Below are 115343 nucleotides of genomic sequence, written 5' to 3'. Positions count from 1 at the left end.
TTTTAAAGATAAATTTGATAAACGAAAAACTCATCTCGATCCATTTTCAACTGATACCAAATGCTGTATTCAAATGGCAGTTGATAGCAATAATAATATTTTTGTTCAATCCACCAATACCAAAAGATTACAAAAACAATGGATTATTGAAAATATGAATAAGCAACTAATTAAAGAAAAATCAATAATTATTTCTGATATGCAACCACTATATTTATTAGTAGCAAAACAAACAAATTCTACTCTATATTCCACCAAAACTAGTACAAACCCTGATACTAGTTATCAAAAGTTAAATAAGATTAGTAAATTACAATCCAGTCTTAAAGAAGCCTTAATTCATTATCATGGTTTGGGTTTCACTAATATTCAAAATTATTTAAAGCTCTGAAAATGAAAATACCAACACAAAGGTTTAACACCAAACCAACAATCAACGGTATTATATTTTAACGTTTAAAAAATTTAAAGCAAAATCATAATCTTACACAAAATTAGTTTTCAAATTGTCATATTGATGATTTTTTTTATTTCATCAAGAGTTTTCGACAAAATTAAAGGTTAAAAAGAGCACTTTACCACCACAAGTATGATAAAATAATACAAGCAAAATAAATTAACGACCTAAAATATATAACAAAATAATTTTTTCAAATATAACCTTTCAAATATAAATAATGTATAAGAAGTCTAGATTTAACCCTTATCTAGACTTTTTTTATTAATAATAAAAAAATATAAAAACAAGGAATGATTCCTTGTTTTTATATTTTTTAAAATCAGGGGTCAAACGGAACATCAAGACCAAATCAACCATTAATTAAATCATGAACTGCTTGTAAGTTAAAGTACAACATAACAATCGCTACTACTGCAACAATTAAGACCGCCAAGACAACAATTAATACGATTGCTCATATTGGTAATCTTCGTTTTTCTGAATCTTCGGCATAGCCCCAAAGGTTTGCATTATTCATTCTTTGATTAAGATTATTACCTTGTGCAAATGGCATTTTAACTGGTTCCATTTGTCCCAAGCCTGCACCATTTGGATTAAATTCTGAAGTTGAATTAAAATCACTTGGAGTGTTAAAACTAGGGGCAGCATTAAAGTCTGGTGTTGGTCCAAAACTTGGCCCTTGATCATTAAAGTTATTTGCTGGACCAAAATTTGGATTTAGTTGTCCAAAATTACTTCCCGTATTAAAATCTGAACCAAAATCATTACCACCTGAATTAGGATTTGAAAATGGAGCAATATCATCATCAAAATCATCATTAAAGCCACCAAAATAACCATCATCTTTATGTTGATGTTTCATTAAATCTGGATTCATAATTGCAAAATGACTACCATCATCATGTGCTTGTTTTTCTTGTCCTGAATGGTTAGCTTCTTGAGGTGTTTGTTGTGGCATCGGTTGATATTGTTGTGTTAAATCTGGTCCCGCCAACGGCGGATATCCCATCATCATTCCTGGAAATTGTGGATATCCCATCATCATTCCTGGAAATTGTGGATATCCCATCATCATTCCTGGAAATTGTGGCATCATCCCATACTGATTCATTCCCATATTAGGCGCGTTATTTACAACTGGTATTAGATATGGTTGATATATAATTGGTTGATAAATTGGTTTGTTGTATTGTGCTTGTAATGTTGTTCCATTAATTCCTAATGCTTGTGAAATATATGATGGATTAAAAGCCGGATTGGGTCCTGCTTTAAAACCATCATTGTCTAACGGAACCTTAATTGGCTTTGACAATGGTGTTAACGGAGGATTTTGATTAAATAAACTACCACTACCTGTAGTATTGTTAGTATTAAAAGAAATCGAACTATTGTCTATTCCTTCGGTAGTTTTTACTCCACTATTATTCATGTGATACCCCCCACTTTAATATGCCATTTTGTTTGATAAGTATATTATACTATAAAATTGCAAAAAAATAAATAAAATTATTGTCAAAAATAAAAGAAAAGTATATAATTGTTGTATTTTATTTTTATTATGGCTGGTTTTAATACGTAAATACTCTTGATCCATTTTACTTACTTCATTAAAAATACTATGACGGTGTTTATATCAGAATGAATATAGAATAATACCCACAATAATTCCCGAAATTAAGTCATTAAAACCTATCATAATGAAATAATAAATGTTATTTTTTGGTGTTCCATCTGATAAACCACGAACAATAAAGGCTCCCGCTAACATCAAGACTGGTAATACAATAAGTGTTCGAAATGAAGAACACAACGCTGCCTTTCGGGCATTATTCATCCCCTGAAATAGTGTAACACCCATAAAAGAAATCGCCGCACACGGGTAACTCATTAGCATTAAGACTGGTGTTCACCGATATTGATCAACTAATGATGATGGAAAAGCAAAAGTCATTAATAATTGTGGACCAAGACCAATAAATAATAAGAGGACAAAAAATAATCAACTTCCAATAATAATTAAGCCATATCAGCAAGTTTGATACATCCGTAAATATTTTTTTGCCCCATAATTATATCCAATAATCGATTTAATTCCTTGTGCAAACCCTAACGCAATTGCGGTAAAAAAGGCAACTCAAGGTGTCATTGCACTATTAAATAATTGAAACGCTGATAAACCACTTCTTTGTTTTTCATCAAATTGACCTGGCAAATATGACATAATTGTTGATGATAAAATGGAAACTAAAACAATTCCTAAATTATTAAGAAATGATGAAAATCCTAATCGAAAAAATTCTTTTACAGTTGATTTACGAAAATAAAATAAATCTTTTCAATGAAATCGTAAGTATGAATCTTTGTTACGATAAATGCAAATTAATGAAACAACAATAATAAAAACTCATGAGATAATAGTACCAAACATTGTTCCTTCTAATAACAAATTAGCATACTTAACTAATATGATTGAAAAACAAACATTAACTAAAATTGATCCAACCGTAATATAAACTACAATCCGCCCTTTTCCATCAGTACGTAATAACGTTAATAATAAGTAACTAACAAACATTAACGGACTCGCCAACAACATTGGAAAAACATAACGCCAAGTTAAATCTTGTGTAATTCATGACCCTTTTTTACTTAACTGAATAAAAATCATAATATTATCTCATTTAGGAAAAACTAAACAAAAAACAAAAAAAGCCGCAACAATTGAAAATAAAATTGTAATTGTTAGGGCATTCCCAGCTAAGGATTGTGTTTGTTGTTTATTATTTTGTCCATATTTAATCGCAAAAGTAATTGAAGTCCCAATTGCAATTAAAACAGCAAATGCTAAAAGAAGGTTGTAAATTTGACCTGAAAAATGAGTTGCTAAATTAACAAAGATTTTTGCTCCTTGATAACTTAAAACACCATTATTGTTATTAATATTTTCTCGATATCAATCTAAGTATGGTTGATAATGATAAACATTGGGAGTTACAAATGTTAAAGCAATTAGTTTGTCCAAAATCGGATAGGAAGCTGAAATTGCCATCACAAAAACAGTTGGTAATGAAAAAACAAAAATTATTTTTCATAAATTATCATAACGCAACTTAATCTCAGTTTTTGAAAAAACACTTTTGTGCACTAACAGTCCGTCCCTTCTGTAAATCCCTTTCTTATTAATTTTATCGTATTTTCAAAAACATTACTAGAATAAAAAGTAATATTGCATTATTTTTTATTTAATATCACTTTCCAATGAAATTGCATCAACAACATTAGCTTGTAAATTATTACGGTTTTGTTGCTCAAAATCATCTGGATGGTCAATTAATTTCGCTTTATTTTTTCGTCAAGTTGAAATTAACATTGGACCAATAATGAAGGCACAAATTAAATCATTTAAGCCAATCAAAATAAAGTAATCAATATTATTGCCAGTTAACAAACTAACTCCATAACCAATGAATGATAATGGGACCATTACAATTAAAGAACGAAGCATTGAACATATTAGCGTTTGGGTTGATTTTCCAATTGCTGAATATAGCGCCATTGAAGTATAAGTTACTGGTGCAAAAATATAAGTTGAAAATGCTAAAACAGTGTATCAACGATAGTGACCAACGAGTTCTTGCGGAAAGTTATAAATTAACATCATCTTATCCGCAAATGCTAAAATTAGCAGAAAAACAAATGTAAATCATGCTACCTCTAAAATTGCAACTCGGAAAATAATTCGTTCAATTCGTTTATATTTTTTCGCTCCAAAAGCATAAGCACAAATCGCAGTTGCTCCTTGTGCTAAACCTACACCAGCAGAAGTAAAAATGACAATAAACGGGGAAACGGTAGAATAAACTAACTGACAAATATAAATTCCAACCGAAGTTGCTAATACTTTTTGACCATTAACAGTAATTAAGACATCATCTTGACCTGGCAAATGGACAACTAAAATTGTTGAAATTAAAACTTGAATTGCCATTGCAAAATTAAGAAAAAAGGCTCCAATTCCAATTGGAAATGATCGTTTGATAATTTATCGTGATCATATCATTTCCCTTCAATTAAATTTACAATATGAATTTTTTGAAAAAATAATAACACAAGCAGAAAACACAATGTTAAAAATTCAAGCCATCATACTTCCCATAATTACTCCCGACATTTGCAAATGTGCTAATTTTGAAAAAATAAACGAAAATAAAACATTAACTGGGATTGAAATAATTTGCATTATTAAAACAATAAATACTTTCCCTTCTGTTCGTAGAAAAGTTGGTAACGCAAACGATAAAAACAATAGTTGTGAACAAAAAATAAACACGCGGGAATATTCTCACGATAAAGTAATATAACGACTTTGCGCCAGTCCTGACATTCCACCATTCATTTGAGCTTTGACCAATAATGCTCCAAAATGTTCATTCATTAAAAAGAATAAGACTATGGCAACCAGAATTGATAAAACAATTTGTAAGCCAACCATGTTCCCAACAATTCGTCGCATTTGTGCAATATTACGCCGTCCATATTCCATTGAAAAAACAATTGATGCTCCAACACCAAATAATGATGCAAAGGCAAATAACGTATAAAATGCCGTCATTGTATAACCGGTTGTAATATTTACTAAATTATTTGCGGTATTTTCATCAATATTAAATCGTTTCATAATATCTACACTTGTAAAACTCTGGGCCATATTTTTATCAATAATATTATATAACCATTGAATAACCATGATTAACACCATTGGACCACAAAAATACCAAATTGCAGATCACTGTTTAGCATAACGCAACTTATGTTCGCGTTTTGTCATTATTAATTTTTCTTCCATTATGTTTCCTCATTATTCTTTCTATGTTTATAAACAAAATCTAATTTAATTAGCAATAATAAATTAGATTCTAGTAAGCGGACCATTCATTTGTTGTTAAAACTATTATTTATTATACTTGTTAATTATAATAACTAATTAGTTACAATACGGCTGATAAAACAGTTTTAATGTGTTCAACTGGGGCTACTTTTCGTCATACTTCAATAATTTCAAAATCATTATTTAATAAAAAAGTACTGCGTTCAATTCCCATATAAACATTATTAAACATTTTCTTTTGTTTTAACACATCAAACATTTTACATAATCTTTCATCAACATCACAAAGCATTGGAAATTCAACAGCATGATCTTGTTGAAATTTAGTTTGTTTTTTTAAATTATCTCTACTAATACCAATAACATTATAACCTGCCGTTAAAAATTTTTGATAATAACGATTATAAGCAACCGTTTCTAGCGTGCAACCTGCTGTTGCTGCCTTTGGAAAAAAATAAAAAATATAACCCTTTTCTTTTTGAAAATCAGAAATTAGATGTTCTTCTCCATCAGTAAATAAAAATTTTTCTTGCTTTAAATTCATCTGAAATGTCCTCCCCCGCTATTGCAATAATAGAAAAGACAATAATAATTGATTACTGTCTTTTAAAAAGTTTTATTAAATACTTTGTTACTTCTAATTTATTTTTTAAAATGTTAAATGATAGTTTTAAATCTAAAAATATTAAATATAATGAAATTTCAGTAATATCAAACTTATATTCTAATTCACAGATCTCTTTTTCAATATTTTTTATTTGGCCGGTAATATTTTCATAATCATCAACAACGGTGCTATTATTTAAACTTGCTCGTTCTTGCAATTCACTAAGATCTAAATTGACATCCTGAACTGTTAACATTAGTTCATTTAACGATTGTTCAATTTTTCTTCGCGTAAGGACATTTGTTCCTCTTTTTGTTCCATATTATTTTCCCCCTACTTTACAAATATAATATATCATAAAATAAGAATAAAATGAAAAAAGGTTCTTTAAAATTACTTTAGTAATTAATTACTAAACCTTTAAAACGAGTAACTGAATTAATGGTTTCACAAATTCCTTGCACTCCTTGCCCTGAATCATGAATTCCTAAAAATGGAAATGAATCAGGACCACGTTGCGTACGACCATTAATATTAACAGTTCCTGTTTCTAATTCACCAGCAATTTTGAAAGCAGCATTAATATCATTAGTAAAAATACATGCTTGTAACTTAAAATTCGATTTATTTGCTAACATAATCATTTCTTCAACATTTTTACAACGAATAATTGGTAAAACAGGTCCAAATGGTTCTTCTCAGGCTAATCGCATATCTGCTGTAACATGGTCAATTAAAGTTGCACTAAGTAAATTATCTTTCCGTTGATTTCCAATAACTAAAGTTGCTTTTTTTGCCAAAGCATCATCAATTAATTCTTGGACAAATTCAGCAGCCTTAATATCAATTACTGGAATAATTGCTTTGTTTTCTAACGGTGAACCCATCTCTAACTTGCTAACTTCTGTTTTTAATCGTGCAACTAATTCATCAGCAATTGTTTCATCAACTAAAACACGTTTAATTGCTGTACAACGTTGTCCTGAATAAGAATAAGCTCCACCAATAATTTCTTTCACAGCTTTTGCTAAATCAGCATTTTTTAACACTAATGCTGGATCTTTTCCACCTAATTCTAAAACTAAATCTTTGCCATGGCCTAATTTACGAATGTGATTTCCAACGGCAACAGAACCAGTAAAAGAGATTACATCAATTTCTGGATTTAAAACTAGTAAATCACCAATATCGCGACCACGACCTGTTACAACATTAAAGACACCTTTCGGAAAACCAACTTCATGCGCTAATTTTGCCATATATAATCCCGTTAAACTCCCATTTGTTGCTGGTTTAAAAACAACACTATTTCCAACAACTAAACTTGGAACAATTTTAGCAATACTTAGGTTAACCGGATAATTAAATGGTGAAATTGCTAATACAACGCCTTTCGGAACACGGGAAAAAATACCAAGTTTATTTTGAACATTTCAACCATCGCCTGTTAAAGTTTCTGGAAAAACTCGTTTTGCTTCTTCAATTGTGTAATCAATATATTCAATGCTTCGTTCAACTTCAACTTGGCCATCTTTTAAACTTTTGCCAACTTCATAAGCCATAGTTTTTGCCAACCCCGTTTTATGAACTAACAATAAATCTGCTCATTTTCGTAAATAACTAATCCGTTCAAACACGGTTAATTTTGCTCAAGGTTTTTGGGCTTGGCGTGCTGTTTGAAAAGCTTGCTTAATTTCTTTTTCTTTTAAAGCTGGAACACGTCCATAAGGTTTATTATCAATTGGTGATATAATTTCTAATCAATCGCCATTATTCATTAATTTGCCATTAATTAATGCGTTTAATTCTAAGCTCATTTTTCACTGCCTCTTTTCTCTTCATATTCATTCTACTTCTATTCTATGCTTTTTTAAAATTATTAAAAGTTAATTTCATCATTTAACTTATTGTTTTTAATAAAATTGGTTAATTTTGTTAAGGCACGGTCACTATATGCTAAGTATTTGTCGACTTTTGCTTTAAAATGTTGATCAAGATTAGGGACAATCCCAAAGTTAGCCTTCATTGGTTGAAAATTAGTTGATGAAGCATTAATAATATAGTTAATTAATGCTCCCATCATTGTTTCAGGAGGAAAAATTAACATTGCCTTGTTATTTAAAAAGTTTGCAATATTAAGCGCACTAATAATCCCGGTTGCTGCTGATTCAACATAACCTTCAACACCTGTAATTTGACCAGCAAAGAAAACATTTTGTTGTGATTTTAATTGTAAAAATTGATTTAACAACACTGGTGAATTAATAAAATTATTTTTATGAATAACACCATAACGAACAATATTAGCATTTTCTAACCCCGGTATCATTGTCAGAAGACGTTTTTGCTCTGGGAATTTTAAATTAGTTTGAAATCCTACAACATTATACAACGTGTCAATCGCATCATCTTGGCGTAATTGAATAACAGCATATGGTCGTTCACCATTTGGTTTTTCTAACCCAACTGGTTTTAATGGTCCAAATAATAATGATTTAACTCCACGCTTGGCCATTACTTCGATTGGCATACATCCTTCAAAATAAATTTCTTTTTCAAATTCACGTAAAGCAACTGTTTCAGCTGTAATCAATTCTTGTACTCATCTTTCAAACTCTGCTCTTGTCATTGGACAATTAATATAATCTTTACTTTCACCTTTATCATAGCGTGACTTATAATAAACCTTTTGAAAATCAATACTTTCCTTTGTAATAATTGGTGCTGCTGCATCATAAAAATAAAAGTATTCTTTTCCTAATAACTGTTGAATCTCTTTTTGTAAACTTGGTGTTGTTAATGGTCCTGATGCAATTAGAGTAATTGCTGTTAAATCAATTGTTGCAACTTCTTGATCAATTAAAGTTACATTAGGATGTTTTGTTAACCAAGTTGTAACATAATTTGAAAACTGTTGGCGATCAACCGCTAAAGCACCACCAGCCGGGACACGACTAGCATAAGCAGCTTTAATAATCAATGAATCAAAAGCTAGCATTTCTTGTTTTAAGAGCCCAACACCATTTGTTAAACTATCATTTCGTAATGAATTTGAACAAACTAATTCCGCAAAACTATCTTGCTTTTGCACTGGGTTTTTATTAATTCGTTTACTTTCATATAAATTAATTTGAAACCCTCTTCTTGCCAACTGATAGGCTGCTTCAGTTCCAGCTAAACCAGCACCAATAATATTAATTTTTAGTTTTGCCATAGTTTACCTTTTCTTTTAATTGGTCATATTGTTCCAAATATTTCGCATATTTCTCTTGTTCAACTTTAATTTTCTCTGGGGTTGCCTTTGCCAAAAAGTTTTGATTATCTAAAATATTCTTACTACGGATAAGCTCTTGTTCTAAGCGTTTTAATTCAGCGGCTACTTTCCTTTGTTCTGCTGCTAAATCAATAATATCATTAGCAACCACTTCTAAAATCACATCTGTTAATGGAACTGTGATATATGTTTGTTTCAGATCTTTTTCTTTTAAAATACCTTTAATTTCACTATTTACCATTTTAAAAATGAAATCATTAATTAATGGAATTATTTCCCCATTAATTTTTATTTTATTATTTGTCGCATCTAATCAAATTTCAATTACTTGTTGTTTTTTAATTTGATAATTACTACGTAATTCCCGCATTGCAGCAATAATTTCAGTTACTAAATTTAAATATTCTACATCATAATTAAAATTAGTTGTTGGATATGTTTCTAACATAATTGATGCTTTTAAATTTAATTTTTGATAAATTTCTTCTGTTACAAATGGAATAAAGGGATGTAACATCACTAAAATTTGTGTTAAAACATAAAATAATGTTTGTGTTGTTACAGCTTTGATTGTTTGATTATCACTTTGTAAATTAACTTTTGTTAATTCAATATATCATGAACAAAACTTATTTCATACAAAATCATATAAATCCTTACCAACTAAAACAAACTCGTATCTTTCCATATTAACCTTAACTTTATTAATTGTTTTTGTTAACTCTGTTAAAATTCATTGGTCAATCGCATTTTCTTGATGTTTAGTTAATAGTGCTACAATTTCTTGGTCAAACTTTAGCAATGGTTTAAAATCACTTGCTAAATTCATTTCAACATAACGTGCCGCATTCCATAACTTGTTAATAAAATTTCAAGCCCCATTAATTTTTTCTTGCGAATATCGTAAATCTTGGCCTGGCGCACTATTTGTTACTAAAAAATAACGTAATGTATCAGTTCCATAATCATTAATAACATCCATTGGATTAATCCCATTTCCTAATGATTTACTCATTTTGCGACCTTCTTCATCACGAATTAAACCATGGATTAAAACATCATTAAATGGTTTTTCATTAGTAAATTCTAATGAATCAAACATCATTCTTGAAACTCAAAAGAAAATAATATCATAACCAGTTACCAAAACATTAGTTGGAAAATAACGTTGAAATAATGTTTCATTTCAAGTTCACCCTAATGTTGTCATTGGTCACAATGCTGATGAAAATCATGTATCTAAAACATCTTCATCTTGTAATCAATTATTTGTATCATCTGGTGGTGTTAATCCAACATAGATTTTAGTCGGGTCGTCTTTCACATATCACGTTGGAATTTGATGTCCTCATCATAGTTGACGGGAAATACATCAATCTTGAATTTTTTCCATTCAATTAATTAATGTTGTGTTAAACCGTGATGGATAAAATTTAATTTGATCTTTTGTTTCTTGAAATTTAATAATTTTTTCCGCAAAAGAATCCATTTTAACAAATCATTGGTCAGATAAATATGGTTCAACAATTGCTCCACTTCGTTCAGAAAAACCAACTTGATGAAAATGGTCTTTGATTTCAACAACTAAATTTTGTTTTGTTAAAGCAGTAACTAAATTTTGTCGGGCAATAAATCGATCTTGATTAAAATATTCCCCCGCCATTTCATTCATTGTTCCATCAGTATTCATACAAATCGGCATTGCTAAATTATGACGCAACGCAATTTCAAAGTCATTAGCATCATGGGCTGGTGTACATTTCATTGCTCCCGTACCAAATTCTTGGTCAACATAGTCATCACAAAGAACAGGAATTAACTCACCATTTGCTGGATTAATAACCTTTTTATTTCAATATTGCCGATAACGTTCATCATTTGGATTAACAACCACGCATTGATCAGCAAACATTGTTTCTGGGCGGGTTGTGGCAATAGTTAGATATTCACTAGTACTATTTTCTAGAAAATATTTAAAATAATACATTTTACCTTTTTGTTCTTGATATAAAACTTCAATATTTGATAAGGCTGTTTTTTGCACTGGATCTCATAAAATAATTCGTTTTCCACGATAAATTAATCCTTTTTGATATAAATCAATAAAAACTTTTTGAACCGCTGCTGACAAATTATCATTTAGAGTAAATTGTTCACGCGAATAATCTAACGCTAACCCCAACTTGGCTCATTGCTCACGGATTACCTCCGCATACTCTTCTTTTCATGCTCAAACTTGTTCAACAAATTTTTTACGGCCTAAATCATGCCGTAAAACATTTTTTGTTATTCGTAACCGTTCTTCAACTTTTGCTTGCGTCGCAATCCCGGCATGATCCATTCCTGGTAAATATAACGTATCAAACCCCATTAACTTTTTATAACGAATAATTAAATCTTGTAAAGTTGTATCTCATGCATGCCCTAAATGTAGCTTTCCAGTGACATTTGGCGGAGGAATCACAATACTAAAACTTGGTTTATTGCTCTTTAAATCAGCGGTAAAATACCCAGCATCTTTTCAAAATTGATACTTTCCTTCTTCAACAAGATTATGATTATACTTTTTACTTAATTCCTTTGCCATTAAATCTCCTATCTAAATAAAAACTCCTATTATTTTAACAAAATAATAGGGGCAATTATTATTTAATAATTACGGTACCATCCTTTTTTAATAAGTACAAACTTATTATCTTAATTAAAATATCAAGTTGAAATATTAGTAACCTTCATTAAACAAATAGATTAATTTCACACCACCAATTAACTCTCTGAACTATTTTGTTTAATTACTCCTCTAATATTTATGGTTTTATTATAATTCTTTTTTGATTAATTGCAACAATTTTACCAGTTTTATCTTTATTCTTAATTGTTTAACTAAGTAAATAAACTAGTTGATCCAATGGCTGTTGTAACAATAATTCAAAATGGCAAAATAATAATTGACATTAAAGTTGATAATAATGTTACATTACTTGTTAACAAGGTTTCTTTCTTGAAGTTAATTGAATATGCAACAATTACCGAAGCTGGTGGAGCTGCTAACATAATTATAATAATTGTTAAGCCCATACTACTCATTGTTCAAGCCCCAGTTTCTTTTCCAATTGCTGTTACAATCAAGGTTATTACTAAGCCAATAACTGGCGCTACTAAAACCTTCATAATTGTCCCATATCATATTTTAAAACTTTTTAAACTATCTTTTAACGTCCCTTTTGTTAAATTAATTCCAATTGCTAATCATGCTAACGGCGTGCAAATTGCTTGTAATGTTACTAAAATTTTTTTAATTGGAGGAAAAGTATTATCTAATCGTAATGGTGAAAATTATTTGCCACTACCAAGCACATTTTGATCAGGAACAACAGCAATTCCCGGAATCAACTGTGTTACTCAAAAGGTAAATCCAATAATTGTCGCTAATAAAATTGGATTTAATAAAATCTTCTTAGAATTAGTTTTAAACATTTTTCGGCCATAAGCATATCGATTCTTAAAACTATTTCTAATAACAACCTTATCTTGTAAATAACCCTTATTATCTTTGCCCATAATAATAAATCCTAATGAATATAAAAAGACATGGTACGGAACATTAAAAATATTTGAAGCAATTTTTGCATCAGGTCCCGGAAACAACGCCGTTACAATTGGAATACCAAAAAAAGAAGTTGCTGCAAAAGTCATACTCATTGATAACGCATCTTGGACATCACGATCATATTTAATATAAAAGTATTTTGCAATAATCCCTAAAATAATATAAAATAAAAAACCGCTTAATAAAACAGCCGCTTCTTGTTTAACATTTTCAACAGTAGCATCAGAAATAAATCCTTCAAAAACTAAAGCTGGTAAACCAATTACAACTAATATTTTAATAAAAACAACATCTCATTCTTGTTTTAATGTTCCTTTTTTTGTTAAAAGTCATCCTAAAAATATCACAAAAATTGTAGCAATAATGGCACTTCAAAACCCTCATACTGTTAATGTGTCAATAATTGCCTTGCTAACTTTATTTTCAACCAATAATAACTGCATTATGTCCTCCATTTAGCATTCTTTTTAATTTTACCGCTTAAAAATAAAAATAAAAGTTATTTCTAACTTTTATTTGTTTCATTTTCTGCGTTTACTTCTTCTGCCCCTTTTAAATTATTGTTTCAATCTTTATAAATAAAAAAGATAAATCCACCAAATAAAATAATGAATAAAACAATAATAATTACTAAAGTAATAATTAATCAACTAGCCATTTGTTATTTTTCTCCTTTATGCCCATAATTTGGGATTACTTTTGTTTGATATTTTCGCAAAACGGTAACTGATAATAGACTAACTAACAGTGGAATTATAATTCCAAGTAAAACTGCTAAAACCGATAATCATCATGGTTTTGATAAACCAGAACTAATAAAGGCATAAAACATAAAGATAATATTAACCGCTAATAAGAAAGCGGTAACATATGAAATAGTAAATCAATATGTTTTCCCAAGTTTAATTCATGAATGTTCATTGTTGTAAGCAAGCACAAGTTTTAATTTTTTATAAATATGAATAAATAAAATTATTTCTGTTAAAGCCATTAACAACATATTAACACTCCCCGCTAAAGCTTGGAATGAATAAATCCACTGATTAGTATCTTTGAACATTATAACTAACCCAATTGTTGCCATTAATAATATTAAAATAAAGATAACTTTCTTTTCATTAACTTTATAATTTGAAAAAATACCATTAACAACAACTTCCAGCATTGCAATAATACTACTTAACCCAGCAAATAATAAGGCCGTAAAGAATAAAATTCCTAAGAAGTTCCCAAAACCAACGATTGTGTGATGATTAATAACACTAACGGTTTGTGGAAAAACATTAAAGATAAAACTAGCACCATCATTATTCGGAAACACGCGGTCAATTGCTTTGGCATAATCATCAATTGATGTTAAACCAGGATTTGTTTCATGAACTAATACCCCCCCCCGATGACCCAAACACTAATATTAATGTTAATAACGAAATTGCCAACACTCCAAATGATAAAATATATGCTTTATTAGCGTTATCTTGTCGTTTTGAAGCAGCACCAGCAAATAATAACATAAACCCTGATCCAACACAAACGGTAAATACTCCCAATCCAAAAGCATCACTTCAAACTTGGACATTACCAAATGACGCCAAGGTTTTTTCTGTTGGCATTAGAACTGTCCTTAGTCCTGCTAAAGCACCAGGAATTGTTAAAACATAAATTGCCAACACTAATAAAATAACAAATAAGACCGGAATAAAAATAACATTTGCTTTTGCAATCCCTTTTGCCCGAAACATTATAATAGTACCAGCCATAATCACAATTGCAATAAACGCTAAGTATGCTATTCATTGAAAATTAGCAGTCCCCGTTACTCCAACACCACCAGCATTTAAAATATTATTGTTAAATCATAACGGTGTATTAATTAAATTTGTAAAATTTAATAACAACAAAATTAAAACATAGTCAATTAAAACCGTATAATAATTAGCAACAACAAACATAAATGCTGATTGAAATAAACCAATAAAACGACTTGCTGTTGGATTTTCTTCTTCAAAAATATTAATTAACGACTTTCGGCGCATATTCCCAATATTAAACTCTAAAATCAATAACGGAATAGCACAAGTCACAATTGCTAAAATATATAAGACAAAAAAAGCTAAACCCCAATTTGCTTTCGATAAGGTGGGGAACCCTCAAACATTACCAAGTCCAATTGCTGCACCTAATGTGGAAACAATAAAACCAAACTTACTAACATGCCTCTTCTTTTTCATAATTTTTTCCTTTCTTTTCAAGATAATAATTAATATAATAAAAAACAATTATTAATAAAATTAACAATCGTTCTTTTTGGTGTTTCTTTTTTAATTAATAAAAAATCACATAAAATTATTTCACAATTTTTTTCTTATTAACAAACTTATATGAACAAAAATTATACAGGGTTCCTAGCCAAAAAACTAACCCTGCAATAGCAATCACAGCGATGATAAACCATACCACCCCAGGAATTCCAGCTAATGATTTATGAACATTTAAGAAAAAATATTGATAGGGAAATGCTTTCCGCGCTTGTCAACGAAATTCACCACGAATCATATTCACAATTGTTCATACAATTGGATAAAAATAAAATTTTCAAAGATCTTGTCTTCAATAAACTTTTGTTGTTTTAATATTATTTTCTCGTTCCATAAAGAATAAAAAATAAACAATCATGACTATTGGACAAATAACGTGTTGAATTGTTGAATACAACCAAGCTCTTCAAGTTTGTGGTTGTTCAACTGGTAATAACATTAAATTAAAAATTAAAAAAGTAATACTAATATAAATTGTAATTGCTAAAGTCATATTGTAACCTAATCACTTGTTTTTTCCTTCATATTTAGGAAATAACCCTGCTCCAAGTAATAAGGCAAATACTAACAGATTTGTTTGAATTGTAAAATAATTAAAATAATTAAAAGTATAATCACCTTTATCATTGATAAAGTTTTTTGTTGCTTCCTCTGATCATGTCGGATTTTTCACAGTAATAGGAATTCCATGAACATAACTTTCAATCAATGCCGCAAAAATACCGTACCCAATTAAAACTGCAAAGAGTAATTTGTAGTAAACTCGTCAGTCTCTTCATATCTCCTTCTTGTAAAACATTTTAATCTTCCTTTTAAATATTTCAATTATTATATACGTATTATGTAAATCTAAGCTCCAAATTTACTTTAATTTTGTCGAAAACTCTTGATGAAATAAAAAAAATCATCAATATGACAATTTGAAAACTAATTTTGTGTAAGATTATGATTTTGCTTTAAATTTTTTAAACGTTAAAATATAATACCGTTGATTGTTGGTTTGGTGTTAAACCTTTGTGTTGGTATTTTCATTTTCAGAGCTTTAAATAATTTTGAATATTAGTGAAACCCAAACCATGATAATGAATTAAGGCTTCTTTAAGACTGGATTGTAATTTACTAATCTTATTTAACTTTTGATAACTAGTATCAGGGTTTGTACTAGTTTTGGTGGAATATAGAGTAGAATTTGTTTGTTTTGCTACTAATAAATATAGTGGTTGCATATCAGAAATAATTATTGATTTTTCTTTAATTAGTTGCTTATTCATATTTTCAATAATCCATTGTTTTTGTAATCTTTTGGTATTGGTGGATTGAACAAAAATATTATTATTGCTATCAACTGCCATTTGAATACAGCATTTGGTATCAGTTGAAAATGGATCGAGATGAGTTTTTCGTTTATCAAATTTATCTTTAAAATTGCCTTTATGAATTTCTTTAATAAATGTTTCATCCATTTGGATTTGACCATTTAATTTTTTAAATTTTAACTGTGTATTTTCTAATTGTTTTGATTGCATTAATTTTTGTCGATTATATCAAGCGGTTTTTGGGGTTGTTTTAATAAAACGAGAAATTATTTTACTAGATTGTCCTAACAATGAAATTTGAATTAATAAATTTCACTGTTCATAATTTAAATGACTTCAATAAGTAAAATGATGACGAAATGCATCAAAACTAGCACGACATTTTTTACATAAATATTTTTGTTTTCCTTCGGAATTATGACCATTTTTAACACAATGAAAAGATTTGCAATTAGGACATATAATGCCTTTATCTCTAAATTTTTGATCAATTTCATTTAAACGTTTTTGTTTTTTAATTAAGTCTGCTTGTTGTTTTATTTTTTCATAAAATTCTAAAAATTGATCATCTGTTAAGCTATTTATTAATTCTGTAATTATTTTTTTCATCATTTATTTACCTCCATATATTAAAAATATACCTAATTTTAGGTATATTTTATAAATATCAAGAGTTTTCGACAAAATTAAAGCAAATTTATCTCTTGTTATTTTAATAACAACACTTTTTAAAAGAAGTGCAACTATTTTTTTAAAAAAATAAATTATTTTTAAATTTACCCTATTTTTGGCATATTTAAACACACTGAAAAATAATTTATTAAATTACTTCAAATAAACTTATCTAAAATTCTCTAAAAATACTTCTTTTGAAGTTCTTCAATTAAGAGCGGGCCTTAATTTTTCATTTATAATATCAACTACTAAATCTATTTCTTGTTGCGTAACAAGATTAAAATCTGTCCCCCTACCATATCGTTTTCTAAATTCACGGTTTAGTCTTTCAATTAATGGTTTTTGATTAGGCGAAGCATGGTCACAAAAATAAACATTAGAACCAGTAATCTTTTCCATTTCTTCAAACTTACTAAATTCTTTTCCTCTATCGGTTATTATTCCTTTAATTTTTCCAACTAAACCATTAATTCTAACTATATGTTTAAGTTTTTCTAAAACTTCATTAGCAGTATGTTCTTCTAATTTCATAGCAAAGTATTTTTTACTTGATTTCTCTGTCAAAACTAAACAACTAGATTGATGTTCTTTTCCAACTACGGTATCCATTTCAAATCAACCAACATCTGTTTCTTTATTTTCAATATCTCATATTGATTTAAATCTTTCATCTAATTTCCCACGATTATCAGGTCTTTTCTTTGTTCTATTTCTTCTACCACCATTTAATAAATTTTTCTTTAACAAACCCAAAAGACCTAAAAAAATTCATTTATAAAATGTTTTAAGACAGGCAGGAAATTTGATACCAAATTTTATTAAAAATCGCTGAATAATTTCTGCTGGTGAATCACCCAAAATATTAAATCGTAAATTTAAAAATTCTTGTTGTTCTTCTGTAAATGTAGGTATTTTTTTAATACACTTTTGTCGTTTTTTATAATAATCATCATGTGCCTCACGGGCATTATAATCTTCTATATTTGTAAATCTATTAATTTCTCTTTTAACAGTATTAATATCTCTTCCTGTTTGTCTTGATATTTCAGATAAATTAAGTGTGCCATTTTTCTTTTTGCAACTATCAGATAAAAATAAATCCTTAAAAAATCTTCGTTCATCATATTTTACATGTGTATAATCTTTCATTACTCTATATTTCCTCCAATTCTTTTATAAAAATAGTTATACATTAAATTTATAAAAAAGATAAATTTTCACATTTTTTTAAATTAAAATTATTGACAAATATATTATTAATTATATAATTATATTGTAACAAGCTCCAATTTATCTCTATATGCTTGTATACTAAAATAAAAAGTAAAGTAATTTACTTTTTTTTATTTTGATGTAAAATATAAATAATAAAAAGAACCGCGATGGTTCTTTCATAGTTTTTATTTACTCTTTTATTTAATCATATTCATTAAATAATAGCAATTTTAATATGCAAAAAGGAGTAAAAAATGAAAGAATTTAATCCAAATAAAGCAAGTTTGGCAACTTTTTATCGTAAAATAGAGCAATTTTGAGAAAATAAATCACCCAATAAACCATATACTTTGAATGATTTAACCAATGAATTCAATCTTTCTAACAGATGAAAGCACGAAACTTACAAGAGCGAAAAGATAGTTCCTTTACTTGAAAAACAAGTTGATAGAATTGAAAGTGAAATAATTAACTTTATGATGAAATCACATGATGGTGCTAAATTATATTGACAACGAGCATTTAATTATAAATATTCACTGCAAGAAAAACAGTTAGAACAAGAATTAAACTTAAATAATCAACAACCAATAATTGTTAATTTACAAACGGATATTAGAGATATTAAAAAAGAAAGTGATAATAATGCTTAATCATTTTACTTATTTGTTAGAAACTCCTTATTGATTATTACAAAATAGTAGTATTGGTAATAAATATCCCTTTGCTAAAAAATATGAGTTAGTTAATGAAATTAATCAAATTGGAACACGATATAGTGGTAAGACTATTTCAAATATTAAAATGTTTGGTGAATTATTAAAAATTAGTTTATTAATTAAAGAACCAATTTGTATCATTGCTAGTATGTATTGAAGTAAGGATTTAAAAGATAGTGTATTTCAAAATATATGAAATATGTTAGATGAAAATCATATTCCTTATACTATTAACTTATCAAATTTTACTTTTACTTTATCAAATGGTAGCAAAATATATTGTAAAGGTTTACATTCACCAAGCCGGAAAGAAAAATTAAAAGCTTTTGCTGATTTGAATAAATATAAATTAGTAATTGATTGAAGAGAAGAATGTGACCAATTTCAACAAAAAGATTTAAGTGATTTAGAATTTGCTATTCGTGGTTATCAAAATAAAATAACAATTAATATATGTAACCCCGAAAGCTTAAAAAGATATATTGTTGGTTATTGTAATGAATTAATGCCTTTTAATGAAGAAATAATGCGTAGTAAATATGAACAAATTAATTATATCGAAAAATGAAATATGAAAATTATTATTCATTATTCTAGTTGAAGACTTAATTATGAATTAACACAAAATAAAGTTAATGAACAATTAAGATTAGAACAATTAGATATTGAAAGAGCAAGAGTATGGAGTTGAGGATTGCCTGGTAATACTAGTGGTTCAATTTTTGCAAGATATATTGATATTATGCAAGCAACAGATATTATTCAACCAACTAAATTATTAGGTGGTGTTGACTTAGCAAACTCTACTAGCCCCAAAGGGCATACAACAGCAGCGAGTTTTTGAATATATAATTCATTTGATAAAAAAGCCTATAAAGTAGCAGAATATGCACACTCAAATGCTACGCAACAATTTAAAGGACCATTAGAACAAGTTAAAGATATTTTAGAGTTTTACAACAATCAATTAAATCAATATTTTAATTTAATTCAGCAAGGTATATCAATTAATGTTGATGATAGTGCTTATGCAACATTAGAAAGTTTAAACCGAGAGAAATATAATTATACTTTTGGTCAATACATGAATTTTAAACCAGCACAAAAGCAGAAGTTTAAAATAAAACATCGTGTAGAAGCATTTACAATGTTAATAAATACTAATCAATTAAAATGATTATGAGAAAAATGTCCTGTAAGTAAAACCCAATATGAATTAATTCAATGAGAAGATAAGCCCGATGCAAGAGAAGAACGAATGTTAGATTTATATGATGACACATTTGATAGTGATTTTTATGCTTTACACTTTGAATTAGTACCGATGGTTAAACATAATAGTTCAGCAGATTATAAATTATGACAACAAAGGAAGTGAATAACTTAATAAAAAAAGATATTTATGTAATACATGATGAACGTGTAATAAATGCAAAAAGACCATATATGTCTGTTTGTGGACAAGTTAAAAAAAGACTTTGTCAAGAATTAAATAAAGATAATATCGCAATATGTAATTTAAATTTATATAACGAATATATTAATAAATATCAAAAAGTTAAAGTATGTGTACAAGTTTTAGCAAATGAACCAAATTTATTAACAGTAAATATTATTAATTATGCACTTATTTTAAAATTAAAGGAGCAAAATAACAATGAATAATACTTTCCATAGTTTACCAAACTTAAATGATATTAATAGTGTTTTAAAATTTTATAATTATGATTGAACTATTAATTTAGCCAATATTATTGCTCGTCATCAAATGCGATTAGTAAATGGTAAAGATATTTTATTTAAGTCTCATCGTAAAGACATTTTAGAAAAATTAAATTGATGATATGAAACTTATAAAATAAAAGAAAAATTAGATAAAAATGAATTAACAGCAAGTTTAATGGGCAAAACTATTTTTGGTTTATTAGAAACTAGTGATGGAAATATTTATTTATGAATTAATCCTTTTAACTTTACATCTCGTGTAAGTAAAATAAACGAAATTGAACAAGGTGCTGATATTTGATTAAATTATCATCAATCAGATAGTGGTTTTATTTTAAATTTAATTTGTACCAAAGATAAAATAGGTATAAAAGGTTGACCTAAAAATAATGAAGTAGTTGTTGGACAAAGTAAAACACAAATTAAAGATGATGTTAAACCTGTTTTAGTACAAGAATTTAAAAATAAATTAGGCATAGTTCCTTTTTGAGAAATGATTAATGAACCTAACCCCTTATTTTTATCTACATCAACTACATTAAACCTATGACCTACAATGGCAAATTGTTATAAATTACAATTTGATTTAGAAGATAGTTTTAATATTAAATCAAAAGAAAGATGAGCAAATCGTACTCATTGATATGGAATATTAGATGATGATTTAATGACTGCTTATAACAAAGGTAATAAAAAAGTATTACAAGATGCTTTTGATGATATTTTTATTCAATCAGGTCAATCAGCAGTAGATGGTCAATTATCCCAATCTTTACAAGTAGTACAAGGTACACCAACATTAGAAACATATACTGAAGACCAAAAAGCAATTATTGAACAAGTATACTTAGTATGTCATTTTTATAGTCCTTTTGGTGATAAATCAGATAATGACCAAAATAAAACACAGTCATTATTAACTAAAACAAAAGACTTAGAAAAACAAGCATATTTACAAGCATATCGTAAGCAATACTATACTAAAATGTTTGATACTGTTTTAAAATATTATGGTTTATGAGATGGTGTTGGTGAACGAGAATATGGTTTTGATTTTGTTAGTGCTAGTTTAGTTGACCAAATGCGACAAAATGAACTAATTACTGCTAGATTAGATAATGGCACAATGGAACCAATAAGAGCAATTACTGAATATGATAATATTGATGAATTAGAAGCAACCAAATATTTTGAAAAAGTAGAAGCATGACAAGACAAAATGCAAGCCAAAGAAATAAAACATAATAATAAATTACTAGAATATGATGAAACTGGTAATAATCAAAATGCCTTACAAGGTAGAACAGAAATTAAGGAGAATTAAAAAATGAGTAGAATTAACCCAGCAGTTATCGAAGAATTAAGAAGACAATCCCATGATACTTTAATAGATATCAGAGAAAACATAAAAGACAATCGTCATTGAATGGTCTTTCCTTTTAATGTTTATAGTTCATATATCCCTGATACTGAAACAGGATGAAAACCTAATAATGCCAAACCCAGTGATTATGGTAGTTATTCAAGAATATTTGATAATATGGAAAGTACTATAGCTCAATGACAAGATAGTTTAAAAATAGTCCAAAAATATAAAGGTGAAGAAATTAATATTTTAACGATTGATGATTTTAATAAACAACCAATTAACTCAACTATATGAGTAAATAATGAAACACCTTTTGCTATAAAATTAAAAGATGAAAATAATAATATTTATTGAAAATTAATTGATGGTGAAAATATTTATGATATTAATAGAATGTTAGAATACTCAAATCAATATAAATTAAGTTATTTTATTAATAATGATAATAAAGCCGATAATTTTTATACAAAAGAAGTTAAAGTTGGTAAATATTGAGATGCTTATATGATTGATGATAGAAGTTCAATTCAATTTGGTGAAGCAAAATTTGAAAAAGTATTTACTCAACAATCAACTGAAAGACAATATACTTTATTAATTTTAGATGAAGATGTAAATAAATTAAATATTAATGATTATTATAATTTTTATACTGTATTTAATGATCGTGGTTTAAATATTGGTGGTGGTGATATTAATTCTGCACCACAAGATAGACAATGATTATATCCATCAAATGTTATTAATTATTATTCACCTTATGATGGTAGTTTTTTATGACAAGAAATTACCTTTTCAAGTATTAATGACAAAATTAGTAATAGTGGTTTATCAGTGCGACAATTTATTCAAACATCAGCACCCGGTGAAGGTTATTGTTTTCCTAAAATAACTTATGATGGAAAATTAAATAAAGGAATTATTGAATTAGATGATATTTTATTAAAAGACCCAGGTGTTAGAGCAATGGCAGTTAAATTTTATGGTAATCCTATCTTTTTTGATATGCCAGTTATTGGTCGGAAAATTATTAAAGGTCAATTTAATCAAAAAGTTATGAATTCCCGTGATTTATTAATGTATAACATATATCCTTGCCCACCTGACAAAGTAAATACTTATGCTGCTCCAGAAGTAAGTTGATATAACTTTCAAGGTATTCAACCAACAATGATAACTGGTTTTAAAGATTGAAAGCAAGATATGGAAAGTAGATACGACTTTTGAAATCAAAAAAATAGTGAGGGAATTGTAATAACCGATAAAGCGAGTTCAACAGCAACTAATCCTAAGGTTGGCACAACTATTCATAAAGAAGATAATAACTCTAAATTTTATTGGTCTAAAAATTGAATGATTACTCCACCTGATAAAGTAAAAGTAAATAATTAAGATGTTAATAATATTATTAGTACCCAAGCATCATCATATTTTAGAAGAAAAGATGAATTTGGTAATACTGTCGGACAAGTTCAAATTGAATATAATAAAATGGGTGTTTGTAATGTTTGAGATATTTTAAATATGAATAATTTTATTAATCGCCAAATTACAGTATTACCTTTAAACTATACGCAAAAATTAGTTTTTAACCCTTTTACGATACCAGGTGGAGTTGGTAAGTTCTTAAACTTTATTTCATTTGGTATTCCCTGAGGATGAGTAATTAACCAAGATGAAAAAACTTGACCTAATTTTCAATGACTTAATGGCTTTATGAGTGCAAATATTTATAGTTTCTATAATGATGCTTTTTGGTCTGAAAAATCAAAAGGTAAAGGTTATTTACCATTTGAAATATTTAGAGAACAAGGAAATGATAAAGTTGGTGCTATTTTTGGAGCAAATGCTACTAGCTTAGGTTTTACAACTTTATTAACAGATAAAATACAAGGTACTATTTTAACTAAGGATGGTAAACCAACAGAAGAATTAGTTTATTCAACATATAATTTAAAACAATTAAATGAAAAAACAAATAGAGTTTATTTAATTAATGAACAAACCAAAGCAATTGATGCTCAAACACCAGTTAGTGATAGTGAAAAAGATAATAATTGCGAATTCTTACAAACACCCGATGGAACAAATTGTAGTTATATTATTGATATGTTTTCAATTCAAGCATTATATAAAGGTAATTTTGAAATTATCTTTTATGCTGACAACCCATATACAAATAATGAAGAAGATTATTTACGCTTATCAGTATGAAGTTTTAGAGGTAAAACAAAAAGTACATTAAATAATTATTTACGCGATATGACAACTAATTATAAAACTAGCTTCTTACTCCCACACGATTATGAAATACCAACATTTAATTATCCAGAATATGTTCTTCCACCAGTACCATATAACTATAAACCTTATACAAAAGATATTATGCCTTCTGATGCAGTACTACCATTAAAAACCAAAATTACAGCACCAGTACAATGTAAGAAAGCACAAAATTATGGAATTCCTGTTAATTTATTTTCTGATGAATTTAATGAGGGTTATTATGAAACTGAAATTGATTTAAAACAAATTGACCCAACAATTCAAAGTATAGATAAATTTATTAGTGTTTATAAAACTATTGAAATAAGTAATCTAAGTAATTTACAAGTTGAATGTTCTCCACCAAATATAGAAAATTTTATTCCTAATAGAGATATTAATCTATTGGGTGGTCGTTATGGTTGCGATTTTAATAGTGGTTTATTGTCTAATATAACTTTAAAAAGAGAAGGATTATCACAAACTGATAATATTAATTTTGATAATACAATAACTTTATATACTGATAATATAAAAGCAAATGTTATTCAAAAATTCGCTACTGCCTATACTAATGGTTTATCTAGTGGAAATTATAAAAGCATTTATTATACAGAAAAAAGTGGAGCAATTAATTTTTTACTTCAAACAACAAAATTATCTAATAATGATAATGATAAAATTAAAGAAACATATTTACAAGCATATTATACTAATGATGTTAAATTAAAAATTAGATTTTCAAAAGTATTATTTGCTCAGTTATGATTGTTGGCTCAAATTAATTTAAGTTATGCAGGTAATAATAAAAATATTACAATAAATATTAATAATCAAAATGTTTTAGATATTAGAAATGATAGTAATAGTCCTGTTAAAATTACAATAAATCCAAGATAAATAGAAAAAGTGCTCAATGCACTTTGTTTTTTTATTCTCCATTAATTTTTACATTACCGTTATTACCGGCAATTAAGTTGGGTAAATTTTGTTCTTCACCATTTCAACGATAAACTGATTTAATATAATTATTTTTACTACCTCAGGGAATTTTTATATCTTTTGAAGAAATACATGTTGTTAAAACTGGAAAACTAGCACCAATATAAAAATATAAAGATAAGAAAAAATTATTTAATTTATCAATATTTTTTTCTTTTCCACCCTCTAATTTTGTATTATTATTAAATTTACTTACATATCATTTTTCATTTTTATCAACACGCCATACTACATAATATCATTTATTATCAACCTCATTAAATGGTTTTTCTTGTGGTGCTATTCATTCTAAATTGTTTCTTATTTCTTGGTTAGTAGTATTTATTTTATGTTTTTCTTTTTGTTCTTTTAATTCATCCTCGCTATATTGTTTATTACAAGCAACTAAACTGGTTGTACTTGTTCCAATTAAGGTTATTGTTGATAAAAGACTTAATATTTTTTTCATTTATTTTAAATCTTAACTATTTTTCAATATCTAAAAAACAGTTGCTTCACCAGTATAAATTGTTGAGTCACTTGAAAATACTGTAATCCTTTTTTTATTATTATTGTATAAATCATCAATAATATTTTTAATTCCTATCTTAGTTATATCTAATTGAGGATTTTTATCTTTTAAAAAATCTTTAATTTGTTGTTCGGTTAGTAATCCTTTTTCATTATTAATTTTAACTGTTCCTAAAATAGGATTTGAAATAATTTTAGATAATTCATTTATTTTATTTAAATTGTTATTTTCTAAATCTATAATTTTTATTCTATAAACATGAATAGTGTTATTTAAATCTTTTCAATTAAACCTAACAAAATTATCAGTACTACTAAAATCAATAACTGATGCTGGTTTAAAGCTTAGTAATTTAATCGATATAGCATTATTATTATTATTTTTATTATTTACAAAGTAAATATTTTTATCATTTATATAATATTTATTATTTCTATTATCAAAACCTAAAAATCTAATATAACTTTCATTTTCATTAACTCCATATATTTTTTCAATAATTGATTTACGTTTACCATTTTCTATAATTTGATAGAAAACACTAACACCACTATCAGTTTCTGTATTATGTTCTTCTTTTTGATAAGGACTAGCGGCAATTGTTGTTGGTACAGCAGTTCCACTAATAGTTAATACACTTAATAAACTTAAAAGTTTTTTCATTTTGTATAATTTCCTTTCTTTAATCTTGAAACTTTTTATCAAGATATAATTGCATTATATATATATATATATATATAAGCAAGCAAAATATTATGAATTATTTTAAAAATTTATCTTGAAAAATAGCTCTTATGACGCGTTTTAAGGGATAAATTAGCAATGAAATATATTAAGTTTAGTTATATATAATATATAAAAAGTATCTTTAATTTTGTCGAAAACTCTTGATATTTATAAAATATACCTAAAATTAGGTATATTTTTAATATATAGAGGTAAATAAATGATGAAAAAAATAATTACAGAATTAATAAATAGCTTAACAGATGATCAATTTTTAGAATTTTATGAAAAAATAAAACAACAAGCAGACTTAATTAAAAAACAAAAACGTTTAAATGAAATTGATCAAAAATTTAGAGATAAAGGCATTATATGTCCTAATTGCAAATCTTTTCATTGTGTTAAAAATGGTCATAATTCCGAAGGAAAACAAAAATATTTATGTAAAAAATGTCGTGCTAGTTTTGATGCATTTCGTCATCATTTTACTTATTGAAGTCATTTAAATTATGAACAGTGAAATTTATTAATTCAAATTTCATTGTTAGGACAATCTAGTAAAATAATTTCTCGTTTTATTAAAACAACCCCAAAAACCGCTTGATATAATCGACAAAAATTAATGCAATCAAAACAATTAGAAAATACACAGTTAAAATTTAAAAAATTAAATGGTCAAATCCAAATGGATGAAACATTTATTAAAGAAATTCATAAAGGCAATTTTAAAGATAAATTTGATAAACGAAAAACTCATCTCGATCCATTTTCAACTGATACCAAATGCTGTATTCAAATGGCGGTTGATAGCAATAATAATATTTTTGTTCAATCCACCAATACCAAAAGATTACAAAAACAATGGATTATTGAAAATATGAATAAGCAACTAATTAAAGAAAAATCAATAATTATTTCTGATATGCAACCACTATATTTATTAGTAGCAAAACAAACAAATTCTACTCTATATTCCACCAAAACTAGTACAAACCCTGATACTAGTTATCAAAAGTTAAATAAGATTAGTAAATTACAATCCAGTCTTAAAGAAGCCTTAATTCATTATCATGGTTTGGGTTTCACTAATATTCAAAATTATTTAAAGCTCTGAAAATGAAAATACCAACACAAAGGTTTAACACCAAACCAACAATCAACGGTATTATATTTTAACGTTTAAAAAATTTAAAGCAAAATCATAATCTTACACAAAATTAGTTTTCAAATTGTCATATTGATGATTTTTTTTATTTCATCAAGAGTTTTCGACAAAATTAAAGAAGATTTTGATATTGGTTGTGGAATTGTTGTATCATCTAGTAAAGGTGTTTCAGGTTGGTATATTGACACAAATGGTCTTATTAGTTCTTTTGAAAATATAAAAATAGGTAATTTAAAAATTAAAAGAAAATTGGTGAGTTAATAATGAAACAAGATAAAACAACTTGATTAAAGGGTGCCTTACCTTGAAATTGATTTAAAAAAGACCTTATTCCGACTTATAATTGAACTCATAAAGATATTAGATAATTAGAAAGAAAATATAAAATTCGTAGTTGAGTAGTTAGTTTTTATACATTGATATTTTTAGCATTAAATTGTTGATTAGAATATGGCATGATCAATGCAATAAAAGATAATATTAATTGATATAATTATGGTCAATATTGAGGTAATGTAATTGCTATTTTATTAACACCTTTATTTACACACGGAATTCAGGGTATATTTGTTGCTAGTAGTAAACCCAAAGTAGATATGAAAATTGATATTCCACGATTAAAAATATCTAAAATGGGATTAGTATTTACAATTTTACCTTTAATTACTTTAATAATTTCTTTAATTATTATTTGAATTGATAAATCAAAATGAAAAAAAGACCATTTAAGACATTGCTTAGATTGTCGAATTAATTCTCGTGTTATTCAACCAAGAATAGCAAAACAATGAAATAATTTGGATGGTATAACAGAAGAAATATTTAAAAATATGCAAGATGAATATACTAAAAAACAAGAAGAAAATAACAAAGAATTAAATTTAAAATAAACTATATATAGGGGCGGTTGATATTTTTGGGTGGTTATATAGTTTAATTTATAAATTATTTTGTTCTGAAAGAATGGATGGCCACTGTTTGAGTAAGGATAAGAAAGGAAATAAAGAAATGGAAATTAGTAATGAAATAGTAATTGCTTTACTTGTGTTAGCGGGTGCTGGTGGAATGGGTAGTCTTGGTATTCTTGGATTATCTGCTAAAAAAATTAAAAAATATAAAGCAGAAATTAGAGAATTAAGAACTGCTGTTATTGCTCACGAAAAACATTTACGAGGACCTGATTATGCAACAGAATTAGCATTAAAAACAGGTCAAATTAAAAATGTTAAAAAACAAGTTAAAGTAAATGACAAAAAACAAGCACAAAAAGATGCTATTAAAAAACTAACAAATAGTATTTAAAAAAAATAACCTTAATTGGTTATTTTTTATTTTCTAATATTAAGTCTAAATTTTTAACTTTACAAATAACTAAATTATTTTTTCCATAATTATTTTTATAATATTCTCAGTATTCAGTTGAATTAATATCTACATCTTGTTTATCAATCCCAATTATATATTCACCACGAGGGTTTTTACAAGGGCGATTACCTTGTTCAGATCGATAACATAAAATATAATTATTCATATTCTTTATTTCCTTTATAATGTGTTATATAAAAGTTAATAAGATATTCTATTTTTTGATAATAAGTATTAAAATTTAATTCATTTCAAACTTTTTCTTCGTTTTTATTTAAGTAAATATTAACATTCCTAATTTTGCAAGAATAATATTTTCCAGTTTTTTGATTATATGAATGTTTCATAATATTAACTTTCATAATTAGCAATAATAATTGCATCTCGTAAATGATTACTTATTTTATCATTATTATATTTTCAACCTTTACCATATTGATAAGTTAAATTAGTATCTTTATCAAATTTTCATATACAACTATCATTATATTTACTTAAATTTTCCATATTTTTAACAACTGATTTAGTATGTTTAGGTGATACCCAATTATAACTAACTCAAGTATTTTCAATCGCACCCAGTAATCTTAATAAATCATCTCTATCTTTACTAGCATTAGCAGATGTATATAAACAATCTTCAATATTTAATCCTTTTGGAAAAAGTTCACCTTTATTTTTTACATAATAATCTGAATATAAATATTCATCTATAAATTCATCAATAAATTTATAATGTTCTTTTCAATATTTACTAGTAAATTCATTTTGTTTAATTAATTTATTATTTTCATATATAACAATAGCAGTAGTACCAGTTCCTGATGGGTCAATACCTATTTTTATCAAGTGGCTCATTCCTCATCGTTATTATTATTAACTGCTTTTACTAAATTTGAAATATCTTCTTCTTTAACTACATTATCGTTTATTTCCACTATTTCATCATTAGGTGGGGTATTATAATTTATATTATTTGATAAAGTTTCATCGTTAATATGCCTCTTATTTTGGGTGAAAGTAGCATCATTATCAATATAAATCTTTTCATCATTAGTTGTAATAACTGCTTGATCTGATTTATATGCTTGTTGTAATTCAACTGACATAATACCTCATTTTCTTAATAATGATGTTAATACGGTTTTAAGGGCCATTTCATCAAAACTAGCAATATAAAATGATTTATTTTTAGCATAAGTTTTAGAATATTTCATAAAATGATTTTCCATTTGTTCTTTGGTCATATATAAAGTTTTTCCAAAACCATTAACCATTTTAAAGTATGCTACATAACCAATAATTGGTAATTTTTCTCTTTCATCTTCATTTTGAATTCAATTAAAACTAGTTCCTTTTAAACGATCATAATTTACTAATTCATTTTCTCTAACATCTGATACTGACATATCTAAATATTGACCACTTCTTTGTGCTAATTGAATATAACCTTTATAACCCATTTGAAATTGAGCTTGATTAATTCATTCTTGGATTTCGCGACCGTTAATAATTCTTGTTATTTTTGTGTTATATGGCACTACATAAGCATAACCAAATTGTTTTTCCATTGGTAAATTTAATAAAACTCCTTGATAACAAGCAGTCATAATTGTTTTTGGATCTGCTTTTTGTAATAATTCATTACTATTTGATATTGCAACTATATTACTTTTAAATCTTGCAATTTCATTTTCATTAGAAAATTTACTTTTTATTCATTCTGTTGCTTTATCTGTTCTTAAAAATTCAACAATATTTGCCATATTATTTTTCTCCTTTATTTATTTTAAAATTAATACCTTTAACCTCAATTAAATTAATATCTTTATTACTATCTCACTGATCTTTAATTTCATTTTTAACAATTTGTTCATCAACAACTAAATAATTTTTAATAAGATTAATAAGTTCTAATTTATCAGCATTTTGTAAAAAATCATCATTAATACCAATAACCTCAATATCTTTAATTAATAATTTTTCTTTCCGAAAATTACTAGTAATAATTTTTAATTCTTGCTCTTGTTTTGCTACACTTTTAATTTCTAAAAATTGTTCTTTTTTATGAGTTTCAATAATTTCATTTTGTTTTTGAAATTGAATATTAATAACATTATTTTTTAAAGAATCATGATTATTCTTAATATTATTTTCTAAATTCAAAATATCTTTTCTAATAAAATTTAATTCATCTTTAAAAGATTTTATTAATTCTAATGGTTCTCTAAAAATATAATCAATTTTTGAAACTACTAATTTTAAATCTTTTAGTGATTGTGATTTATATTCTCCATTTATTAATCAAGCTTGTTGTCGATATATAAATTCTGCTAATTCTTGTCCATTTTCATCAATTCATTTTTTAATTGTTAATGCTTTTAAACTTAATTCTTTAAAATTATTTCCTTTTAAATAAAATGGATACGTAATATTTTTAACTTCATTATTTAATTTTAAATCTGCCATAATTAAATTTCCTCTAATTCCATTTCATTAATTAAATTATCAATATATTCATAAGCACTTTCTTCTGAATGACATTCTTCTAATGCCATATTAAATAAATCTTCTTCAGTATAAACATAACCATTTTCATCTTTTCACATACTAATTTACCTCGTTCTTTGCTATTAATATTTCTATTAATTTTCTTCCTTTTTGTTATTTAATATCAAAATAAGTTATTTCTTGATTTAATAAATGTGCTTCTTCATTTTTAATTAAATTAATATCATCATTAATATTTTCTTTTTGCCCTGTTTTATTATCAAATATATTAATACAAAAATCATTGTACATATATATTGATATTAGATTTTTGATTGTCATATTTACCTCCTATTTTTAACTCGCTGGCACTCACTCCCAAGTGAAAGTGCCAAAGCGAGAGTTAGTTATATAATTAAGTATTTATCTATTTATTTACTACGCCATCCGCTTCACTGCGGGTGAGCGGTGGCGGTATGTTTTATTGTTTAATGTTTAATAATCGACAGTTGTTTTTATAAGATAATGCCAGAGAATTCTCTCTCTTCATCCGCACCATTTCAGGTCAAAGCGTTCAGTTTTTAAAATAAATTCACTTGCACCTTGAAGAGCCTAATGCTGGCTTTGTGGTTTTTAAAACCTCTGTCATCCTCTAATGGGATAATATCTATCGCAAATTTATTTATAAAGTGGCCATCTCAATATTTATTGTCGTTTGATGTTGACCTCGCACTTATCACGACTATCGCTTGTTAAAGCGTCTATTATTTACGGACTGATTACCGCTGGGCTAGACCGCCTCATGTGGAATAAAAACACTTAGTTATTTAAAATAACCGTCCCACACTGCATTAAGTTGTTTTATAAAATCAAAGTTTAAAAGAACCAGTTTCATAATCAAAGATAATTTTTGAATTTTCTAGTTTTTGATAAAACTGTTTTTGTGTTTTATCTTTTATTTTATTTAATAAATATTTATGTTTTTCACAAGTTCATAAAACTTTATTTGATAAAAATTCTTCGGTAATGAATGATACTGCTTTATAGCAATCATTAACATCACATATTTTTTGTTGTTTAATTATCATTACCTCCTTTTAGGGATTTTTTATTTCAAATAAAAAAACAACCCTAACAAGAGTTGTTTTTTGGAGCTTCATCGTACATTATACGATAATTAAAAAAATACTAATGCTACCTTTTGGGGTAAATTAGTATTTTTATTTTTGTTTATTTTGCTGGTTTTTGATAAACTGATGCTTTTGTTTTGTTTCGTCCAAATTTTTCAAACTTAACAATCCCATCGATTAAAGCAAATAAGGTATCATCCCCACCACGCCCAACATTTACTCCTGGGTGAACTTTTGTTCCGCGTTGACGATAAATTATTGATCCAGCTCGAATTCCTTGGCCATCAGCTCTTTTTGCGCCTAAACGTTTTGAATGTGAATCACGACCATTTTTAGTCGACCCTACTCCTTTTTTTGAAGCAAATAACTGTAAGCCTAATAAGAACTTCATCATTATTCTTCAACCTCCTTTACACTAATAAATTCTTGGTATTGCTGATAAATTGTTAAAAATTGATAATACATCGTTTGTAAAATAACTTGTAAATCAGAACTATTTTCTTTTACGATGATAGTAATTAATCCTTCATTAATAACAAATTCACAACTATTTGGTTTAATTTGATCAATTGCATTTAAACCACCTGTTGCAATTCCTGTTATTGCTGCACAAACAAGGTCTTTACCATATTCACCTGCCTGTGTATGACCAGTAATTTCAATTTTTGTAAATTTTTGTTCAGTTTTATTAATTATAATTTTAATCATAATTATTTATCATTTTTTTCTGTTTTTGTTACTGGTTTTTTTGGTGATGTTGTTGTTGAAGTTTTTGCAGCAGGTTTCGCCGCAGTTGTTGATTTTACTGTTGCTGGTTTTGCTGCTGGTGCTGGTTTACTTACCACAGGTTTCACAACCGGTTTTGGTTCAGCACTCGTTGCAGGTTTTGCTAATGCTGCTGGTTTAAATGCTGGTTTAACTGCTGCTGGTTTAGTTTCTGCTGCTACAGCTGGTTTTGCTGTCCCTGACAATAAAATTTGGTCAATTTTAATTTTTGTGTATGGCTGACGATGACCATACTTCTTATGTTGTGTTTTCTTTGGTTTATAATGAAACACAACAATTTTCTTTTGTTTTCCTTGTTTTAAAATTGTCCCGGTTACTGATGCCCCTTTTAAAAAGGGAGTTCCCACTTTTCCATCAACCATTAAAACTTCGGTAAAATTAACTTTTTCACCTTCGTTACCGTTTAACATTTCAACAAATATTTCATCACCTTGAGAAACACGTAATTGTTTCCCCCCAGTTTTAATTATTGCAAACATTTTTACACCTCCAGTTTATACTCGCCTTGTAAGTAGATAAGTATTACATATCCTTTAGGTACTTAAAAGTCAAAGAGCGGTTGAAACTGAAACAACCATAATTAATTATATCGTTATCTTGAAAAAATTCAATAAATATTTTATTTTTTAATTGTGAAAACCACAGACATTTAAGAATTTAGTTCATACCGTTAATAAAATTATAACATTAAAATAAAAAACTGCCATTAATTTTTGGCAGTTATAAATTAAATTAGAATGATAATACCATATTTGGGCCAGCAATAGTACAATGGCCACTTTCAAGTACATCCAGTCCAATTATTGCGTCAAATCCTTGGCTGGAAATATGTTCATTTCCGTGAACCATTGTAATCTTAGTTACAAATGAACTTGGGAATACTCGAGATTTTAATCCCTCAGGTGTTGATACTATTCCTTGTTGAAGGTCAGTTGGTAAATGTAAAGCAACCATATATGTATAAAATTCATCTTCTGAATTAGAACCAGTAGAAACTTTCATTTTTCCTCTTGACTCAAGTTTTAATTTTTCAACAATTTTAGTTGATATAACAGAATTTGTTGCACCAGGTATCTATTAAAGCTTTACAAAAAAAACCATCCTTTAAATTAATTTCTTTGTTGGAAATGGAAGTAACGACTAAATCAACTTCGAATCTTCTATTTTTAAGTGACGTTCAAATTTTAGGCATAAAAACTTAATCCCACATATCCAAAATTATTCATTTTTGGATCTAAATCACTAATTTTTTGAACGATGAATTTTTTATCACTTAAATTTTCTAATGAATAAATATTAGCTTCATCATAATTAGAAAATTTTGCTACAAATTTTTTATCCGAAATTATAACAATATCCTCATTTTTTAAATTATATTTTTTAATTAATTCATTTTTATTATCATTAAATCATTTAAAATTTTCGTCAATATAATTCTTATTTTCACTTTTACTCATTTCACATCAACTCCTATTACATATTAATTATAACTTATTTTTTTAATTTTTAAATAATTTAAACCTTTAATTTTGTCGAAAACTCTTGATATTTATAAAATATACCTAAAATTAGGTATATTTTTAATATATAGAGGTAAATAAATGATGAAAAAAATAATTACAGAATTAATAAATAGCTTAACAGATGATCAATTTTTAGAATTTTATGAAAAAATAAAACAACAAGCAGACTTAATTAAAAAACAAAAACGTTTAAATGAAATTGATCAAAAATTTAGAGATAAAGGCATTATATGTCCTAATTGCAAATCTTTTCATTGTGTTAAAAATGGTCATAATTCCGAAGGAAAACAAAAATATTTATGTAAAAAATGTCGTGCTAGTTTTGATGCATTTCGTCATCATTTTACTTATTGAAGTCATTTAAATTATGAACAGTGAAATTTATTAATTCAAATTTCATTGTTAGGACAATCTAGTAAAATAATTTCTCGTTTTATTAAAACAACCCCAAAAACCGCTTGATATAATCGACAAAAATTAATGCAATCAAAACAATTAGAAAATACACAGTTAAAATTTAAAAAATTAAATGGTCAAATCCAAATGGATGAAACATTTATTAAAGAAATTCATAAAGGCAATTTTAAAGATAAATTTGATAAACGAAAAACTCATCTCGATCCATTTTCAACTGATACCAAATGCTGTATTCAAATGGCAGTTGATAGCAATAATAATATTTTTGTTCAATCCACCAATACCAAAAGATTACAAAAACAATGGATTATTGAAAATATGAATAAGCAACTAATTAAAGAAAAATCAATAATTATTTCTGATATGCAACCACTATATTTATTAGTAGCAAAACAAACAAATTCTACTCTATATTCCACCAAAACTAGTACAAACCCTGATACTAGTTATCAAAAGTTAAATAAGATTAGTAAATTACAATCCAGTCTTAAAGAAGCCTTAATTCATTATCATGGTTTGGGTTTCACTAATATTCAAAATTATTTAAAGCTCTGAAAATGAAAATACCAACACAAAGGTTTAACACCAAACCAACAATCAACGGTATTATATTTTAACGTTTAAAAAATTTAAAGCAAAATCATAATCTTACACAAAATTAGTTTTCAAATTGTCATATTGATGATTTTTTTTATTTCATCAAGAGTTTTCGACAAAATTAAAGATTTAAACCTAAAATAGCTAAAACAACATTCAGCTGCATTTATCATATCCAATTTATTTACACCAGGTTTTTCATCGCGAATATTAGTTTTCTCATTATTAATACAGTTAAATAATTCTTGATATAAATAACCATTCTTTTTTACTAATATTTCTTTGTCATTAAATGTTTTAAAAACATCTAAATTCTCACTAAAATAAATTTTTCCTTCGGCTAATAATCTTTTTCATTTATAATGTCGGTCTTGTACACTTCATCCTTTTGTTCCAGTAACTAAAATAGTAGAAAATCTTGTAATATCTAAATCCATATTTTTTCAATCATTATTTTCAAGTAGTGTTTTTCTAACAAAATGGCCAACTGTACGAGCATCATGTCCAATCCGATAGTTAAATTATTCTTTTAAATTATGATAAATTTGTGATCAACTATTAATTTTATTAACCATACTATCAACTTTTTCAGTCATATCCTTAAATTCTGTACTTGATATTGATTGTTCTTCAAGAATATAAATTCCTTCAATAAATTCTTCCTTATCAAATTCAAATCCTATTAAAATTTGAGTGGCATCATCTTGCCCTTTTATACTATCAGCATAATCTGCACCAATTTTAATTTTAGTAAATCAATATTTGTTCATATCTTTTCAATAAAATTCTTTTGGATTAAAAAATTTGGCACCAGTAATTAAGTCTTTTTTGTAACTATAACGTTCAGGATTAAATTGACGCTCTCCCCCACGAAATAGTGAATCATATACTTCTGGTTTATTTTCATTTAATCAATTTCCTAAATCAAATACTCTTTGATTAAGATTTTTGTTATTTACTTTTGTAGTACCTCTGACAACTGTCACACCAATATCATTCATAAAAGTTTGATCATTAAAATATGATATATCATTATCATCTAGTTATTTTTGGACTTCCTCTGTTAATGGAAAAATAGATTGGACGAATGTTTCATAAATAATATGATCAGCATTATGATTGTTAAAGCCAAAAATAATAATCTGTTCTTTTCGTAATTCCATTGTTACATCATCATCTGAATAACATAATTGTGGAACTACTTCTCTTGTAGTTGCAATATTTTTCCCACGTGAAATTTGAATTATCATATTGAATAATCGATACATGTATTCGTTTTCATCTAAAATTGTTGCATCTAGCGGAATTACCTCTTCTAAACCAAAAAAGGCATATTCCCCTACTGATGCATCTTGTCCTTCTCAAGTACTTCCGTTGTCAAAACCAACAACTTTAATTATTCTGCCATTCGGTCAAATATATTCAAATCTAGTGTCACTAACTTTTTTCTTTATTATTTTTTCTGAAATAGCTTCTTTGATTGTGACTCCATATTCTTCTAAATCATTAATAACTCTTGTCATTTTCTTATCGTAGTTATCTTTGGCTGATATGTAAGTATATCTTGCCAGTAGACAATTTCAATCTAAAAAATTGCATGTATAAAATAACGCTAATAAACAAATAAGATAAGATTTTCCAAACCCTTTTGCCCCAGTTAAAATTTTAAATATTGCTGATTTCGATATTGGCTCACAAAATTTAGCAATAAAAATTTTAGCTAATGCGTCAATGTTAAAATTACAGTTTTGTTCATCTCAATTTAAGTTAATTATTTCTTTTGTTTCCATGCCAATATAGATGCACTATTTTTCTTAAAAAGTCAATAAAATTACGCGCGAGCGCACTATGTTTTCAAAAAAAATTTTTCTTGCGGCGAATTCTAAAAGTATGGAGTACTCTACAATTATTCAAATCTTTAAATCTTCATTCCATTCTGATTTACAGATATACATAATTCTCCACTATTTTTAAATTGGAGTCAAGGAAAATCTTTTTTTAGAAAACATGTGCGCGAGCGCTCGTGGATTTTGGCAAATAAAAACCCTTATAATATAAGGGATATTAATGATCTAGATTGATCAGTGCTATCAAATAAACCAATTGCAAATTTAACTGTCTCATTATATTCATCAGTTAATTTAAACTCTCATAATCCATAACCCGAGATTGAACTAACTAATAATTCAGTGATATAAGATGGAGATTGTAACTTGAATTCGCCTTTGTTAGTAAGACTATCATTGTAATAATCAAATTCAATTTTGCCACTACCATAGCTAGAGTATAATTGTTTGACTTCTTCATCTAAATTAGTAATTCGATGAGCTAAGTATTTTGAATAGCTACCATTAGCTAACTGTTGATCTAAAGGCATTGTGGAAGGAATCGAACTAGTTTCTAACGAATTATTAATTTCCGGAAATGAAAAGTTATTATAGTCTAATTGATAAATATAGTTTTTTGAAATTATATATTGGTTAAATTCAAAGCTATTTTCAGTAAAAATACCATAATTTGATTTTAATTTAACAACTATATCTTTATATTCATAATAGTCAGTTGCATCTGGACTTTCTAATGGATTAGTAACCTCAAAATAATATGGTAATAAAATTTTGTAATCGTCATTATCTCCTTTATTAATACAATAATTTGATTTTAAATTACTTGATAACATAGCTAATGCATTTTCAATTCGATTAACCATACTTTTATTTTCTAAAACTACTGTAGGATTTCTTTTTTTTCATGCTATTCATAAATTTGTTACTACTGCATATCTATCTTGACCTTCAAATAAAGTTCTAATTTTATAAATTTTTTCATTATCTATTACTTCTACTCATTGATTATCATTTTTTATAAGTTTAACTGCGTGTTCAAATTCTCTATCTTTTCAGTAACTGTATGTTAACATTGTTTTAAGTAACTCAAAAGCATCTGAAGAAGGAGTTGCACCATCGGGAATAATTTCAAGATTAATAATTGAATTCAATTTTGTTGTTTCTTGATATGGTACTAATCCATATGATGCAATTGATTGATATAAACTTTTAGCAGTACTATCAGAATTTGAAAAATCTGAATTAGGAAAAATTGTAACTTGATCTAAGTTTAATTCAAAAACTTTATTTCGACTAGTAAAAGGATTTTTTTGATAATAAGCTGTTCCAGTTCCACTATCAAAAGCCGGAACTTGATCATTTCCATCATAAACGGCATTAAATTTAATTCTTTTTGCTTTAGCAATTTGAATTGACGAGGGTGGTTGTGAACCACCAAGTTGTAAAAAATCTTGTAATGAAAACTCTTGATTGTATTTAATACCTTTTGAATCCAAAAAAGTGAAAATATCTTTTAAAGGGATAATTTGATTACCATTTCAAAAATCTGTCATCGAAATATTTGGTTCCAATTGCCATGGAAAAACTAATTTCGGAAAAAGGACTGTTCCATCTTTTGCAATCAAATTAGGAACTTTCCCCTGTTTATTTTTTAATTTTAAATTACCAACATAACAACCATTGGGAGACGTAAAACTTAATTCAGTAATTTTATTAGTAAATGGCTTTGATAAAATTATTTTAATTGGCGATATTTTATAAGAACTCGTTAAATCCTTAATTTCACGAAAAATAAATGATGTTGAATCATTATTATTTTCAATATTAGGAATTTCCATTTCTTGATTTACAAATTTTTCAATGTTTTCAAAATTTTCAGTTGTAATCACTTCTTTTGTCAATAAATATAAGTAATACGTATCAAATTGTTGTTCATCATTTTGAGTGGAAAAAACTAAACTAACTGTATTTTTTAAAATTGACTCAGAAGGATTAGTTGGATCTGCCAATTCATTTAAACTAAAGACATTATTTTGGGTTAAATATCCACGAATTTTTTGACCAAGTTCAATTTGTGTTGCACATATGGTTATTTTATTTGTTGAAGCTTTAATTCCATTTTTAATATTATTACCTGTTAATGAATAAAGCGGATAAATTCAATAATCTTTGACTTCATCTTCTGTATAAAATTGCGAATTATCTGCTTTTTCACGACGATTTAATTTTGCTTTAATACTTTCGACAAAATCATCGTTTAAATCATCAAATTGTTTATTTTCCATTATTAGTATCCTCCTGATTATTATTAATTGTTGGGGTATTTGTGATCATATTCATTGTTTGTAAAATATTTTTTTGGGTTGTTAAATCAATGTCTAAATCAACTGTTCCATCGCTAAAATCATAACCTTGTAATAAACTCCCTTCTTTTAAATTACATTCCTTTAGCATCATCAAAAATTTTTTTCCAAAATTTTGTAAAAAATTAACATATAACATTTTTTCGCGTTCAATAGCTGGCGATACTAAAAATTGATTGGCTTGAATTTCAGCAGTTGTTTGTTGCGCAGACTTAATTTCATCAATATTTGGTATTCCTAAATCTGTTTTAATTTCATTTCAAATATCATTCCGTGTGTTACGCATTGTTTGAATTAAAGAGTTTGGTTGCCATGTAACAACTTATTGGTTAAAAGGTAAAAAAACTTGGCCATCACCAACAATCGGTTTCATTCGAACCATTCCTTTTAATAACAAATAATTAATAAAATCATTATTATTTTTTTCTTCATTAGGATTATCTACTTGATCACTAGTAGTCATAATCCCCCCCTTTTCTCAATGAGGTAAAATAGCACTAATCTCTTCGTATTTTTCCATCATTTCTAACTTTGACTTAATTTTATGACAACGTGGTTTTTCATGTAAATCAACTGGCATTATTGCAACGGGCAAAAAACTTTGTGATAATGATTCAATTCGATCAAAACGATAATTTGCATAAGTTGCTGGCGATAATTCTTTTTTTGGTTTTTTAATTTCGCGGGTCTTTTGAATGTCCCAGACACTAAGTGTAACACTAACTTTATTATTATTAACTGAATAAACTTCAGTTAAAGTATATAATGATAAACCATGAATAATATTATCTTGATAATTAACTGAAACCTCAAATATTTCACCATTTCGAGTATTTTTATAATTAACAAAGGCTGGTAAAATAATTGGTTCAGTAATAGCAATACCATTTTTATCAACACTTTCAGTTTGCACTTTATTAATAACTAAAGGAATTATGTAAAATGAAGTGCAACAAATCTTATTAGTCAAATAATACAATAAAAATCATAAAAAATCAATTATAAATTTTTAAAAATCAAAATATTTATAGTTTTTATTTTATTTTAAGGAAAATTAAGCACACTAAAAAATAATTTATTAAATTACTTCAAATAAACCTATTTAAAATTATCTGAAAATACCTCTTTTGCTGTTTTTCAATTAAGAACAGGCCTTAATTTATCATTTATAACATTAACTACTCAATTTATTTTTTGTTGACTAACATTATTAAAATCAGTTCCCTTAGGAAATCATTGTCTAAGTTCAGAATTCATATATTGGCATCGTGTACGATGAAGCGGCAAAAAACAACTCTTGTTAGGGTTGTTTTTTTATTTGAAATAAAACAATCTTCCAAAGGAGGTAATAATAATTAAACAACAAAAAATATGTGATGTTAATGATTGCTATAAAGCAGTATCATTCATTACCGAAGAATTTTTATCAAATAAAGTTTTATGAACTTGTGAAAAACATAAATATTTATTGAATAAAGTAAAAGATAAAAAACAAAAACAGTTTTATCAAAAACTAGAAAATTCAAAAATTATTTTTGATGATAAAACTGGTTCTTTTAAACTTTGATTTTATAAAACAACTTAATGCAGGGTGGAACAGTTATTTTAAATAACTAAGTGTTTTTTTCCACATAGGCGGTCTAGCCCAGCGGTAATCAGTCCGTAAATAATAGACGCTTTAACAAGCGATAGTCGTGATAAGTGCGAGGTCAACATCAAACGACAATAAATATTGAGATGGCCACTTTATAAATAAATTTGCGATAGATATTACTTCTTAGAAGTGACGGCGGTTTAAAAACCACAAAGTCAGCATTGGGCTCTTCAAGGTGCAAGTGAATTTATTTTAAAAACTGAACGTTTTGACCTGAAATGGTGCGGATGAAGAGAGAGAATTCTCTGGCACTAACTTATAAAAACAACTGTCTATTATTAAACATTAAACAATAAAACATACCGCCACCGCTCACCCGCAGTGAAGCGGATGGTGTAGTAAATAAATACTTAATTATATAACTAACTCTCGCTTTGACACTTTCACTTGGGAGTGAGTGCCAGCGAGTTAAAAATAGGAGGAATTAAATTATGAATAAAAAATATTTATTAGTAATAAAAAGTAAATATGGTGATTTAAAAACAGAATTCTTTTATACATTAAAAGAAGCAAAAATTACCGCTAATGTTGAAAATCAACAAGAATGATTAACAACTATTATTGATTTAGAAGATAACGGTATTACATAACAAGGAGATAAATAATATGCTTTAATTTTGTCGAAAACTCTTGATATTTATAAAATATACCTAAAATTAGGTATATTTTTAATATATAGAGGTAAATAAATGATGAAAAAAATAATTACAGAATTAATAAATAGCTTAACAGATGATCAATTTTTAGAATTTTATGAAAAAATAAAACAACAAGCAGACTTAATTAAAAAACAAAAACGTTTAAATGAAATTGATCAAAAATTTAGAGATAAAGGCATTATATGTCCTAATTGCAAATCTTTTCATTGTGTTAAAAATGGTCATAATTCCGAAGGAAAACAAAAATATTTATGTAAAAAATGTCGTGCTAGTTTTGATGCATTTCGTCATCATTTTACTTATTGAAGTCATTTAAATTATGAACAGTGAAATTTATTAATTCAAATTTCATTGTTAGGACAATCTAGTAAAATAATTTCTCGTTTTATTAAAACAACCCCAAAAACCGCTTGATATAATCGACAAAAATTAATGCAATCAAAACAATTAGAAAATACACAGTTAAAATTTAAAAAATTAAATGGTCAAATCCAAATGGATGAAACATTTATTAAAGAAATTCATAAAGGCAATTTTAAAGATAAATTTGATAAACGAAAAACTCATCTCGATCCATTTTCAACTGATACCAAATGCTGTATTCAAATGGCAGTTGATAGCAATAATAATATTTTTGTTCAATCCACCAATACCAAAAGATTACAAAAACAATGGATTATTGAAAATATGAATAAGCAACTAATTAAAGAAAAATCAATAATTATTTCTGATATGCAACCACTATATTTATTAGTAGCAAAACAAACAAATTCTACTCTATATTCCACCAAAACTAGTACAAACCCTGATACTAGTTATCAAAAGTTAAATAAGATTAGTAAATTACAATCCAGTCTTAAAGAAGCCTTAATTCATTATCATGGTTTGGGTTTCACTAATATTCAAAATTATTTAAAGCTCTGAAAATGAAAATACCAACACAAAGGTTTAACACCAAACCAACAATCAACGGTATTATATTTTAACGTTTAAAAAATTTAAAGCAAAATCATAATCTTACACAAAATTAGTTTTCAAATTGTCATATTGATGATTTTTTTTATTTCATCAAGAGTTTTCGACAAAATTAAAGATAATATGTGAAAAGATGAATATGGTAAAGTTTATACTGAAGAAGATTTATTTAATTTAGCACTAGAAGAATGTCATTCAGAAGAAAGTGCTTATGAATATATTGATAATTTAATTAATGAAATGGAATTAGAGGAAATTTAAGTAATGGCAGATTTAATTAAAAATATTACTTATCCGTTTTATTTAAAAGGAAATGATTTTAAAGAATTAAGTTTAAAAGCATTACCAATTAAAAAATTAATTGATGAAAATGGACAAGAATTAGCAGAATTTATATATCGACAACAAGCTTGATTAATAAATGGAGGATATAAATCACAATCACTAAAAGATTTAAAATTATTAGTTTCAAAAATTGATTATATTTTTAGAGAACCATTAGAATTAATAAAATCTTTTAAAGATGAATTAAATTTTATTAGAAAAGATATTTTGAATTTAGAAAATAATATTAAGAATAATCATGATTCTTTAAAAAATAATGTTATTAATATTCAATTTCAAAAACAAAATGAAATTATTGAAACTCATAAAAAAGAACAATTTTTAGAAATTAAAAGTGTAGCAAAACAAGAGCAAGAATTAAAAATTATTACTAGTAATTTTCGGAAAGAAAAATTATTAATTAAAGATATTGAGGTTATTGGTATTAATGATTATTTTTTACAAAATGCTGATAAATTAGAACTTATTAATCTTATTAAAAATTATTTAGTTGTTGATGAACAAATTGTTAAAAATGAAATTAAAGATCGGTGAGATAGTAATAAAGATATTAATTTAATTGGGTTTAAAGGTATTAATTTTAAAATAAATAAAGGAGAAAAATAATATGGCAAATATTGTTGAATTTTTAAGAACAGATAAAGCAACAGAATGAATAAAAAGTAATTTTTCAGATGAAAATGAAATTAGAAGATTTAAAAGTAATATAGTTGCAATATCAAATAGTAATGAATTATTACAAAAAGCAGATCCAAAAACAATTATGACTGCTTGTTATCAAGGTGTTTTATTAAATTTACCAATGGAAAAACAATTCGGGTATGCTTATGTAGTGCCATATAACACAAAAATAACAAGAATTATTAATGGTCGTGAAGTGCAAGAGTGAATTAATCAAGCACAATTTCAAATGGGTTATAAAGGTTATATACAATTAGCACAGCGTAGTGGTCAATATTTAGATATGTCAGTATCAGATGTTAGAGAAAATGAATTAGTAAATTATGATCGTTTAAAAGGTACTACTTTTAATTGAATTCAAAATGAAGATGAAAGAGAAAAATTACCAATTATAGGTTATGTATCATATTTTAAAATGGTTAATGGTTTTGAAAAAACTTTATATATGAAAAAAGAACAAATGGAAAATCATTTTATGAAATATTCTAAAACTTATGCTAAAAATAAATCATTTTATATTGCTACTTTTGATGAAATGGCATTAAAAACAGTATTAACATCTTTATTAAAAAAATGAGGTATTATGTCTGTTGAATTACAACAAGCTTATAAATCAGATCAGGCAGTTATTACAACTAATGATGAAAAGATTTATATTGATAATGATAGCAATATAAGCATAAATAAGGGTCAAATTAGTAATGAAAATATATCAAGTGAAGAAGTGACAGATAATAATTTAGTTAAAGAAGAAGATATATCAAATGTAGTGCCAACAATTAATAATAACAACGATGAGGAATGAGCCACTTGATAAAAATAGGTATTGACCCATCAGGAACAGGTACTACTGCTATTGTTATTTATGAAGATAATAAATTAATTGAAAAATTAGAATTTACAAATAAAAATTGAAAAGAACAATATGAATTTATTAATGATAAATTGTTTGATTATGAAGAAAAAATTAATATTGAAGATTGTTTATATACATCTGCTAATGCAAGTAAAGATAGAGATGATTTATTAAGATTATTAGGAGCATTATCTGTTTATAAATATTTTATTAATTGAGTATCACCAAAAAATACTAAATCAGTTGTTAAAAATATGGAAAATTTAAGTAAATATAATGATAGTTGTATATGAAAATTTGATAAAGATACTAATTTAACTTATCAATATGGTAAAGGTTGATTTTATAATAATGAAAAAATAAGTAATCATTTACGAGATGCAATTATTATTGCTAATTATGAAAGTTAATATTATGAAACATTCATATAATCAAAAAACAGGAAAGTATTATTCTTGTCAAATTCGTAATGTTAATATTTACTTAAATAAAAATGAAGAAAAAGTTTGAAATGAATTTAATAACTTTACTTATTCGCAACGAATTGAATATCTTATTAACTTTTATATAACACATTATAAAGGAAATAAAGAATATGAATAATTATATTTTATGTTATCGATCTGAACAAGGTAATCGCCCTTGTAAAAACCCTCGTGGTGAATATATAATTGGGATTGATAAACAAGATGTAGATATTAATTCAACTGAATACTGAGAATATTATAAAAATAATTATGGAAAAAATAATTTAGTTATTTGTAAAGTTAAAAATTTAGACTTAATATTAGAAAATAAAAAATAACCAATTAAGGTTATTTTTTTTAAATACTATTTGTTAGTTTTTTAATAGCATCTTTTTGTGCTTGTTTTTTGTCATTTACTTTAACTTGTTTTTTAACATTTTTAATTTGACCTGTTTTTAATGCTAATTCTGTTGCATAATCAGGTCCTCGTAAATGTTTTTCGTGAGCAATAACAGCAGTTCTTAATTCTCTAATTTCTGCTTTATATTTTTTAATTTTTTTAGCACATAATCCAAGAATACCAAGACTACCCATTCCACCAGCACCCGCTAACACAAGTAAAGCAATTACTATTTCATTACTAATTTCCATTTCTTTATTTCCTTTCTTATCCTTACTCAAACAGTGGCCATCCATTCTTTCAGAACAAAATAATTTATAAATTAAACTATATAACCACCCAAAAATATCAACCGCCCCTATATATAGTTTATTTTAAATTTAATTCTTTGTTATTTTCTTCTTGTTTTTTAGTATATTCATCTTGCATATTTTTAAATATTTCTTCTGTTATACCATCCAAATTATTTCATTGTTTTGCTATTCTTGGTTGAATAACACGAGAATTAATTCGACAATCTAAGCAATGTCTTAAATGGTCTTTTTTTCATTTTGATTTATCAATTCAAATAATAATTAAAGAAATTATTAAAGTAATTAAAGGTAAAATTGTAAATACTAATCCCATTTTAGATATTTTTAATCGTGGAATATCAATTTTCATATCTACTTTGGGTTTACTACTAGCAACAAATATACCCTGAATTCCGTGTGTAAATAAAGGTGTTAATAAAATAGCAATTCCATTACCTCAATATTGACCATAATTATATCAATTAATATTATCTTTTATTGCATTGATCATGCCATATTCTAATCAACAATTTAATGCTAAAAATATCAATGTATAAAAACTAACTACTCAACTACGAATTTTATATTTTCTTTCTCATTCTCTAATATCTTTATGAGTTCAATTATAAGTCGGAATAGGGTCTTTTTTAAATCAATTTCAAGGTAAGGCACCTTTTAATCAAGTTGTTTTATCTTGTTTCATTATTAACTCACCAATTTTCTTTTAATTTTTAAATTACCTATTTTTATATTTTCAAAAGAACTAATAAGACCATTTGTGTCAATATACCAACCTGAAACACCTTTACTAGATGATACAACAATTCCACAACCAATATCAAAATCTTCTTTAATTTTGTCGAAAACTCTTGATATTTATAAAATATACCTAAAATTAGGTATATTTTTAATATATAGAGGTAAATAAATGATGAAAAAAATAATTACAGAATTAATAAATAGCTTAACAGATGATCAATTTTTAGAATTTTATGAAAAAATAAAACAACAAGCAGACTTAATTAAAAAACAAAAACGTTTAAATGAAATTGATCAAAAATTTAGAGATAAAGGCATTATATGTCCTAATTGCAAATCTTTTCATTGTGTTAAAAATGGTCATAATTCCGAAGGAAAACAAAAATATTTATGTAAAAAATGTCGTGCTAGTTTTGATGCATTTCGTCATCATTTTACTTATTGAAGTCATTTAAATTATGAACAGTGAAATTTATTAATTCAAATTTCATTGTTAGGACAATCTAGTAAAATAATTTCTCGTTTTATTAAAACAACCCCAAAAACCGCTTGATATAATCGACAAAAATTAATGCAATCAAAACAATTAGAAAATACACAGTTAAAATTTAAAAAATTAAATGGTCAAATCCAAATGGATGAAACATTTATTAAAGAAATTCATAAAGGCAATTTTAAAGATAAATTTGATAAACGAAAAACTCATCTCGATCCATTTTCAACTGATACCAAATGCTGTATTCAAATGGCAGTTGATAGCAATAATAATATTTTTGTTCAATCCACCAATACCAAAAGATTACAAAAACAATGGATTATTGAAAATATGAATAAGCAACTAATTAAAGAAAAATCAATAATTATTTCTGATATGCAACCACTATATTTATTAGTAGCAAAACAAACAAATTCTACTCTATATTCCACCAAAACTAGTACAAACCCTGATACTAGTTATCAAAAGTTAAATAAGATTAGTAAATTACAATCCAGTCTTAAAGAAGCCTTAATTCATTATCATGGTTTGGGTTTCACTAATATTCAAAATTATTTAAAGCTCTGAAAATGAAAATACCAACACAAAGGTTTAACACCAAACCAACAATCAACGGTATTATATTTTAACGTTTAAAAAATTTAAAGCAAAATCATAATCTTACACAAAATTAGTTTTCAAATTGTCATATTGATGATTTTTTTTATTTCATCAAGAGTTTTCGACAAAATTAAAGATACTTTTTATAAATAATATAAATACTAAACTTAATGTATTTTGTTGCTAATTTAACCCTTAAAACGTGTCATAAGATTTATTTTTCAAGATAAAATTTTAAAATAATTTATAATTTTGCTTGTATATATATATATATATATATATATATATATATATATATATATATATAATTTTATAAGTTAATAAACATTAGAGAGGATGGTTAATTAAAATGAAAAGATTATTAAGTATTTTATGTATAGTTAGTTTAAATGCAAGCGAATCAAACATTGTAATTGCTTGCGATGGAGGAAATATAAAACAAAAAATTAATTTAAATACAATAAATAAATTAACTGTAAATATTATTTATGAAAAAAATAAAAAACTATCTGATTTAAATACAAAAATTATTAATGCACAAGAATTTATAAATAAACCTTTAAATGAAGGTTATACTATTAATTATTATTCTAGTGAAGATTTAAGTAATAAAAATGATATTTCTGATTTTCCTCAAAGTGAAAACACTGCTATTTATGTTGTTATAATTGCTTCTAAAAATGATAAAAATTGAGAAGGACAAACTTCAAGATTAAAAGTAGTAATGAAATAAAAAATATATGAAAAGATTATTAAGTATTATTGGAGCAATATCATTATTAGTAGGAACCAATACAACCAGTTTAGTTGCTTGTAATAACATAGTAGAATACATACCCGATGAATTAGCAAAATTAAAAGCAGAAAACAAAATTAAAACAAACAACCAAGAAATTAGAGACAATTTAGAATGAATAGCACCACAAGAAAAACCATTTAATAACGTTGATAATAAATATTATTATGTTGTTTGGCGTGGTGATAAAAATGATAATTGAAGAATTGTTAATTTTAAAAATAACCAACAAGATAAATTAAAAAATAAAGATAAATATGATAAATATAAACTTGCACTAGTCCAAGATTTAGACTGGCATAGTATATTTGATTTAACTATTCAAAAAGGTAATTTAACATGAATATTTTGACATAATGATAATCAACATTTTAAATATGTTTATCGTTGAAATGGTGATGAAAAAAAATTACCCAATCTAGTTGTTTATAATGATGATAATGTAAAAGTTAAGGGAGAATAGAAAAAGAGATTATTAATAGACTGCACCCATTTTAGTAAGTACTAATAAAAAGTACTTAATATCTTTTAATTATATCCTTTTCTTTGCGGTTTGAATATCATGTATTTCATTTTATAACATCTTGTATATATTCTTCATGCGAATTATATGTTTTGTTATGTATTGTAGCTTTCTTAAGTAGTGAGTGAAAACTTTCTATAACAATATTATCTGCACAATGGTAATTTTTCCCCATTGAGATTATAATACCGTTAAATATACATTTATCACGATAAACAGTGGATGTGTGTTGATATCCGTGATCTGAGTGAATTATTATTCCACTCAGATCTTTTTTTATTAATTTTATTTTATTAATTGCACCATTTAAATTATCTATTACTAATTTATTGTCATTATATTTAGACCACCTTACATCAACTATTTCTTTAGTATATCCATCAATAATTGTTGATTGATAATATCTTTCTCCTTTTCAAATTAAATATGTTACATCAGTATATAGCACTGATAATCTTGTTTTTATATCATTGAATTTGCGATTAATTAAATCAGGATATTGCAATAAACTTTTTTCTTTATTCTGTTGATATTTTATTTTTTTTCTCATTTTTCTTACATATTCGGGCTGTATTTGATTATCGCGCATAATCCTTAAAACTTTTTTTGAATTATATTTTATATCATAATCTTCCCTTAAGTATTTAGTAATTCTTCGATATCCAAATTGTTTTAAATTTTCTTCATAGACTTTTACAATATCATTTATTGATTTTTTATCTTTTTTGCTACTGTCATAATTTTTATATTTATCTCAATAACTATGCTTTAGTCCCGTTACTTCTAATAATAATTTTATTGAATATTCACGACAATTTTGTTTAATAAAAGAGACGATTTTTAGTTTGCTTAATTGTAAAAGTCATGGAGCTTTTTTAGCAATTCATACCTTGTTTTATAATATTCTAAATCTCTTTTGCCAAAAGAAATTTTAGGTACTTTAGGATTGTTTAATTTCCTCAATAATTTTTGTTCTAAATTCTGATGTATATTTGTTATATTTTTGTCCTTTTCTTGCCATATAAAAATGCACCTCCTATAAAAGTTTAGTAAAATCTTTTTTTATTTTACTTACTTTTTGGGGTGCAGTCTATTAATAATCTCTTTTTCTATTCTCCCTTAACTTTTACATTATCATCATTATAAACAACTAGATTGGGTAATTTTTTTTCATCACCATTTCAACGATAAACATATTTAAAATGTTGATTATCATTATGTCAAAATATTCATGTTAAATTACCTTTTTGAATAGTTAAATCAAATATACTATGCCAGTCTAAATCTTGGACTAGTGCAAGTTTATATTTATCATATTTATCTTTATTTTTTAATTTATCTTGTTGGTTATTTTTAAAATTAACAATTCTTCAATTATCATTTTTATCACCACGCCAAACAACATAATAATATTTATTATCAACGTTATTAAATGGTTTTTCTTGTGGTGCTATTCATTCTAAATTGTCTCTAATTTCTTGGTTGTTTGTTTTAATTTTGTTTTCTGCTTTTAATTTTGCTAATTCATCGGGTATGTATTCTACTATGTTATTACAAGCAACTAAACTGGTTGTATTGGTTCCTACTAATAATGATATTGCTCCAATAATACTTAATAATCTTTTCATATATTTTTTATTTCATTACTACTTTTAATCTTGAAGTTTGTCCTTCTCAATTTTTATCATTTTTAGAAGCAATTATAACAACATAAATAGCAGTGTTTTCACTTTGAGGAAAATCAGAAATATCATTTTTATTACTTAAATCTTCACTAGAATAATAATTAATAGTATAACCTTCATTTAAAGGTTTATTTATAAATTCTTGTGCATTAATAATTTTTGTATTTAAATCAGATAGTTTTTTATTTTTTTCATAAATAATATTTACAGTTAATTTATTTATTGTATTTAAATTAATTTTTTGTTTTATATTTCCTCCATCGCAAGCAATTACAATGTTTGATTCGCTTGCATTTAAACTAACTATACATAAAATACTTAATAATCTTTTCATTTTAATTAACCACCCTCTCTAATGTTTATTAACTTATAAAATTATATATATATATATATATATATACAAGCAAAATTATAAATTATTTTAAAATTTTATCTTGAAAAATAAATCTTATGACACGTTTTAAGGGTTAAATTAGCAACAAAATACATTAAGTTTAGTATTTATTATTTATAAAAAGTATTGCTTTAATTTTGTCGAAAACTCTTGATGAAATAAAAAAAATCATCAATATGACAATTTGAAAACTAATTTTGTGTAAGATTATGATTTTGCTTTAAATTTTTTAAACGTTAAAATATAATACCGTTGATTGTTGGTTTGGTGTTAAACCTTTGTGTTGGTATTTTCATTTTCAGAGCTTTAAATAATTTTGAATATTAGTGAAACCCAAACCATGATAATGAATTAAGGCTTCTTTAAGACTGGATTGTAATTTACTAATCTTATTTAACTTTTGATAACTAGTATCAGGGTTTGTACTAGTTTTGGTGGAATATAGAGTAGAATTTGTTTGTTTTGCTACTAATAAATATAGTGGTTGCATATCAGAAATAATTATTGATTTTTCTTTAATTAGTTGCTTATTCATATTTTCAATAATCCATTGTTTTTGTAATCTTTTGGTATTGGTGGATTGAACAAAAATATTATTATTGCTATCAACCGCCATTTGAATACAGCATTTGGTATCAGTTGAAAATGGATCGAGATGAGTTTTTCGTTTATCAAATTTATCTTTAAAATTGCCTTTATGAATTTCTTTAATAAATGTTTCATCCATTTGGATTTGACCATTTAATTTTTTAAATTTTAACTGTGTATTTTCTAATTGTTTTGATTGCATTAATTTTTGTCGATTATATCAAGCGGTTTTTGGGGTTGTTTTAATAAAACGAGAAATTATTTTACTAGATTGTCCTAACAATGAAATTTGAATTAATAAATTTCACTGTTCATAATTTAAATGACTTCAATAAGTAAAATGATGACGAAATGCATCAAAACTAGCACGACATTTTTTACATAAATATTTTTGTTTTCCTTCGGAATTATGACCATTTTTAACACAATGAAAAGATTTGCAATTAGGACATATAATGCCTTTATCTCTAAATTTTTGATCAATTTCATTTAAACGTTTTTGTTTTTTAATTAAGTCTGCTTGTTGTTTTATTTTTTCATAAAATTCTAAAAATTGATCATCTGTTAAGCTATTTATTAATTCTGTAATTATTTTTTTCATCATTTATTTACCTCTATATATTAAAAATATACCTAATTTTAGGTATATTTTATAAATATCAAGAGTTTTCGACAAAATTAAAGAAGATTTTGATATTGGTTGTGGAATTGTTGTATCATCTAGTAAAGGTGTTTCAGGTTGGTATATTGACACAAATGGTCTTATTAGTTCTTTTGAAAATATAAAAATAGGTAATTTAAAAATTAAAAGAAAATTGGTGAGTTAATAATGAAACAAGATAAAACAACTTGATTAAAAGGTGCCTTACCTTGAAATTGATTTAAAAAAGACCCTATTCCGACTTATAATTGAACTCATAAAGATATTAGAGAATGAGAAAGAAAATATAAAATTCGTAGTTGAGTAGTTAGTTTTTATACATTGATATTTTTAGCATTAAATTGTTGATTAGAATATGGCATGATCAATGCAATAAAAGATAATATTAATTGATATAATTATGGTCAATATTGAGGTAATGGAATTGCTATTTTATTAACACCTTTATTTACACACGGAATTCAGGGTATATTTGTTGCTAGTAGTAAACCCAAAGTAGATATGAAAATTGATATTCCACGATTAAAAATATCTAAAATGGGATTAGTATTTACAATTTTACCTTTAATTACTTTAATAATTTCTTTAATTATTATTTGAATTGATAAATCAAAATGAAAAAAAGACCATTTAAGACATTGCTTAGATTGTCGAATTAATTCTCGTGTTATTCAACCAAGAATAGCAAAACAATGAAATAATTTGGATGGTATAACAGAAGAAATATTTAAAAATATGCAAGATGAATATACTAAAAAACAAGAAGAAAATAACAAAGAATTAAATTTAAAATAAACTATATATAGGGGCGGTTGATATTTTTGGGTGGTTATATAGTTTAATTTATAAATTATTTTGTTCTGAAAGAATGGATGGCCACTGTTTGAGTAAGGATAAGAAAGGAAATAAAGAAATGGAAATTAGTAATGAAATAGTAATTGCTTTACTTGTGTTAGCGGGTGCTGGTGGAATGGGTAGTCTTGGTATTCTTGGATTATGTGCTAAAAAAATTAAAAAATATAAAGCAGAAATTAGAGAATTAAGAACTGCTGTTATTGCTCACGAAAAACATTTACGAGGACCTGATTATGCAACAGAATTAGAATTAAAAACAGGTCAAATTAAAAATGTTAAAAAACAAGTTAAAGTAAATGACAAAAAACAAGCACAAAAAGATGCTATTAAAAAACTAACAAATAGTATTTAAAAAAAATAACCTTAATTGGTTATTTTTTATTTTCTAATATTAAGTCTAAATTTTTAACTTTACAAATAACTAAATTATTTTTTCCATAATTATTTTTATAATATTCTCAGTATTCAGTTGAATTAATATCTACATCTTGTTTATCAATCCCAATTATATATTCACCACGAGGGTTTTTACAAGGGCGATTACCTTGTTCAGATCGATAACATAAAATATAATTATTCATATTCTTTATTTCCTTTATAATGTGTTATATAAAAGTTAATAAGATATTCAATTCGTTGCGAATAAGTAAAGTTATTAAATTCATTTCAAACTTTTTCTTCATTTTTATTTAAGTAAATATTAACATTACGAATTTGACAAGAATAATACTTTCCTGTTTTTTGATTATATGAATGTTTCATAATATTAACTTTCATAATTAGCAATAATAATTGCATCTCGTAAATGATTACTTATTTTTTCATTATTATAAAATCAACCTTTACCATATTGATAAGTTAAATTAGTATCTTTATCAAATTTTCATATACAACTATCATTATATTTACTTAAATTTTCCATATTTTTAACAACTGATTTAGTATTTTTTGGTGATACTCAATTAATAAAATATTTATAAACAGATAATGCTCCTAATAATCTTAATAAATCATCTCTATCTTTACTTGCATTAGCAGATGTATATAAACAATCTTCAATATTAATTTTTTCTTCATAATCAAACAATTTATCATTAATAAATTCATATTGTTCTTTTCAATTTTTATTTGTAAATTCTAATTTTTCAATTAATTTATTATCTTCATAAATAACAATAGCAGTAGTACCTGTTCCTGATGGGTCAATACCTATTTTTATCAAGTGGCTCATTCCTCATCGTTGTTATTATTAATTGTTGGCACTACATTTGATATATCTTCTTCTTTAACTAAATTATTATCTGTCACTTCTTCACTTGATATATTTTCATTACTAATTTGACCCTTATTTATGCTTATATTGCTATCATTATCAATATAAATCTTTTCATCATTAGTTGTAATAACTGCCTGATCTGATTTATAAGCTTGTTGTAATTCAACAGACATAATACCTCATTTTCTTAATAAAGATGTTAATACTGTTTTTAATGCCATTTCATCAAAAGTAGCAATATAAAATGATTTATTTTTAGCATAAGTTTTATAATATTTCATAAAATGATTTTCCATTTGTTCTTTTTTCATATATAAAGTTTTTTCAAAACCATTAACCATTTTAAAATATGATACATAACCTATAATTGGTAATTTTTCTCTTTCATCTTCATTTTGAATTCAATTAAAAGTAGTACCTTTTAAACGATCATAATTTACTAATTCATTTTCTCTAACATCTGATACTGACATATCTAAATATTGACCACTACGCTGTGCTAATTGTATATAACCTTTATAACCCATTTGAAATTGTGCTTGATTAATTCACTCTTGCACTTCACGACCATTAATAATTCTTGTTATTTTTGTGTTATATGGCACTACATAAGCATACCCGAATTGTTTTTCCATTGGTAAATTTAATAAAACACCTTGATAACAAGCAGTCATAATTGTTTTTGGATCTGCTTTTTGTAATAATTCATTACTATTTGATATTGCAACTATATTACTTTTAAATCTTCTAATTTCATTTTCATCTGAAAAATTACTTTTTATTCATTCTGTTGCTTTATCTGTTCTTAAAAATTCAACAATATTTGCCATATTATTTTTCTCCTTTATTTATTTTAAAATTAATACCTTTAAACCCAATTAAATTAATATCTTTATTACTATCTCACCGATCTTTAATTTCATTTTTAACAATTTGTTCATCAACAACTAAATAATTTTTAATAAGATTAATAAGTTCTAATTTATCAGCATTTTGTAAAAAATAATCATTAATACCAATAACCTCAATATCTTTAATTAATAATTTTTCTTTCCGAAAATTACTAGTAATAATTTTTAATTCTTGCTCTTGTTTTGCTACACTTTTAATTTCTAAAAATTGTTCTTTTTTATGAGTTTCAATAATTTCATTTTGTTTTTGAAATTGAATATTAATAACATTATTTTTTAAAGAATCATGATTATTCTTAATATTATTTTCTAAATTCAAAATATCTTTTCTAATAAAATTTAATTCATCTTTAAAAGATTTTATTAATTCTAATGGTTCTCTAAAAATATAATCAATTTTTGAAACTAATAATTTTAAATCTTTTAGTGATTGTGATTTATATCCTCCATTTATTAATCAAGCTTGTTGTCGATATATAAATTCTGCTAATTCTTGTCCATTTTCATCAATTAATTTTTTAATTGGTAATGCTTTTAAACTTAATTCTTTAAAATCATTTCCTTTTAAATAAAACGGATAAGTAATATTTTTAATTAAATCTGCCATTACTTAAATTTCCTCTAATTCCATTTCATTAATTAAATTATCAATATATTCATAAGCACTTTCTTCTGAATGACATTCTTCTAGTGCTAAATTAAATAAATCTTCTTCAGTATAAACTTTACCATATTCATCTTTTCACATATTATTTATCTCCTTGTTATGTAATACCGTTATCTTCTAAATCAATAATAGTTGTTAATCATTCTTGTTGATTTTCAACATTAGCGGTAATTTTTGCTTCTTTTAATGTATAAAAGAATTCTGTTTTTAAATCACCATATTTACTTTTTATTACTAATAAATATTTTTTATTCATAATTTAATTCCTCCTATTTTTAACTCGCTGGCACTCACTCCCAAGTGAAAGTGTCAAAGCGAGAGTTAGTTATATAATTAAGTATTTATTTACTACACCATCCGCTTCACTGCGGGTGAGCGGTGGCCGTATATTTTATTGTTTAATGTTTAATAATAGAAAGTTGTTTTTATAAGTTAGTGCCAGAGAATTCTCTCTCTTCATCCGCACCATTTCAGGTCAAAACGTTCAGTTTTTAAAATAAATTCACTTGCACCTTGAAGAGCCCAATGCTGACTTTGTGGTTTTTAAACCGCCGTCACTTCTAAGAAGTAATATCTATCGCAAATTTATTTATAAAGTGGCCATCTCAATATTTATTGTCGTTTGATGTTGACCTCGCACTTATCACGACTATCGCTTGTTAAAGCGTCTATTATTTACGGACTGATTACCGCTGGGCTAGACCGCCTATGTGGAAAAAAACACTTAGTTATTTAAAATAACTGTTCCACCCTGCATTAAGTTGTTTTATAAAATCAAAGTTTAAAAGAACCAGTTTTATCATCAAAAATAATTTTTGAATTTTCTAGTTTTTGATAAAATTGCTTTTGTTTTTTATCTTTTACTTTATTCAATAAATATTTATGTTTTTCACAAGTTCATAAAACTTTATTTGATAAAAATTCTTCGGTAATGAATGATATTGTTTTATAACAATCATTAACATCACATATTTTTTGTTGTTTAATTATTATTACCTCCTTTGGAAGATTGTTTTATTTCAAATAAAAAAACAACCCTAACAAGAGTTGTTTTTTGCCGCTTCATCGTACACGATGCCAATATATGAATTCTGAACTTAGACAATGATTTCCTAAGGGAACTGATTTTAATAATGTTAGTCAACAAAAAATAAATTGAGTAGTTAATGTTATAAATGATAAATTAAGGCCTGTTCTTAATTGAAAAACAGCAAAAGAGGTATTTTCAGATAATTTTAAATAGGTTTATTTGAAGTAATTTAATAAATTATTTTTTAGTGTGCTTAATTTTCCTTAAAATAAAATAAAAACTATAAATATTTTGATTTTTAAAAATTTATAATTGATTTTTTATGATTTTTATTGTATTATTTGACTAATAAGATTTGTTGCACTTCATTTTACATAATTCCAATTGAAAAAATTAATATTTTGTTGAAAAATTGAAGCAATTTTTGGACTTAAAAAAGATAATAATTGAAACTCATTTTGTGAATAACCAAATCCTAATTGTCAATTTTCACGATAAAAAGTGTTTTGATGTTGTGAAACAGCGAATTGTTCAACTTCAAGTAAAGTTGTGTAAGCTCTAATTGGACGATATTTTGAAACAATGCCTGTTTTTTTAGAAATATAATCTTTTTTATGAATTTCAATAATTCCTTCTCCACTAATTCCTAAAGGTTCAAACTTAAAACCTAATAAAAATGAATCAGGCTGATATGAAATTAATGATTGATACAATAATTTTTTTGGATCAACTTTAAAAATTTTTGTAATGGTCTGTGAAACTTTTTCAGATAATTGGGTTATTTTTTTCTTAATTGGTTCAAAAACAGTATTTAAAGCTTTTTCAATTCAATAAAATGGATTTGCTTTTTTAATTGATGAATTAACTTTTCCCTTAACTTTAATAAATCTTTTATAAAGCTGATTTCAAAATTGATTTTCTAATCGATATTGATTAATCTTCATCAAGGTAGTATTTCCAATTTTTGTTTTAGTAGCTAAGTCGGTAATGATTGCAATCGAATCATAATAATTCATTCTAACAAAATCTTTTAATGAAATACCTGCCGACTTTCTTTAATTTTGTCGAAAACTCTTGATGAAATAAAAAAAATCATCAATATGACAATTTGAAAACTAATTTTGTGTAAGATTATGATTTTGCTTTAAATTTTTTAAACGTTAAAATATAATACCGTTGATTGTTGGTTTGGTGTTAAACCTTTGTGTTGGTATTTTCATTTTCAGAGCTTTAAATAATTTTGAATATTAGTGAAACCCAAACCATGATAATGAATTAAGGCTTCTTTAAGACTGGATTGTAATTTACTAATCTTATTTAACTTTTGATAACTAGTATCAGGGTTTGTACTAGTTTTGGTGGAATATAGAGTAGAATTTGTTTGTTTTGCTACTAATAAATATAGTGGTTGCATATCAGAAATAATTATTGATTTTTCTTTAATTAGTTGCTTATTCATATTTTCAATAATCCATTGTTTTTGTAATCTTTTGGTATTGGTGGATTGAACAAAAATATTATTATTGCTATCAACTGCCATTTGAATACAGCATTTGGTATCAGTTGAAAATGGATCGAGATGAGTTTTTCGTTTATCAAATTTATCTTTAAAATTGCCTTTATGAATTTCTTTAATAAATGTTTCATCCATTTGGATTTGACCATTTAATTTTTTAAATTTTAACTGTGTATTTTCTAATTGTTTTGATTGCATTAATTTTTGTCGATTATATCAAGCGGTTTTTGGGGTTGTTTTAATAAAACGAGAAATTATTTTACTAGATTGTCCTAACAATGAAATTTGAATTAATAAATTTCACTGTTCATAATTTAAATGACTTCAATAAGTAAAATGATGACGAAATGCATCAAAACTAGCACGACATTTTTTACATAAATATTTTTGTTTTCCTTCGGAATTATGACCATTTTTAACACAATGAAAAGATTTGCAATTAGGACATATAATGCCTTTATCTCTAAATTTTTGATCAATTTCATTTAAACGTTTTTGTTTTTTAATTAAGTCTGCTTGTTGTTTTATTTTTTCATAAAATTCTAAAAATTGATCATCTGTTAAGCTATTTATTAATTCTGTAATTATTTTTTTCATCATTTATTTACCTCTATATATTAAAAATATACCTAATTTTAGGTATATTTTATAAATATCAAGAGTTTTCGACAAAATTAAAGCCGACTTTTGTAAATAACTATCATATTTTTTAAGATCTAAATTAGTATATTTTGGAATTAAGCTAGGATTTAATTTATAAATCGTTTTTTGAAGTGCCAATAAATCGCGAATTGAATCAGCAGAAAGATTTTTTAACTGTTTTCGTAATTCAGCATCAGCAATGCTAGCGATTGTTTGCAGTAATTGTTCATCTGTTACAGTTTTATTAAAACGAATTACAACTTTATTTTTAGTAATAATTTCGGATAAAGCAACTTTATTTCTAATTTGCATAAAGTTTTTAACTTTAGCACTAATCCTCAATTGCTTGAAAATTCCTTGTTCATTAGCAATTTTAATAATTTTTTGAGCTTTTAAACCTCGTCCTAATTTACCAAAATCATTAAATGAAAAAGCCAAATTTAATAACGTATTTTTTAAACTCACATTGTTATTGATAACATCATTTGTTTCCATTACTAAAAAATTCGTAACCCCACTAATAAAAACTTTTCCTGTTGTAATAAACAACTGAGATGCACCTAAACCCTCAATTATTCCTGCCCCAATTCCAGCAGTTAAAAACCCTAAAACCGTTGCTAATACTTGTAGACCAATCATCGCTAATAATAGTTCTCAAAATTATTTTGCTTTTTGAGGCGTTTGATAAACAATCCGTTTTTTATACGTTATTAAGTTTTGATCTAAAATCTTACGAGGCATTTTTAGTGTCTAAAAACTTAAATGCTTCTTCTTTAGTTTTATATACATCATCTAATTTATTTGCATCATTAATTTTTTTAACATATTCACTACGTTCTTTAGTGTAAGGGACACCATCATAAGCTTCAAGAACTAAATCTAAGGCTAATCTTTTTGCATTTTCTAATTGTTCAACATTTTCAATACTTCTTGTTACTCTTGTTGATGATGGTGGCACATAATCGGGGTCTGGATATGAAAATCAAAATTTATTTTGAACAACTTCACCATGATAAAATTCATTATTGGCAATAAATAACTGACCCAAATATCTTCCTTGAGTATACTGTCCCGCTTGTAGTGGCACATCAACAGCAAGAACTTATGCCATTGCTTGTGGTGAAATTGGTACCATTAAATGACCATACTGTTTAATTGGAGCCTCAACAAAATTAAATCCTAATGCGGAAGTAATTGTTGCCAAAGTTCCTTCAATTGTTGCTTTTGAATATTGAATTTTAGCATTAATCATTGCACTTACGACTTCAGGATCAATAAAAATAATACAATCTTCTAAATGAATATCATTTTCTAAAACAAATGCTTGTAAACGTTTTAATTCAGTTACAAAATTATCTTTTGTAATTTTAATTGGACTTGTAATTTTATTTGCTACGTTTGTGCATAAAACTTTAATAATATATTTATCTAAAATTTTAGCTTTTTGTGAATCAGTAATTGTTAATTTATTAGCTGGTCAATTTGATGCCAATTTATCTTGATTAGCAATTCGATTATAAACAGTAAAATTTTGATCTAATTGTACTTTTTTAAAGTCTTCTGTAACATAAGTTTCCGTAAAACCTAAATTAGGATCTCAATATTTTTGTGTTATTGATTCATTTATAATTGGTAAGTAAACTTCGGCTTTTCATCCCCCACCATCTTGTTGCAACTCATTAGGGAATAAAACAGCATATTTAGATCTTCCATATAAATTACTTAATTTAAAATTATCCTTAAAATAAGTTTGAATATTATTTAATGTAATTGCCATTATTCACTACCTCCCACTATTTTGAATGATTGTAAATCAATTCCCATTGAAGAATTTGATTCTTGATTATTATTAACATTTAAGTTATCAGACTGTTTATTTTCTTGAGTAACTCCTACACCTTGATTTCCTTTAATTCCTTGTTGAATTTCTGCAAATTGTTTTTCAAGAACTGCAAGACGATCTTCTTTTTCAGTTTTCGTTTTAGTAGTTTGATCTTCTAATTGTTTAGTGAGTATTTCTTTAGCTTTTTCTTCTGCTAATTTTTCACCTTGTTCATTAACTTGTTTTTTTATTTCATCTGCCATTAAAGAGTATAAATCAACTTCTTCAATTTCAAATTCTTTTTTATCATTTAAAATTGGATTACCTTTATCATCTAATTTTAATTTTTTAATTATATTGGCCATAATAATTCCTCCTGGTACATATAGATGCACTATTTTTCTTAATTTGTCAAGGTTTACTTATTTTTTATGATATGCACGATCCAACCTACCTACTTTATCAATTTCAATTAAATTATTAATAACTAACAAATTATTTTTATAATATCTACTAAAAATATTAGTTAAAGAGCCTTTAATGTGAATTACATCATTAACTTCAAATTTCTTTAACTGAGTTATATTTTTTGAAATAGTTTCTTTAATTCAGCCATAACTGGAACCTCAACGAATTTGCATACTCATCACATCAACTTCAACAACATTAATTTTTTCTTTTAATAAATCTTTTTTATAAACTGCAACAATGCCATCAAATACTGATAGCAACATCTTATTATCAATTTTTCTTTGTGCCATAATCAATTACCTCCCAATTGTATTTTTCACATTTATATCCCCAAATTCTTTTTCCCTAAAATGTGCCTCTAAAATTGCTTTTGCATGAATTGAATGCTCATTTTTAGTAGTTCGTTCTTTAAGTTCTTTTTTAATCATTTCCTTTTTTTTATCAGCTGGGTAATGTAATTGCATTTTATTTTGCAATTCATATCTTAAAATTCCAATTAACTCACGGGTTGCACGCACCTCACGCATTTTTTCAGGACCTATGTGCAAATTCTCAACTACTACCACATTTAAAGATAAATCATGATGTTTATTTTTAAAATTATTGATAATAGTTAAAATTTCATTTGCTGAATCCGTTGGATTACTGCACCTTACTTGGACATATTTATAGTGGGGGAATCGTGTTCCAATTGTCTTAATAAAAATACCAGTAGTTCCAATTCCAGCTGGATCTATCCCAACTGAGAAAATAGGAAAATAACTTTGTTGTTTCATAAAAACCTCCATATCAATATTCGTGACTTTTATGTGTACCTTTCTGTGATTTCTTTTGTATATTTTATATGAACAAGAATATCAGAATATTTTGCCAAAGCAAAAATAACAATTTACGCAAAAATAGTCTATTGTGTTATAATTTACACATAGACGTATGTTTCTATTAAATTCCCTCTCCTATCATTAATCTCATAAAATATTGTCGTCATTATCAAAAACAATGGTTGGAGGATCATTATTACTGTCAGGGTTATCATTAATTTTATATTCTGCACCACGGTAGGTTACAGGTTGGTTTGCTAATTGTTTTTCTTGCACTTCAGCAAGTTTTTTTATTCTTTCATTATTTTCGATACGCTTATTAATTCATTCTTGATTGTTATTTCATATTTTTGTTAATTGATTATTAGCCTCAATTTGTGTTTTATGATCATATTGTTCTAATTCAATTAAATCAACAAAAATATTAAATCCTTTTTTCTTAATACTTGGAATTCTATGTGCAGCTTCTCTATTTGTTCGAGTATAATAAATAAATTGTGGAACAATTCCAACTATTAAAAAATCATCTTTAAATTTATCCTTATGAACAAAAGAACCAGGAACAATAATTCAACGCTCAGGAGTTTTAACAATGTAACTAATTATTTTTTGGCCACAATTATTATATTTTTGCATAGAACTTTTATGAATTCGATAATTAGATATATTTTTATTTTTATCTTTTTGCTTGTAAGGTTTATAAATTTCTTTAGTTTCAGAATTAGTGCTAAACTCTTTTATAAAATCAAAGTCTTTAGCAAAATTCCTACTTCGATCATGGCAACCAGATTCACAAATTTTTATGTTTTCCATTGTAGCTAACCCCTTTCTAATTAAAAATAATTAATTTTTCAACAGTTATGTTGCACTTTTTTTAAATTTAATATGTGGAATATCTGCTGCTCACTTAACAGCATATTGATGTATTTTTTTAATTTCTTTTAGTTGTTTTATTTTTTTTCATAGTTTCTTCATAATTTTTTCCTAGCTTTTTTATTTTAGTAAATTTATAATTCAATAATTGTTTGTAATTTATTTTTTTCTCCTTTTAATTTAATTGATATAAAGTCTTTAACTACTTCAGGTTCAATTAAATGTCCTGTAGAATTAAAATAATCTTCAGTAATTCATGCAATTCAATCTCAATCGTCATTGCCTATAACATATAGGAATAAATATTTCTCTGAGTTAGGTAATTTTTTAACTATATATCCATTTTTATATTTATAATTAAATTCTTTTATTGTCATTATTTTATATTCTCATTTTGAATTTCTTTATTTCAAGGTAATTCACTAATTTTACCTTTTGCATTAATAAAATGTTGACAAGTTAAAAGTTCTTGTTTTCCTACTATTTGTGCATTGATAAAATTATTAAAATGTTCCATCATTGATTTACCTTTTTCATAATCATCTAAACTTAATTTTTTACATAATTCAATAAATTCATCACAAACATCTTTATATGTTTTATTGCTTAAACTTTCTTGTAAATATATTTGTTGCTCTTGGCTTATTTGTATAACTGTTTTTGCCATTATTAGTATCCTCCCTTACAAAATAAACATAAATCGCTATCAATCGTATTTACTGGACATTGACATTTTTTACAATATTTTGCCATTATCAATTGCCTCTTTTAATTCTTCATAAACCATTTTTAATGTCTCATGTGCCATTTTGTTAGGTCATTTTTTAAAATCATCACCACATATTTGTTTTACTTGTTCTATTTGTTTAATAATACTGTTAATTTTTTCCATACCACATTTCTCCTTCTTAAACGTAAAAAACCGCTTTTACGCGGTATTATGCTAAATTCTTAAATGTGTATGGTACCTTACATATTTATTTTTTAATATTTCTTAACTTAATTTTTATTATTACCATTAAAACTGGATTAGCTTTTATATCTTCTTTTCATTCATTAAATTTAGATTCCATTACTTTATAATCTATTTGCCTATTATTTTTTTTTCATAACATATTTCCTATCTTTTTTAATTATATCTAGTATGTGATATAGTTACATTTCTGTCAATTACGATCTTTATACATTCTAATGATTCTTCTTCAGTAAATGTATTATTTGAACAAGTTTCAACTATCCTTTCCATAAATGGTTCTCAATAACCCATATATCCTGTTTCATCATAGTTTGTATTTCTAAAAAATAATACACAAAATTTTAAAAATAATACACAAGATACTAATGCCGTTCTTTTATTGCCATTTTTAAATTTATGTCGACAAGCAAAGGCAAATAATAAATCTGCAGACATTTTTTTAATTGTTATATTTGTGTTATATGATCATTTTTGAACTAACAAGGCAACGGTTGCTTCTATTGCTCCTTGAGAAACTTCACCATATTTGCCTTCGAATTTTATCTCCTGCGCAATTAAATGTGCCTCATTAATAACCTTAACTAAATAATCAGAAAAGTTTTTATCTAAAACTGTTTCTTGTAAAATTACTTTTATTTTATGATCACCTTTACTAGTAGCGTGAATTAATTCAATTTCATCATTTTTTATAGTTCAAAGTTTATGCATAGAATGTAAATATTTCTTACATATAACATTATCATCTTTACTATTGCATATTAAATTAGGTGTTCTTCAAAAAGCAGTATCAAAAAACGATACATCTGCTTCACTAATATAACTTCATCGGTACTTATCTCTGTATTATATCAATTAATTTACCTCCTTATTTGTAACAAGTTTCTCTAAAATTACTATGGTTACTAAAGAATCCCATAATATTAATGTTTTTTGTCCTTATAATATTTAAATGAAATTAGTATTATTAATTATTGATTGCATTATTTTTTGATATTATTATATCCTTAATATTTAGTTCCATTCTAATTTTATTCTTTCCCGCATCAAAAATATTTTCTAGTTTATTTAAATTATAATAAATAAGGCTAGTTATGATCTTTAATTCTCTAAGTACTATTAATTTTAATGAAAACTAATAATTTAATGCAAGTTTGATAAAAACACGATATAATATATGTAATTTAAGGTGGATGAAAAGATGAAACGAAGAAAGTATCGACAGAACCCGAAAATTAAACGAATGTTTCGGATTAAAGGGGAATATGAAGCAACAAAATTAGCACAAAATTTTGTTCGTTATATGACTAACCCTTTCCAAGATAAACGAATCCGAAATGAACTAATTGATACTGAAAACGAAATATATATGACTGATATTAGCAATGATGTTGATAAAACTTATACTATTGCTATTAGTACCCAACTAGATTACCAAGAAGATGCTGAACGTGTTAAAGAGTTAGTAAAAGACTATGTTGACAATGATTTAGATTTTTTATGATATACCATTGGTGAAAAAATTGATGAAAAAGAACAAGCTTTTTTTGAATCATTAGGTTTTGTTCAAAATGAAATTTTAGTGGGGATGGTCCTTGATTTAACCAAATGAAAAAAATATAAAACAAAAACTGATAAAAGTATTAAGTTTCGACGAGTTAATGATAACAAACGATTAACTGATTTTAGTAAAATTTTAGAAAGTGCTATGGGACCAAAAAGTTGAGATTATGCCTTTTATAAAACATTATTAAAACTAAACAAGGATAAAGACGTTGCTGAAATTGATTTATTATATAAAAATGATCTTCCCGCAGCAACTGGAAATATTTATTTTGAAAAAGACATCGCAATTATTGATGATATTTCAACACATCAAAATTTTCGCCGCCAAGGATTGGCAAAACTAATGATGAATCATTTAATTAACCGTGTTTATAATCAAGATTATGATTTAGTTGGTTTAATTGCCACACCAGAAGGATATAATGTTTATCGCAAATTAGGGTTTCGACCAATTAATTTATATTTAAGCGAATATGTCACAAAAGCAAAAGGAAATGATTTAAGCCAAATTGCCACAAAAATTAGTAAAGGTAAAATTAAGAATCTTCAAACTATGCAGCAAACAACAATTACCTATATGGTTAATAATTTAACTTGTAAAAAATGTAATAGTGAAATTCTTGATCAAAAATATCTAATGGCAATAACACCGTTAAATAATTTTGTTATTAATAATTATCATCAGAATTGTTATAGTTTTTCTTCAAAGGATAAATGAGTGCTCCTTGTTGAGAAAACTAATGATGAAACAACAAAAAAATAAGAATTAGGAAATTACCTAATTCTTATTTTTTTTATGACTTAACTTTAAGCCTTTTTTTAATTGTAAATCTTCTTGATATTCATTAAAATATGGATCTGGTTCATCAACCAATTTAGTATGATATTTTTTTCAATAATAAACTAAAATTGGAATAATAATTGCTGCAGAAATTAAATCATTTAAACCGATAAAAACATAATAGAAAATTGGATTACCCGTTGCTTGACTAACGCCATATCCAATTCCAATTAAAGGTAAAATTACAACAATTGAACGTAAACTACTTGTAAAAGTTGCTAAAATTGAACGATTAATTCCTTGGAATAATGTTAACGCAATGTAAGTTAATGAACAAAATGGATATGTCATAAAGTTTAAAACAATTCATCAACGATATTGAGCCGCATACTCTAGTGAGAAAGCAAACAAAATCATCATATCTTTTCCAAACATAATGAAAACAATTAACATTAAACTAAATCAAATAATGATTAATAAACTAACTCGTTTTAAAACTTCTCAAATCCGGGCGTTTTTCTTCGCCACAAAATTATAGGCAATAATACTCCGTGCTCCTTGGGTGACACCAATTCCGGCAGATAAAACTAATGTCATTCATGGCACAATGGAAGAATAAAGATCTTGTAAAACCGGGACGCCATTATGAATGACTTGATTTGGTAACTGACCAACTAGAGATGTTGCAACATATGACGTAACAACTAAAGCGGCATTGTTAATAAAATTTGGTAATCCCGCTTTACTAAAATCAGCAACATTTGTCCCTTCAATGTGAAATAAATCACTTCAATAAAATTTTGAATAACTATTTTTTGTTTTAAAAACAATAATTAATCCTCATATTACTTGCACTGTTCACGAAAAAACTGTCCCCAACATTGCCCCAGACATTCCCAAATGACAAACTTTCATAAAGAAAATTGCTGCAACAGAATTAATAATAATTGAACTTAAAATCATTATTGTTACTCATTTCATTCGTCCTTCACTACGAAGCAATGACATAAAATAATAACTCAAAAACATCATTGGCGCTGCTGCTAACATTGGGAAAGAATATTCTCAACATAAACGTTCAGTAATTGGATTATAATTTTTCCCCATTTGCGAAGTGATGAAAACAGCATTTCACCCGGGATACACAATACAAAAAATTGCAAACGCGATGATAATCGAAAAAAGCACCGTTGTTGAAAAACCATTTCCAGCAATCCGACGCATTCTCGGAATGTCGCGCTGTCCATAGGCAATTGAAAAATTCATTGCACAACCCATTCCAATCATAATACTAAATGATCATTGTAAATTATACGTTTGTGAAGCATATTGTGTTGCTACATTAATATATGACCGCATATCAGCTAATGGCACAATTGAAACAGCACTTCCTGTTATTTGATTATAAGCATCAATATAAAACCGATCATAAATTGCATCAGGCGCAACAAATGCTAAAGCTAATTTTTTGTCAATAATATTATATAATCCTTGGACGATCATTAAAAAAACGGTTGGAATACAAAAGTATGCAATTGTTTTTCATGGCTGTTCAAACCGTAATTTTTTCTCACGAACCGTTAAAACTTCCGACAACTTAATCCCCCCTATTTAAAAAGCAAAAAAACCTTACTAAGTAAAGTAATTTGTAAAACTATATTTATAATCCTTCTTAAATTATAGCTCAAAAAAATTAATTTATTAAGGTTTTTTAAAGATATCTTTAATTAGTTAACGCACTTGCTTTCCCAAAGTTTTTATTAACTGAAAAAACAACAAGATCATAAATTTCTGTAATGTTTGTTACAAATGGTTTAATTGTAATTAAAATTACTTTTTTTTCAAAAGTATGATGGGCAATTTGTTTGATTTGCTCACTATCTTTTTCTAAATGTAAAATTAAAGAATCCTCTAATTTTTCAATAATTGGAATATCTAATTTTTTAATTACTGCTTAAAAATCATTTAACATTGGTTGTTCCATTACTGTAAACTGATAATAATTTTGATTAGAATTAATAACTGCTCCGGAAAAAACAACTTTTCCATAATTTAAAATGGTAATTTCATGGGCAAGATCTTGTAATTCTGTTAAAATGTGTGAACAGATTAAAATTGTTTTACCTTGGTTTTTAACATAAATTAAATCATTAAATAATTCTTGACGTGCTGTTGGATCTAAATTAGCAGCAGGTTCATCTAAAATTAATACTTTTGGATCAGCAATTAACGCTTGCGCTAATAAGACTTTTTTCTTCATTCCTGATGAAAAAGTATTCGGATTTTTACTGCGGAATTTTCATAAATTTAAATTTTCTAAAATTTTCTTTACCTTTACTTTTGCATCTTTAAAAGGAATATCACGTAAATAACTCATTTCAACTAAGTACTGATAAACATTTAAATGCTTTGGAAAACGAGCATTTTCTGGAATATATACAATAATTTTTTTTGCAGCGGGTGAATTAGCTTTCAAACCATCAATACTAAAATTACCAACGGTTGGAATAATTGCTCCAACTAACGATTTAATTGTTGTTGTTTTACCACTACCATTAGGACCAATGAAACCATGAATTTTCCCTTTTGCAATTTTCATATCAATATTATCAACAGCAACAAATTTTTTAAATTTTTTTGTAAATCCATGAATTTCAATTGCTAAATTAGGATCTGGTGTAAAATCATTTTTCTTTGTTTTCATAACTATACAAAATCCTTTCTTGTAATTCATCATAATGTTATCGCTGCTAATCCGACAGTTACTAATAAATAACCGGCATACATTCCTGTTAAACTAGTTAATGTTACTGGTCTATTAAAATCAGCCATTAAGAAATAACCTGTTTGTGCAGCATTGTTATTAACTTTGTATTCAACATTATTAACTTTTGGTTCTAAATAATTATTTAATGGTAATAACATTGATGATACAATATTATCTTGTGCGGCAAGACTTGCGCGAGCATCACCTGTTCACATAATAACTAATTGTTGTCAAATATTTAAATAAGCCATTAATTTATATTGTTTTTCAGCACTGGCAATACTTTGTAATTCTGATGTGGCTTTAGTTTTATCATCAAAAATAGCAGTATCTGACATTCTTGTATATGCTCCTTGATTCAACCAATAATACATTTGTGAAACAAATTGATAATAGATTGACATTACGGGGTCATTAAGATAAACATTTTGCAAATATAAATTTTTTGTTAAAAAGTTTGTTAAATTACCACTAAAATCACGAAAATGTTTGTGACTATCGTTTGATAATCCTGCAACAATAAAATTTGTAATAACATTTGGTCCAAGAAGATCGCTATATGAATTAGAACGATATGAATTATAATCATAACCAATAATTGTTGGTAAAAATACCCCTTTATCATACATTGTTTTCATAATTTTATAAATTTGTTTTGAAGTATTACTTGTTAATTTACTTTCATCTATTTCATTTAAATTAAGTTTTGTTGATGAAGGTTTTGCTGATGAAACAATCAATGGTGTTCCAGAAGCTAATTCTTGATAAAATTGTCCTAAAATATTAATTCCTTTATCCGTATTATTAGAAAATTTAACTTTATCATTTCCTCTTTCCATTTCAGTAAATGGTTTTGGATTATAACCATCGAATTCTAAAAAATTATTGTTAATTAATTTTGCTAATTTTGGATAACTGGTTGAATCTTTCTTGACTTCTGCTACAAACTGTTCTCAATTAATTTCTGTTGCCCCCGGATTTGCTGTTAAAGCATTTTGAATTGCAGTATCAATATTATTAACTAAACTAGTAACATTAAATGAACCAGCTGTGTTAACATCTAAACTAGAATTAATATTAAGTTGAAGTTTGTTATTATAATAACTTCAAGCTGGCCATCCAACCGGGTCAAGGATATTATGATATGTTTTAATAAGTTCAGAATCATTAAACTTGACGGGACTTTTTGCTAAGTCCGTTGTTTGCATTAAATATGCTGAAGACTTATCAGAAAATTTTGTTGAATTATAAATGAAGGGAATCATCGCCCCAATTACAGTTAAAAAACCAACTGTAAATAAGATTCCAATAACTCCTTTTGAATTTAATCCTAATGAGATTAAAATTCCAATTGTTGTCAAAAATAATTGTAAAATAAAACTTGTTAAAATCATAAAATTAATTTTACTTAAAATTACTTTTCCTAGTGCCGCTCCTTTTGGACCCATTCCTAATGAAATTAAAGGTGGTACTAATAAAATTATTACTGAATATACTAAACACAAAAATTGTAGTGCTAATCATTTTTCAATAATCATTCTTGTTCGTAAAATTGGAATTGATGAAAAAATTAATAATGTTCCATCATCAATTTCATCACGCACTAATTGTACAGCTTTAAATCCAATAAACATTGATGTTAAACCAAAATACAACATATATCAAATTTATGAATAAATACTAAATACTGATTTTGCTGTCTCACTATATTCACCACTAGGATTATCCATCATTGTTGTCGACATTGAAATAGTAATAATTAATCCTACAACAAATGTCAACACAAACATAACATATGTTGATGGTGATTTTAACATTTTAATTAAAGTATAACGAAACATTTTTATTGAAAAAAATGAACTAATTTTTTTATTTAGATCTGTTTTTTTCTTAGTGCTTGTTGTTTTTGTTGCCTCATTATGAGTCATATTTTTCCTCCTATTTGTTTTTATAAATAATTTCTAATTTTAGAAATTATAGAATAATTATAATAAAAAGGTTTTTGTTTCTTTTTTATATTAAATTTTTCAATCTTGCTTTGTTATTCTTTATCAAATAATTTCATTCCCCGTTCTTTTGCTTTTTCTTTTTTAATTTTTTTAATTGATGCTTTTATATGATCACGACGAATTTGTTTTTTTAACGCAGCAATCTCTTCTTTTCGTTTCTTTTTATAACCAGGTTTAACCTTTTTATTATTCTCTTTTGTTTTATAACGATGAATAATTTTGTTAATTTCATTATTGACTTGTTCTGAATTTTGTTTTTTTGGTTTACTAATTGCTAAATCAACATCGACTAATTCGTTCTGCTGATTTCATTTTTGATACTTGAAAGTAATTCCCTTTGCAATTAGTTGTTGAACTAGCGTTAAATTTTTTGTATCATACAAAGTATAACTATAACCAGTATAATTCGCCCGTCCGGTTCGACCACTACGATGAATATAATATTCGAGGTCAGTTGGTAAGTCGATTGAAATAACATGGCTTACGCCAACAAAATCAATTCCACGCGCAGCAATATCACTTGCAATAATATATTTATATTCTAAATTCCGAATTCGTTTTACAATTTGAGTTCGCAAACGTGGTTCTAACCCAGCATGCAATTGAGTTACCGAATAATTATGTTCTAATAATAAATCATAATATTTATTAATTTCTTCTTTTTTATTAACAAAAATTAAACATAAATAGGGATCAAACGTATTTAAAAGTTTTAATAAAACAGTGCTTCGTTCTTGGTGCTTCGTTGGAATTAAAATATGCGTAATATTTTGGTTTGTTGTTTGATTTGCATTTAAATCTAAGTAATGCGGATTATTTAAATATTTAATTAAAAATGGTTTTAGTTCTTCTGGAATTGTTGCTGAAAAAACAGAAACTTGAACATTAGAATTAACCTTGCTTAACAAATAATCAACATTTTCAATAAAACCTAAATCAAAAATCATATCACATTCATCAACAATAAATGTTGTTAACTTTCCTAATTTTAAACTTTGCTGATCAAACAAATCCTTTAACCGTGTTGGTGTCACAACCATAATGTGTGGTTGACTTCGCGTTAACTGTTCTACTTGGCGGTTAATATCTTCTCCACCAACAAAACAATTAACTTGTAATGCTGGTTGAAACGTTTTAAAAAAACGAATGTTATCATAAATTTGTTTTGCTAACTCCCGCGTTGGTGTCACAATGATTGCTTGAATGCTTGGTTGGTCATAATTTAAATTATTTAAAATTGGTAAACAAAAAGCAAAAGTTTTACCCGTCCCCGTATGGGCTTTACAAATAACATTTTGATGTTTTAATAACAATGGAATAACTTTTTCTTGGACCATTGTTGGTTCTGTAAAATTTAATTGTTCTAACCCTAAATTTAAAAAGCGTTTTAAACCTAGTTTATTAAAATTACTCATTGTCAGCACCCTCTTAATATCAAAATTATAACATAAATAAAAAATGAAATTATTGCTAATTTAATTATTTAATCTGCTATTTTCCAACAGCAATATTTAATTTTTTGGCTGGAGGTTTTTTATTATATTTGGTTTTAAAAAGTTCTTTTTCTTTATTAAAAGCAGATTGCGCTTGATCTAATGAATTAGTTCAATATTCTTTTGTTTTAGCTAACGTGGTTGATTGTTCTTTTCCTTTTTTAACAGCTTTCCCCATTTTTGTTAATGCTTTTTTAGCATGAGTTTTTGTTTTTTTAATATTTTTTCGAGCATCTAAATATTCAATTGAATAGGGGCGAGTAATTGCTTTAGTCATTTTTGCAGTTACATAAAAACCAACAAGACTTAAAACTGGGATGGCAACTAATAAGACAACAACAATACTTCCCGTTACTGTTGCAAAATTTGTTCCAATTTCAAGTTCATAATCTGCTGGTCACTGAATAATACCATTTACAACACTTACTGGTTGTTTTAATCATTCCATTAAGTCTATCGCTTGACCATTAACAGTAACATAATTAGAATACCCTCAAGTAAAAGTCCCACTTGATGCTAATCGCATTACTTCCCCAAGACCTAATTCAGTAATTAATTGATAACCATTCCCATCAAATGATTTAATATCATTAATATTAATAGGTAGTTCTTTCCCTTCTCAATAATAACCATTATAATGAACAGCTAAAAAAGCTAATGCTAAAACTAAAATAAGTAAAACAATAGTTCAAATTAAAGCAATACTTCATTTTGCAAATGTTTTCATAATTCAACCTCTTTCCCCTTATTTAAGTTTATTATAGTCCTAATTATCAAAAATTCTTAATTTTATTTTTCTATTTTTTAATAAAACAGTAAAAATATTAATAAAAAATTTAAATAAAACAATAACTAGTAAAACTAGTTATTGTTCCTATCTCTCTTTATTTTCTCTTATTTTTTTAATGCCATTTTTTTCCCTGTTGTTTTTTTTTGCACTTGTTTTTTTAGCACCCTTGCTTTTTGCTGCTGCTTTTTTTGCGGGATTCCCATTTCCAATTGCTTCTAATTTTTCATTTGCCACTTTACGATTTTTTGCTTCAATTGCTTTTCGCTGTGCTGTTGATTTCCCTAATCTCTCTGCAATTAATCTTTCTGCAGTAATTGCGGTTGTAATTGCCGAACCATCTTTGGCACGATAATCTGCAACAGTTTTAGTATAAACATATCCAACTGAACGATCGATTGATCTTTTCATCGCTGGAGTTGAATCTACTACTGCTTGTTCTTTAATAAATATTCATTTTTCTTCCACACCATTTTTTAATACAGGCTTTTTAGGCGTTGATGCCTTGCTAGTAGTTTTCACAGTTTTTGAAGTTGTCATACTCAATCTCCTTTCGTATAATGCTTTTAGCGCTATATATTTAATTAAATTATTTTTATCCTAAAGTATTACTATTTTAAAATAAATGTAATATTTTAAGGAAAATCATACTCTTTACCTTAAAATATACCATATAATTGTATCAAATTTAAGTTAATTAATAAATACCTTTAACAGATTATTTTAAAATGATGAGACTAACATTTTTTAGTTGTGTTATCATATAAATAGATAAAATGGGTGGTGAAAAAATGAAAGTTGTCAAAGTAACACCACGCGGATACTGCCTTGGTGTTGTTAAATCAATTAAATGAGCAAAAGAAGCGGCAGTAAAGTATGCCGGGCGGGAAATTTATATGTTAGGTTACTTAGTCCATAACCGCCATGTTATTGAAGAAATTGTTAACTTAGGTGTCATCCCCGTTAATGACTTTAAACTCAACCGCTTAGAATTAATTAAAACAATACCAGATAATGCTGTTATCATTTTAAGTGCTCATAGCAGTGATGATCGAATTAAAGATATTGCGGCAGCGAAAAACATTACGCTTGTTGATACCGAATGTGAATGAGTGACAGTAACGAAAGATTTAATTAAAGAATATTTACAAAAAGACGATTATCAAATTATCTTTATCGGAAAACACTTTCATCCAGAAACAAATGCAATGTTAGCAATTAGTCCCACCATTAAACTTGTCACAACCGAAGAAGAAGCTGATACAATTCTGCTTGACCTTGATCCAAATAAAAAAATCTTAATTACTAACCAAACCACCTTATCAAAAATTGATATTGAAGCAATTGTTGAAAAAATTAAAAGGTTAGTTCCGAATGAAATTACTTTTAAAAATTATTTATGTAACGCGACATTGGAGCGCCAAAATGCAGTTTTAAGTTTAGATCCAACCAATATTGATCTTTTATTAGTGGTTGGTGATGAACGCAGTAGTAACACTTTAAAATTAGTTGAAATGGGAGAACAAATTGGCATTAAATCATATCGTATTAATGATAAAAATGATATTAACCGTGATTGATTAACAAACAAAAGCGATGTTGCTGTTACTGCTGGTGCTTCAACACCAAGTATTATTCAATTAGAAGTAATTCGTTTTTTAGAAAACATCTAAAAAATAAAGCGAAATTCGCTTTATTTTTATTATCTTAAAATTATATATTAAATTTCTCAAACTGAAGTTCAAAATTTCTTTAATTTTGTCGAAAACTCTTGATGAAATAAAAAAAATCATCAATATGACAATTTGAAAACTAATTTTGTGTAAGATTATGATTTTGCTTTAAATTTTTTAAACGTTAAAATATAATACCGTTGATTGTTGGTTTGGTGTTAAACCTTTGTGTTGGTATTTTCATTTTCAGAGCTTTAAATAATTTTGAATATTAGTGAAACCCAAACCATGATAATGAATTAAGGCTTCTTTAAGACTGGATTGTAATTTACTAATCTTATTTAACTTTTGATAACTAGTATCAGGGTTTGTACTAGTTTTGGTGGAATATAGAGTAGAATTTGTTTGTTTTGCTACTAATAAATATAGTGGTTGCATATCAGAAATAATTATTGATTTTTCTTTAATTAGTTGCTTATTCATATTTTCAATAATCCATTGTTTTTGTAATCTTTTGGTATTGGTGGATTGAACAAAAATATTATTATTGCTATCAACCGCCATTTGAATACAGCATTTGGTATCAGTTGAAAATGGATCGAGATGAGTTTTTCGTTTATCAAATTTATCTTTAAAATTGCCTTTATGAATTTCTTTAATAAATGTTTCATCCATTTGGATTTGACCATTTAATTTTTTAAATTTTAACTGTGTATTTTCTAATTGTTTTGATTGCATTAATTTTTGTCGATTATATCAAGCGGTTTTTGGGGTTGTTTTAATAAAACGAGAAATTATTTTACTAGATTGTCCTAACAATGAAATTTGAATTAATAAATTTCACTGTTCATAATTTAAATGACTTCAATAAGTAAAATGATGACGAAATGCATCAAAACTAGCACGACATTTTTTACATAAATATTTTTGTTTTCCTTCGGAATTATGACCATTTTTAACACAATGAAAAGATTTGCAATTAGGACATATAATGCCTTTATCTCTAAATTTTTGATCAATTTCATTTAAACGTTTTTGTTTTTTAATTAAGTCTGCTTGTTGTTTTATTTTTTCATAAAATTCTAAAAATTGATCATCTGTTAAGCTATTTATTAATTCTGTAATTATTTTTTTCATCATTTATTTACCTCTATATATTAAAAATATACCTAATTTTAGGTATATTTTATAAATATCAAGAGTTTTCGACAAAATTAAAGCAAAATTTCATAAAGTTCAACCGGTATAAAAAATTGCATTATTTGTTCCAAAATGAAAATCAAAATTTCAAATCCAATATCGCCCTAAAGTAAAACGAGTTTTAGCAGCATTCAATTCTAAATTATGATTTTGACTTAAATCTCCTAAAGAAAAAATATTCAAACCTGGTAAATCCTTTGCTTCATCCGATGCTTTAAAATCATTAGATAAAATGTGTAAAATCTTTATATAATCATACTGTGATAAAGCTAAAATTTTAGCAAACGTTGTATCGTTAAGATGAAGCACCGCTGAATTTTTATTTGATTCAATTTGAAAATATTTAAAAAAAGCAGCTATTAAATTTCCAAATTGGGTTAATTTATTTGTTAAACCTTCCTCTGTAATTTCAACTTGGACTTTTAACGGATGGTCACCACTAATAACAGCGCCCGATAATGGTAAACCAGCAACAATTATTTTTCCTAAATCAATATTAAAAGTTGCTAAGTTTAAATTATTATGACCAGTATTAAAAACATTAACAAATGAACGATAAAATTGAACAAAATGTTCTGGGGTAATTTGCGCTGGTTGATAACCTTCACCAGTTCAATTATACGTCGCTGTATCTGCTCTGACAACAGCTTCGCCATTTGTTTTATCATTAATTGCACTAGTTAATAAAGTTAATAATGGAATTGCTGAATTATATTTAATATTATCAACAAAATCTTTTAAAGTCGCATCATCTGTCAGAACTTTTTTTAATTTTGTAAAAATAATACTTTAATTTTGTCGAAAACTCTTGATATTTATAAAATATACCTAAAATTAGGTATATTTTTAATATATGGAGGTAAATAAATGATGAAAAAAATAATTACAGAATTAATAAATAGCTTAACAGATGATCAATTTTTAGAATTTTATGAAAAAATAAAACAACAAGCAGACTTAATTAAAAAACAAAAACGTTTAAATGAAATTGATCAAAAATTTAGAGATAAAGGCATTATATGTCCTAATTGCAAATCTTTTCATTGTGTTAAAAATGGTCATAATTCCGAAGGAAAACAAAAATATTTATGTAAAAAATGTCGTGCTAGTTTTGATGCATTTCGTCATCATTTTACTTATTGAAGTCATTTAAATTATGAACAGTGAAATTTATTAATTCAAATTTCATTGTTAGGACAATCTAGTAAAATAATTTCTCGTTTTATTAAAACAACCCCAAAAACCGCTTGATATAATCGACAAAAATTAATGCAATCAAAACAATTAGAAAATACACAGTTAAAATTTAAAAAATTAAATGGTCAAATCCAAATGGATGAAACATTTATTAAAGAAATTCATAAAGGCAATTTTAAAGATAAATTTGATAAACGAAAAACTCATCTCGATCCATTTTCAACTGATACCAAATGCTGTATTCAAATGGCGGTTGATAGCAATAATAATATTTTTGTTCAATCCACCAATACCAAAAGATTACAAAAACAATGGATTATTGAAAATATGAATAAGCAACTAATTAAAGAAAAATCAATAATTATTTCTGATATGCAACCACTATATTTATTAGTAGCAAAACAAACAAATTCTACTCTATATTCCACCAAAACTAGTACAAACCCTGATACTAGTTATCAAAAGTTAAATAAGATTAGTAAATTACAATCCAGTCTTAAAGAAGCCTTAATTCATTATCATGGTTTGGGTTTCACTAATATTCAAAATTATTTAAAGCTCTGAAAATGAAAATACCAACACAAAGGTTTAACACCAAACCAACAATCAACGGTATTATATTTTAACGTTTAAAAAATTTAAAGCAAAATCATAATCTTACACAAAATTAGTTTTCAAATTGTCATATTGATGATTTTTTTTATTTCATCAAGAGTTTTCGACAAAATTAAAGAAATAATATTATCTAAGTCCGTAAAATTAGTTGTATAATTAACATTAAAATCATCATAAATTTATTTAAAATCATTATTGTTGTCAATTTGAAATGTTCCTTCTTTATTAAAGAAATCAACGATTACTTTTGAAATTTTACTAATAACTCCCGTTAAAACTTTTTTCATTACAATTGGATTATCAGTAATAATATATTGCATTGAATACTCAGAAGATGATGTTAATGTTTTAAAATTAACTTCAAATTTAAAATTCAAATCAATGCGAACAGCATGCACATCTTCAATCGCTGGATCAGAAATAGCTACTAATTGGTTAACATCAATAAAACTCAAACTATATGTTGAGCTATTAGGAACTATCTCTAATGGGGTTGTTTTTAAATAATAATTTTAATAATCACTAATAATTGCATTATTAATGTTATTAAAACTTGCCATAAAACCAGCCATTAGAATTGATAAAGCTGGTTTAACGTTTTCATAGGTTGGAGACAATGGGACCTTTTGGTTGTTTTTATAGACCATTGTGTATAAATTACTAAATTGGTTTTGATATTCCGTACTATCAATAATGTTTTTAGCGCAAATATAATCTAAAAAAGCATTTGAAGCACGTTGTGAAATTTTGTTTAAAATCTCTGCATCTTTCGCAGTTCCAATATTTGGGTCTTCTTCTGCTGGTTGCAAATGTTGACATCCAACAATTGTACTAACACTTGTTGTTGTCAAAGCAGAAATTTCTAGCAATGCTAATAGTTTTTTCATATTTAATAGACATCTCCTTTTTTAAAATTGCCACATTAATTCTAACCTAAAAAAGTTAAAATTAATAAAAAATATCGCTAAAACTTGCCAAATGTTGCAATATTTTGAAAAATTAAAAAATATTACTAACGATAGTTAATAATATTTTTAATATGATAAACAGTAACTGGCAAAGTTGGAAATTTCCGTTTTAAATAACCCGCAAAAGCAATACTAAAAAAGTCTTCCATATAGTGGTTAAAACAAACAACGGAAAGTTGCTTCTCATTTGCTAACACTCACTGGTCTCATTTTATTTCTCCAGTAATAAAAAGATCAACTTCATTATCTAATTTAGCAATAACATCCCCACCAGCACCAGCAGCTAAAGCAATTGTTGTTATTGGTTGGTGATAATTTGTTAAATTATGTTGCACTACTGCAATGTTAAAAATTGTTTTCAACTTTGTAATAACTTCATCAACAGTTAATGTCACATAACCAATTTTAGTAAAAGAATCTTTTGCAAATGAAATAATTTTTTGCGCATCTAGTTCTTGCAAAATTAATTCATTCATTAAACCATCATAGTTAGTATGAACCGCATAAACCGAAATTTGATGTTCTTTTAACCGTTTTAAAATTTCTTGTTTATACTTAATTTGTGCTCATACTTTTTTCTTATTAAAACAAAACGGATGATGCGTAATAATCACATTTGCTTTTTGGGCAATGACTTCATCAATCACTTCTGTTGTTAAATCTAAACTAACAAAAACTTGCGTTATTTCATTATGTTTAAATCCCCATTGAAAACCGCTATAATCTCACTTCGCTGCTGTTTTTAACGGAAAATCAGTTTCAATTTCTTGATATAATTTTTTAATTAACATTAAATCACCTTATTTATCATTTTTAATTTTGCTCTAATTTCTTTATAACGTTTTGTTTTGACTGGAATTTTATTTAATAATGTTTGATAATAATCGTTTTTTAATAATCATTTTTCTTGAAAAAGTTTAGTTTGTTCTTTTCGCAATACTGGCCCGAACAGAATGTCTCTTTTGTTTTTAACTTTTTGCCCAGCAACTTTATTGATAACAATAATTTCATAAATAATTTCATTTTCTTTAATTAAAAGTTCTTTTTCAATAAAATATTTTTTTGCTTTAACTCATTGTCGTAAAATAGTTGGGTCATCATTTGAACACAAAATATAACGATCAATTAGATCTGAATCATTTTGTAAAATTTCAAGGATACTAGCACTACCTAATCCCGAAATAATACATGAATCAATTTTAATATTGGCAAGTCCATACAAACCATTTGCTAAAATTGGGGTAATAATTTCACCAACTTGATATTTAGCAATATTTTTTTTTGCTTGTGCTAATGGTTTTTCTGCAATGTCACAAGCATAGGCTTTGGTAATTAAATTTCCTTTTGCCAAATAAATTGGAATCATTGCATGATCAGTTCCAATATCACAAATAACGTCTTTATCATTAACTTGCTTTGCAATTAATAATAGGCGTTCTGATAATCTATCCATGGTTTAAACACCTATCATTTAAAAAAGTCTTTTAATACTTTTGCTTTTGAATTAGCTTGGTTTGGTTTAAATTTACGAATTGTTTTTGCCTCAATTTGACGAATACGCTCACGAGTAACCTTAAACTCTTTTCCCACTTCTTCTAAGGTTTTTGGCGAATCGTATTTCGACAAATGTTTATCAATTAGTTTATTTTTTCGACTTTGAACCTTTTCAATTGGTGTGTCATAATGAATATCTAACGCTTTTACTGTTTGCACCAATTCTGGAAAAGTTTCATCTTCACATTCCTTTGCCAATCTTAAAACAGTTCTTAATTTTGTTGGTAAAATTCCAAATCTCATTCTAATTACTTTCTCTTCACGTGCTGATAAAATCTCATGAAAAACTTCATCAATTACTTCTCGTAATGATTCTTTCTCAGCATATTCATCAGGAGTAAAAATATCTTTGTCATTAACAAAGTCACCAAAATGAGTGTCATCTTCATCTCCAATTGGCTTTTCTAATGAAACTGGTTCAATTGATAAGCGCTTAATTTCACGCACTTTTTCACCAGTCATTCCCTGCCCCATTCTTTCAGCAATCTCATTAAAACTTGGTTCACGACCTAATTCTTGCGTTAACTGACGCTCAATTCTTGTTAATTTATTAATTGTTTCAACCATATGCACTGGAATTCGAATTGTTCGTGCCTGATCAGCAATTGCTCGTGTAATTGCTTGTCGAATTCATCATGTTGCATATGTTGAAAACTTAAATCCACGTGTATAGTCAAATTTATCAACCGCTTTCATTAAACCAATATTTCCTTCTTCAATTAAATCAGAAAAATCTAACCCCCGGTTTAAATGCTTACGAGCAACCGATACAACTAACTTTAAGTTTGAAGTAATCAACTTTTCACGTCCATAACGTTTTTCTTCGGGATCTGTTGCCTCCAGTATTTTAGCATATTTAATTTCTTCTTCACGGGTAAGAATTTTACTTGTTCCTAAAACATTAAAGTATGCTTTAATAATATCTTGAATTTTAGTTTCATTTGAAATTCCGCCAACTTTGTAGCGCAACTTATCCTCACTTTGTTTTTTTCCTGGTTTAATTACTTCTTCGACTTCTTCAACTTCTTCAACTTCTTCAACTTCTTCTAAATTTACATCGCTAAATTCAACCCCATTAGCAACTAATTCTTCAAAGTACTCGTCAACATCATTATCATCAATTTCAAAATGATCATTAATTAAAGTAATTAATTTTTCTTGTTCAATTTCATTGTTATTTTCTTCTAAAAATTTATTAATATAATCTTTAAATTCATCAAAAGTTTTTATTTCTCTGATGTCTTTTTTTGATAATCCCATTCTCTCTACCCCTTTTTAAACTTTAAACGTTGGTTCATCTTATCAATTTCCATTGAAATGGTTTGTTGTTCAATCAGATTATTTGCTTTTTCTAGTTTATTTCATAGCATTGCAATCTCTTTTTCATTGGCAAAATCATCAATTAGCAGCGCATAGTCTTCTAATTCTTTCTTATTATATTTAATTTTAATCGTTGATTTATCAATAATGTCCATTAACATCTTCTTTAAATCCGGATCATTTATTTCTTCACACAACATATTAATATTAACATTTTCTGCCCCTAAATGTCTATTATAATACATAATTATATCATTTGCTAGCAGTCGATAACTATTAAAATTCAAATATACGATTTTTGTCTGATAAAAATCAACGGCCTTTCGCGACACAAGTAATTGTAATAACATGTTTTGCTCTGCTAACATATAACGTTTTAAACTTTTAATTTTATATTTTGTTTTTTTAATGGCCTTAGAATCTTTAACAATTCCGGATGTTGACTTTTGTGCGGCCTTTGCAACTTCGGGGACAACAACTGGTGAAGGTGAGTCTAATGTTGAAGCATTTGTAATTGGTTTATAATACACTTTAATTTGGGTAATTTTTGTTTGAATTGTTTCACTTGAAATTCCCGTAATTTTTACCAAATTATTAATTGCTAGTTCTTGTTCTAAGGGATTGGGGCTTGCTTTAATTAAAGTTCCAACAACATTGATGAATTCTTCTAATTCATTTGCTTCTTCTAAATTAAATTTATTTTTAAAATAATCCAGTGCAAAATTAATTGGATGCATTGCATGGGTTAACATTGTCTGAATTAATTCTCCCTGACCACTATTGACCAATTCATCGGGGTCTTGCTGTGTTTCGTTTAAAACAATTTTTACTTTTAAATTATTAACTAATAATTTTGCTGCAACTTTTAAACTAGCATTAATTCCTGCTTGATCACCATCTAAAAAGACTAAGCATTCACCTGTTAACTTCTTAATTTCCTTAATATAATAATCACTTAAATTTGTCCCCATTAATGCAACGGTATTTTTAAGATCTAATTTATCTAAACTAATAACATCCATATATCCTTCTAACAAAATTAAATTATTTTGTTGGCGAATAAATGGTTTTGCTCGTTGAATATTATACATTAATTGTTCTTTTTTAAAGACTTTTGTTTCTGGGGTATTTAAATACTTCGCAACGTTGTCATCTTGCCCAATCACACGCCCCGAAAATCCAATAATATAACTATCCTCATTTTTAATTGGAAACATAACTCGATTATTAAAATAATCATAAACTTTCTCATTTTTAATCGTAATTAATCCGGTTTGTTGAATATCATTAATGCTATAGCCTTTTTTAATTAAAAAATGATATAAATGATCAAAACCACTTTCAGCATAACCAATATTAAATAACTCAATCTCTTGTTCATCAATTTTTCTTGTTGCTAAATATTCTTTTGCCGCATGAGCCTTTTTTGTTGCTAAGTTATTGCTAAAATAAGCTTGTGCTAAAGCATTAATTTCAAAAATTAATTTATCAGTTTCATCATATTTTGCTTTTTCTTGATAAGTTGTTAACTCATCTAAGGAAATATTAGCCATTCCTGCAACTTTTTTTAAAGCTTCAATAAAACTAATATTTTCATATTCTTGTAAAAAAGTAAAAACATTGCCACCAGCTGAACAAGCAAAACAACGATAAATTTGTTTTTCTGGTGAAATGCTCATTGAAGGATGTGAATCTTGATGGAAAGGACAAACAGCTCAATAATTTCGTCCCCGTTTTTCCAACGATAAATACTCTGACATTACTGTAACAATATTTACTTTTGACCGAATTAAATCAATCTTTTCATTACTAATTAATGCCATACCTTCCTCCTCCTTTTAATTATTTATTTTAATAATGCTTGAAAATGCTCTTCTAAATTAGCAATAGCAATTCGTTCTTGCACCATTGTATCACGATTACGAACAGTAACCTTTTGGTCTTCTAATGATTCAAAGTCAAAAGTAACACAAAATGGTGTTCCAATTGCATCTTGGCGACGATAACGTTTTCCAATGTTTCCCGTTTCATCATAGGTACATTGGAATTGATTTAATAATTTTTCATACAATTGATAAGCTGCTGCATTTAATTGTTTACTTAATGGAATAACAGCAAGTTGATATGGTGCTAACAACGGACTTAATTTTAAAACAATTCGTGAATCATTATCACCAACTTGTTCAACATGATAAGCATCATATAAGATTGCTAACATTAAACGCCCAACCCCAACTGATGGTTCAATAACATGGGGTAAAATTTTTTCGTTTGTTTCTTGGTTTAAATAACTTAAATCTTGTTTACTCGTTATGCTATGTTGACGCAAATCAAAATCACCACGATCAGCAATCCCTCATAATTCACCTGTTCCAAATAAAAACTTATATTCAACATCAATTGTACGTTTAGCATAATGGGCTAATTCATTGGCTTCATGGTTACGAAAAAGATAATTCTTAGGATTTAAATTAATCAAATTTAAAAACTTAGTAACTTCTTTAACTCAATATTCAAATCAATCTGTTTCTTCATTTGGATCATAAAAAAATTCTAACTCCATTTGTTCAAATTCACGTGTTCGAAAAATAAAATTTCCCGGTGTAATTTCATTTCGAAATGACTTTCCAATTTGGCCAATTCCAAATGGCAGTTTTTTTCGCAATGAACGTTGAACATTTTTAAAATTAACAAAAATTCCTTGTGCTGTTTCTGGTCGTAAATAAACAATTGATTTTTCATCTTCTAACACACCGTGATTCGTCTTAAACATTAATTCAAACTGACGAATATCAGTAAAATCATGCGCTCCACAATTTGGGCACACCAAATTCTTTTCTTCAATAAATGTTTTTAATTGTTCATTACTTCATCCCCCACAATTAAGGTCAGGATAATTATCTTCAATTAGTTTATCTGCTCGCATACGGGTTTTACATTTTCTACAATCTAATAATGGATCAGCAAAATTCCCTAAATGACCCGAAGCCTTTCACACATTATTGTTCATTAAAATTGCACTATCAAGACCAACATTATATTTTGATTTTGTAATAAAATGTTGCCATCATAAACTTTTTAAATTTCGTTCTAATTCAACACCTAATGGACCAAAATCTCAACTATTTGCTAAACCCCCATAAATTTCACTTCCTTGAAAAACAAAGCCTTGTGCTTTTAAATGATTAACAACTTCTTCTAATGTATATTGCATTAAATATAACTCCTTTTTATTTCTCTACCCTCAATTATACTATGTTATTATTTAAAATAAATTGATTTTTTCCTTTAATTTTGTCGAAAACTCTTGATGAAATAAAAAAAATCATCAATATGACAATTTGAAAACTAATTTTGTGTAAGATTATGATTTTGCTTTAAATTTTTTAAACGTTAAAATATAATACCGTTGATTGTTGGTTTGGTGTTAAACCTTTGTGTTGGTATTTTCATTTTCAGAGCTTTAAATAATTTTGAATATTAGTGAAACCCAAACCATGATAATGAATTAAGGCTTCTTTAAGACTGGATTGTAATTTACTAATCTTATTTAACTTTTGATAACTAGTATCAGGGTTTGTACTAGTTTTGGTGGAATATAGAGTAGAATTTGTTTGTTTTGCTACTAATAAATATAGTGGTTGCATATCAGAAATAATTATTGATTTTTCTTTAATTAGTTGCTTATTCATATTTTCAATAATCCATTGTTTTTGTAATCTTTTGGTATTGGTGGATTGAACAAAAATATTATTATTGCTATCAACTGCCATTTGAATACAGCATTTGGTATCAGTTGAAAATGGATCGAGATGAGTTTTTCGTTTATCAAATTTATCTTTAAAATTGCCTTTATGAATTTCTTTAATAAATGTTTCATCCATTTGGATTTGACCATTTAATTTTTTAAATTTTAACTGTGTATTTTCTAATTGTTTTGATTGCATTAATTTTTGTCGATTATATCAAGCGGTTTTTGGGGTTGTTTTAATAAAACGAGAAATTATTTTACTAGATTGTCCTAACAATGAAATTTGAATTAATAAATTTCACTGTTCATAATTTAAATGACTTCAATAAGTAAAATGATGACGAAATGCATCAAAACTAGCACGACATTTTTTACATAAATATTTTTGTTTTCCTTCGGAATTATGACCATTTTTAACACAATGAAAAGATTTGCAATTAGGACATATAATGCCTTTATCTCTAAATTTTTGATCAATTTCATTTAAACGTTTTTGTTTTTTAATTAAGTCTGCTTGTTGTTTTATTTTTTCATAAAATTCTAAAAATTGATCATCTGTTAAGCTATTTATTAATTCTGTAATTATTTTTTTCATCATTTATTTACCTCTATATATTAAAAATATACCTAATTTTAGGTATATTTTATAAATATCAAGAGTTTTCGACAAAATTAAAGATTTTTTCTGCATTTCATAAATACTATAAGAAAAAATCCCAACTTTCATTAAATAATACTCACATAGCATTTTAAATAAAATAATCATTTCTTTAACATTAATTTTGTTATGAAAATAAAAATTATCTAATGACGTTGTACTAAACATTTTTACTAATTCAATTGAAAAAAGATAATCTGTTGGTAAATAACAATTTTTACAAATATATCCTTCTTCAATAAAACTAATTGTTTTAATATTATGTTTTCCCCCACAACGTTTACACATCGTTAGATTTCATTGTAATCCATACCATTTTAAAACTTGTAACATAAAAACAATCACAACACTTAAGTTATCTTCTCAAGCAACTAAATTATCTAATGCTGTTGCTAATAAATCATATAGTTTTAAATCAGCAGAACGTTCTTCAACAGCTTGTTCGGTAATTTCACAAAGCAATGTCACTAGTAAATAATCATCATAGTTTTGTGTTAATTTAATTCGTGTTATTAACAAATTTCCTGTTTTTAACTTACTTAATTTATTTGCTTGATATGATAAAAATATTTCAAATGTACTAGTTGCTAACCATTGCACCGCATATTGATTTTTCGAAGTAATTTTTCGAACACCCGGAGCAAAAAAAGCTAACTTACCTAATTCTTTGGTAAAAACCGTTATAATTTCACTGTCATCATCGTAACTTTGCTTATTAATAACAATTCCAGTAACTTTTGTTGTCATTATTGCTTAATAACTTTCTTTGTTATATCCTAAACGAGCAATCATTGATGGTTTATCACGTCATTTTTCAACCACTTTAACAAATAACTCTAAAAATATTTTTGTTCCTAAAATTTGTTCTAACTCTAAACGAGCTTGCGTCCCAATTTCTTTGATTAACCGTCCATTTTTACCAATCACAATGCCTTTTTGTGAATTGCGCTCAACACAAATTGAAGCCATAATTTTTAATAATGTTGGTTGTTCTTCAATCTTGTCAATTAAAATTGCCACACTATGTGGAATTTCATCTTCTGTTAAAAGTAAAATTTTTTCGCGAATAATTTCACGAATTAAGAACTTTTCTGGTTGGTCAGTTAACATATCATCAGGATAATATTGTGGTCCTTCTGTTAGATGATCTTTTAATAATGTTAATAACTGCGGAACATTTTCGTGTTTTAATGCTGAAATTGGGATTACAGCAGTAAAATTGTGAACTTTTTCTCATTCAGCAATTTTAACCATTAAATCCCCTTTTGAAACTAAATCAATCTTAGTAACAACTAAAACAATTGGAACACCTCGTTCTTGGAGTGCTTTAATAATATAACGATCATTATCACCAATATGTTCATTTACAGGCGCTAAAAATAAAATAACATCAGCTGCTTTTGTTGTTGATAAAGCAACTTTATTCATAAATTTACCCATTTCATGATGTGCTTTATGAATTCCTGGCGTATCCATAAACACAATTTGCGCTTCATTGTCATTATAAATTCCTTGAATTCGATTACGCGTTGTTTGGGCTTTTGCTGTAACAATTGCTACTTTATTATTTAAAATTGTGTTTAATAATGTTGACTTTCCAACATTTGGACGGCCAATAATTGCCACAAACCCTGATTTAATTGTCATTTTTATCACCTCGTAATTAACTTAATTATAAAGGAAAATAAGATAAAAGCTCATTATTTTAAAATTCAAATGCAATTTGATCATCTAATGATAAGCCTTTTAAAATTCCAAGTTCTTCAAAAGACTCTAAATGTGCTTTTGTAATATTTGTTCGTTTTTGTAAATCAGCAATTGATAAAAATGGTTTTTCTTTCCGAGCATTAATAATGCTATCACCAACAGCGCCTCCCAAACCATCAATCGCTGAAAATGGTGGTAGAATAATTTTTTCATGATTATCATTTTCAACAACGGTAAAATTTTTATTCATACTTGTTTTTAAATCAATATTACTCATTTTAATCCCGCGGGCATACATTTCTAAAGCAATTTCATAAACCGGTATTAAATCCTTTTCTTTTTGTGATGGTTTATTTGGCGCATTAAAATCCTTATTATCTAAACGAACTTGAATATCACGTAAAACTTGTTTAATTGTTTCTGCTCCTTTTAAAATTGTTTTAATATCAAAAACATCAGTTCTCGTTGAAAAGAATGTTGCGTAATATTCAACTGGATAATTTATTTTAAACCATGCCACGCGTCATGCCATTAAAACATACGCTGTCGCATGCGCTTTTGGAAACATATATTTAATCTTATTACATGAATCAATGTATCATTGTTCAACATTATTTTCACGCATTAATTGTTCATGTTCTGGGGTTAAGCCCTTTCCTTTTCGGACATCTTCCATAATTTTAAAAGCACTTTGCGCTGGTAAGCCCTTATAAATTAAATTAACCATAATATCATCACGACACCCAATAACATCAGAAATTCGAATATTCTGGTTTCGAATTAAATCTTGGGCATTCCCAATTCAAACATCAGTTCCATGTGATAACCCTGAAATTTGGACTAAATCAGCAAAAGATGTTGGTTTAGTATCTAATAACATTTTCCGAACAAAAAAAGTTCCAAACTCTGGAATCCCAATAGCCCCCATTTTCTCACCATTAATATCTTCTGGTTTAATGTTTAAAACATCTAAACTACGAAAAAGACTTAACACTTTTTCATCATTAGTTGGAATTGTTTTTGGGTCAATTCCCGTTAAATCCTCTAACATTCGTAAAGCGGTCGGATCAACATGTCCTAAAATATCTAATTTTAAAACATTATCATGAATCGCATGGAAATCAAAGTGTGTTGTTAATCAATTTGACTTAATATCATCAGCAGGAAAATTAACCGGCGTAAATTCTTCGACTTGATATTCTTTTGGGATAACAACAATCCCTCCTGGGTGTTGTCCCGTTGTTCGTTTCACACCTTCACAGCCTTTTGCAATTCGTTCTAACTCAGCACGTCGTTTTAAATGTAAGGTATTCTTATTTTCAAAATAACCCTTCACATATCCATAGGCAGTCTTTTCTGCCACCGTTGAAATTGTTCCGGCACGATAAACATTTCGCTCTCCAAACATTTCTTTCGTAAAATCATGGGCATTTGGTTGATATTCACCCGAAAAGTTTAAATCAATGTCCGGAACTTTGTCTGCTTCAAATCCTAAGAATGTTTCAAAAGGAATATCATGACCATCACCTTTTAATGGATGTTGACATTTTGGACAATTACGTGGTGACAAATCATAACCACATTTTACAGACCCATCAACAATGAACTCGCTATAAGTACAATTTGAACACAAATAATGTGGTTGTAATGGATTAACTTCTGTAATATTACTCATCGTGGCAACAAAACTACTTCCAACACTTCCTCGTGAACCAACTAAATAACCATCTTGTAATGACTTGTCAACTAATTTATGGGCAATTCAATAAATAACAGCAAAACCATGCTTAATAATCGCACTTAATTCTCGTTCTAATCGTTTTGCCACAATTTCGGGTAATGGATTACCATAAATCTTATAAGCATTCTGATAACACAACGCTTCTAAAAGTTCATCACTACCATCAATTTTGGGAGTATATAATTTATCTTTAATAATTTCAACTTTTTCAATTTGATTGGCAATAAGACTTGGATTTGTAACAATAATTTCTTGAATTAATTCGTCATCATTTAAAAATTTAAATTCATTTAACATTTCAGGTGTTGTTCGTAAAAATTGGTCCGGATAATCAGTTACCCGTTGTTTATAATCATACAATGGATGTGGTCGCCCCCCAATTCCTTTTGCATTAATATAAACCTCACGAAAAATTTTATCTTCTGGATTAAGATAATGAACATCACCTGTGGCAACAACTAGTTTATTTAATTTTTTCGCGGTATAAATAATGTCCTTAATAACTGTTAATAATCGTTCTTCTGATAAATCACCCATTTGAACTAAATGTTTATAAACACTTGGTGGTTGAATTTCAATATAATCATAAAAACTAATCACTTCGGTTAACTCACTAAGATCTTTATTCCGAGCTACTTCAAAAACATCACCATTAACACATGATGAACCAATTAATAAATTAGCACGATGTTCATTAATTACACTACGTAATAATTTTGGTGACGAATAGAAATAAGTTGTATGTGCGGCGGTAATTAATTTAAATAAATCCAATAATCCCGGTTGATTTTTAGCAAGAATTGTCATATGTTTTGGACGGAGCTTTTTATAAACAGCAGCATCATGAATTTGATCAATATCATCATCAAATTCAACCCCATAAACATTAATCATTTTTCGTAATTGATGTTCATAAACATCGGTTAAAACAATAGCATCATAATCCCCACGGTGCGCTACTTCTTCATTATAAATAACATTATAGCACCGAGCAATTGTTCCCAAACGATAGTTTTTTAAATGTGGTTCTAAAATCCTTGAGATTTGTAAAGTATCAATAACAGTATTATTGATCTTAGAACGTCCGGCTTTTTCTAACCATGATTGAATAAAACCTAAGTCAAATTCAGCATTATGGGCAATTAAAATCGCATCTTTAAAATACTCTAAAATTTGTTCAATTGATTCCGTAAAAGTTGGTTTATCCGCCAATAATTCATCCGTAATTCCTGTTAGATCTGTTGTAAAAGAAGATAACTTAATTGTTGGTTTAAATAAGTGGTTAATAATTTTACGTTCCCCACTAATCCCATCCATAATAACTGCTCCAAACTCAATAATCTCATCATAACTACTACTTAGACCAGTTGTCTCTAAGTCAAAAATAACATATTTTGCTGTCCGTAAATCATGATGATGAGGATTTTTAACGTACCAAACTTTGTCATCAAGTACATCTGTTTCGACTCCATAAATAACTTTAATATTTGGATATTTCTTATTAAGATTATAAATTTCAGGATACGCTTGCACATTTAAATGATCAGTGAAAGCAATTGCCGAATGATCCCAATGTTGTAAGGTTTTAAAAAGCGCTGGAAGATCAATCACCCCATCCATTGTACTCATTTTAGTATGTAAATGTAATTCAACGCGCTTTTCAGCAGCATTGTCTTCCCGATATAAGTCTTCGCGATCTAAACGGGCAATTTTTTTAATAAAAAGCATTTGTTCATTAGCATAAGTATCATAACGAATGTCCCCAAAAATACTAACTCATTCATTAATTTTTAATTCTTCAAAAAAATCATCTGCTTGTTCAGTTCGCGTAAAAAACTTCCCAGCAATAGTATCACTATAATCGGTTACTGTGATTGTATAAATAAATTTTTTAGTTGAAATGAATTGGCGATCTTTATTAACAATTTTTCCATAAATTGTTATATTAGGAGCATCTTGGTCAATATCAGCGATTCGTTCATAACTTACTTGCCCGATTTTCCCTTTAACATAATTACTAGTCCCATTTCGCAATTGTTTTGTTGAAATTGCTGGTTTTAATGTTAAACTTTCATTTTTTTGTTGATTTTCTTGGTATTTTATCAATTCTTGTTCATTAAGCTCTAAAATATTATTTTCTTGTAAATCAACAATTAAATCTAATCGTAAATTATTAAAACCATAACGACGTAATTTGTTTTCATAATAATGACAATGTTCACTAACAAGTTTTTTTTCACTATCGGAATGAACAATAATTTTTAAAATATTATCTGCTAAAGTAAACCGAGATGGTGGTAATTTACTAAAAAAACTATTTTTTAATTCTGATTTATTAAAACGAATATATTCTAAATAAGAAAAAATTGTTTCTAATTGATAATTTTCATTTCGTACGCGAAATGAAACTTTTGTTGGCAACGTTGCATTTGCTAATAAAGTTGTTTCTAATTTTAATAAGACATCAGTTGGTAAGAAATCATTGATTTCAATAATAACACGAAAAAACGACTCGCTTGTACTATACTCACTTTTAATGATTTTTGCATCAGCAAAATAATTATCCGTAAATTCTAAATTATTAGTTGTAAATAGTTTTATCAATTGTTGATCCATTTGCCATCCCTCATCTATTCTTCATTTCTAAAAAAAGACATCTTTAATTGTTATTCCAATAAATAATAAAATAAAGAGTACTGCCCCCGTGACATTAATAATAATCTTTGCCTTATGTGGGAGTTGTCAATTTTGTTCTTTTGTTTGATATTCTTCTAATAATAACTTTTGCTGTTCTGGATTGTGACGATGTTTTCAAATTTGAAAACGCCCTTTAAGCCGTTTCCCCCCACCAACAATTCCTTCAACTAGGGTTTCTAAGAATTTGTATCCATCCAATGGTGGAATTGAAATTAAATTTAAAACAAATAAGTTTGCTGATAACATTGCAACATACATAAAAAATAATGCTGGTCCTTCCGTTAAAATTGAAGAAACTGTTTTAGCAATACCAACTAGTCCTGATAACTGCTCTCATTGACCAGTAAATAATAACCCAAATGACTTTAAAATTGTCACTGATTCAGTAAACGTTTCACGTCAACCATAGCCATAAGCCTGTGCTGTTGAAACAAACTGACGATCCGGTGCCCGAATTCCAACCGTATAAGTATTACCCGTTATTTTTAATTCAGCTGGTTCAGTTTGAAACAAATGATTGTTTTGATCAGTTGTCACTTCTTTTTTATTATTTACCCGAACAAAATCTAACGTAATAAAATTGGTACGTTGTTGGGCATCACTTTGATCATATTGTTTTTTTAAATTATTAATAAAATTATAAACCGTTGTTTGATAATTTGGAATATTATGAACAGTTCCAATATGACTAACTAAAATCTTATGTGTTTTATTATATCCTTCATCATCTGTACCATTATCACGATAATAATTTTGGGCCACTTTAAGAGTAGCTTGGTCTGGACCTAATCAATAATTTAAAATAACAATATCCTGGCTAATCGGAACTTTTCTTGTTGATAACGCATTATATGCTGCTCCTCCAACATCATATTTTGCCCCCCAATATGTCATATCTGATGGTTTGAGATTTAAAGCGGCAAAAGTTGTTGTAAAAATGAAAACAGCAATAAAAAAATTCATTAAAGCTCCCGCCACAATAAAAATTAACCGTTTTCATTTCGCAATGTTTTCCATTTTTCGTTCTTTTGGAACTTCCTCTTCTTCACGCCCTTTCGGAGCATCAACTAATTCACTAGCAATATACACATAGCCACCAAAAGGAAAAATTCGAATTGAATAACGCGTTTCTTTTTTCCCTCAAGAAAAAATCTTTGGACCAAATCCAATTGCAAATTCATAAACATATGCTCCTGATAATTTTGCAATAACAAAATGAGCAAATTCATGAACTGTAACTAGCATTAATAAAATTATAATTCCAATTACAAATCCTAAAACTATCATTCCCGCCGACATTTACTGACTAACTCCTAACTGTACCTTTTCATAACATTATTTTTTGGAAAAATAATTAATAATTTCTCTTTTAATAGTATCATTTAATTGTTTTATTTGTTGATAATTAGATAGTTTTTGTGGCTTAATTTTATCCATAAAAAATTCAATATAATCAACAATTTGATAAAATTTAATTTTTCCAGCTAAAAATAACAACCGCAACTGTTCATTTGCAGTATGAAAAGCAACAGCCAAAGCATTATTTTCATTTAAACAACGATAAGCCAATGTTAAAGCTTTTCACCGTGATAAATCTGCTTTTTGAAATGTCAAAGTAATTAAATCGTTAAAATCCAGTGGTTTTAATAAATTATTTTTTTTCCGCAGCGGATAATAAAAAAAATAATTTAAAACTTGAATCATTGATGGCGGTGATAATTGCGCTAGAATTGAATAATCTTCATATTGCACAGCTGAATGTAAGATTGATTGAGGGTGTATCACAACGGTAATGTTTTTTGTTTTAAATAAATGATATGCTTCAATAATTTCAAAAGCTTTATTAACCATTGTTGAAGAATCAATTGTAATGTTTTGACCCATTTGCCAATTCGGATGACACAACGCTTGGCTTTCATCAATCATTGTTAATTCCGTTAATGTTTTTTCCGCAAACATTCCTCCCGAAGCAGTTAAAATAATTTCTTGCACTGGATTCTTTTGTTCTAAACATTGAAAAATCGCACAATGTTCAGAATCAATTGGAAACAATTGGTTTTGATGTTCTTCCAATAATTTATTAATTAAATCGCCCGCTAAAACTAATGATTCTTTATTTGCCAATAATAAGGTGCGATTATATCCTTGTAATGTTTGTAAAGTTGGGTATAACCCAGCAAACCCCCCAATGGCATTAAGAACCATTGCTGTTGGAAATGTTGTTAAGATTTGGTCAAAACCTGCTTCTCCTATAACAAAAGTAATTGTTGGATACTTAACAGCAAAAACTGTTTGTTCTGTTGCATTAGCAACATGAACCATCGTGATTGTTGGAAATGTTTCTAGCATTTCATCAAGAACAGCAACATTGTGATAAACACTAACTACTCTTAAGGTAAAATCATTTGGATTAGTTTTTATAATTTGTAAGGCTTGTTGGCCAATACTTCCTGAAGCCCCAAAAATAATAAGTTCTCGCATCATTAATTAACGTTGTAATGCCACATTTGAAATAATAAACATTATAAAAAAGACTAATGAAAATGAATCCAAACGATCAAGAACACCACCATGACCAGGTAATAAATTACTAAAATCTTTAATATCATAACGCCGTTTAATTCATGAAAATGATAAATCACCTAATTGTGATAGAATACTTAACATAAAAGCTAATAAAACATAAATAACATAACGCATTACATTTTTGGCATTATCATTTGAAAAGAAATTAAAAACTCAATTTTTTTCATTTCCAAAATTAAACATTAAAACAGCATAGGCAATCGCAATTCCAGCCGCCATAATTGTTCCTGTTGCAGCCCCTTCTCAAGTTTTGTTTAGCGAAACATTTGGTGCTAGTTTGTGTTTTCCATAACTAACCCCACCCACAAATGCAAAAGTATCAGTTAAAATAATAATTAACACTAATCAAACAACGCTACTTCAACCATAATTAGGATTTAACATAAATTTATTCATTGCTTTAAAAGCAAAAATTAAATATAATGTAAAAATTAAAACTAACGTCATTTTACCAAAAGTAATTTCTTTTGAACTAAAAACTAAACAATAATATACTAAAATTGCACATAAATAAATGACAAAAATAATTCATGGTTTTAATCAATTTAAATTTAATAAAGTATAAAACGGATAATTAATGGCCCCAATCCCACCATAATTGTCCGTAACAGATTCAACTGGAAATAAAAATAAAAACAGCATAAATAAGTAAGTAATAACTTGGGTATAAATTGGTCACTTTGTTCCCCCTACTAACCGCAGAATTTCGTAGTTAACTAATCCCAAAATCACAGCGTTAATACTAATAAAAACATAATTGGCAACTTCAATATGAGCAACTTTGCCTTGTCATTCTGTAGCAATTGCACCAGTAAATAAATATAATACCAAAAAAATTAATAAAACATAAAAGGTAATATGGCGTGCAACATATTTTTTTTGAAACATTCCTTTTTTTTGTTCCGTTTTGCTTGTTTCGGTAATATTATTACCATTTTTATCCAACGGTACGTTTGTTTCATCAACAAGAACATTATCTTGCTTATTATTCATCACTTTTTACCCCTCCAAATCTTCTATTTCTATTATTATAATCTAATATTGCTGTTAACAAAGCATTTTCATCAAATTCTGGTCAAAATTTATCAGTAAAATATATAAATAATTAAACAAGGTTTTTTCATCAATTTCAGATAATTGTGCTGTTAACATTTCGTTAATAGCAGTAACAATTTCTTCAACCGCCCCATAATCAAAGGCAAAGGTTAATACTAAACCGCTATTATGCTTTGTCTGATTAATAGCTTCATTAATTGCTGCTAACGTTTTTGCTGGCATTTTGGTTTTACGACCAATATGGTTTAAAACAATATTTTCATTTTTAAAATTATTTACTTCTTTATTATTTAATAACCGCTCTGGCATTTCCATTAAATACGCAACCTCACTTTTACTACGCTTTCAATTTTCTGTTGAAAAACAATAAAGTGTTAAATATTTAACTCCTAACATATTTGCTTTTAAAGCAACTTCTTTAATTCGTTTTGCTCCTTCTTCATGGCCAGCTGTTCGCTTTAAACCTTGTTTTGTTGCTCAACGACCATTTCCATCTAAAATAATTGCAATATGTTGTGGCACATTCATATTCTTTGTTCCTTCTTTCTTGTCTTATTTATTATATCTAGCATAATAAAAAATGAAAGTTTATACTTCCATTAGTTCTTTTTCTTTTAATGTCCCTTTTTCATCAAGCTTTTTAATAAAATTATCTGTTAATTTTTGAATTTCACCTTCGTAATATTTTTTGTCATCATCAGTTAAATTAGCATCTTTTTTAATTTGTTCATTACTATCACGACGTTCATTACGAACCGCAATTTTAAAATGTTCAACTTCTTTTCACATATCTTTTACTAACATTTTACGACGTTCTTCTGTTAAAGCAGGGATATTTAAACGAATTAAATCTGCTTCTGAATTTGGTGATAATCCCAAATCCGACTTATTAATTGCTGTAACAATTAAACTAATTGTTCCTCGATCATAAGGTTTAATTACTAACTGGCGCGCCTCAGGAACCATAATGTTTGCCAATTGTTGAATTGGAGTTAGTGTTCCATAATAATCAATCATAATATGAGCTAACATATTTGGATTAGCACGACCTGTCCGAATCTTTACTAATTCATTTTCAAATGACTCTAATACTTTTGTCATCTTCTCTTTTGTTTGGTTAATAATTTCTTGTGACATTTATTTTTTCCCTCCTGTAACAACTGTTGAACGAGCACTTCCGTGTGCTGCTTTATAAATATTATCTGGTTCATTAATATCAAAAACAACAATTTTAACATTATCTTCCATTGCTAAACTTGATGCTGTTAAATCCATCACTTTTAATTGTTTTTCTTGTAGTTCATTTAAACTAATATTATCAAATCGAATTGCATCAGAATTTTCACGCGGATCTTTGTCATAAATGCCATCAACACCATTCTTTGCCATTAACATAACATCGGCATCAATCTCAATTGCTCGAATTGTTGCTGCAGTATCAGTTGTAAATTTTGGTTGACCAGTTCCACCAGCCATAATAACAATTGCCCCTTTTTCTAAACCAGCTTTTGCTTTTTTAAATAAATATGGCGATGCTACTTCTGGAACCTGAATTTTTGAAGTTACAACAACATTCTCACTTCCCTCATATTTTAAAACTGCTTCTAATGCTAATGCATTCATTACCGTTGCTAACATTCCCATATAATCCGCACTAATCGGATTCATATTGATACTATCAGCACGATTACCGCGCCAAATATTGCCACCACCAACAACAATTGCAATTTGCAGTCCTTCTTTTTGTAGTTTAACAATTTGTCTAGCAATATCATGAATTCTCTTTGAATCATACAAATCAGCAGGATTTCCTAATGCTTCACCAGACAATTTTAATAAAACACGCTTATATTGTAATGCCATTATAACATTCCTTTCTTTTTCTTGTTTATTCCTAATATATTATAAATTGTTTTAAAAAAATAAGCAAAATAAAAGTAAGTTCGAATATTATTTTAGGTACCAGTTTAACAATAATTTTAAACTATTTTTAAAAATAGTTAATCATTAAACCGCTTAACGGGCGGTTTTTTATTTGCAATCGTGCGATAAAATAAGGATTTTTTCAGGTATTTTAAAAGTTAGATACTATTTTTCATTATTATCAAATTTTAGTCAGTTTGTTATCTTTATATTATTTATTTAATAAGATGACTGAATAAGATGACATTTTACTGAATCAGTAATTTTCTTATTTTACGTAGCACATTTAATGAGGTAGAAATGAATATAAAGTTATTCAAAAAAGTACTTTAATTTTGTCGAAAACTCTTGATATTTATAAAATATACCTAAAATTAGGTATATTTTTAATATATGGAGGTAAATAAATGATGAAAAAAATAATTACAGAATTAATAAATAGCTTAACAGATGATCAATTTTTAGAATTTTATGAAAAAATAAAACAACAAGCAGACTTAATTAAAAAACAAAAACGTTTAAATGAAATTGATCAAAAATTTAGAGATAAAGGCATTATATGTCCTAATTGCAAATCTTTTCATTGTGTTAAAAATGGTCATAATTCCGAAGGAAAACAAAAATATTTATGTAAAAAATGTCGTGCTAGTTTTGATGCATTTCGTCATCATTTTACTTATTGAAGTCATTTAAATTATGAACAGTGAAATTTATTAATTCAAATTTCATTGTTAGGACAATCTAGTAAAATAATTTCTCGTTTTATTAAAACAACCCCAAAAACCGCTTGATATAATCGACAAAAATTAATGCAATCAAAACAATTAGAAAATACACAGTTAAAATTTAAAAAATTAAATGGTCAAATCCAAATGGATGAAACATTTATTAAAGAAATTCATAAAGGCAATTTTAAAGATAAATTTGATAAACGAAAAACTCATCTCGATCCATTTTCAACTGATACCAAATGCTGTATTCAAATGGCAGTTGATAGCAATAATAATATTTTTGTTCAATCCACCAATACCAAAAGATTACAAAAACAATGGATTATTGAAAATATGAATAAGCAACTAATTAAAGAAAAATCAATAATTATTTCTGATATGCAACCACTATATTTATTAGTAGCAAAACAAACAAATTCTACTCTATATTCCACCAAAACTAGTACAAACCCTGATACTAGTTATCAAAAGTTAAATAAGATTAGTAAATTACAATCCAGTCTTAAAGAAGCCTTAATTCATTATCATGGTTTGGGTTTCACTAATATTCAAAATTATTTAAAGCTCTGAAAATGAAAATACCAACACAAAGGTTTAACACCAAACCAACAATCAACGGTATTATATTTTAACGTTTAAAAAATTTAAAGCAAAATCATAATCTTACACAAAATTAGTTTTCAAATTGTCATATTGATGATTTTTTTTATTTCATCAAGAGTTTTCGACAAAATTAAAGACCTAATTTGAATTATTTAAATGGAGAATTGGATTGATATTGATCTGGTAAGTCAGACTTGCCATCAGTCGCTAAATATTCAAAATTTTGAAATAAATTATATTCTAATCCAAATGAAGAATATGTTAATAGTGCTCTTATGGGTATCGAATAATGGACAATTCATATTTTACAAATAAAGGTTCATTTAACCAACTAGAATGAGTAATTAATGAATTAAAAAATGACAATAATTCTCGTAGAGCAGTAATTAATATAAAACTTCCTCAAAATATGGAAGAAAGACAGGGAATAAATGATATACCATGCACAATTGCACTGCAATTCTTTGTAAGAAATAAAAATTTAATTTGTATTACAACTATGCGCAGTAATGATATAGTTTATGGCTTTATGTATGATGTTGTATTTTTTACTCAAATACAAATTTATATAGCTAATGCATTAAAAATAAAAATAGGGAGTTATTTTCATAATGTGGGTTCAATGCATATTTATGAAAGATATTTTAATTTATTAGAGGAGTGTGATAAATAATGACAGCAAAGAAATAAAAAATACAACAACATAAAATAAAAATTCGTAAAAATAAGGTTAAAGCAAATAAAAGAAAAATGGAGATAAGATAATGAAAAAATATGAATATATAAATGAAGAAATGTATGATTTTATTGAGGAACAAGAAGAAAAAAAATAATTATGAAATAATTTTTACTTATGACTTAATGGAACTAAGAATAATAAAAGCAAGCTCAACAGTGGATAATAATATTATTTATGTTTACCATACTTACGAATGTGAAATATTTGCAGTAATTACAAGTGCAGAATATTTTGTACCATTAATTAAATTAGGGTATAGATTTTAGAAAGGCATAATACTAATGGCAAATAGAAAATATTGTGAAGATTGTCAAGAAGACAATTATGAAAAAATTCTTTATGATACTACTGTTTGAATATTTCCTGATGATAGATATACACTAGAAGAAATTAAATTTATTATTCATGAATGTTCTTCAAGAGAATTAAGGTAAAACTTTAAAGCAAAATTAAGATATGTGTGTGAAAGTTGTACAGATAAATATTGTTAGAAGGGAATACGATTAAATGCCAGATTATAGACCAATATTAAAACATTATTATAAATTGAATGAAAGAAAATGTTATGAAGCAGTTTATTCTAAAGAAAGATTGTCAGTTATACCACATCAATGTAGCAATAATAAAAAATTAGCAAGTTGAGGAAAAATTATTATTCAATTTATTAAAATATGCCCGCGGTGGTACTTTTTCTGGGCGAATGGTTGAATTAAGAGTTCCTAATAAAACATTTAAAAAAGTATTAGAACAAAACCGCAAAGATGGTCTTAAAAGTGTTATTGCTTTCTTAGTAAAGGATTTTAAAGTTTCTGAAGAAGCCAATGATTTGGAAGACCTTGATTTATTTAACATTAAATTACATTCAGCATTAGGGAACCCTAAAGGAGAACAAAATTGAAATAATGATCTAACTTGGACTGCTGAAGTTTGGACAAAATGAGCAGTGATGTTTACGTTTGGCGAAAGTTTTGATAATGGTTTATACTATTCATTTGCATCAAAACAAGTTGTTGGAGATTATAGAGATGGTGTTGATCTATATATATCACCAATAAATTAAAAAACAAAATAAGAACTAAATAATGAAAAAAAGTTTAAGTTACAATCTTTAATTGTTCTTAAACTTTTTTTCATTTGAGTTCCAATTTTTTATAATAAATCTTTGAAATATTATTTTAATTAAAGCCCATTCCGCTTAAACCACCCACACCAGGAATGTTTGGCATACGACCAGATTTAATTTGACGGGCAATTTCATCTACTTGTTTTTTTGTTTTTTCAAATTGATTAATTAACTCATTATATTCTTTTTCTGTTCGTCCTGAACCTTTTAAAATACGGTTTTTTCGTGATAGGTGTTTCAACAACCGTGGTTCACGACGTTCTTTAACTGTCATTGAAGATAACAAGACTTCTGTTGCTTTTAATTTACGTTCTGCATCAGCAATTTTTTCATCACTCATTTTTGGCATCCCGGGTAGTAATTTCATAATTCCCCCCATTTTCCCCACTTTTGAGATTTGTCGCATTTGATTTAGCAAGTCTTGTAAATCAAACTGTCCCATCATCATTCGATTCATTGTTTTTTTAATATCACGTTCATCTAAAACATCTTTTGCTTTTTCAACTAAGGTTTGAACATCTCCCATCCCCAAAATTCGATCTGCCATTCGGTCAGGATAGAAAATTTGTAAATTACTCATTCCTTCTCCAGTTCCGATAAAGGTAATTGGTAATTTGGTTAGGTGCGTAATTGATAATGCCGCTCCCCCACGAGCATCACCATCTAACTTAGTAACAACAACGCCAGTTAATTTTAACAACTGATTAAATTCTGTTGTAACATTAATAATATCTTGTCCCGTCATCCCATCAACGACAAGTAAGATTTCATCAGGGGTAATATTATTTTTAATTTCTTTTAATTCTTGCATTAATTCTGCATCAATATGTAAACGTCCCGCCGTATCAATTAAAATAACATCATTTTTATTTTCTTTCGCATATTTAATTGCTTCTTGGGCTGTTTTAACAGGGTTTTGTGTTCCCCGTTCAAATACTTCAATATTTAAATTTTTTCCAATTGTTTTTAACTGATCAATTGCAGCGGGACGATAAATATCACAAGCTACCAACAATGGTTTTTTTTGATATTTCTTTTCCACAAACTTAGCAATTTTACCAGTTGTTGTTGTCTTCCCACTCCCTTGTAATCCGACCATCATCACAATTGTTGGTTTTGAAGCAAAAGATAATTCCTTTGCTGTTTTCCCAAAAATATTAACTAATTCTTCATGAACGATTTTAACCATCATTTGTGATGAATTCAAACCATCTAAAATGTATTCGCCACAGGCTTTTGCTTCTACTGCTTTAATAAAATCTTTTACCACTTCATTATTAACATCCGCTTCTAATAATGCTAACCTAATTTCACGCATTGTTTCACTAATAGCATCACTAGTTAGGGTTGATTTTTTCATATTTTTTTCAATTGATTTTTTTAATCGGTTTGCTAAAAAATCTCCAATCATTACTAATTCTCCTTTATTTTTTATAACAAAATCTTTCCTCTTAATTATAATACGAAAACTTCCATAAAAAAAGAATAAAAAATTATTCTTTTAAATAACAGTCTCTGTGATTCGTAATTCTCTAATTACTGTAATAACAATATCTCCTGGGATTGCCTTTGCTTTTTTAATTTTTTCTTTAATATCAATTGCAATTTTATGGGTACGGTCATCATCGCTAATAACTGGATTAACAATAACACGGATTTGACGACCTGCTTGTAAAGCATGAACTGACTGAACGCCAACTACTGTTTGACAGATTTTTTCTAATTCAGACATTCGGGCAATATAATTTTCAAGATTATTATTACGACTCCCTGGGCGTGCTGCTGATAATGTATCAGCTGCAGAAATTAAAACTGAATATGTATTATTAGCAGGAACCTCACCATGGTGTGAAGCAATTGCATTAATAACAATTGAATTTTCACCACATTTTGTTGCTAATTTAACTCCTAAGGTAACATGGCTTCCTTCGTTGTCAAAATCAACTGCTTTTCCGATATCATGTAATAAACCAGCTCGCATTGCAATCGTTGCATCTAAACCTAATTCACTAGCCATTGTTGCTGCTAATTTAGCAACTTCGATTGAATGTAATAAAACATTTTGGCCATAACTAGTTCGATATTTTAAGATTCCTAAATGACGAATCAATTCAATGTCCATATTATCTAATTCTAATTCCGCAACAACTTCTTTTCCTGTTTCTAAAATTGTCATTTCAATTTCTTCTTGTTCTAATTTGATTGTTTCTTCAATCCGATTTGGCTGAATCCGCCCATCAATTAATAATTTTTCTAATGTTTTTTTGGCAATTTCACGACGAATAGGATTAAAAGATGAAATTTGAACAACATTTGGAGTATCATCAATGATTAGATCAACTCCAGCAGCAACTTCAAAATTTCGAATATTACGACCATCTTTCCCAATAATTCGGCCTTTCATATTATCATCTTCTAAATAAACAGAAGTGGTTGTTTTCTCTACCACAATATTAACAGCATACCGTTCAATTGCACTAGTAACAATACTAATCGCTGTTTCTTTAGCATTAATTTTTGCTGTATTCTCAGCATTTTTTAAAAATTCACCAATTTCTTTTTGGTAACGGTCACTTATTTCTTTAAAAAGTACATCTTTCGCTTCTTCAAGAGAATAACCTGCAACTTTTTCAAGTTGTTGAAGATTATGTTCAACTAGTTCTTGGTAATAATTAATCTTTCCCTGTAATTCTTCTTTTTTACGAAACGTTTCTTGCTCTTTACTATGTAATACTTCTTCACGTTCAATAATTAAACGCTCTCTATTTGTTAAGAACTTTTCTGTTTCTAAAAATTCTTCTCGTTTACAAGCTAATTCATTATTCATTTCTTGTCGAATTTGTGCTGCTTCAACTTTTCCATCGGCTTTTGCAACATTAATAATTTTTTTTGCCTTTTCTTCAGCTTGTTTTATTTTTAACTTCGTTTTTTTAATTAATTTAAATCTTAGATATTTTTCACATAAAAACCCAAGAAAGTAAAAACCAATTGCAACAGCAATAATGGTTATTACTCATATAGATATTTCCATAATTATGTCTCCTCTACTTAAAGTATTAAGCAAGAAGTATTAATTTTAAATGTATAAGTGGAATAACGGCAATAAATAATTACCATATATATTATACTCTTTTTTAAGGAGAAAATGTAAATAGTACCCTTTAATTTTGTCGAAAACTCTTGATGAAATAAAAAAAATCATCAATATGACAATTTGAAAACTAATTTTGTGTAAGATTATGATTTTGCTTTAAATTTTTTAAACGTTAAAATATAATACCGTTGATTGTTGGTTTGGTGTTAAACCTTTGTGTTGGTATTTTCATTTTCAGAGCTTTAAATAATTTTGAATATTAGTGAAACCCAAACCATGATAATGAATTAAGGCTTCTTTAAGACTGGATTGTAATTTACTAATCTTATTTAACTTTTGATAACTAGTATCAGGGTTTGTACTAGTTTTGGTGGAATATAGAGTAGAATTTGTTTGTTTTGCTACTAATAAATATAGTGGTTGCATATCAGAAATAATTATTGATTTTTCTTTAATTAGTTGCTTATTCATATTTTCAATAATCCATTGTTTTTGTAATCTTTTGGTATTGGTGGATTGAACAAAAATATTATTATTGCTATCAACTGCCATTTGAATACAGCATTTGGTATCAGTTGAAAATGGATCGAGATGAGTTTTTCGTTTATCAAATTTATCTTTAAAATTGCCTTTATGAATTTCTTTAATAAATGTTTCATCCATTTGGATTTGACCATTTAATTTTTTAAATTTTAACTGTGTATTTTCTAATTGTTTTGATTGCATTAATTTTTGTCGATTATATCAAGCGGTTTTTGGGGTTGTTTTAATAAAACGAGAAATTATTTTACTAGATTGTCCTAACAATGAAATTTGAATTAATAAATTTCACTGTTCATAATTTAAATGACTTCAATAAGTAAAATGATGACGAAATGCATCAAAACTAGCACGACATTTTTTACATAAATATTTTTGTTTTCCTTCGGAATTATGACCATTTTTAACACAATAAAAAGATTTGCAATTAGGACATATAATGCCTTTATCTCTAAATTTTTGATCAATTTCATTTAAACGTTTTTGTTTTTTAATTAAGTCTGCTTGTTGTTTTATTTTTTCATAAAATTCTAAAAATTGATCATCTGTTAAGCTATTTATTAATTCTGTAATTATTTTTTTCATCATTTATTTACCTCCATATATTAAAAATATACCTAATTTTAGGTATATTTTATAAATATCAAGAGTTTTCGACAAAATTAAAGATAGTACCTATTTTACAAGATAATTATGATTTGATGAAACATCAAACTTTTTATTTTGATAAGTAATTATAATTAATTTTTCGTTAAGTTTAAACTTTAAGTCGTATTGTGCTGGTAATGTTCCATAAAGATTTAATTCCAATGAAACAGTATCTAATTGTTCAAAATGATAATTATCTTCTTTAATAGTTGGAATAATATTGTTTCCTTTTACAAAAATTAGCATTTCATCAACCGGACAAACCAATAAATAAGATTGCTTTCCAAGATATTTTTTTTCTTTTTGCCCGAACAAAAACCATTCTCCAGCTGGCAAGTAAACTTCCCGCTTTGTTGTTTGTGGTGTTAAAACAGGTGCCACTAATAAATTACTTCCTAAATAAAACTGATCATCAATTAATTGTACAATTGAATCATCTTCATTTTCCAACACCATTGCTCGCAAAATTGGAACCCCTGTTGTTGCTGCCTCTAATTCACACATTTTAAAATATGGTAATAGTTTTCGTTTTAATTTTGCATATTTTATTGCGTTATCTAACACCCTTGCTGAAAAGTTTCATGGTTCACGCGGGCCAATTCCATGAAAACGTGATAAAGGACATAACATTCCCACTTGTGTTCAACGCATATAAAGGTATTCATCAAATGGTTCTTCACTATAAAAACCACCAATGTCAGTTCCTCATGCCATTTTCCCACTCATCCCTAACGATAACCCCGCATTTAAATGAATCTTTAATTCTGTAAAATTTGAATAACTATCACCAGATCATTTTCCTGAGAAGCGTTGTGTGCCAATATATCCTGGCCAGCAAAAAGATAATGTTTTGTTTGGCCCAAAATACTTAACACTAGCATCATATGCTGTTTTACAATATAAAAAATGATAATATTGGCGAAATTCTTCTCCCGTTAAACCGTTATTAAAATAAGCATTGGGTGGGATACCATCCCCATAATCTGGTTTAACAAATCGTAATCATAATTTAAATAATTTTTGCAATTCATCTTGATACCACTTAACAGCAGCTGGATTAGTAAAATCAACAATACCACAATTTGTTTGATAAGTTTCGGTTCCTGTTAGCGGATGGGCATATGAATTATCATTTGTTGTTTTTACTAAATAATTATTTTTCAAAGCAATTTGTCAATTCACACTATTATCAGCTTGTAAATAAGGGTTAATTCAAAAACAAACGGCAATGTTTTTTGCTTTTAATTGAGCAAATAATTCTTGAAAAGAACCAAAAGCATTTTCGTTATACTCAAAGTTACAACTTTTTGTATAGCGGTTTTCTAATCATTTTGGGTCTAAACAAATAACATCTAATGGGAAATTAACTTTGTTTCTTTTTTCAATTTCTGCTCACAATTCAGCTTTATTATGATAATACAAGCGATTACATCATATCCAATAACTCAAATCAGGGATTTCTGTTGGTTTACCAGTTAAGTCGGTATACTGACTAATCAGTTCCTTCATTGTTGACCCCGTAAAAAAATAAAGGTCTAAACAGGATTCAAAACTAAGGAAACTAATAGCATCAGTTACTGGCGAACCAATTTCAAAACTAGTTTGTTCACCAGTATTAACTAATACTCCTCATTTTTTTGTTGAATAAAATAACGGCAATCCGTTATATGCTAAATCATGATTTGCAACACAAGAATTATCACTATTTCAAATCGTTGTCTCAATTCCATTTTTAACTAAAAAACGGAATTTTTCCCCCAACCCATATATTTTTTCATCATTCATTAACCAAAACGACATAAATGGTTGTCATTCATTACTTTTACCAATTTTTCAACCTAATGGGGGCGTACGATAATTTTCAAACATTTCATATCCTTTACGAGTATTGGTTTTAAATTTAACAACAGCATTGCAATCAAGTAATGTTATTTGAAAGGGTTCCTTTTGAATGGCATCGTGTAAGTGAAGTGCAACAAATCAACTCAGAAAGGAGTTGATTTTTTAATGGAAAGAAAACATTATTTTATTTTACGGTCCTTAGTAACTAAGTATGGAAAAGATAATGTTATTAATACGGTAAATAATATTGTAATTAATAATGAAAAAGAAGATGAATAAATTATCCGCGTAATTTATTAGCGGTAATTTATTCAATATAGTTTATTTTGAGCGTAGCTAACACGCGAAGCGTGCCGCGAAAATTAGATTTTTAGGAGGAATAAGTTATGCCAGTTTGATTAACGACAATTTTTAGTGTTGTTATTATATTAGGTATTTTTGCGTGAATTGGTTTATCAATTTATCAAAAAATTCGCCAAATTCGAGGAAAGAAAAAAGATAAAAAAGAAATTGAAAATAAGGAGGATAAAAAATAATGTTAGGTATGTATTTAACAACAGCAATTAATTTTTTAGCAGTTGGTGATAAACCTACTATTTCAGATGGAATGGGTTCTATTTGAAGTGGTTTAGGGCAAGCAATGATGAAAGTTAAAGAAGCAATTTATGCTGTATTACCACAATTAATGACCTTTTTAGGTGATGCGTGAATTATTTTAATTCCATTTGGTATTTTTGTTATCATTAAGATTTTAAACTTTTTCCGTGTTATGGTTAAAGTATTTTAATATTTATTATTACTGATCATATATCTTAGCTATGGCACACTAGCTTTTATGTGAGTTGATTAAATAATTTTGTTGTTTATTTTTGTATTACACACTGTCTATAAGTTATTATTGAAATTATTAGTAATGAAATAATTGTTTTAAAGTAGGATTTAATAAAAATAAGAATATTTTTATTAAGGGTCATATTAATAGTAGTTTTGGAATATAAATTTTTATAATATTCTTTATAAATATATCTACTTTCTTTTTAAAATTTGTAGGCAGTGTGTGGTGCAAAAATATCAATTTAATTATAAATGATTAATTTTATATTTTAATAACTATTATCTTTAATTTTGTCGAAAACTCTTGATATTTATAAAATATACCTAAAATTAGGTATATTTTTAATATATAGAGGTAAATAAATGATGAAAAAAATAATTACAGAATTAATAAATAGCTTAACAGATGATCAATTTTTAGAATTTTATGAAAAAATAAAACAACAAGCAGACTTAATTAAAAAACAAAAACGTTTAAATGAAATTGATCAAAAATTTAGAGATAAAGGCATTATATGTCCTAATTGCAAATCTTTTCATTGTGTTAAAAATGGTCATAATTCCGAAGGAAAACAAAAATATTTATGTAAAAAATGTCGTGCTAGTTTTGATGCATTTCGTCATCATTTTACTTATTGAAGTCATTTAAATTATGAACAGTGAAATTTATTAATTCAAATTTCATTGTTAGGACAATCTAGTAAAATAATTTCTCGTTTTATTAAAACAACCCCAAAAACCGCTTGATATAATCGACAAAAATTAATGCAATCAAAACAATTAGAAAATACACAGTTAAAATTTAAAAAATTAAATGGTCAAATCCAAATGGATGAAACATTTATTAAAGAAATTCATAAAGGCAATTTTAAAGATAAATTTGATAAACGAAAAACTCATCTCGATCCATTTTCAACTGATACCAAATGCTGTATTCAAATGGCAGTTGATAGCAATAATAATATTTTTGTTCAATCCACCAATACCAAAAGATTACAAAAACAATGGATTATTGAAAATATGAATAAGCAACTAATTAAAGAAAAATCAATAATTATTTCTGATATGCAACCACTATATTTATTAGTAGCAAAACAAACAAATTCTACTCTATATTCCACCAAAACTAGTACAAACCCTGATACTAGTTATCAAAAGTTAAATAAGATTAGTAAATTACAATCCAGTCTTAAAGAAGCCTTAATTCATTATCATGGTTTGGGTTTCACTAATATTCAAAATTATTTAAAGCTCTGAAAATGAAAATACCAACACAAAGGTTTAACACCAAACCAACAATCAACGGTATTATATTTTAACGTTTAAAAAATTTAAAGCAAAATCATAATCTTACACAAAATTAGTTTTCAAATTGTCATATTGATGATTTTTTTTATTTCATCAAGAGTTTTCGACAAAATTAAAGACTATTATTAAAAATTAAATAGTATTTTTCAGTGTGTCAATTTTTATTATTTTATATATTTAACATTGTTAATAACATTGTTTATTAAACATTAAATAAACAATATATAGCATTATGTATAACATTGTTAATAATCAGTGTTTTTATCAATAAGTAAACAATATATAAACATTAAATATAACATTGTTTATTAAATAAATATTTAGTTAGGAGTTGATAAAATTGAGTAATTTTGTTAAGAAAAATCAAAATATAGAAAATTATTTTATTCGTAAAGAGTTGATAGTTTTTGAAACAGAAAAAGCAATTTTTATAAATTTACCTAATCATAATCGTCATATTGGTTTTTGGTTGAGTAATAAATTTATTTATCCGAGTGAAAAACACTCAGAACAAGTAGCAATCGGTTTGATTTATGATAATTCTTATCCTATTGTAAAATATGATGAAAATTTAAAACGTCATGTGTGAAAATATTTAACTGGGGCAGAACTAATCAATTTGTATAATCAATACAAATAAAATTATTTTACACAAATGAAAAAAGCAATATTTCCTGGTGAACCTCAAAAAGTAAAAACAACTAACAATAATTTAACAAATTGAAGTGATGAAAAAGTAGATAAATTAATTAATGACTTGAAGGACTTAAATTAATGGGTTTATATGATTATTGAGTTCAATTTGTTAGTTATATTATTGGTTCAAATGCTCCTGAATTTTTATATGTCATATCATTTGTATTATTTATCGTTTTATTTTTGGGGATGTTTTTTAAACTTATTCAGAAAATGTGGAGTTTTTAAATATGCAAAATGATTGAGAAAAATTAAAAGAGTTTTTTATTTATGTATTTTTGTTTATAGATAAAACGAATGTTGAAATTATTACAACTTGAAATTTAACTCAAAATGAATATTTAACTCTTATGATTGGTATTTGAATTGTGATTTTATTTTTAACGTGGTTTTTATTGTGAATGGTTTTTAAAATAGTTGGGTATTTTAAGTAATGAAAAAATTTATATTTTTCTTAAAAAATTATTGTTATATTAGTGGTTCAATGATTTTGTTTAGTTTAATTGATTTATTACTTTGAATAATTTCATTAAATTATACCGGTTTAGTATTTTGATTATTGTTTGCTTTGCAATGTGTTTATTTTGTCTGATGAGTTTGAAAAAACATATTTTATCAGTTGAGTGCTTTTCGTTTAGTTAATTTTGTTTGAGATAATCCGTTATCAGTAATTATTGGTAAGTTAGGGACGGGAAAAACTTTACTTTTAACTTATTTATCACAAACTATGAAACTATTAACAGATAAGATTTATAGTAATTATCCGTTAGAAGATGATAAAGTTAAAGTTTTAACATTTAAAAATTTAGATTTTACAGATAGAACAAAACCAGTTCCCCCAGATGATAGTGTTATTTTATTTGATGAAAGTTATTTATATATTGATGGAACTAGTCCCCACGATGAGAAAAAAGTTCATAGTGGTAAAATTCCGTGAATTGTATTAGCAAGACATTTTGGTAATCGTGCTTTATTTACTGCTCAGCGTGAGGGTATGATTTGAAATAATATTCGACAATTAGCAAGTGGTATTATTATTCCAATTTCATTGAAAAAACCTATTGCTAAAAAAGGATTTAATTTTTTTAATCGTTTCTTTATTATGCGAATTGGTATTTTTCAAGATATTACAGATTATGAAATTTGAAAAACAAAATCAGTAGAACGAACAGCCGAAGGTAAACGAGCAAAACATAAGTATAAGTCGGATGTTGGGTTAGGAATTCGGTTTTTTAAAATAATTATTCCATTATAATTTGCACAGAAATATGATAGTAAATGATTAAAGTTTGTTCGTGATTTAAAAAATGATGAAATAGTTAATTATAAAGAATATTATTGGTCAGAAATTACTAAATTAAGTGTTAAAGAGCGTTTAGCATTGTTTGATATTGATATTTTGAAAAAAAATTTAAAACCTAAAAAAGAAAAAGGAAGTGATAAAGATGATTAATTTATTATCAGAAAGTAATAATTGAGATAAGATTTTTAGTTTTATTTTTGATGTATTTTTGTTTATTTTTGATGTAATTTGAAATACTAAATTACCAATGACAAATACAACTATTGCTTATTTTATTATCTTTTTTATGGTTGTTAAGTTATCAATTTATGCTATCCACGGAACAAGAACACAATATAATGAATTAGGTTCAACTGTTAAAAACAATACATCAAAATTGTATGCTTCAACAGTACGTGGTGTTAAAAAAGCACATAAGGCTAATAAAAATGGTCGGTGAAAGGAAACAGATTAATGATTAGATTAGTTTTATTAGTTGCTGCAATTGCTATTTTTGGTACTAGTTTTATTACGGTGATTATAAATCAATTAACATCAGCAAAAAATATCATTATGGATTTATATAACTCAGATACTTTTTTACTTTCTTTGTTTGGTAAAATGGCAATTTTGTTTAGTCATCCATTAATGTTAACAATATCAAGTTTATATATTGTTGGGTTTATTGTTTCAAAAACATTGTATAGTTAGGGGTTGAATTATAAATATGAAAAAATCATTATCTTTATTTGCCATATCTATTTTAGGTATTTTAGGTTTAATTATTCCATTTATTACTTTAACAGCATTTAAACCCTTAAATCAGCAGAATTATACTGTTAATTAACAAACAATGGGAATGAATGAAACTGATTTTATTAATACAATGTTTTTACGCAGTGGTTTTTTTGAAAACTGGTCTGAAACAAATTACTTTATTAATCCAACTCTAAAAACATCACAAACATTAACTTATAATGATAAATGATATTTAGACTTTTTAAAGGATAGTTATTCAACGGGAATTTCATTTGATAAGCCTAGTGATGAGTTTATGGATTTATATAAAAATTGAGATACTTATGCTAAACAATATAATATTGATAAATTATATGATGTTGATAAAAAACAATTTTTAAAATAATTAACTAATTTTTCTTATTCTTTTTCTAAGTATTTTAATACTGTGGAAGTTATTAATAAATTAGAAAGAGGTATTGATAATTTACAATTAGTTAAAATGATTAATGAGTTTTGAATACAAATTCCTAGAACACAGGCACCTAATAAAGAATTTTTAACTGCTACTAATAAATGATATTTTTATGGAGAAAAAAGAAATGGTCAATATTTGCTTACAAAATTTTATTTTGATAATAATTTTATTAAAAATCAAAATTTGTTATGACAACACTTAAAAAATGATTCAGATTTTATTTGAAACTATAATTTAGTATATCGTTGAGATGGAAACGGTGAACCAGAATTACCCGTTGTTGATAATGATGGCAAATTAAAATGATATACTGAATATTATCAAAATGTTCGTTCTTTTTTGCTTAAATATATTGATGTTATTGTACAAGAAAATATCCGAATTCAGCAAGGTGGTAATCCAAACTATGATGACCCAAATTTGGGTAGTGAAAGAATAATTTTTGATTTTGAAATTATTAATAATATGGAAAAATTAGATTGAAAACCTGATGTTATTTTAACTAGAAAATCAATTTATCGGATGATTTTAACAATTGATGAAAATAAAAATATTATTGCTGGTAGTTTAGAATTAACACATTTTAAACAATATTGGGATGGTAATAATGCAAATAGTTATTGGTATACTGATGATTTAGGTTTTTTATTTTCTTTCACAAAAGAAAAAGAAGATACTTTTAATTTTAGTGCTGAAACTTATAATTATTATCAAGGTAATTCTCCTAATATTGGTAAAATGGTTTTTGAACAGATGAAAGGTCAAATTGATATTAATAAATTTTTAAAAGCCTTTTTTACCCATGCTTTGGTACCTGTATTTCAAAATCGCAGTAATTTTATTGAAAGTGGTTATATTGATAATTTACAGTATGATACTGTTTTAATTAATTTTTTTGGTTTAAAATTGATTAATTTTAGAGATGTTTTAATTGATGAAACTAATACTAATAAAAATCAATTTGAAAAACTATTAAATAGTATGTTTACGGTTTCCCAAAATTTTTATAAAGATTATTTACGAACAATTTTTGATTTAGAAAATGATACTTATGTACAAGGATATAATAAAAAATATGGTTTATTAGCAAATAATGGTTTTAAAATTTATCCTCGTTATTTTTATTTTTCTGATAAATACAATCAATTAGACATTAAATTGTATTCAGCATTTAAAAATCGTTTTTATAGTACTAATTATGGTAATGTATTTAATTATGATTTTTCAGTTGCAAATAATTATAATATTAATCAAAATGAAGGTTATATTTTTGAAGGTGCTTTAAAAGATAAATACGGTTTAAAATACAAAAAAATTGAAGAACAAAAAATCGGTTATAATGTTTTTGAATTACAAGCCCAAAAAGAAAATGATATGTACCGTTATTATGATTTTAATTTTGGAATTTATAACTGACAAGAAATAAATAATGGCGGGTTGTTTCCTGGTGGACAATGATGACAAGCCTAATATGAAAGTTGTAGTTGATATAATTTAGCGTGTCATATCAGAAATGCTGCAATTTGAATTGTAAATAATATTCCCGGTGTTAAACAAGTAAACGAATTAGCAAGCGGTGTTGGTAA

The 115343-nt window shown here is 26.6% G+C and carries 128 protein-coding genes and 9 pseudogenes (2 of these 137 only partly in view); 42 read left to right on the top strand and 95 right to left on the bottom strand.

From position 1 onward, the window contains the following. A protein-coding gene (locus AACK91_RS07925) for an IS1/IS1595 family N-terminal zinc-binding domain-containing protein (protein WP_338963247.1) crosses the window boundary here: on the top strand, positions 1 to 460 show its 3' portion. The gene continues 503 nt to the left of window position 1, outside the view; only the last 460 of its 963 coding nucleotides appear in the window; the start codon falls outside the window, past its left edge; its stop codon occupies positions 458 to 460. A gap of 313 nt (positions 461 to 773) precedes the next feature. Here the strand turns inward: AACK91_RS07925 and AACK91_RS07920 are convergent, their stop codons facing one another. The 17 genes and pseudogenes from AACK91_RS07920 to AACK91_RS07840 all read right to left on the bottom strand — a co-directional run bounded on the left by AACK91_RS07920 (position 774) and on the right by AACK91_RS07840 (position 18297). After that, positions 774 to 1889, bottom strand: a complete 1116-nt coding sequence (locus tag AACK91_RS07920; protein WP_338965699.1) for a hypothetical protein — start codon at positions 1887 to 1889, stop codon at positions 774 to 776. Between the two features lie 114 nt (positions 1890 to 2003). Continuing rightward, positions 2004 to 3605 (bottom strand): annotated as a pseudogene (locus AACK91_RS07915) (MATE family efflux transporter); the annotation flags it as partial. 93 nt (positions 3606 to 3698) lie between these two features. Continuing rightward, positions 3699 to 4448, bottom strand: coding sequence for an MATE family efflux transporter (locus AACK91_RS07910; RefSeq protein ID WP_338965694.1), 750 nt, complete (start codon positions 4446 to 4448; stop codon positions 3699 to 3701). Between the two features lie 54 nt (positions 4449 to 4502). Then, on the bottom strand, positions 4503 to 5306 hold the full coding sequence (locus AACK91_RS07905) for an MATE family efflux transporter (RefSeq protein WP_338965692.1): 804 nt from the start codon (positions 5304 to 5306) through the stop codon (positions 4503 to 4505). A gap of 142 nt (positions 5307 to 5448) precedes the next feature. Further along, positions 5449 to 5892, bottom strand: coding sequence for a peroxiredoxin (locus AACK91_RS07900; protein WP_198049153.1), 444 nt, complete (start codon positions 5890 to 5892; stop codon positions 5449 to 5451). A gap of 52 nt (positions 5893 to 5944) precedes the next feature. Continuing rightward, on the bottom strand, positions 5945 to 6211 hold the full coding sequence (locus AACK91_RS07895; protein WP_338965688.1) for a hypothetical protein: 267 nt from the start codon (positions 6209 to 6211) through the stop codon (positions 5945 to 5947). A gap of 142 nt (positions 6212 to 6353) precedes the next feature. Next, complete coding sequence (locus tag AACK91_RS07890; RefSeq protein WP_338965685.1) at positions 6354 to 7772, bottom strand: NADP-dependent glyceraldehyde-3-phosphate dehydrogenase; 1419 nt, start codon at positions 7770 to 7772, stop codon at positions 6354 to 6356. A gap of 62 nt (positions 7773 to 7834) precedes the next feature. Continuing rightward, complete coding sequence (trmFO, locus tag AACK91_RS07885; RefSeq protein ID WP_338965683.1) at positions 7835 to 9169, bottom strand: methylenetetrahydrofolate--tRNA-(uracil(54)-C(5))-methyltransferase (FADH(2)-oxidizing) TrmFO; 1335 nt, start codon at positions 9167 to 9169, stop codon at positions 7835 to 7837. Next, the gene (locus tag AACK91_RS07880; RefSeq protein ID WP_338965681.1) at positions 9150 to 11816 is read right to left on the bottom strand and encodes a valine--tRNA ligase; all 2667 of its coding nucleotides are present in this window, start codon (positions 11814 to 11816) and stop codon (positions 9150 to 9152) included. Before AACK91_RS07880 ends, trmFO begins: the two co-directional genes overlap by 20 nt. Before the next feature lie 296 nt (positions 11817 to 12112). Next, positions 12113 to 12400: a hypothetical protein gene (locus AACK91_RS07875; protein ID WP_338965679.1), complete on the bottom strand. Its 288-nt coding sequence runs from the start codon at positions 12398 to 12400 to the stop codon at positions 12113 to 12115. A gap of 165 nt (positions 12401 to 12565) precedes the next feature. After that, on the bottom strand, positions 12566 to 13282 hold the full coding sequence (locus AACK91_RS07870) for an AEC family transporter (RefSeq protein WP_338965676.1): 717 nt from the start codon (positions 13280 to 13282) through the stop codon (positions 12566 to 12568). 62 nt (positions 13283 to 13344) lie between these two features. Next, positions 13345 to 13497, bottom strand: coding sequence for a hypothetical protein (locus AACK91_RS07865; protein WP_338965673.1), 153 nt, complete (start codon positions 13495 to 13497; stop codon positions 13345 to 13347). A gap of 3 nt (positions 13498 to 13500) precedes the next feature. Further along, positions 13501 to 14244 carry a hypothetical protein gene (locus AACK91_RS07860; RefSeq protein WP_338965670.1) on the bottom strand — a complete coding sequence of 248 codons (744 nt, stop codon included), beginning with the start codon at positions 14242 to 14244 and terminating at the stop codon, positions 13501 to 13503. Next, positions 14147 to 15070 carry a hypothetical protein gene (locus tag AACK91_RS07855; protein WP_338965667.1) on the bottom strand — a complete coding sequence of 308 codons (924 nt, stop codon included), beginning with the start codon at positions 15068 to 15070 and terminating at the stop codon, positions 14147 to 14149. Before AACK91_RS07855 ends, AACK91_RS07860 begins: the two co-directional genes overlap by 98 nt. A gap of 115 nt (positions 15071 to 15185) precedes the next feature. Further along, positions 15186 to 15830 (bottom strand): Pr6Pr family membrane protein, encoded by a 645-nt coding sequence (locus AACK91_RS07850; protein ID WP_338965664.1) that lies wholly within the window; start codon positions 15828 to 15830, stop codon positions 15186 to 15188. 292 nt (positions 15831 to 16122) lie between these two features. Further along, a complete protein-coding gene (locus AACK91_RS07845) occupies positions 16123 to 17085 on the bottom strand; it encodes an IS1/IS1595 family N-terminal zinc-binding domain-containing protein (protein WP_338963247.1) in 963 nt (320 codons plus the stop codon). A 228-nt stretch (positions 17086 to 17313) separates the two neighbouring features. Next, a complete protein-coding gene (locus AACK91_RS07840; RefSeq protein ID WP_338965662.1) occupies positions 17314 to 18297 on the bottom strand; it encodes an IS30 family transposase in 984 nt (327 codons plus the stop codon). A 320-nt stretch (positions 18298 to 18617) separates the two neighbouring features. Here AACK91_RS07840 and AACK91_RS07835 point away from each other — a divergent pair, with 320 nt between their 5' ends. From AACK91_RS07835 to AACK91_RS07810, 6 genes are all read left to right on the top strand, one after another. Continuing rightward, positions 18618 to 19016 carry a hypothetical protein gene (locus AACK91_RS07835; protein WP_338965659.1) on the top strand — a complete coding sequence of 133 codons (399 nt, stop codon included), beginning with the start codon at positions 18618 to 18620 and terminating at the stop codon, positions 19014 to 19016. Continuing rightward, complete coding sequence (locus AACK91_RS07830; RefSeq protein ID WP_338965657.1) at positions 19009 to 20469, top strand: PBSX family phage terminase large subunit; 1461 nt, start codon at positions 19009 to 19011, stop codon at positions 20467 to 20469. Before AACK91_RS07835 ends, AACK91_RS07830 begins: the two co-directional genes overlap by 8 nt. After that, positions 20442 to 20747, top strand: a complete 306-nt coding sequence (locus tag AACK91_RS07825; RefSeq protein WP_338965655.1) for a hypothetical protein — start codon at positions 20442 to 20444, stop codon at positions 20745 to 20747. Before AACK91_RS07830 ends, AACK91_RS07825 begins: the two co-directional genes overlap by 28 nt. Next, positions 20740 to 22131: a hypothetical protein gene (locus AACK91_RS07820; protein ID WP_338965653.1), complete on the top strand. Its 1392-nt coding sequence runs from the start codon at positions 20740 to 20742 to the stop codon at positions 22129 to 22131. The genes AACK91_RS07825 and AACK91_RS07820 overlap by 8 nt, the downstream gene beginning before the upstream one ends. A 3-nt stretch (positions 22132 to 22134) precedes the next feature. Next, the gene (locus AACK91_RS07815) at positions 22135 to 23568 is read left to right on the top strand and encodes a hypothetical protein (protein WP_338965651.1); all 1434 of its coding nucleotides are present in this window, start codon (positions 22135 to 22137) and stop codon (positions 23566 to 23568) included. 99 nt (positions 23569 to 23667) lie between these two features. Next, on the top strand, positions 23668 to 25341 hold the full coding sequence (locus AACK91_RS07810; protein ID WP_338965649.1) for a hypothetical protein: 1674 nt from the start codon (positions 23668 to 23670) through the stop codon (positions 25339 to 25341). A 31-nt stretch (positions 25342 to 25372) separates the two neighbouring features. On the opposite strand, the gene AACK91_RS07805 is transcribed toward AACK91_RS07810, so the two are convergent. Together AACK91_RS07805 and AACK91_RS07800 are read right to left on the bottom strand one after the other, a co-directional pair. After that, positions 25373 to 25891: a lipoprotein gene (locus AACK91_RS07805; protein WP_338965647.1), complete on the bottom strand. Its 519-nt coding sequence runs from the start codon at positions 25889 to 25891 to the stop codon at positions 25373 to 25375. Positions 25892 to 25921: 30 nt separating this feature from the next. Beyond that, on the bottom strand, positions 25922 to 26617 hold the full coding sequence (locus AACK91_RS07800) for a hypothetical protein (protein WP_338965645.1): 696 nt from the start codon (positions 26615 to 26617) through the stop codon (positions 25922 to 25924). A gap of 283 nt (positions 26618 to 26900) precedes the next feature. Here AACK91_RS07800 and AACK91_RS07795 point away from each other — a divergent pair, with 283 nt between their 5' ends. From AACK91_RS07795 to AACK91_RS07780, 4 genes are all read left to right on the top strand, one after another. Beyond that, on the top strand, positions 26901 to 27863 hold the full coding sequence (locus AACK91_RS07795; protein WP_338963247.1) for an IS1/IS1595 family N-terminal zinc-binding domain-containing protein: 963 nt from the start codon (positions 26901 to 26903) through the stop codon (positions 27861 to 27863). A gap of 57 nt (positions 27864 to 27920) precedes the next feature. Then, complete coding sequence (locus tag AACK91_RS07790; protein WP_338963554.1) at positions 27921 to 28106, top strand: hypothetical protein; 186 nt, start codon at positions 27921 to 27923, stop codon at positions 28104 to 28106. 194 nt (positions 28107 to 28300) lie between these two features. After that, the gene (locus tag AACK91_RS07785; RefSeq protein ID WP_338965642.1) at positions 28301 to 28735 is read left to right on the top strand and encodes a hypothetical protein; all 435 of its coding nucleotides are present in this window, start codon (positions 28301 to 28303) and stop codon (positions 28733 to 28735) included. 73 nt (positions 28736 to 28808) lie between these two features. After that, a complete protein-coding gene (locus tag AACK91_RS07780; RefSeq protein ID WP_338963556.1) occupies positions 28809 to 29147 on the top strand; it encodes a hypothetical protein in 339 nt (112 codons plus the stop codon). A 19-nt stretch (positions 29148 to 29166) separates the two neighbouring features. On the opposite strand, the gene AACK91_RS07775 is transcribed toward AACK91_RS07780, so the two are convergent. From AACK91_RS07775 to AACK91_RS07720, 12 genes and pseudogenes are all read right to left on the bottom strand, one after another. Next, on the bottom strand, positions 29167 to 29376 hold the full coding sequence (locus tag AACK91_RS07775) for a hypothetical protein (protein WP_338963231.1): 210 nt from the start codon (positions 29374 to 29376) through the stop codon (positions 29167 to 29169). A 185-nt stretch (positions 29377 to 29561) separates the two neighbouring features. Beyond that, complete coding sequence (locus tag AACK91_RS07770; RefSeq protein ID WP_338965641.1) at positions 29562 to 30068, bottom strand: hypothetical protein; 507 nt, start codon at positions 30066 to 30068, stop codon at positions 29562 to 29564. Continuing rightward, complete coding sequence (locus tag AACK91_RS07765) at positions 30053 to 30976, bottom strand: recombinase RecT (RefSeq protein WP_338965639.1); 924 nt, start codon at positions 30974 to 30976, stop codon at positions 30053 to 30055. Before AACK91_RS07765 ends, AACK91_RS07770 begins: the two co-directional genes overlap by 16 nt. A 1-nt stretch (position 30977) precedes the next feature. Continuing rightward, positions 30978 to 31679 carry a hypothetical protein gene (locus AACK91_RS07760; protein WP_338965637.1) on the bottom strand — a complete coding sequence of 234 codons (702 nt, stop codon included), beginning with the start codon at positions 31677 to 31679 and terminating at the stop codon, positions 30978 to 30980. 2 nt (positions 31680 to 31681) lie between these two features. Further along, positions 31682 to 31819 carry a hypothetical protein gene (locus tag AACK91_RS07755; protein WP_338963239.1) on the bottom strand — a complete coding sequence of 46 codons (138 nt, stop codon included), beginning with the start codon at positions 31817 to 31819 and terminating at the stop codon, positions 31682 to 31684. 55 nt (positions 31820 to 31874) lie between these two features. Continuing rightward, on the bottom strand, positions 31875 to 32042 hold the full coding sequence (locus AACK91_RS07750; RefSeq protein WP_338965635.1) for a hypothetical protein: 168 nt from the start codon (positions 32040 to 32042) through the stop codon (positions 31875 to 31877). Between the two features lie 509 nt (positions 32043 to 32551). Continuing rightward, positions 32552 to 32788, bottom strand: a complete 237-nt coding sequence (locus AACK91_RS07745) for a hypothetical protein (RefSeq protein WP_338965633.1) — start codon at positions 32786 to 32788, stop codon at positions 32552 to 32554. Between the two features lie 142 nt (positions 32789 to 32930). Then, entirely contained in the window at positions 32931 to 33221 is a 291-nt protein-coding gene (gene rpmA / locus AACK91_RS07740; RefSeq protein ID WP_040093422.1) for a 50S ribosomal protein L27, read from the bottom strand. A 2-nt stretch (positions 33222 to 33223) separates the two neighbouring features. Continuing rightward, positions 33224 to 33538 carry a ribosomal-processing cysteine protease Prp gene (locus tag AACK91_RS07735; protein ID WP_338965628.1) on the bottom strand — a complete coding sequence of 105 codons (315 nt, stop codon included), beginning with the start codon at positions 33536 to 33538 and terminating at the stop codon, positions 33224 to 33226. Positions 33539 to 33804: 266 nt separating this feature from the next. Further along, a pseudogene (gene rplU, locus AACK91_RS07730) lies at positions 33805 to 34095 on the bottom strand (50S ribosomal protein L21); the annotation flags it as partial. Positions 34096 to 34348: 253 nt separating this feature from the next. Further along, complete coding sequence (locus tag AACK91_RS07725; protein ID WP_338965625.1) at positions 34349 to 34618, bottom strand: hypothetical protein; 270 nt, start codon at positions 34616 to 34618, stop codon at positions 34349 to 34351. A 182-nt stretch (positions 34619 to 34800) separates the two neighbouring features. Continuing rightward, a complete protein-coding gene (locus AACK91_RS07720; protein WP_338963634.1) occupies positions 34801 to 35073 on the bottom strand; it encodes a hypothetical protein in 273 nt (90 codons plus the stop codon). A 144-nt stretch (positions 35074 to 35217) separates the two neighbouring features. On the opposite strand from AACK91_RS07720, the gene AACK91_RS07715 reads away from it, so the two are divergent. Continuing rightward, positions 35218 to 36180: an IS1/IS1595 family N-terminal zinc-binding domain-containing protein gene (locus AACK91_RS07715; protein WP_338963247.1), complete on the top strand. Its 963-nt coding sequence runs from the start codon at positions 35218 to 35220 to the stop codon at positions 36178 to 36180. 5 nt (positions 36181 to 36185) lie between these two features. Here AACK91_RS07715 and AACK91_RS07710 read toward each other — a convergent pair whose 3' ends face one another. From AACK91_RS07710 to AACK91_RS07680, 7 genes and pseudogenes are all read right to left on the bottom strand, one after another. Further along, entirely contained in the window at positions 36186 to 36590 is a 405-nt protein-coding gene (locus tag AACK91_RS07710) for a hypothetical protein (RefSeq protein WP_338965622.1), read from the bottom strand. Positions 36591 to 36674: 84 nt separating this feature from the next. Then, positions 36675 to 37154 (bottom strand): hypothetical protein, encoded by a 480-nt coding sequence (locus AACK91_RS07705; protein WP_338965620.1) that lies wholly within the window; start codon positions 37152 to 37154, stop codon positions 36675 to 36677. A gap of 42 nt (positions 37155 to 37196) precedes the next feature. Further along, the gene (locus AACK91_RS07700; protein WP_338965618.1) at positions 37197 to 37676 is read right to left on the bottom strand and encodes a hypothetical protein; all 480 of its coding nucleotides are present in this window, start codon (positions 37674 to 37676) and stop codon (positions 37197 to 37199) included. 524 nt (positions 37677 to 38200) lie between these two features. Beyond that, complete coding sequence (locus AACK91_RS07695; protein WP_338965616.1) at positions 38201 to 40285, bottom strand: hypothetical protein; 2085 nt, start codon at positions 40283 to 40285, stop codon at positions 38201 to 38203. Beyond that, positions 40275 to 40649, bottom strand: coding sequence for a hypothetical protein (locus AACK91_RS07690; RefSeq protein WP_338965615.1), 375 nt, complete (start codon positions 40647 to 40649; stop codon positions 40275 to 40277). The genes AACK91_RS07695 and AACK91_RS07690 overlap by 11 nt, the downstream gene beginning before the upstream one ends. A 36-nt stretch (positions 40650 to 40685) precedes the next feature. Next, positions 40686 to 41276: a hypothetical protein gene (locus AACK91_RS07685; RefSeq protein WP_338965613.1), complete on the bottom strand. Its 591-nt coding sequence runs from the start codon at positions 41274 to 41276 to the stop codon at positions 40686 to 40688. 185 nt (positions 41277 to 41461) lie between these two features. Continuing rightward, positions 41462 to 41647: pseudogene (locus AACK91_RS07680) on the bottom strand (IS30 family transposase); the annotation flags it as partial. 801 nt (positions 41648 to 42448) lie between these two features. On the opposite strand from AACK91_RS07680, the gene AACK91_RS07675 reads away from it, so the two are divergent. The 8 genes from AACK91_RS07675 (at position 42449) to AACK91_RS07640 (ending at position 46338) form a co-directional block, all read left to right on the top strand. Beyond that, entirely contained in the window at positions 42449 to 42607 is a 159-nt protein-coding gene (locus AACK91_RS07675) for a hypothetical protein (RefSeq protein WP_338965591.1), read from the top strand. Between the two features lie 99 nt (positions 42608 to 42706). Continuing rightward, positions 42707 to 43669, top strand: coding sequence for an IS1/IS1595 family N-terminal zinc-binding domain-containing protein (locus tag AACK91_RS07670; RefSeq protein WP_338963247.1), 963 nt, complete (start codon positions 42707 to 42709; stop codon positions 43667 to 43669). Between the two features lie 57 nt (positions 43670 to 43726). Next, the gene (locus AACK91_RS07665) at positions 43727 to 43912 is read left to right on the top strand and encodes a hypothetical protein (RefSeq protein WP_338965611.1); all 186 of its coding nucleotides are present in this window, start codon (positions 43727 to 43729) and stop codon (positions 43910 to 43912) included. Between the two features lie 3 nt (positions 43913 to 43915). Then, positions 43916 to 44602 (top strand): hypothetical protein, encoded by a 687-nt coding sequence (locus AACK91_RS07660; RefSeq protein WP_338965595.1) that lies wholly within the window; start codon positions 43916 to 43918, stop codon positions 44600 to 44602. A 1-nt stretch (position 44603) separates the two neighbouring features. Next, entirely contained in the window at positions 44604 to 45494 is an 891-nt protein-coding gene (locus AACK91_RS07655) for a recombinase RecT (RefSeq protein ID WP_338965609.1), read from the top strand. Further along, positions 45479 to 45943: a hypothetical protein gene (locus tag AACK91_RS07650; RefSeq protein WP_338963404.1), complete on the top strand. Its 465-nt coding sequence runs from the start codon at positions 45479 to 45481 to the stop codon at positions 45941 to 45943. Before AACK91_RS07655 ends, AACK91_RS07650 begins: the two co-directional genes overlap by 16 nt. Before the next feature lie 4 nt (positions 45944 to 45947). Then, positions 45948 to 46136 (top strand): hypothetical protein, encoded by a 189-nt coding sequence (locus tag AACK91_RS07645; protein WP_338963402.1) that lies wholly within the window; start codon positions 45948 to 45950, stop codon positions 46134 to 46136. After that, on the top strand, positions 46129 to 46338 hold the full coding sequence (locus AACK91_RS07640) for a hypothetical protein (RefSeq protein ID WP_338963231.1): 210 nt from the start codon (positions 46129 to 46131) through the stop codon (positions 46336 to 46338). Before AACK91_RS07645 ends, AACK91_RS07640 begins: the two co-directional genes overlap by 8 nt. 19 nt (positions 46339 to 46357) lie before the next feature. Here AACK91_RS07640 and AACK91_RS07635 read toward each other — a convergent pair whose 3' ends face one another. Beyond that, positions 46358 to 46696, bottom strand: a complete 339-nt coding sequence (locus AACK91_RS07635) for a hypothetical protein (RefSeq protein WP_338965607.1) — start codon at positions 46694 to 46696, stop codon at positions 46358 to 46360. Positions 46697 to 46769: 73 nt separating this feature from the next. Further along, on the bottom strand, positions 46770 to 47396 hold the full coding sequence (locus AACK91_RS07630) for a hypothetical protein (RefSeq protein ID WP_338964164.1): 627 nt from the start codon (positions 47394 to 47396) through the stop codon (positions 46770 to 46772). Between the two features lie 225 nt (positions 47397 to 47621). Here AACK91_RS07630 and AACK91_RS07625 point away from each other — a divergent pair, with 225 nt between their 5' ends. The 3 genes from AACK91_RS07625 to AACK91_RS07615 all read left to right on the top strand — a co-directional run bounded on the left by AACK91_RS07625 (position 47622) and on the right by AACK91_RS07615 (position 49807). Next, the gene (locus tag AACK91_RS07625; protein ID WP_338963247.1) at positions 47622 to 48584 is read left to right on the top strand and encodes an IS1/IS1595 family N-terminal zinc-binding domain-containing protein; all 963 of its coding nucleotides are present in this window, start codon (positions 47622 to 47624) and stop codon (positions 48582 to 48584) included. Between the two features lie 313 nt (positions 48585 to 48897). After that, on the top strand, positions 48898 to 49281 hold the full coding sequence (locus AACK91_RS07620) for a hypothetical protein (RefSeq protein ID WP_338965601.1): 384 nt from the start codon (positions 48898 to 48900) through the stop codon (positions 49279 to 49281). Positions 49282 to 49288: 7 nt separating this feature from the next. Continuing rightward, complete coding sequence (locus AACK91_RS07615) at positions 49289 to 49807, top strand: lipoprotein (protein WP_338965603.1); 519 nt, start codon at positions 49289 to 49291, stop codon at positions 49805 to 49807. Between the two features lie 55 nt (positions 49808 to 49862). Here the strand turns inward: AACK91_RS07615 and AACK91_RS07610 are convergent, their stop codons facing one another. The 5 genes and pseudogenes from AACK91_RS07610 to AACK91_RS07595 all read right to left on the bottom strand — a co-directional run bounded on the left by AACK91_RS07610 (position 49863) and on the right by AACK91_RS07595 (position 53138). After that, on the bottom strand, positions 49863 to 50417 hold the full coding sequence (locus AACK91_RS07610; protein WP_338965605.1) for a DDE-type integrase/transposase/recombinase: 555 nt from the start codon (positions 50415 to 50417) through the stop codon (positions 49863 to 49865). 12 nt (positions 50418 to 50429) lie between these two features. Further along, positions 50430 to 50576, bottom strand: a pseudogene (locus AACK91_RS11620) (transposase); the annotation flags it as partial. A 400-nt stretch (positions 50577 to 50976) separates the two neighbouring features. Further along, on the bottom strand, positions 50977 to 51495 hold the full coding sequence (locus AACK91_RS07605) for a lipoprotein (RefSeq protein ID WP_338965603.1): 519 nt from the start codon (positions 51493 to 51495) through the stop codon (positions 50977 to 50979). A gap of 7 nt (positions 51496 to 51502) precedes the next feature. Next, complete coding sequence (locus tag AACK91_RS07600) at positions 51503 to 51886, bottom strand: hypothetical protein (protein ID WP_338965601.1); 384 nt, start codon at positions 51884 to 51886, stop codon at positions 51503 to 51505. Positions 51887 to 52175: 289 nt separating this feature from the next. Next, positions 52176 to 53138, bottom strand: coding sequence for an IS1/IS1595 family N-terminal zinc-binding domain-containing protein (locus AACK91_RS07595; protein ID WP_338963247.1), 963 nt, complete (start codon positions 53136 to 53138; stop codon positions 52176 to 52178). A 225-nt stretch (positions 53139 to 53363) separates the two neighbouring features. On the opposite strand from AACK91_RS07595, the gene AACK91_RS07590 reads away from it, so the two are divergent. Both AACK91_RS07590 and AACK91_RS07585 read left to right on the top strand, forming a co-directional pair. After that, the gene (locus AACK91_RS07590; protein ID WP_338964164.1) at positions 53364 to 53990 is read left to right on the top strand and encodes a hypothetical protein; all 627 of its coding nucleotides are present in this window, start codon (positions 53364 to 53366) and stop codon (positions 53988 to 53990) included. Between the two features lie 73 nt (positions 53991 to 54063). Beyond that, the gene (locus AACK91_RS07585; protein ID WP_338965599.1) at positions 54064 to 54402 is read left to right on the top strand and encodes a hypothetical protein; all 339 of its coding nucleotides are present in this window, start codon (positions 54064 to 54066) and stop codon (positions 54400 to 54402) included. A 19-nt stretch (positions 54403 to 54421) separates the two neighbouring features. On the opposite strand, the gene AACK91_RS07580 is transcribed toward AACK91_RS07585, so the two are convergent. Genes AACK91_RS07580 through AACK91_RS07550 form a run of 7 tightly spaced genes read right to left on the bottom strand, consistent with a single transcriptional unit; the run spans position 54422 to position 57160 of the window. Next, positions 54422 to 54631, bottom strand: coding sequence for a hypothetical protein (locus AACK91_RS07580; RefSeq protein ID WP_338963231.1), 210 nt, complete (start codon positions 54629 to 54631; stop codon positions 54422 to 54424). Further along, a complete protein-coding gene (locus AACK91_RS07575) occupies positions 54624 to 54812 on the bottom strand; it encodes a hypothetical protein (RefSeq protein WP_338963402.1) in 189 nt (62 codons plus the stop codon). Before AACK91_RS07575 ends, AACK91_RS07580 begins: the two co-directional genes overlap by 8 nt. 4 nt (positions 54813 to 54816) lie before the next feature. Then, positions 54817 to 55281, bottom strand: a complete 465-nt coding sequence (locus AACK91_RS07570) for a hypothetical protein (RefSeq protein WP_338963404.1) — start codon at positions 55279 to 55281, stop codon at positions 54817 to 54819. Beyond that, entirely contained in the window at positions 55266 to 56156 is an 891-nt protein-coding gene (locus tag AACK91_RS07565; RefSeq protein WP_338965597.1) for a recombinase RecT, read from the bottom strand. Before AACK91_RS07565 ends, AACK91_RS07570 begins: the two co-directional genes overlap by 16 nt. Position 56157: 1 nt before the next feature. Continuing rightward, a complete protein-coding gene (locus AACK91_RS07560; RefSeq protein WP_338965595.1) occupies positions 56158 to 56844 on the bottom strand; it encodes a hypothetical protein in 687 nt (228 codons plus the stop codon). A 3-nt stretch (positions 56845 to 56847) separates the two neighbouring features. Further along, positions 56848 to 56985, bottom strand: coding sequence for a hypothetical protein (locus AACK91_RS07555; protein WP_338965593.1), 138 nt, complete (start codon positions 56983 to 56985; stop codon positions 56848 to 56850). Positions 56986 to 57001: 16 nt separating this feature from the next. Next, complete coding sequence (locus AACK91_RS07550; RefSeq protein ID WP_338965591.1) at positions 57002 to 57160, bottom strand: hypothetical protein; 159 nt, start codon at positions 57158 to 57160, stop codon at positions 57002 to 57004. Between the two features lie 801 nt (positions 57161 to 57961). Here AACK91_RS07550 and AACK91_RS07545 point away from each other — a divergent pair. After that, positions 57962 to 58147 (top strand): annotated as a pseudogene (locus AACK91_RS07545) (IS30 family transposase); the annotation flags it as partial. 116 nt (positions 58148 to 58263) lie between these two features. Here the strand turns inward: AACK91_RS07545 and AACK91_RS07540 are convergent. The 13 genes from AACK91_RS07540 to AACK91_RS07480 all read right to left on the bottom strand — a co-directional run bounded on the left by AACK91_RS07540 (position 58264) and on the right by AACK91_RS07480 (position 65763). Then, positions 58264 to 58950, bottom strand: coding sequence for a hypothetical protein (locus tag AACK91_RS07540; RefSeq protein ID WP_338965589.1), 687 nt, complete (start codon positions 58948 to 58950; stop codon positions 58264 to 58266). Between the two features lie 137 nt (positions 58951 to 59087). Further along, positions 59088 to 60050 (bottom strand): IS1/IS1595 family N-terminal zinc-binding domain-containing protein, encoded by a 963-nt coding sequence (locus AACK91_RS07535; RefSeq protein ID WP_338963247.1) that lies wholly within the window; start codon positions 60048 to 60050, stop codon positions 59088 to 59090. Next, positions 60051 to 60731, bottom strand: a complete 681-nt coding sequence (locus AACK91_RS07530; protein WP_338965588.1) for a hypothetical protein — start codon at positions 60729 to 60731, stop codon at positions 60051 to 60053. A 91-nt stretch (positions 60732 to 60822) separates the two neighbouring features. After that, complete coding sequence (locus AACK91_RS07525; protein WP_338965587.1) at positions 60823 to 61140, bottom strand: hypothetical protein; 318 nt, start codon at positions 61138 to 61140, stop codon at positions 60823 to 60825. A 54-nt stretch (positions 61141 to 61194) separates the two neighbouring features. After that, entirely contained in the window at positions 61195 to 61869 is a 675-nt protein-coding gene (locus AACK91_RS07520) for a hypothetical protein (RefSeq protein WP_338965586.1), read from the bottom strand. Then, positions 61869 to 62279 carry a hypothetical protein gene (locus tag AACK91_RS07515; protein ID WP_338965585.1) on the bottom strand — a complete coding sequence of 137 codons (411 nt, stop codon included), beginning with the start codon at positions 62277 to 62279 and terminating at the stop codon, positions 61869 to 61871. Before AACK91_RS07515 ends, AACK91_RS07520 begins: the two co-directional genes overlap by 1 nt. Positions 62280 to 62336: 57 nt before the next feature. Next, positions 62337 to 62675: a hypothetical protein gene (locus AACK91_RS07510; protein WP_338965584.1), complete on the bottom strand. Its 339-nt coding sequence runs from the start codon at positions 62673 to 62675 to the stop codon at positions 62337 to 62339. Positions 62676 to 62681: 6 nt separating this feature from the next. Further along, complete coding sequence (locus tag AACK91_RS07505; RefSeq protein WP_338965583.1) at positions 62682 to 63161, bottom strand: hypothetical protein; 480 nt, start codon at positions 63159 to 63161, stop codon at positions 62682 to 62684. A gap of 186 nt (positions 63162 to 63347) precedes the next feature. Beyond that, a complete protein-coding gene (locus AACK91_RS07500; RefSeq protein ID WP_338965582.1) occupies positions 63348 to 64019 on the bottom strand; it encodes a hypothetical protein in 672 nt (223 codons plus the stop codon). 194 nt (positions 64020 to 64213) lie between these two features. Further along, the gene (locus AACK91_RS07495) at positions 64214 to 64456 is read right to left on the bottom strand and encodes a hypothetical protein (protein ID WP_338965581.1); all 243 of its coding nucleotides are present in this window, start codon (positions 64454 to 64456) and stop codon (positions 64214 to 64216) included. Next, positions 64456 to 64746: a hypothetical protein gene (locus AACK91_RS07490; RefSeq protein ID WP_338965580.1), complete on the bottom strand. Its 291-nt coding sequence runs from the start codon at positions 64744 to 64746 to the stop codon at positions 64456 to 64458. The genes AACK91_RS07495 and AACK91_RS07490 overlap by 1 nt, the downstream gene beginning before the upstream one ends. 69 nt (positions 64747 to 64815) lie before the next feature. Next, the gene (locus AACK91_RS07485) at positions 64816 to 64971 is read right to left on the bottom strand and encodes a hypothetical protein (RefSeq protein ID WP_157944260.1); all 156 of its coding nucleotides are present in this window, start codon (positions 64969 to 64971) and stop codon (positions 64816 to 64818) included. Between the two features lie 237 nt (positions 64972 to 65208). Further along, positions 65209 to 65763, bottom strand: coding sequence for a type II toxin-antitoxin system death-on-curing family toxin (locus AACK91_RS07480; RefSeq protein WP_338965577.1), 555 nt, complete (start codon positions 65761 to 65763; stop codon positions 65209 to 65211). 490 nt (positions 65764 to 66253) lie between these two features. On the opposite strand from AACK91_RS07480, the gene AACK91_RS07475 reads away from it, so the two are divergent. Beyond that, positions 66254 to 67381 (top strand): GNAT family N-acetyltransferase, encoded by a 1128-nt coding sequence (locus AACK91_RS07475; RefSeq protein ID WP_338965576.1) that lies wholly within the window; start codon positions 66254 to 66256, stop codon positions 67379 to 67381. 15 nt (positions 67382 to 67396) lie between these two features. Here the strand turns inward: AACK91_RS07475 and AACK91_RS07470 are convergent, their stop codons facing one another. From AACK91_RS07470 to AACK91_RS07440, 7 genes are all read right to left on the bottom strand, one after another. Next, entirely contained in the window at positions 67397 to 68995 is a 1599-nt protein-coding gene (locus tag AACK91_RS07470) for an MATE family efflux transporter (protein WP_338965575.1), read from the bottom strand. Between the two features lie 358 nt (positions 68996 to 69353). After that, positions 69354 to 70103 (bottom strand): ABC transporter ATP-binding protein, encoded by a 750-nt coding sequence (locus AACK91_RS07465; RefSeq protein ID WP_338965574.1) that lies wholly within the window; start codon positions 70101 to 70103, stop codon positions 69354 to 69356. Positions 70104 to 70105: 2 nt separating this feature from the next. Then, complete coding sequence (locus tag AACK91_RS07460; RefSeq protein ID WP_338965572.1) at positions 70106 to 71800, bottom strand: ABC transporter permease; 1695 nt, start codon at positions 71798 to 71800, stop codon at positions 70106 to 70108. Between the two features lie 33 nt (positions 71801 to 71833). Next, the gene (locus tag AACK91_RS07455) at positions 71834 to 72094 is read right to left on the bottom strand and encodes a hypothetical protein (RefSeq protein ID WP_338965571.1); all 261 of its coding nucleotides are present in this window, start codon (positions 72092 to 72094) and stop codon (positions 71834 to 71836) included. Positions 72095 to 72207: 113 nt separating this feature from the next. Beyond that, complete coding sequence (locus AACK91_RS07450) at positions 72208 to 73590, bottom strand: DEAD/DEAH box helicase (protein WP_338965570.1); 1383 nt, start codon at positions 73588 to 73590, stop codon at positions 72208 to 72210. A gap of 76 nt (positions 73591 to 73666) precedes the next feature. Further along, on the bottom strand, positions 73667 to 74395 hold the full coding sequence (locus tag AACK91_RS07445; protein ID WP_338965568.1) for a hypothetical protein: 729 nt from the start codon (positions 74393 to 74395) through the stop codon (positions 73667 to 73669). A gap of 147 nt (positions 74396 to 74542) precedes the next feature. Next, positions 74543 to 74995: a hypothetical protein gene (locus AACK91_RS07440; protein ID WP_338965566.1), complete on the bottom strand. Its 453-nt coding sequence runs from the start codon at positions 74993 to 74995 to the stop codon at positions 74543 to 74545. A gap of 251 nt (positions 74996 to 75246) precedes the next feature. Here AACK91_RS07440 and ispH point away from each other — a divergent pair, with 251 nt between their 5' ends. Then, positions 75247 to 76128 carry a 4-hydroxy-3-methylbut-2-enyl diphosphate reductase gene (ispH, locus tag AACK91_RS07435; RefSeq protein WP_338965564.1) on the top strand — a complete coding sequence of 294 codons (882 nt, stop codon included), beginning with the start codon at positions 75247 to 75249 and terminating at the stop codon, positions 76126 to 76128. 177 nt (positions 76129 to 76305) lie between these two features. On the opposite strand, the gene AACK91_RS07430 is transcribed toward ispH, so the two are convergent. Next, a complete protein-coding gene (locus AACK91_RS07430; protein ID WP_338963247.1) occupies positions 76306 to 77268 on the bottom strand; it encodes an IS1/IS1595 family N-terminal zinc-binding domain-containing protein in 963 nt (320 codons plus the stop codon). After that, on the bottom strand, positions 77269 to 77637 hold the full coding sequence (locus AACK91_RS07425) for a hypothetical protein (protein ID WP_338965562.1): 369 nt from the start codon (positions 77635 to 77637) through the stop codon (positions 77269 to 77271). It abuts the gene before it with no gap. Between the two features lie 558 nt (positions 77638 to 78195). Here AACK91_RS07425 and AACK91_RS07420 point away from each other — a divergent pair. After that, entirely contained in the window at positions 78196 to 79158 is a 963-nt protein-coding gene (locus tag AACK91_RS07420) for an IS1/IS1595 family N-terminal zinc-binding domain-containing protein (RefSeq protein ID WP_338963247.1), read from the top strand. A 161-nt stretch (positions 79159 to 79319) separates the two neighbouring features. Here the strand turns inward: AACK91_RS07420 and AACK91_RS07415 are convergent, their stop codons facing one another. The 17 genes from AACK91_RS07415 to pyrH all read right to left on the bottom strand — a co-directional run bounded on the left by AACK91_RS07415 (position 79320) and on the right by pyrH (position 99041). Next, positions 79320 to 79595, bottom strand: coding sequence for a hypothetical protein (locus AACK91_RS07415; protein WP_338965560.1), 276 nt, complete (start codon positions 79593 to 79595; stop codon positions 79320 to 79322). Between the two features lie 57 nt (positions 79596 to 79652). Then, positions 79653 to 80027, bottom strand: coding sequence for a hypothetical protein (locus tag AACK91_RS07410; RefSeq protein WP_338965558.1), 375 nt, complete (start codon positions 80025 to 80027; stop codon positions 79653 to 79655). Between the two features lie 125 nt (positions 80028 to 80152). Further along, a complete protein-coding gene (locus tag AACK91_RS07405; protein WP_338965557.1) occupies positions 80153 to 80899 on the bottom strand; it encodes a Nif3-like dinuclear metal center hexameric protein in 747 nt (248 codons plus the stop codon). Beyond that, positions 80899 to 81561 (bottom strand): class I SAM-dependent methyltransferase, encoded by a 663-nt coding sequence (locus AACK91_RS07400; RefSeq protein WP_338965555.1) that lies wholly within the window; start codon positions 81559 to 81561, stop codon positions 80899 to 80901. The genes AACK91_RS07405 and AACK91_RS07400 overlap by 1 nt, the downstream gene beginning before the upstream one ends. A gap of 11 nt (positions 81562 to 81572) precedes the next feature. Further along, complete coding sequence (locus tag AACK91_RS07395) at positions 81573 to 82922, bottom strand: sigma-70 family RNA polymerase sigma factor (RefSeq protein WP_338965554.1); 1350 nt, start codon at positions 82920 to 82922, stop codon at positions 81573 to 81575. A gap of 5 nt (positions 82923 to 82927) precedes the next feature. Then, on the bottom strand, positions 82928 to 84805 hold the full coding sequence (gene dnaG, locus AACK91_RS07390; RefSeq protein WP_338965553.1) for a DNA primase: 1878 nt from the start codon (positions 84803 to 84805) through the stop codon (positions 82928 to 82930). Between the two features lie 23 nt (positions 84806 to 84828). Further along, positions 84829 to 86196, bottom strand: a complete 1368-nt coding sequence (locus tag AACK91_RS07385) for a glycine--tRNA ligase (RefSeq protein WP_338965552.1) — start codon at positions 86194 to 86196, stop codon at positions 84829 to 84831. 172 nt (positions 86197 to 86368) lie between these two features. Beyond that, entirely contained in the window at positions 86369 to 87331 is a 963-nt protein-coding gene (locus AACK91_RS07380; RefSeq protein WP_338963247.1) for an IS1/IS1595 family N-terminal zinc-binding domain-containing protein, read from the bottom strand. Then, the gene (recO, locus tag AACK91_RS07375) at positions 87332 to 88138 is read right to left on the bottom strand and encodes a DNA repair protein RecO (protein WP_338965550.1); all 807 of its coding nucleotides are present in this window, start codon (positions 88136 to 88138) and stop codon (positions 87332 to 87334) included. 6 nt (positions 88139 to 88144) lie between these two features. Beyond that, positions 88145 to 89038, bottom strand: a complete 894-nt coding sequence (gene era / locus AACK91_RS07370; RefSeq protein ID WP_338965548.1) for a GTPase Era — start codon at positions 89036 to 89038, stop codon at positions 88145 to 88147. A 58-nt stretch (positions 89039 to 89096) separates the two neighbouring features. After that, positions 89097 to 93455, bottom strand: a complete 4359-nt coding sequence (locus tag AACK91_RS07365; RefSeq protein ID WP_419334902.1) for a PolC-type DNA polymerase III — start codon at positions 93453 to 93455, stop codon at positions 89097 to 89099. A gap of 27 nt (positions 93456 to 93482) precedes the next feature. Next, positions 93483 to 94835 (bottom strand): site-2 protease family protein, encoded by a 1353-nt coding sequence (locus AACK91_RS07360; RefSeq protein ID WP_338965544.1) that lies wholly within the window; start codon positions 94833 to 94835, stop codon positions 93483 to 93485. A 36-nt stretch (positions 94836 to 94871) separates the two neighbouring features. Beyond that, entirely contained in the window at positions 94872 to 96020 is a 1149-nt protein-coding gene (dxr, locus tag AACK91_RS07355) for a 1-deoxy-D-xylulose-5-phosphate reductoisomerase (RefSeq protein ID WP_338965542.1), read from the bottom strand. Positions 96021 to 96023: 3 nt separating this feature from the next. Continuing rightward, entirely contained in the window at positions 96024 to 97115 is a 1092-nt protein-coding gene (locus AACK91_RS07350; protein ID WP_338966594.1) for a phosphatidate cytidylyltransferase, read from the bottom strand. A gap of 54 nt (positions 97116 to 97169) precedes the next feature. Further along, positions 97170 to 97706 carry a polyprenyl diphosphate synthase gene (uppS, locus tag AACK91_RS07345; RefSeq protein WP_338965541.1) on the bottom strand — a complete coding sequence of 179 codons (537 nt, stop codon included), beginning with the start codon at positions 97704 to 97706 and terminating at the stop codon, positions 97170 to 97172. A 60-nt stretch (positions 97707 to 97766) separates the two neighbouring features. Further along, complete coding sequence (gene frr, locus AACK91_RS07340) at positions 97767 to 98315, bottom strand: ribosome recycling factor (RefSeq protein ID WP_127092728.1); 549 nt, start codon at positions 98313 to 98315, stop codon at positions 97767 to 97769. Beyond that, a complete protein-coding gene (gene pyrH / locus AACK91_RS07335; protein WP_338965539.1) occupies positions 98316 to 99041 on the bottom strand; it encodes a UMP kinase in 726 nt (241 codons plus the stop codon). Between the two features lie 467 nt (positions 99042 to 99508). Here pyrH and AACK91_RS07330 point away from each other — a divergent pair, with 467 nt between their 5' ends. From AACK91_RS07330 to AACK91_RS07320, 3 genes are all read left to right on the top strand, one after another. After that, on the top strand, positions 99509 to 100471 hold the full coding sequence (locus AACK91_RS07330) for an IS1/IS1595 family N-terminal zinc-binding domain-containing protein (protein ID WP_338963247.1): 963 nt from the start codon (positions 99509 to 99511) through the stop codon (positions 100469 to 100471). A 253-nt stretch (positions 100472 to 100724) separates the two neighbouring features. After that, positions 100725 to 101108 (top strand): thymidylate synthase, encoded by a 384-nt coding sequence (locus tag AACK91_RS07325; protein ID WP_338965537.1) that lies wholly within the window; start codon positions 100725 to 100727, stop codon positions 101106 to 101108. A 766-nt stretch (positions 101109 to 101874) separates the two neighbouring features. Further along, positions 101875 to 102234 carry a hypothetical protein gene (locus AACK91_RS07320; RefSeq protein WP_338965535.1) on the top strand — a complete coding sequence of 120 codons (360 nt, stop codon included), beginning with the start codon at positions 101875 to 101877 and terminating at the stop codon, positions 102232 to 102234. Positions 102235 to 102349: 115 nt separating this feature from the next. On the opposite strand, the gene ffh is transcribed toward AACK91_RS07320, so the two are convergent. From ffh to AACK91_RS07300, 4 genes are all read right to left on the bottom strand, one after another. Beyond that, complete coding sequence (gene ffh / locus AACK91_RS07315; protein WP_338965533.1) at positions 102350 to 103708, bottom strand: signal recognition particle protein; 1359 nt, start codon at positions 103706 to 103708, stop codon at positions 102350 to 102352. A gap of 90 nt (positions 103709 to 103798) precedes the next feature. After that, positions 103799 to 105328, bottom strand: a complete 1530-nt coding sequence (gene rny, locus AACK91_RS07310; protein WP_338965532.1) for a ribonuclease Y — start codon at positions 105326 to 105328, stop codon at positions 103799 to 103801. Between the two features lie 228 nt (positions 105329 to 105556). Next, the gene (locus tag AACK91_RS07305; protein ID WP_338965530.1) at positions 105557 to 106519 is read right to left on the bottom strand and encodes an IS1/IS1595 family N-terminal zinc-binding domain-containing protein; all 963 of its coding nucleotides are present in this window, start codon (positions 106517 to 106519) and stop codon (positions 105557 to 105559) included. Positions 106520 to 106606: 87 nt separating this feature from the next. Further along, positions 106607 to 108448, bottom strand: coding sequence for a TIM-barrel domain-containing protein (locus AACK91_RS07300; RefSeq protein ID WP_338965528.1), 1842 nt, complete (start codon positions 108446 to 108448; stop codon positions 106607 to 106609). A 96-nt stretch (positions 108449 to 108544) separates the two neighbouring features. Between AACK91_RS07300 and AACK91_RS07295 the strand changes: the two genes are divergently transcribed. The 10 genes and pseudogenes from AACK91_RS07295 to AACK91_RS07250 form a co-directional block, all read left to right on the top strand. Continuing rightward, positions 108545 to 108700: a hypothetical protein gene (locus tag AACK91_RS07295; RefSeq protein WP_338966611.1), complete on the top strand. Its 156-nt coding sequence runs from the start codon at positions 108545 to 108547 to the stop codon at positions 108698 to 108700. 107 nt (positions 108701 to 108807) lie between these two features. Next, positions 108808 to 108957 (top strand): hypothetical protein, encoded by a 150-nt coding sequence (locus AACK91_RS07290; protein ID WP_004027793.1) that lies wholly within the window; start codon positions 108808 to 108810, stop codon positions 108955 to 108957. Beyond that, positions 108957 to 109208, top strand: coding sequence for a hypothetical protein (locus AACK91_RS07285; protein WP_338963620.1), 252 nt, complete (start codon positions 108957 to 108959; stop codon positions 109206 to 109208). Before AACK91_RS07290 ends, AACK91_RS07285 begins: the two co-directional genes overlap by 1 nt. A 410-nt stretch (positions 109209 to 109618) precedes the next feature. Beyond that, positions 109619 to 110581: an IS1/IS1595 family N-terminal zinc-binding domain-containing protein gene (locus tag AACK91_RS07280; RefSeq protein ID WP_338963247.1), complete on the top strand. Its 963-nt coding sequence runs from the start codon at positions 109619 to 109621 to the stop codon at positions 110579 to 110581. Positions 110582 to 110903: 322 nt separating this feature from the next. After that, positions 110904 to 111338, top strand: a pseudogene (locus AACK91_RS07275) (DUF3627 domain-containing protein). Between the two features lie 151 nt (positions 111339 to 111489). Further along, on the top strand, positions 111490 to 111693 hold the full coding sequence (locus AACK91_RS07270) for a DUF2649 family protein (RefSeq protein WP_338963585.1): 204 nt from the start codon (positions 111490 to 111492) through the stop codon (positions 111691 to 111693). Next, a pseudogene (locus AACK91_RS07265) lies at positions 111693 to 112712 on the top strand (hypothetical protein). Before AACK91_RS07270 ends, AACK91_RS07265 begins: the two are co-directional and overlap by 1 nt. Next, positions 112705 to 112965, top strand: a pseudogene (locus tag AACK91_RS07260) (hypothetical protein); the annotation flags it as partial. The pseudogenes AACK91_RS07265 and AACK91_RS07260, both read left to right, overlap by 8 nt. A 50-nt stretch (positions 112966 to 113015) precedes the next feature. Continuing rightward, a complete protein-coding gene (locus tag AACK91_RS07255) occupies positions 113016 to 113252 on the top strand; it encodes a hypothetical protein (protein ID WP_338963583.1) in 237 nt (78 codons plus the stop codon). Positions 113253 to 113268: 16 nt separating this feature from the next. Continuing rightward, positions 113269 to 115343: pseudogene (locus AACK91_RS07250) on the top strand (spiroplasma phage ORF1-like family protein); it runs 130 nt beyond the window's last position.

This window comes from Spiroplasma endosymbiont of Sarcophaga carnaria (assembly GCF_964019595.1).
GTDB classification, from domain to species: domain Bacteria; phylum Bacillota_I; class Bacilli_A; order Mycoplasmatales; family Mycoplasmataceae; genus Spiroplasma; species Spiroplasma poulsonii.
Note: the sequence above shows the minus strand (reverse complement) of the source record. Positions and strands in the feature narration are given on the sequence as shown.